Here is a 115,343-nt window from a genome sequence, read left to right as displayed (position 1 = left end):
TCGCGACGTAGACCCTGAGTCGACGGCAGTTCTGCTGTACACGAGTGGCACGACGTCGGCACCGAAGGCAGCGGTACTTCGTAACCGTCACCTCGCCTCGTACATTCTGGGCACGGTGGAGTTCGCATCGGCCGGACCCGACCAGGCGAACCTGGTCAGCGTCCCTCCTTATCACATCGCTGCAGTGGCGAATCTGCTGTCCAATGTGTACGCAGGGCGTCGCCTCGTCTACCTGGATCGATTCGACCCGGAGGCGTGGTTGGACATGGCCGATGCGGAGGGCGTCACTCACGCCATGCTCGTGCCCACCATGCTGTCGCGAATCTGCGACTACCTCGTCGAATACGATCAGAAGGCCCCGCCCGTCGTGTCGATGTCGTACGGGGGCGCGCGGATGCCGGTAAGTGTCCTCGAACAAGCGCTGGAAGCCTTCCCGAACACGGGCTTCGTCAACGCCTACGGACTGACCGAAACTGCGTCGACCATTGCGTTGCTCGGACCCGACGATCACCGGGCCGCGTTCGCAACCGACGATCCCGCTGTGCGGGCTCGCCTGGGCTCCGTCGGTCGTCCAGTACCGGGAGTGACCATCTGCGTGTTCGACGAGAACGACGTCGAATGTGCGCCGTACGTACGTGGGGAGCTGCGCGTGCGTGGCCCGCAGGTGTCGGGTGAATACCGGGGCAAAGGCAGTTTGCTGTCCTCGGACGGGTGGTTTCACACTCGCGACCTGGCGTACTTGGACGACGCGGGATACGTATTCGTCGAAGGACGAATGGACGACACCATCATCAGAGGCGGCGAGAACCTTGCACCTGCCGAGATCGAAGAGGTCATCGTCGCGAACCCCTCCGTAATGGATGCGGGTGTAGTCGGCGTCGAGGACGCGGAGTGGGGTCAACGCATCGTCGCCCATGTGGTGACGTATCCGGGAATGTCGCTGACGGAAAACGAGGTCAAAGACTGGGTTCGGGCACGGTTGCGATCGTCGAAGACTCCGGATGGAGTGGTGTTTCGAGACGAACTGCCGCGAACCGACACCGGAAAACTCATGCGTCGCCTGATGTGAGACTCGACCAGTCCCAAGGAGCAACAATGTCATCGGCAACTCGCCCACTTCCCGCTGTCACGCCCGAAACAGAATTCTTCTGGCGTTCGGGAGAGGACGGTCGACTTCGGCTGCAGGACTGCCGGTCCTGTTCGTCTTTGATCCATCCACCGAAGCCGATGTGTCCGTATTGCCGCAGTCGGGACCTGGGGGTACGGGTGTTGTCGGGTCGCGGGACTCTGTTCGGATTCACCGAGAATCACAGGTTCGCGCTTCCTGGGCTCACACCCCCGTATGTCGTCGGTGAGGTAGCTGTCGAGGAGGACCCCCGCGTACGTCTGACGACGTCGGTGGTCGAAAGCAAGGCTGCTGAACTCGTCCTCGGCATGCAGATGGAAGTCCGGTTCGAGCACCACGAGGATGTCTGGCTCCCTCTGTTCACGCCCGCCGCGGTGCAGCCCGAACCGAGTCCGTTGCCGGCCGACGAGATCGACCCGGCGGACTATCCCAAGTTGGTTCGACCGATGGTGTCGACGAAAAAGTTCGAGGACGCCGTCGCCATCAGCGGAATCGGTGCCTCCACCATGGGTCGTCGATTGATGGTCGATCCGTTGAGTCTGACAATCGAAGCGTGCGAACGTGCGGTTGCCGATGCCGGCCTGACCCTGGACGACATCGACGGCTTGTCCACGTATCCAGGTGGATCGGCTGACAGCGGCCACAGTGAAGGGGGTGTGACTGCACTGGAATCGGTTTTGCGAATACGCCCCACGTGGCACAACGGGGCGGGTGAGACTCCGGGACCGGGTGGGTCCGTGATTGCGGCAATGCTCGCCGTGGCGTCGGGCTTGGCTCGACACGTTCTGTGCTTCAGAACCGTATGGCAGTCGAGTCACGACGCGTTGATGCGCGAAGGCGGGATTGCGCGTTCTGGAAGCGGTCGCGCAAGTGGTTCCATGCTGTGGACGATGCCGTTCGGCGGCGTGTCAGCTGCCCATACCTTGGCGCAGACCGCTCAGCGACATTTTCACGAGTACGGTACGACCCGCGAAACACTGGGTTGGATCGCGCTGAATCAGCGCGCGAATGCCGCCCTCAACCCCACCGCCATCTACCGTGATCCGCTGACGATGGACGACTATCTGAACGCGCGCACCATCACCACACCGTTTGGTCTGAACGATTGCGATGTACCGTGCGATGCATCCGTTGCCGTCGTGGTTTCGGCCGTCGACGTAGCTCGCGACCTGGCGAAACCTCCCGTGTTGTTCGAAGCCGTCGGAACGCAGATAATCGAACGCCTCGAATGGGATCAGAGCACCTCCACCCACGAGCCCCAGGTTTTCGGTCCCTCGGCACACCTGTGGTCACGTACCGATTTGCGGCCCAGCGACGTGGACGTGGCCGAGCTGTACGACGGATTCACCTTCAACTGCGTCTCATGGATCGAAGCACTCGGTTTTTGCGGCATCGGCGAAGCCAAGGACTTCTTGGACGGCGGACACAACATCGCACGAGACGGGTTGCTGCCGTTGAACACCAACGGCGGCCAACTGTCACACGGTCGTACCCATGGAATGGGTCTGCTCTACGAGGCCGTCTCACAATTGCGGGGCGAGGCGGGGGAGCGGCAGGTGTCCGGTGCGCACGTCGCGGTCGTGAGCAGCGGGGGCTTGACCCCAAGCAGCGCAATGCTTCTCAGGTCATCTCCATGAGTACGGCGACACCTCCCGACGCATTCGTCGAGGAAGCGCCCGCGCAGTTGGTCTCGGAGTGGGACGCTGATCTCCGGGGAGGTAATCCGCTCGACTTTCCCGGGTACGAGGCCGAGCGAGCCGGCTCCTCCGGTGAAGCGGTTCGTACCGGCGCGGGCTTCGTCGGCGGAACGGCGTGCGCGATCATCGAGAGCGACTTCACCGTCTTCGGCGGCAGCATGGGGATGGTCGTCGGCGAACGGGTGGCCCGAGCCTTCAGGCGTGCCGCGGCGGAGCGTCTGCCGGTGGTGGCGTCCGTGCGGACGGGCGGAGCCCGGATGCAGGAGGGCATGCTGTCGTTGATCCAGATGCCCCGAGTCGTCGCTGCCATCGAGGAGCATGCCGCGTGCGGTCGGATTTCCCTGGGTTATCTCCGATCACCGACCACCGGTGGAGTCTTTGCCTCCTGGGTGTCGCTGCTCGATCTCCGGGTGGCCGAAAGTGATGCTGTCGTCGGCTTCGCGGGGCCTCGTGTCGTTGCGGAGATGACAGGATCGTGGCCGCCGGCGACCTCCCATACATCTGAATCTGCCTGTGCAGCAGGTCTGGTCGACGCTGTAGTCCCGTCCGGTGCAGCGCAGAACTGGGTGGCAGCCGCACTCGGTGGGGCACAGATGCCTCTGGAACTACCCCTCGGTCGCCCACCACTGGGGAATTACGTCCACGCCGTCGGCCGACCGGATACGCCCTCGATGGCTGATATACGAGCCAAAGCTCGCCCTTCGGGCCTCGAGTGGGCGGCCATGTTGTGCGAGAGCTGGACCGAGATCAAGGGCTCGGACCCGTCGATGCGGGCCGGGCTTGCAACGGTCGGTGGCGTTCGCTGTGTGGTCGTCGCAATGGACCGGCATGCGCACGGCGACGGCTGCGCGCGCCAGACGCCGGCGGGGTTCGCGCTTGCTCAACGCGCGATCGATCTTGCCTCGCGGCTTCAATTGCCGGTTCTGACCCTGGTGGACACCCCGGGTGCCGAACCGTCGGAAGAATCGGAAGCGGGAGGAATAGCGCGAGAGATCGCCAGGACTCTGCGCTCTCTGAACAGGTTGTCGACGGCGAGCGTGTCCGTGTGCGTCGGAGAGGGTGGCAGCGGTGGCGCGATCGCACTGGCCCACACGGATACGTTTCTGATGCTCGAACATTCTGTGTTCTCCGTGATCGGACCCGAGGCGGCCGCCGTCATCCTCTGGCGCGACCGCGCACGCGCTCTCGAAGCGACTCGCGCTCTACGGATCGACGCGCACTCGCTTCTCGAGCTGGGGGTATGCGACGGCGTGCTGCCGTCGGTCTCCGTCGGCGTCGCCAGAAAGGCCGTCGCTGCGGCACTGACCGAGTCGGTTCCGGCAAACCGGCATCGACGAGTCGACGCCGCCACGGCCAAATGGCTCGAGGGGTAGTCGTGCCTTGCTGCCGTTAAACCAGGCCTGAGAACTGTTCAGTCACCGGAACCGTGGTTCAATTGACGCATAGGGGTGCGTACGGGGCGAACGAGATGTTTACGCGCCGCACGAGAGGGAAGGAAGACGCATGGCTAGAAACGTGGTGACCGGACCCGCGCCGAAGACGAACACGGCGTCTGCAAAGGTCGGGGTCTCGAAGAAGACTGCGGGGTCGAAACGGACCGCGGGGGCGAAGAATCCTACGGGTTCGACCAGAGCCGCAGGCTCGACGAAGTCCGCGGCCTCCGCGAACGGCGACGCCTCGACTCCCACGAAGCAGAGTCCGCGCGAGGCCCGGCGTCAACAGCGCATCGAGCTTTCTCGTGAGCAGATTCTGGATACCGCGGAGGAACTGTTCGCAGAACGCGGATATCACGAGACGGGTCTCAAGGACGTAGCAGCGAAGTGCGAATTCTCGGTGGGATCCATCTATACGTTCTTCGACAGCAAAGACGTTCTGTACGAGCAGGTTCTGATGCGGAGATGCATCGACACGGAGACGTTGCACCGGATGCTGCCGGATACGATGCCTGCCGACGAACGACTCGTCGAGCTGGCCAGAACTTGGATCCAGCATGCGGTCGAGTACCCCGCCTGGGGCGCGCTCACTGCTGAAATCACGCGCCTCTCCCGTTCTCCGGGCGCGGTGTTCCCCGAGGCCTGGTACCACCAGACGCAAGAGCGGCAACGCTTCCTGGTCGATCTGATCAAGAAGGGGCAGACCGACGGCATCCTGCGCCATGGTTCTCCCACCAGTCTCGCGCGACTGTTTCATGCGGTAGTGACGTCGTTCATCGTGGTATCGACCATGGTGAGAATGAATGGCACCGGTGAACCCGACGACGCAGAAGAATTTCTCGGATTCGTGCAGGACACCTTCTCCACCCGTCCTACGACGAATCCGTTCCACGAAGATTTGGACGACTGAGTTTTTGCCCTGAACAGTCGAGCCCGTCCTGCAGTTGCTCGAATGCAGGACGGGCTCACTCGTTGTACTCAGTCTGCGAAGGTGTCGCCCTCGATGCGCTTGGTGGTCCACCGGAACGGCACGCCGTGGGTCGTCTCCGGGTCGCTCAGAATCGTATCGTCGTTGCGCGACGAGGTCTCGATGCCCTTCGTCGCCAGGTACGCCTCGGCCTTGTCCAGATCCGCGACGCGGAAGCTGGCCGCATGATGCATTTCGCCGTTCTTGCTCATGTCACGACCGGCGATGGAATCCGAGTCGGTGGGCAAGGACAGCTGCACGACTGCTTCTCCGACGCGAACGTAGACGTCTTCGGTTCCGGTCAGCGTCGACGACGACCTCTCGAGCACCGTCCCACCGAGAACATTGGCGAAGATGCGGGTCGCGCGATCGAGGTCCTTGGTGATGACGGTGGTGGATGCAAGCCCATGCAGCCCGAGCGGGTGATTGTCGACCCACCACAGCGGGTCGTAGTCGGGCTGCAATCGTGGATCCTTGTTTCGTAGTTCCCGGGGCGGATCGATCTCGAGTTGGGTGATCGTGTCCTTGGGGTGAGTCATCAGCGTCGCGTTGGCTGCGGGTGGCTCGTCGGTGGACGAGCCGGCCGTCCCCAGCACACGAATGTTGTTGTCCACCAGGTTTCGCCAGATCGGGCCGTTGTCCTCGCAGTACCAAGCGATGGAGTGCCAGTGATTGCCGAACTTGTTGTAGAACCGCCCGAGCGGGTACTTCTCCCACCCGTCCTCTCTGAAGGCGGGGGCTAGCGGTTCGATCACCACGTCCGCAAGCGCAATCAGCGACGCATCCCGCTTCTCCCAGTCGAGGTAATGATGATCCAGCCAACCGCGTCGCACGGCGAACACGTCGTCGTACCAGGCTTCCAGTGAAGGCAGGTCTCCGGTCATGTGGATCAGGTGAAAGATCTTTCCCAGCGTCACGATGACGCTCCCTTCGTTCGAGAACTAGCGAGACAGAGACACTGTCGCCGTTCCAGGAGTGAGTTTGGTTCCGTCCGCGTCTTCGATCCAGATGTCGAGGTCGACGCTCTGTCCCGTGTCGCTGTCACGCACGGCGGTCACGACACCGCGGGCAACGAGGTGCATTCCCTTGAGGTTGGGGCGCCGAAATTGGCACTGCAGCTTTTCTATTCGGCCGCGGTCGTCGATCCAGTCGTCGAGCAGGCAGTGCATGTACGACCACAGCAAGTTGCCCATACCGAATGCAGAGTCGAATCCCGCCGCGCGGCCCGCTTCGTCGTCCATGTGGATATCGACGAATTCGTAGTTCACGGCCGCGAAGCGGTTCCAGTTCCCGAATCCGGTGGTTCGTTCGAAGGGCGGCAGTTCGTATCCGACGCTGACGGGTGAAGTTGAAGTCATGGTTGCCTCGTGGCTCAGTATCGGATGATGGTCATCTTGGTGCGGCGAACTTCGTCGCCGTCCTGGTTGGTCCAGATGGTTTCCGTCGTCGTGAAGAGCATGAGGCCGAGCTTGCCTTCGCGTTCGGTCAAAGCGGAGATATTCGACGACGAGTGGACGACGTCTCCTGCGCGGATCGGGACGCCGTACTCGACTTCGATGCCACCGTTGACCTGTCGCGTCAGTCCGGCGCCCTCGACGCCGAGCTTCTTGAAGTTCTTGTCCGGGTCGTAGATGCCCGGTTGTGGGTCGGGACCTGCGGTTGTCATCCACGCGAACGGGTTGAAATCCGGCGGCGCTGTGAGGGTGTGTCCATCGGACGTGTCCCAATAACGCGCCGGAGGCGGCTCGGGGTAATGCACCGCCATGGCCCATCGCCTGATGTCGGACTCGGCCACCGGAAAGCTCGTCGACGACGCGAATTCGGTCCCGATCACCGACCGCATCGCCTCGGTGATATGTCCTGTTGCCACTGTTCTCCTCGGTTTGATGTTCGGCTCGCTCTCTTACGCAGCTCTGTGCGGGCATGCGAGTCTCGGATCAGTCTTATCACAGAAAACCGCCCGCACTCAGGAAAGTGAACGTAAGTTCATTATATGACGCGTGTAGCGGCAAGCGGTTCGACCGAAATCAACACAACCGATGGAGAATCTCTTGAGCAGTTCCACAACACCCACGTCCATCGACGCACCTGGGGTGGGCGATTCGGGCTCGCCACGGGTCGGGTTCATCGGGCTGGGTAGCCAAGGCGGCCCCATGGCCGCGCGAATCGCGGAATCACCGTACGCACTTACATTGTGGGCGCGTCGCGCCGAGAGCATGCAGGCGTATGTCGGCACGTCGGTGCACATTGCCGACACCCCGGCTGATCTCGGACGCTCGAGCGATCTCGTGTGCGTATGCGTCGTCGACGACGCCGGTGTCCAGGCAGTCGTGCTCGGTGACGACGGTGTGCTGGCGGGGATGGCGCCTGGGGGAGCGATCGCGATACACAGCACCGTGCGTCCCGAAACGTGCACCCGAATCGCTGACGCAGCGAGCAAGGTCGGTGTGGACGTGATCGACGCCCCGGTCAGCGGCGGGGTCGGCCGCAGCAGACGGTTCACTATTGGTGATGGTCGGCGGCGACGACAAGACAGTGGAGCGATTTCGGCCGGTCTTTGCGACCTTCGCTGATCCTGTGGTGCATCTGGGTCCGCTGGGCGCCGGTCAGGTGGCAAAGCTGTTGAACAACACGATGTTCACGGCCAATCTGGCCACCGCGGCCGGCTTGCTCGATGTCGGGAGTGCGCTCGGCGTCGACCCGGCGCAACTGAGTCAAGTGCTGGCGCGCGGTAGCGGTGCCAGCTTTGCGATGCATGTACTCGGCTACAAAGGCGGCGACCTGGAACAGATGTCGAATACTGCTGGACCCCTGCTGCACAAGGACGTCACGATCCTTGCCGAGGTGCTCGGGGAGCACCCTGCTTCGCGTGGCCCCGTCTGGGACGCCGCGGATGCAGCACTGCATGTACTGCGGCATCCGCGCGGCACGATGTGAGAAGTCTGTGAACTTATGTTCAATTTTTTGATTTTCTTGTGCACTGGATTGAAAAGCTCTAGCCTTTGGTGACGCACATCTCAGTTCGATGAGTGTGCGACCCAAGCTACGAGGAGTCGAAATGCCAGCGAGGCCAATGAGCGGTGTACGAGTCGTGGAGGTCGCTCAGTTCACGTATGTCCCGGTGTCCGGAGCGGTCCTTGCAGACTGGGGCGCCGACGTGATCAAGGTCGAGCACGCTGTCAGCGGCGACGCTCAGCGCGGCTTGCGTAATCTCGGCGGCTCCGAATCCATGGGTGGATTTGCACCGCTGATGGAGCATCCCAACCGCAGCAAGCGTGGCATTGGCCTCTCGCTCGAAAAGCCGGAAGCGTTGGACGTGCTGTACGACATCGTCCGCAACAGCGACGTTTTCGTCACGAACTTCCTGCCGGACGCGCGTACCCGACTCAAGATCGACGTCGAACACATCCGCGCGATCAACCCGAACATAATCTACGTTCGCGGAAGCGCGCTCGGGGTGCGAGGACCCGAAGCGGGCAAGGGTGGGTACGACTCGCCGTCGTTCTGGTGCCGTGGCGGCAGTGCCTTCGGTGCCACACCGCCGAGCATGAATGCCGCCTTGAATCAGCCGGGTCCGGCATGGGGCGACACGATCGGCGGGATGAACATCGCAGGCGGAATCGCCGCCGCACTGTTCGCGCGGGAGAAGACGGGCGAGCCGTCGATCGTGGATGTGTCTCTGCTTGCCAGCGGTGCCTGGGCCAACGCGCTGGCCGTCGATGTCGCACTCAACGGTGGTCCGATCATGGGCGGCACAGAACCGAGGACCGCTTCCCCGGGGAACCCGCTGACCGGCATGTACGCCACCGCAGACGGCCGCTTCATCAATCTGTGCATGTTGCAACCCGGTCGCTACTGGGCCGACTTCTGCGATCACATCGACCGGCGAGACCTCGTCAAGGACCCCCAGTACGCGACCGCCGAGCAGTTGATGCGCAACTGGGAACCGGCTGCGCAGATCATCGCAGACGCGCTCGGTCGCGAGACCCTCGCTTTTTGGATCGAGAAGTTCGAGACTCTCGAAGGCCAATGGGGCGCGGTTCAGAACGCCTTGGAGGTCGGCAACGACGTACAACTCCGCGCCAACGGGTACATCGCAACCGTTGTCGACAACGACGGGGTCGAGCGTGAATTACTGACCTCCCCAGTACAATTCGACGAGACACCCGCCGCTCCCGGACGCGCGCCGCAATTCGCCGAACACACCGACGAAATCTTGAAGGAGATCGGTGCAGACGAGGGACGAATCATCGACCTCAAAATTGCCGGCGCTGTCACCTAGTTCGTCGAACGGGAGCGAAAGATGATCATCGGTTTCGTCGGAGCGGGACGCATGGGCGCGCCCATGGTCGCGCGCCTGACCAGCAGTGGACAGACAGTGAGAGTGCTCGCTCGCTCCGACGAAGCGGCTGGCGCTGCTCCAGTTGGGGCAGAGTCGGTCCGGACACTGCCCGAGACGGCCGCGGGAGCGGATGCGGTCGTCGTTTGTGTGCACACCGACGAGCAGGTTCTGCAGGTTTGTCTCGAGGATGGCCTGCTGGACGCCATGGGCAGTGGGTCGGTACTGATCGTGCACACAACCGGTAGTCCGTACACAGTGCGTGACATCGAGGCCGCCGCCGCTTGGCGAGGAGTCGCAGTGGTCGATGCGCCGGTGAGTGGCGGTCCACACGACATTGCACGCGGCGAGATCACCACTTTCGTCGGCGGCAGCGACGATGCGGTCGTCAAGGCGCGTAGCGTCCTCACGCACTATTCCAACCCGGTTCTGGCTGTGGGGGCCCTCGGCAGCGGCCAGCTCACCAAGCTGGTGAACAACGCAGTCTTCGCCTCGAACGTTGCAATCCTCGGTGCCGCTGGTCGAATCGGTAGACAGCTCGGCCTACACGAACCGACTCTGGTGCAGTGTCTGCAACGTGGCAGTGCCCGCAGTGCGGCGCTGGACGGCGTTGCTCGGGCGGGATCGGCTGCGGCGTTCGCGCACTCCGTCGGAGAGTTTCTCGGAAAGGACATCGCCGTGGTCCGAGAGGTCGCGGCCGATCTGGAAATAGATCTCGGAGTACTGGATTCGATACTGGAGGAGGATGCGCCGGCGCGGTGACGTGCACTCGTTTCGATTCGACCAGAACTTTCGACCACATCGACATCAGGGAAGTGCAATGACGAATCCAGAACATCTGATGCTCATCGACGGGGTATTGACGGCTGCATCCGACGGCGGGGTGTTCGACAACATCAACCCCGCCGACGAATCGGTCATCGGTACCGCCCCGGATGCCACGGCCAGCGACGTCGAGCGCGCAATTCTTGCCGCTCGCCGCGCTTTCGACAGCACCACATGGTCCACCGACCACGAATTCCGACGGCAGTGTTTGATCCAGCTGCAAGCAGGTTTACAGAAGAACGTCGACATCCTGCGGCCGATGATCGTCGCCGAGGCCGGCGCACCGTTGTCGAGCACGTATCGAGTACAGCTCGACGGTTGCATCGAGTTCATCAGTCATTACATCGACTTGCTCGAGACGTACGAGTTCGAGCGTCCGCTGCCGGACAAGGTAGGCGAGGCCCTACCGACCACCCGATTCGTTCGCCGTGAGGCAGCGGGCGTCGTTGCCGCGATCACGCCGTGGAATGTGCCGCTCTATCTCAATATCTGCAAAACAGCGGCTGCTCTGGCAGCCGGTTGCACCGTGGTGCTCAAGCCGGCGCCCGAGACTCCTTACAGCGCCTTGATTCTCGGTGAGATTGCTTCCGCGCACACCGATATTCCGGCCGGTGTCTTCAATGTCGTCACACCCAGTCAGAGCGAAGTTGCAGCGCTGCTGACCACGCATCCTGCCGTGGACGCTGTGACTTTCACCGGTTCGACGGTCACAGGTCGCCGCGTGATGGCCTCGGCCGCGGATACGCTCAAGCGAGTCACGCTCGAACTGGGTGGTAAGTCGCCCGCAATACTTCTCGACGACGCAGACTTCCAGACAGTCATCCCGCAGTTGGCCGGCGGTGTGTGCTTCCATGCAGGGCAGGGTTGCACTTCGCTGACTCGGATGTTGGTGCCGCGTTCACGGTTCGACGAGGCCGTTGCAATTTCCAAGGCAGTCATGGAGCGCGTGCCGTGGGGCGATCCCAACGATCCGAAGAACATCATGGGCCCGGTGGCCAACAAGCGGCAGTACGAGTCGGTGTTGCGGTACTACGAGATCGCTCGAGAGTCCGGCAAGGTTGTGTTCGGCGGTAACAAGTCGGATCGATTCGACAAGGGCTACTGGGTGGAACCGACGCTGGTAGCGGGTATCGACGAAGACTCCCCCGTAGCTCAGGAGGAGGTCTTCGGTCCACTTCTGACCATCCTTGCCTACGAGGACGAGGACGATGCAGTCCGAATTGCGGACAACACCATCTACGGTTTGTCCGCTGGTGTGTTCAGCGCAGACCTCGATCGTGCTCTCGCCGTGTCGAATCGTCTTCGCAGCGGCACCGTCGCTGTGAACGGTGCTCAATGGTTCGACTCGAACTCGCCGTTCGGCGGATACAAGCAGAGCGGAATCGGACGTGAATGGGGCACCGAGGGCCTCGAAGATTTCCTCGAACTCAAAACAATCGCTTACCCGAAGCGTGCAGAATCGGACCGACCGAAAGTAGGGAACTGAAATGGGAAGAGTCGCTGGCAAAGTCGCCTTCGTCACCGGTGCAGCGAGGGGTCAAGGGCGTAGTCACGCATTGCGGTTGGCGGAAGAAGGCGCCGACATCATTGCCGTAGATCTGTGCCGCGACATCGAGAGCAACTCGTACCCGCTCGCGCGGCCGGAGGATCTCGACGAGACAGTACGTTTGATCGAGAAGCTCGATCGCCGAGTGGTGTCCGTGCAGGCGGATGTACGTGAGAAGCGGCAGCTGCACGACGCCGTCGAGGCAGGTGTGTCCGAGCTCGGTGGACTCGACATCGTCGTCGCTCAGGCCGGTATCGCACCGATGAAGGCCGAGGACAAACTTCAGGCCTGGATAGACGTCATCGACATCAACCTCATCGGCGTGCTCAATGCGGTGCACGTTTCGCTGCCGCATCTCAAAGACGGCGCATCGATCATCGCTACCGGGTCTGCGGCGGCGTTCATGCCCAACGACGTTGTGGCACAGCCAGGCAAAGACCCAGGAGGGTCCGGATACATCGTCGCCAAGAACGGCCTGTCTGCCTACATGCACGAACTGGCGCGGGCATTGTCGCCGCGATCGATCCGTGCCAACGTGGTTCATCCCACGAACTGCAATACCGGTATGCTCCAGAGCCCCGCCATGTACAAGTCGTTCCGTCCTGATCTGGAGAACCCCACCGCGGAAGATGCGGTGCTGGCATTCCCGGCGCAGCAGGCGATGCCCGTGCCCTGGGTCGACCCGATCGACATCAGCCACGCCGTTCTCTACCTGGCGTCCGACGAATCGCGGTACGTGACCGGTATGCAGTTGCGAGTCGACGCGGGTTCGTACCTCAAGTCGCACTCTTTCCATCACTGAAACAAGAGCCGGCGCCGAAACAGGAGGAGTCAGAGATGAAGGTACGTGTAGAGCCTGAATTGTGTCAGGGGCACACCATATGTTCGATGGTCGCACCGGACGTGTTCACGCTCGACGACGAAGACGGTCATGCTTCGGCGATCGACGGTGAAGTGCCGGCGTCGCAGGAGTCGAAGGTCGAGGAAGCAATTCGATCTTGCCCGGAGCGAGCGATCGTTCTTCAGTAGTCGCCAGTTCACCAGTTGTCGACGCGGGTTGTTGTCGGGCGGATCGCCCGACAACAACCCCGCGCACACCACGATCGCGAACCCGTTCGCCAGCGGAGAGACACATGACAATAGAGCACACCGAACCCCAGAACACCGCCCACAAGGAATGCCCGATCCAGTTCGATCGGCATGCACCCGAGTACCGGGAAAACTTCGAAACCATCACCGACGAGTTGCACGAGAAGTGCCCGATCGCGTTCGCGGAAAACTACGGCGGGCACTGGGTTGCCAGCGACATGCCCGAATTGTTCGACATCGCCCGCCGTTCGGATGTGCTGTCCAACGAGAACGACTACGAGGGCACCAAACGTGGGTACAAGGGGATCAGCATTCCGCACCGGGAGGGTATGAAGTCGCGGGGCGGCTTCTTGGAGATGGACCCACCGGAGCAGACCGACTACCGCAAAGCTCTCAATCCGTACCTTTCACCCGCTGCGATCGCACGTTGGCTTCCGATCATCGACGAGGTGACTCGCGCGTGCATCGACGACTGCATCGAATCCGGGTCGATCGACTTCATCGACGATCTGGCCAACATCGTGCCCGCTGTCGCGACAATGGGACTCCTCGGGCTCCCGCTGTCCGAATGGGTAGTTCACTGCGAGCCGGTTCACGCCTCCGTCTACACCCCGCCGACATCGCCGGAGATCGCCGACGTCATCAAAAACCTCATGATCTCGCAGGCTCGCATCGCCGAGGGCATCAACGAAATTCGTGAGAGTCCGAGACCTGGACTCATCAACGCACTGTTGACGGCCGATATCAACGGTGCCCGGGCGTCTTTCGACGACGTGCGCATGACCGTGAGCCTATTGATCGGCGGCGGATTCGATACCACTACCGCGCTCACATCACATGCACTGGAATGGCTGTCGGAGAATCCGTCCGAGCGAACCCGTCTGTCCGAAAACCTCGACACCATGCTGGATTCCGCAACGGAAGAGTTCCTCCGTTACTACACGCCTGCGACCGGGGATGGACGAACCATCAGCCAGGACGTGGAGATCGCGGGTGCCTCGTTCAAAGAGGGCGATCGACTGTGGTTGTCCTGGGCGATGGCGAACAGGAACGCAGAGATCTTTCCGAACCCACACGAGATCGATCTCGAACGAAGCGGCAACCGACACGCGAGTTTCGGGCTGGGGATCCATCGGTGCATCGGGTCGAACGTCGCTCGAAACCTGTTCAAGCGCATGTTGACCCAAGTGCTCGAGCGTATGCCCGATTACACCTGCGACCCCGAAGGCACCGTCCACTACAAGACCGTCGGCGTCATCAACGGAATGCAGCATTTGCCGGCGACGTTCACTCCGGGAACCCGACGTGGACCTGGTCTCGAAGAAACCATCGCCACATTGCAGGCCACAATCGACAAGGAACGGCTTGCAGAGCCCGTGACCAAGAGCAAGGCGCGCTGAACCAGCGCAGTACGTACCGCACAGCACTGCGTGCGAGACACGAGTAGAGAGTACGAAGAATGATGAGCGCAGTGTCCAACCACACGATGACCGAGGTCGACCGAGACCTGATGATCGACTTCGCCCGAAGATGGCTTCACTACGGTGGCGGGTCTGCGAGCGACATCTTTGTTCAGTTCGGTGTTTCGGACACGATATTCTTCGAGCGTTTGGCAGACGTGGTCGAGCACACCGACCGACTCTCGGAACCGGCGCGCAGGGAGCTCATCGCTCTCTGTGCGCGGCGACTCGATCGCAAGAAGGCATCTACCGGTCGCGCAAAGTCGAGGCGTCGGAAACTGCGACAGTAAAGCTCCGAAACGCCCCCGTGTGGTCTGTCCGATGTGCCCGACGACGAACTGAGTTTCGATGACTTACGTAATACTTCAACCGTGCTGCAACGATGCGTCCTGCGTCGCAGTGTGCCCGGTGAACTGTATCCACCCGACCCCCGACGAACCCGAGTTCATGCGCGCGGAGATGCTGCACATCGATCCGGCGACATGCATCGACTGTGGGGCTTGCGTCGACGAATGCCCGGTCGACGCAATAGTTCCCGAAGACGAACTCGACGACGACGATTCTCGCTACCTCGCGCTCAACGCCGGATACTTCGATGTGCATCCTGTCGACGACATGCCGATGGTCCAGAACAAGTCGTGGAGAAAGGGCAAGTTCTCGGACCTGACTGTCGCAGTGGTCGGTTCTGGACCTGCAGCGTTCTACTCGGCTTTGGACCTGCATGCCGCCGGTGCAGCTCGGATCGCGATGTTCGACAAGCTACTTACCCCATATGGTCTCGCCAGATTCGGCGTCGCACCGGATCATCAATCGACGAAAGCTGTCACGGGTCTGTTCAGATCCCTTGGGATGAAGAAGAATTTCACGCTGCACCTCGGGGTCACGATCGGGGAACACGTGACGCATGCCGAGCTCCTCCAACATCACGACGCAGTCATCTACGCGGTAGGCGCCTCGTCCGACAGACGACTCGGAGTCGATGGCGAGGATCTGCCGGGTAGCCATGCTGCGACAGAGTTCGTAGCCTGGTACAACGGGCACCCCGACTACGCGAACGCCCAATTCGATCTATCCGGTGAACGCGCGGTGGTCGTCGGCAACGGAAATGTCGCTCTCGACGTGGCGCGAATCCTGTTGAGTGACCCTGAGAAACTTGCAAAGACGGATATCGCCGACCACGCGTTGGAAGCACTGCGACGGAGTTCGATCCGGGAGGTTGTGGTCGTAGGTCGTCGCGGTGCAGCTCAGGCGGCGTACACCAATCCTGAGATGTTGTCACTGTTGGACGTACCCGATTTGGACGTCTTCGTCGAGGAGAGCGAGGTAGCACCGGACGGGGTGACCACTGCGATGCTCGAGGCGGAAGACACCGAATCCGCTGTTCGTACCAAGGTCGCACTTGCGCGGGAAGTCGCGGAACGCGCTCCCTCCGGAGCCTCGAAGCGACTGGTTCTGAGGTATTTGTTGTCTCCGAAAGCGATCCGAGGTGACGGTCGGGTGGAGTCGGTCGAGTTCGTCCGCAATCGGCTGCAGTTCGATACCGACCGACGAATAGTAGCGATTCCTACCGAGGAAACGGTTGCGCTGGACGCCGGTCTCGTGCTCCGCTCGGTGGGATACAAAGGCCGCCCGGTCCGTGATCTTCCGTTCGACGAAGGCCGAGGAGTGATTCCGAATGTCGACGGCAGGGTGATCGACCCGGACACCGGTGAACCGATTGCAGGTGTATATGTCACCGGCTGGATCAAGCGAGGGCCCTCCGGGGTCATCGGTACGAACAAGAAGTGCGCGGTCGACACCGTCGACGCTCTGCTGCAGGACCATCTCGAAGGAATTCTCACTCCCGCCGGCCTTCCTGCCGAGTCCTTGATTTCGATCATCGAGGATCGGGCGCCTGACGCCCTGGACTACGAGGGGTGGTCGCGCATCGACAAGGCCGAGCGGTCGGCAGGCAAAGAACGATCGCGTCCACGGGTCAAGTTCGTCGACGTCGAGTCGATGCTGGCCGTTGCTCGACGATCCTGAACGAATACTCATACCGAAATAGCAAGAGAGAGTTGGTCACACATGGGTCGGTTGGAGAACAAAGTCGCTTACATCACGGGCGTCGCACGTGGTCAAGGTCGCGCGCACGCGGTGCGTATGGCCCGCGAAGGCGCAGACATTGTCGGGATCGATATCGCCGGGGACATGCCCGGCGTACCTTACGATTCGGCAACCACGGACGATTTGGCCGAGACGAAGGCTCTTGTCGAGGCGGAAGGGCGCACAGCCCATCTACGTCAGGGTGACGTTCGAGACCTGGATGGTTTGAAGGCGCTGGCAGCACAGGCCGTCGATCAATTCGGCGGCCTGGACATCGTGGTCGCGAACGCAGGCATCTGCATCCCGGCGACCTGGGACGAGTCCACACCGAAGATGTTCCAGGACACCATGGACATCAACGTCACCGGTGTGTGGAACACCGTCATGGCAACTGCACCGCATCTCGTCAGTCGAGGAGGCGGTTCGATCGTCCTCATCAGTTCTTCGGCAGGCAAGAAGATGCAGCCGTTCATGGTGCATTACACCGCGAGCAAGCACGCCGTCACGGGAATGACGCGTGCGTTCGCAGCAGAGCTCGGTAAGCACAGCATTCGCGTCAACAGTGTCCACCCGGGCGCAGTCATGTCACCCATGGGATCGGGTTCCATGCGAGAACGTATCGCCCAGACCGCCGAGTCGTATCCGCGTCTGGCGCCGATGAACTCGTCGATGCTGCAGCAGTGGGCCGCAGAGTGCGACGAAATTGCCAACGTCGTGGCATTCCTGGCCTCCGACGAGTCGAAGTTCATGACTGCCGAACACGTCACCATCGACGGAGGAGCTCAGTACTTCTAGTCGGTATTTCTAGTCAGTATCTCTAGTCGATGTCGTCCACGAGCCCCCACTGCAATGCAGTGGGGGCGTCGACGCGTGCGCCGGAGATCACGAGATAGGCGGTACGCCACCGGCCGATTCGACGGGTGACGCTCACGGTTCCGCCGGCCCCTGGAATCAGACCGAGGTCGAGTTCGGGTAGCCCGAACATGCTCTCCCGGTCGGCGACGACGAAAGGGCAGAACGCTGCCATCTCGAGGCCGCTTCCGAGTACAGCACCGTGAACCTGCGCAGTAAGACCCCGACCGAGACGACTGGCGAGTGCCGCGAGAGATGCTGCCGGACTGTACGCGAGGCGGGACAAGTGTGACGACACGGGATCGGCGGAGAGTCCGAATTCGCGGAGATCACCGCCGCTGCAGAACGAAGGGCCGTTTCCACCGAGGCACACCCGTTCGATCGACGTATCTGCAACAGCAACTGCGAGGCCCTCCAGTAGGCCCGCACGGAGCAGATCACTGAATGCGTTGTGGCGTTCGGGGCTGTCGAACGTGATCGACAGGCTGCTGCCGGCGCGGCCGAGGACAACTCCTCGTTCTGCTGTGTGTTTGCGCCGAGCGCCCTGGCGTCCGAGCCACTGAGCGAATTCAGGGCCCGCTTGCAACATCGAATACGCCAGCGACTCGGACACGAGTCCGGATCGGACGTCGAGATGGGCACTGTACGAACGCAGTACGTCCTGGAGTACTCGAGTTGTCAGGGGTCGTGCGGAAACCCGCTTCGTACACAACTTCGATGCGGAAGCCACCGACGGCACATGGACGAACCTCGGATCGTCGGTGAGCTGCTCGGTGAGTGTGAACAACGATTCGTCGGCCCACCGGTCGGCTGCTTCTGTTTCGGCTGTGCCTGATGCACTTACACCTATGGTCGGACCGGGCCGACGGTCGGAACCGGGGGCGGCGAGATCCTCGCGATCGAGATGTACGAGAGCCGGTGGCGGATACGTCATGGTTCCCTACCTCAGGACGGAATTTACTCGCTCGTTCGTATGTATTCTGCATGCGACCGGTGACACCCGAGTAGAACAAAACCCCAGCGTGACTGCTGTCCGCTGGGGTCCTGTCGGCAGTTGTCAGGCGTTGCCTGTCACCAGATTCTTCTGTTCGTACAGCTTCGCCCACTCGGCGCGGGGTCTGATCGAAACGTCTACGTCGGTTGCGGTTGCGCGCAGTGCACCAACGGTGGCGTCTTCGCGCTTGGTCTTCGAGAACGGGTCCCAGTCGAAGAAATTGCACGAGTTCTGCCATGTGATCTTGTTGATGTCCGTGTCGTCCGCACCGGCGCCAGAGAGCTCTTTGTACACATTCTCGGCGGCATCGGGGAAGAAGCAATCGGAATGGGGGTAGTCGCACTCCCACGCGATGTTGTCGATGCCGATCTCGTGACGCAGCTTGAGTGCGGTGGGATCGGTGACGTAGCAGGCCAGAGAATGCTCTTTGAATACTTCACTGGGCAGCTTGCCGCCGAAGTCGCGACGCAGCCAGCGCTGGTTCGTGTAGTGACGGTCGCAGCGGTCGAGGTAGAAGGGGATCCAGCCGATGCCGCCCTCGGAGAACGCGAACTTCAAGTTGGGGTACTGGCGCATGGCGGGTCCCCACAGCAGATCCTGTGCGGCGATTGCCGAGATCTGAGTCGCCAGCACGATCAAATTGTCGATGGGAGCATCCTTGGCCATTGAAATGGCCCCGAATCCGGAACCGATGTGCAGACACATGACGACGTTCTCGTCCGACAGGGTCTGAAAAACGGGTCCCCAGTAGTCGATGTCGTGGTAGCTGGGAAGGCCTTCGAGGTGCGGTATTTCGGGCATGGTGACGGCTCTACAGCCCTTTTTGGCAACACGCTTGATCTCCGCGATCATTGCCTCAACGTTCCACGTGGGCATCAGTGCGAGTGGGAGAAAGCGATCGGGGTAAGCGCCGCACCATTCGTCGATGTGCCAGTCGTTGTAGGCCCGCACCATCACCACCGTGACCTCTGCTTGGTGCTGGTTGAGATGACGCGCGGAAAATCCGGTGAATGTGGGGAAACACATCGACCCGATGATCCCGTTGCGGCTCATATCGCGCACACGCTCGTGAATGTCGTAGACGCCCGGGCGCATTTCGGCGAAACGCGCAGGGTCGCGGCCCCATTCTTCCGCCGGCCACGAAACGACGGCGTTAAGGCCACTGACGCCGGTGGGCTTGCCCTGGTAAACCCATTGGTCGACACCCTTGTCGGTGACGATGACCTTGGGTGCCTCGTCGACGTATTTGGCCGGCACGTGGCGTGCGAACATGTCGGGCGGCTCGACGACGTGGTCGTCGATGCTGACGAGAATCATGTCTTCCATCTTCATTGGAACCCCTTGCAGTGGTGTCGCTCACAAACGTTCTATACAAGTAGTACGCTGCGGAGTCATGACCGTCTCTACACATTCGGCCACACCTCATGCGGAATCGGCCAAGTTCAAACCTCTCCGCAAAAGCGCCGTTGTCAGAGCCGGTAGCTACTTGTACGAGGGCGACCGACTGGTGACGGGTTGGCACCGCCACGATGTGCATCAAATCGAATATGCCGTCGGCGGTGTCGTGGATGTGGAAACCGCGGATACCCATTTCTTGTTGCCGCCGCAGCAGGCCGTGTGGATACCAGCGGGACTTCATCACCAGGCCACCATGAACTCCAACGTGCGGTCCATCGCCATCATGTTCGATCCCGAACTGGTGCCGTACAACGGCACTTCTGCTGCAGTGCTCGACGTCTCGCCCTTGATACGCGAGATGATCGTGTACGCGAAACGCTGGCCTATCGACAGGCTGAGAACGGACGATGCTTCCGAACGGTTCTTTCAGACCCTCGGCGATCTCGTACTCGAGGCGGTTCAGTCGGGTGAGCCCCTTTTCACCCTGCCCACGTCGGATCATCCCGTGGTCTCTGCGGCGATGACGTGCACTCGTAACAATTTGCACACCGTCAGCGCCGTCGACGTCAGTCGCGCGGTCGCTGTTTCCGAGCGAACCCTGCGGCGGTTGTTTCTGGAGGAGACGGGTTTCCCGTGGCGCACGTATCTTCTTCACGCGCGCATGCTTCGTGCAATGGCACTTCTTGCCACGCCCGAGCAGTCGGTGCAAGAGACCGCACGTGCCGTGGGTTTTCAGAACGTCAGCTCGTTCGCGCGAGCGTTCGCCGACTTCACCGGCCATTCGCCGTCGGCCTATCGAAAGCGCAGTGCAGCACACAGCTTTTGAGCGCGCGATCGCGCCCTCCATCGTTCCGCGATACAAGCGCCGAATCCCCGTGATTTATCCCTTTCGCAGACTTGTGGGTCTAGAGTCGTGTGAACGCGACCCAAATTTTTGCTCACAGGAGTGTTCATTCATGACGACTGCAGAAGCTACGTTCGACCTCGTGATCGTGGGCAGTGGCGGCGGGGTATGACCGCTGCGCTGGCCGCTGCCGATGCGGGACTACGTCCACTGATCATCGAAAAGCAACAATTCGTCGGCGGTTCCACCGCCATGTCGGGCGGTGTTATCTGGATGCCGAACAACCCGCTGATGCGGGAGCAGAACGTGCCCGACTCCGAGCGTGCCGGAATGGACTACTTCCAAGCGGTTGTGGGTGAACCGGATGACGGTTCCTCGCTGGCGCGAAGGTCGGCGTTTCTGCGTCATGGCTCCGATATGATCGACTTCCTTCGTTCGGAAGGCGTCCAACTCATACGCTGCGAGGGTTATTCGGACTACTACGACAACGTCAAAGGTGGCTCGAGCCGTGGCCGGTCGGTCGAGGCTGCACCGTGGGACGGAAAGCATCTCGGTGAATGGAACGCGCGCATCCACCCGGGAATAGCACGTGCTTTCAGGCTGGCCGTCAAAACCAATGAGATCCGCAAGATTTCGACCTTTCAGCGGTCTGCGACATCTTTCGCCGCCACTGCGCGGGTGTTTCTTCGCACCAAAGTGTCGCGGTTGGCAGGAAAGGACCTCCTGACCAACGGGATGTCGCTGATCGGACAAATGACCAAGGCGGCGCTCGACTCCGGCATTCCGATCTGGACCGAAGTCGGCGTCGAGGAACTGGTCGTCGAGGACGGTGCGGTCGTGGGCGTCGTGGTTTCGCGAGGCGGCAACCGAGAAACGATCCGGGCCCGGCACGGTGTCCTCCTGTCTGCCGGTGGTTTCGAGCGAAATCCCGAGATGCGACGTAAGTACACCGAGCACACTCAGCCCAACGAGGGTCAGTGGACGTCGGCCACCGCGGGCAACACAGGCGAGGTACTGGCCGCCGCGATTGCGCTGGGTGCCAAGACGGATTACATGGACGAGGCTGTGTGGCAGCCCTCCCCGCGCAGGGAGTTCGGCATGTCCGCGCTATCGCAGGCGCGCCAGTGGGCGCACACCATCCTGGTGAACCAGCGTGGGATGCGTTTCTGCAACGAGTCCAATTCGTATGTCGAAGTCGGGCGCGCGATGTACGCGAACGATGCCGCGCCGGCGTGGTTGGTCTTCGACGACCAATACCGTCGAAACGTGGTGTGGAGTTCCGGCTTGCCGGTCATCAAGGAGTGGAGAACAGCGCTGCCGGGCAAGATGCCCGAGAAATGGATCAGTGAGGGGTGGATGAGACGCGCGTCCACGATCGAAGATCTCGCACGGCAAATCGGGCTCGACCCCGAGGCGCTGGCCGAAACGGTTCGCGAATTCAACATGGACGCCGAACGGGGTCGCGATCCGAAGTTCGGTCGCGGTGAATCTCAGTACAACAAGGTGCTGGGAGACCCACGCAACAAACCGAACCCCGCAGTCGGGCCGGTCGCGACGGGACCGTTCTACGCTACCGAAATCTATCCCGGTGATGTCGGTACCGCGGGCGGGGTCGTCACGGACGAATACGCACGGGTCCTCGATCAGGCGAACAATCCAATTCCCGGTTTGTACGCGGCGGGCAATATGACAGCCACAGTCATGGGTCGCAACTATCTCGGTGCAGGCGCGAGTATCGCCAACACCATGGTGTTCGGCTACATTGCAGCCCTTCATGCTGCCGGCAAGTCCGTCGACCCCGCGGCGGCTCATGTCCTCGATGTGGAGCAGACGCTCAGCGAACGGGGCTGACACGCAGTGTTGTCACCGGTCGATCGACCAGAAACTTCAACTACGCCGACTGCAGTGATCAGAGTGCATTTCGATCGAAACGGTGTGATGCCCGATGAGACATACCAGCGTGGATTGGACCGATTGATCGAGCAAGGGTTCGAACTGATCGGGACGCATCGAGGTCGCAACTCGGAGGGCTGCCGCGAGATCGAAGTCATCGCCGAGATAGACAGTCCGAACACCACGCGAGACATCGAGTCGAAATGCTCGGAAGCGTTCGGTGTCGCTGCCGATTTGGGTGTCGTCACCTACATCAGTCGCGGTACCGATACTGACGCGCACAGTGTTCTGACGCGTTTCGGCGTGAACGGCAACGTGCATCGCGAAGTCGACGAACACGACGAAGAGTTGGTCACGGTCACGATCTCCCGGGAGTCCGAACGGCGGGTTCCGGAGAGCAGGCTGCACACCGCGCTCGAAGCTGCCCTCAATTGCGAAGTTCGCATCGTCAGGGTGTAGCCCCCCGGGTTGTACAGCTACTGTGACCTGGGTTACTTTGAGAGCAAAGATTAGGTCTCTTGGCTCCGTGCCGAGATCCGGCTGCCCCGCGCAGCGACTAGAAGAGAGCGAGTTGAAAATCAGCTATGACTACAACTGAGCGGTCGACCGGAACCGATCCCATCGAATCGGCACTGGCAACGGGCCCCAACGGCGACGACGTGAACTCGAAGGTTCCGTTCAACATGAAGGATGGCTTGCACGTCCCCTCCGAGCGCTATTATTCACGCGAATTCTTCGAGCTGGAGAAGAAGAAGCTGTGGCCCCACGTTTGGCAGATGGCTGCGCGCGAGGAAGAGATTCCCAATCCGGGTGACTTCACCGAGTACGAAATCATCGGCCAGTCTCTGCTGATCGTGCGACAGGTGGACGGGTCGGTGAAGGCGCTGCACAACGTGTGCAGGCATCGCGCCACCGAGCTGGGGAGCGGGTGTGGCCGCTTCCCCGGAAACCAGATCGTCTGTCCGTTCCATGGGTGGCGATGGAAGACCGACGGGTCGATAAGCCACATCTTCGGCAGGGAAGGTTTCGCGAAAGAGACCGTGCAGCCCGAGAATCTCGCGCTGCACGAGGCGCGATGCGAATCCTGGGGTGGGCACATCTGGATCAACCTCGACAACGATGCGCCACCACTTCGGGAGGCGCTGTTCCCGGCCGCGGACATTCTGACCCGCAGCGGCGTCGACAACATGCGAGTGAAGTGGTGGAAAGAAGCCGTCATCAACTGCAACTGGAAGCTCGCGCAGGAAGCGTTCTTCGAGGGATGGCACGTCAAGCAAACGCATCCGCAGCTGTATACCTACGTCGACGAGTCGGACAGCGAGATCAACAAGCAGAACGTTGCCTACACGCCGTTCGTCAACGGACACGGACGTTTTCAGAGTGGGGATTCGCGCGAGGGGTACGGCGGAAAGCCGGACTTCTTGAAGGCGGCCAAGCTGAACCAGCAGGGTCAGGACGCCATGACCCTCGAACGCGACATTCATGTGTTCGAGAGCGTTGCGGGCAATATGGACACCAGCGACCCGGCGTACACCGCCAAGGCGATCAACGCACTCTTCGAGTACTGGGAGGGTGCGGGCATCGAAGGGCCGTCCAAGACCCCCGAGGTGATGAAGCTGTGGGGCGGCGACATTCACCTGTTCCCGAACTACCTCATGTTGCCCATGTACGCAAACAGCTTGTGCTACCGGGTGCGGCCCCACAATGACGACCCGGAGTGGTGCCGGTTCGAGGTGTGGTCGCTGACCACGTACCCGAAGTCGGCGGAGCCGACCCGTGCAGTGCTGTCGGGACGGTTCGACAAAGACGACGCAGATCACTGGGGTCTCATTCCACGCCAGGACTTCGCGAATCTCGAACGGATGCAACGGGGAATCAAGAACCAGAGCTTGTCGGAGACGACGCTCGCCGAGCTCTGGGAGGTAACGATCGCGAACATGCACCAGGAACTCGATCGTCGGCTCGCGGCGGACTACTGATCATGTTCACAAGCAACAACGTTCGAGACATCGATGTGAGCGAGGAAGCGGCCTTCGTCCATGCGTTGGCTGCCAAACTGGTGGATATCGACGCCGCCCGAATCCACTCGACCGACGATCTCGTACTGCGCAAAGCGGTGTTCGGGTTGATCGAGATCACCGCGGTGCTCGAGCAGAGAATCGCGGCACTCGAAGGTGACTCCACACGCAAGGGGTGGTCGAGAAAGCTCGACGCAGACAAAGCCTCTGCAACCCCTGATCAGATTCGATTGGGCGAATAGGCCATGCCCCGGTTCACAGTGCGACCCGCCGGGATCGAGTTGGAGGCCTTCGACGGCGAATCCGTTGCAGAAGCTGCGTGGCGTCAAGATTACGTCTGGCCGACGAAGTGTTGGGGGCAGATCGAATGCATGACCTGCTTCACGACGATCGTCGACGGTGAGCTCGACGCGGTACCTGCCGAAGATGCCGAACTGGACGCCATCCGCTCGAGGCTGAGCCCCAAGTACAGCAACGACTCTCGGGTACGTCTCGGTTGTCAACTGAAGTGCCGCGGGTCGGGTCTGGTCGTGGAGAAGCGCGGAGTGCGCCCCATTGAAGCCCAGGACAACAACGCGGTCTCCCCGGACCTCGGAAACACCATTCACACCAACAGCGGCGCGCAGTGAACTTCGTGTCACGCGTGTCGATAACGATGAGGAGCACGATGCCCGATTTGACAGTGAACGGCGGCAAGGTCCGATATGAGCTGATCGGACCGGAGGGCGGAGACACCGTCGTGATCACGCCTGGCGGACGGTTCGGTATGGAGTACCGAGGTGTTCGCCCGTTCGCGGAAGCGTTCGCCGCGGCAGGTAAGCGTGTCCTGATCTGGGATCGCCCGAACACGGGTGCGTCGGACATTCAGCTCTACGGTCGCTCGGAGTCGCACATGCGGGCGGAAACGCTCGCCGGGCTCGTCGAGCAACTGGGGCTCGGTCCGATAGCCGTTCTGGGCGGCTCGGGCGGTGCGCGTGACTCCATCGTGTTCACCATCGAATACCCCCACCTGGTTCGCAGATTGGTCGTGTGGTCGATTGTCGGTGGCGCATTCAGCTCGATCAGTCTGGCCAGTGTGTACGTCCTGGACGAGATACGAACGCTACGTCGGAACGGCATCGACGGAATTCTGGCGCTCAAGGGTCGCGCGGGTAGCTGGTCCGACCTGGTCGACGCCAACCCTGCCAACGAGCAGCGGCTGCGAGATCTGGGCGCCGAGGAATTCGAACGGGTGATGTGGCAATGGTTCGAGGCGTACGTGCCGAAGGCAACCGAGGCAATCCCCGGCGTCGCGGACCACGAGATGCGGCAGATCGACGTCCCGACGTTGATCGTGCGCGGTGGGGAAGGCGACATCGACCACCCCAAGCGAACGTCCATGGAGGTGCATTCCCTGATCCGGTCGTCTCGTTTCGTCGAACCGCCCTGGCCGGAAGATGCATGGGAGCGAGGACAGGCATTGCGCGATGCAGGCAAGGGTGGAATTTTCGACCCGTGGATGGACGGTGTCCCGACTTTTCTCGAATTCATCGATTCGGAAAAGGGAATCTGATCGGTGCCAATCGCGCCTCTCGAGGTGCCCCTGGTGTTAGTATCGGAACAATTATTTGGTCCGCGCTCCCACGGTGCGCGGACAGTTACTACTACGGAGGCCACGTCCCGACATGATCGACGCCAGCGTTCACGTCTTCTTCCCATCGGATGCACATCTGCGCACCGCTCTCGGTGAACCCTGGGCGAGCCGGGGATTCCCCACACCCGACGTGACGTTCACGGCGTCACTGGGCAATCGATACGCCGAGGGCACCCACCCCGAGGACGGCACCCACCCGGGCTCCGATCCTGAACTGGCGGGTCGGCAGTTGTTCGTGAAACAGGCTTTCGACGCGGCGATCCTTCACCCCATGTCGGTAGGAATGTTGCCCGACTGGCATCTCGAGACGGCAATACTGTCTGCCACGAACCGATCGATGGTCGAGAACTGGTTGGAGTCCGGCACGTACAAGGACAAGTTCTACGGCACCATTCGGGTCAATCCGAACGACATCGATTCTGCCGTTGCGGAAATCGAGAAGTGGAAAGATCACCCACAAGTCGTTCAGATCGGGTTGCCGATGCAGACGCAGGCACCGTACGGACGGTCGTACTACAAGCCACTGTGGAAAGCAGCGACCGATGCAGGCCTTCCGATTGCTATCCATTGGGAGATGGGCCAAGGTATCACGCACCCCCCGACGCCGTCGGGGCCGGCCCGTACTTACGCGCAGCTGGTCGGCTTTCAGCCTCTGACCTTCGTGTACCACCTGATGAACATGATCGCCGAAGGCATTTTCGAGGAATTCCCTGATTTACGTATCGTTTTCGCGGACGGCGCAGCAGACATGTTGACCCCGATTATGTGGCGTATGGACACCTTCGGTCGCCCCCACCTCGAACAGACCCCGTGGGCCCCCAAAATGCCCAGTGACTACCTGGCCGAACATGTGTACTTCGTCAACGGACTGCTGGACGGACCGGGGGACGTGGAGTTCGCTTCGGAATGGCTCCGGATGACCGGCAAAGAAGACATGCTGATGTTCGGGTCGAGCTACCCGGATTGGCAGACAGCGTCGGTGGAGTCCCTGCCTTCGGCGTGGACTCCAGCGCAGCGAGACAAGGTGTGCTCGCGCAATGCCGAGAAGCTCTACGGCATCTCGCTGTCGTCACCGGTAATGCAATGACATGCCCGCAAGAGACAGCAGAACGAACCGAGACGAGGCCAGTCCGATGACACGAACACACAGCGAACAAGTATCGACGTCGACACTCGATCCCGTGAGGGTCGTGGATTGCGATACGCATCCGTACCCGCGCAAGGGTGCGCTGCACGAGTTTCTCGACCCCAAGTTCGTCAAGGAACAGCAAGCGCGCGGTGCCGGCGCGAACAACGGAATTTTCTACGATGCGCCTGATTACAATTTCGCGCGCGCCATGCGGGTGGATTCGTTCCCCGGGGACGGCGAATTTGCGTGCACCGATCCGGCGATGGCATTTCGCCAGCTCGTGTTGGACTCGGGGTCCGACATCGTGATTCTCGGACCCACATCGGGAGGTGGCGGAGATACCGAGGAAGAGGTCACCGCGATGGCAGCGGCCACCAATCTGTGGCAGGAAGCATGCTGGCTCGACCGAGAAAACAACTGGCACGGCCGGTTCTACGGATCCATTTGCGCAAACATCGCAGAGCCCGACGTGGCCGCGCGAGAGATCGAGAAGTGGGCCGGCCACGAGCGTTACAAGCAGGTTTTGATTCACGCGGAGCCGAGGCCGTCGTGGGGCCACCCGAAGTACGACCCGGTGTGGGCCGCAGCAACGAAACACGACATTCCCGTCGCTTGCCACCTCGGTCGTGGAAAACACAACCTCCTCCCCATGAGCCCGGTCGGCTTCATGTCCTACAACCACGATTTCATGGTCACCTACTCGATGCTCGCCGCGAACCAGGTCATGAGCCTAATTTTCGACGGCGTCTTCGAACGGTTTCCTGCCCTGAAAATCGTGTTCATCGAACACGCTTCATCGTGGATACTTCCGCTGATGTGGCGCATGGATGCGATTTACGCAGCGCGTGGCGCCGACACTGCGGGGTTGACCAAGAAGCCGTCCGACTACGTCAAAGACAACATCTTCTTCACCACCCAGCCACTGGACTACCCGGAGGACAAGCTCGAGCTGACCAACGCCCTGGAGTGGATGGAGGCGGACAAAATCTTGTTGTTCTCCTCAGACTATCCGCACTGGACGTTCGACGAGCCGCGATGGGTGGCCAAGCATATTCCAGTGCAGATGCGTGACGCGGTGATGTTCCAGAACGGCATCGATCTGTTCGGCCTGCCGAGCGAATTGCCCGCGCTGGCGGGACAGGTAAAGGCTTACTGATGACCGAGAAAGAAAAGCGTCTGGCGCGTGGTCGTGAACACGTGGTTGCCACCACAGACGAAATCCCGCCGGGGGAACACAAGGTGTTCCCTATCGGTCGCTACGGCGTAGGCGTCTACAACGTCAAGGGCACGTTCTACGCAATCGCGAACTACTGCCCTCACGAAGGCGGTCCGTTGTGCTTCGGACGTACCAAAGGCCAGACAGTCAGTGCTCCGGAACGCCCGGGTGGGGCTGCCGAAGTTAGGGACGGCGAATTCATCTATTGCCCATGGCATCAGTGGGGATTCGAGCTTGCCACGGGCACTACGACCGTGAAGCCGGAGTGGAGCATTCGCACATACCCGGTGCGCGTGGACGGTTCGAACGTGATCGTCAGCGCATGATCGACTACCCGAACGCGTCGACCACGACGTACACCACCGAAATGGCAGAAGTTCGATGAGCGTAACGACCGATGCCGGAATGAACTTGCGGACTGCCGCATTCCCGGGAACGACACCGAGGTTGATCACCGGTTCCGGACGAGAAGACTACGACGCGTATGTCGCCGGCGGTGGATACGCACCTATTTCGGACGCCGAGGCATTGCTCACGCTAGTGTCCGATGCAGGCCTGCGAGGGCGAGGTGGGGCAGCGTTTCCCCTGGCGCAGAAGATCCGCACTGTCAAAACAGGTCCTGCTGTGCCCGTTCTTCTCGCCAACGGCGAGGAGGGCGAACCGGCATCGGTGAAGGACCGTTGGCTGATGAGGTACCGCCCTCACCTCGTTCTCGACGGCGTTCGGCTTGCCGCGGCGATGGTCGGTGCCGAGGACGTCTACATTTACGTCTCGGACCGGGCCAGTGCTACGAGCCTGCGCGATGCTCTCGCGCAGCTACCCGAGACGACGGACGTAATCGGCCGTGCGTGCGTCCACGAGGTCGACTCCACGTACGTTGCAGGGGAGGAAACGGCAGCCGTGAGGTCGATCAACGGCGGTCCTGCTCTTCCGCAGGACAAACCACCTCGGCCGTTCCAATCTGGCGTTCACGACCGGCCGACTCTGGTCTCGAATGTCGAAACACTGGCGAACCTGCCCTACGTGCAGCAACATGGAGCCGCGGAGTACCGAACTGTAGGTACTGAAGATTCCGCTGGGACCTTCTTGATGACGCTGACGGGGACCGCGAACAACGGGCTTTACGAGGTGCCGTTCGGTACCACTCTGGCCGAGGTGCTCCGATGGCTGGGCGACGAGACTGCGGTGACCGGCGCTTTGGTCGGCGGCTACTTCGCCGGCGTGCTGTCCGCCCGCGTACTCGACATCCCGCTCGACTATGCCGAGTTGCGCGCTGCTGGAAGTGGATTGGGCTGCGGTGCTATGGCGGTGATCGATTCCGCAGTCTGCCCCGTTGCGGTATCCGCCGACGTGCTGGCCTATTTCGATCGCGAAAATGCCGGACAATGCGGATCGTGCTTCAACGGCACCGCGGCGATGGCTGCCGCGATGGCCGCGCTGTGCGACGGACGCGCGGACGATCGTGACGTGGAGCGCCTGCGCGCGTGGTCTGTGGGACTGCGCGGCCGCGGGGCGTGCGGAACGCTCGACGGGGCGGCGAATGTCGCTGCGGGAGTGCTGCGTGAGTACCCGGAATTGGTCACGGACCATCTGAACGGTCTTTGTGGGGCCTGCGCGCAGGGGAGAACCCCCAACACGCGGCCCTATGCAGCCATCGGCGAGGACAGGAGGTCGTTTGCATGAGGATAAAACTGGACAGAACGATGTGTGATGGATTCGGTACCTGCGCCGTTCACGCACCGAACACCTTCTCCCTCGACGAATGGGGATACCCAAGTCTCGTTGGGGGAGGCGACATTGCGGAAGAGGACCAGAACGGCGTCAAGAGAGCGCTGCTCGACTGCCCCGCGCATGCCATCTTGTCGCTGGACGAGCCCACTCCGATTCCTGCCGGGGGCGAGGCTGGTATTTCTCGGTCTGCGGGGCCGGATTCGCTGTGGGAACACTTACCGGTGCACAACGCTGTCCCGAAGAACGGACCGGTGGGTTGATGGAAATGTCACTGGCGCGTCGAGCCCTCGGGTGGGCGCATCGAGCCAACGAAAGTATGCCTACAGTTTGGAGTTCAGTGAAATGTCGACTTTGACAGAGCAATTGACGAGGGAGCAGCTCGAGCAGCTGTGGAAGTCGATGTGCCTCGCCGAACGCCTCGATACGCGCATCCGCGCCGGCATCCGCCGCGGGGAGTTCGCCACCGTCATCTGGCCCTCGCGCGGGCAAGAAGCGGTGTCCGCCGGAGCTGCGCTCGCCTTGCGCGAGGACGACCGACTCGTCACCACATACCGTGGATTGCACGACCACGTCGCCAAGGGAGTGCCGCTGACCGAGATAATCGGTGAGGTACTCGGGACATCCACCGGCGCTTCCCGAGGCAAGGGTGGGACGATGCATATCGCGGACCCAGCCCACGGAGTGATGATGACCACCGGAATCGTCGGTTCGGGCGTACCCGTCGGAGTGGGACTGGCACTTGCGGCCAAGAAAGACGGGAGCGATCGCGTCACGGTCGTGTCCTTCGGTGACGGGGCAACGAATACCGGCTCGTTCCACGAAGGCGTGAATCTTGCTGCTACCTGGAAGCTGCCAGTGGTATTCCTGTGCCAGAACAACCTCTATGCCGAGATGACGCCGGTGGAAGAGACCATGGCTATCGACCGTGTGGCCGACCGTGCAAAGGGCGTCGGTATGCCCGGGGTAACGGTGGACGGCAACGATCCGGTGGCCACGTACAACGCTGTGAAAGACGCAGTCGAATTGGCACGTGCCGGAGGTGGGCCGACGTTGGTCGAGGCTGTCACCTTCCGCTTCGAGGGCCACTATGCCGGAGATACCGGGCACTACATTCCGGACGAGCAGCTCAAGCGTCAGAAGGCACTCGATCCGATGGAGACTTTCCCGCGGACCCTTCGGGACGCGGGTTTCACGGACGCGGACATCGAGAAGATTCGCGAGGATGCGGGGGCGGAGGTGGAGGCCGCGATCAAGGAGACCGTGAAGGCCGCCCCACCGACCACGGAAGAAATTACCTCGGACGTGTACGCAAATGGACTGGTGGTGTCGCATGAGTAAGACCAGAAAGATTTCGATTCGCGAAGCGATCAACGAGGCCCTGGACGAGTCGCTGCGGACCGACCCCAAGGTGTTTCTCCTCGGCGAGGATCTCGCAGACCCAGCCGCGGGCGTCAACGCCGTCACCAGAGGTTTGGCGACCGCGTACGGCAACGACCGGGTGATGAATACTCCGATCTCCGAGGCTGCCATCATCGGCGCTGCGATCGGTGCCGCCTTCGAGGGATACAAGCCGGTCGCCGAAATCATGATCATGGACTTCATCGGCATCGCGATGGATCAGATCGTCAACCACGCCGCGAAGGCGAGGTACATGTCAGGCGGACGCACCACCTGTCCGATCACGATCCGCACGTCCATTTTCGCCGGAACCGGTTCGGGTGGAACACATTCGCAGTCGCTGGAGGCGTGGTTCATGCACGTCCCCGGAATGAAGGTCGTCTATCCGAGCAATCCGGCGGATGCGAAGGGCCTGTTGCTCTCGGCGATCGAAGACCCCGACCCCGTGCTCTTCATCGAGGCGTCGCGCTTGTACGGAGCCAAGGGTGAGGTACCGGAAGGCGACGGAATTCGCATTCCGCTCGGAAAGGCAGACGTCAAGCGGCAGGGGTCGGACGTCACCATCATCTCGTGGGGGCTGGCCATGATGACGGCGTTGGCTGCGGCCGAGGTTCTGGCGAGCGAGGGCATCGAAGCCGAGGTCCTCGACATGCGTACGTTGCTGCCCTTGGACATGGAGGCTGTCATCGGGTCCGTCAGCCGGACTCGCAGGGCCGTCATCGCGCACAATGCCACCGTCGTTGCAGGTCCGGGGGCCGAGATCGCAGCCCAGATTGCGACCAAACTGTTCGGCGAACTGAACGCACCGGTCCAGCGAGTGGGGGCCAAGTTCACACCGATTCCGTCACGCGCATCCGAAGCAGCGGTGACGCTCAGCGTCGACGACATTGTCAGAGCAGCCAAAGACACGATGGGAAAACAAGATAATGCCTGAACACCAGTCCGTTCTGATCCCCAAGGTGTCCATGGCCACCGAAGAGGTGACTTTCGTCGAGTGGCTCGTCGCCGATGGCGCGAACGTCGCGGAGGGTGACCTCATCTACAGCGTGGCGACGGACAAAGTCGAATCTTCCATCGAGGCGGCTGCATCCGGAGTTCTGCGGCACGGTGAGGCGGAAGAAGACGAACTGTACGCGGTGGGTGCGGAAATCGGCCGCATAGAACCTGCGTGATGTCGTAGATGGCGCGGGGCTCGCGGCGGCAGACGATAGGCTCCCGATGTGGAATCGTCTCGTCAGCATGATTGGGGCGCAAGCGGGATAGTCGCCCTCACCGGCCCACCTGAACGCAACGTAGTCCCGCGCGGCGACGCTGCGTCCTGGGCCGGGCGGGCTGCGTCGGCACTGGGTCACCTGCCGGGTTTCGAACACGGGCTCGACGGTGCTGCGCTGCTGGGCGAACGTGCGGCCTTCACCGGTTGGACCCGCCGCGGTCGGAAGTCGTTGGGCGGGTACGCACGTCTTCTGCCGCACAGGGGAGGATGGGCGGTGGTTTCGTGTCCGCGGCCCGACGACGCGAATCTCCTCGGTGCCTTGATCGGGCGGGCAGTAGGCGAGGATCCGTGGACCGAGGTGGCCGCATGGCTGAGCACTCGGTCGAGTCCGGAGATAGTGGAGCGGATGGACTTGCTCGGGATTGCCGGAGGGTGTGTCGAACCACAGGTCGCCCAGCCGCTTCCGATTCCGACAGATGTGCGGTCGCTCGAGGGGGCGACGGTTGTCGATTTCAGCGCGTTGTGGGCAGGGCCGCTGTGTGCGCAGCTGTTGAATACTGCTGGCGCACACGTGATCAAAGTGGAGACACCGCAACGTCCGGATGGAGCTCGGGGTGGTAATCGCCACTTCTACGATCTGCTGCACGGCGGGCACGAATCGGTGGTTCTCGATCCGAGCTCCACGACCGAGAGGCGCTGGTTACACAGACTCGTGGACTCCGCCGACATCGTCATCGAAGCGTCACGCCCTCGCGCCTTGCAAAGATTCGGCCTCGATGCACAAGCGCATGCGGCGCGCGGATGCACCTGGCTGTCGATCACCGCGTATGGGCGGTCTTCCAATCGGATCGGCTTCGGCGACGACGTTGCGGCCGCATGCGGGCTCGTCGGCGAGGACGTAGACGGAACACCGGTGTTCGCGGGAGACGCGATCGCGGATCCGTTGACCGGTTTGTGGGCAGCGTTGTGCGGCCTCGACTCCGTCAATTCTCGTGGTGGCAGGCTCTGGGACATCTCCATGGCGCACGCCGTCTCGTCCACGCTCGGTGATTCGTCGTGCCATTCGGTACCAGCGCAGTTAGTACCGGCGGCTGCCCCGCGGCACCGAGCGGTGAGTATGTCGGCGTCGGCGAGCGGCGCCGATACGCGCGAGGTCCTTCGACGGATAGGCGTGGAGCCTTGAACAATCTTGTGAATATGTGTTCATTTCGTTGAAAAACGATCCAGTGGGGCGATAGTCTTCGAAGGCGGTCACAAGGATCGCCTTGTTCAACTTCTTGGGAGACTTGTATGTCGCTACCGTTTTTCGAAGACCCCGCGACGACGCGAGACTCGTTGTATATCAACGGCAAATGGCGCCCGACGGCTTCGGGCGAAACAGTGGACGTCACCAATCCTGCGTCTGGCGTCGTTCTCGCATCGGTAGCGGCCGGTCAACCGGAGGACGTGCGTGAGGCCATCGCTGCGGCTGAGGAAGCCTTTCCTCAGTGGTCATCGCGGACCGCATACGAGCGAGCAGAAGTCCTGTACGCGGCGCACCGGTTGATGCTGGAACGCAGCGAAGAGTTGGCCACCCTGATGACGATGGAGCAGGGGAAGCCTCTGAAGGCGTCCCGGAACGAGGTCAAGTACGCAGCCGACTTCGTGATCTGGTTCGCAGAAGAAGCCAAGCGCGTGTACGGGTCGACCATCCCCTCCGCGCGCGCCGATCAGCGTTTCGTGGTGTTGCATCAGGCCGTAGGCGTGGTTGCTGCCATCACGCCGTGGAACTACCCGATATCGATGATCACGCGAAAAGTCGCGCCTGCACTTGCTGCCGGATGCAGCGTCGTTCTCAAACCGGCGAAGCAAACCCCGTTGACGGCGCTCGCCATGTTTCGGATTTTCGAGGAAGCGGGGGTACCTGCTGGTGTCGTCAACCTGGTGACCACCCAGAATCCGCGTTACTTCAGTGACGAGGTGCTGGCGAGCAAGGCTGTTCGGAAGATCACCTTCACGGGTTCGACGGAAGTGGGCAAGCTGCTGGCGAGGGAAGCCGCATCGACTGTCAAACGGGTGTCACTCGAACTGGGCGGCCACGCCCCGTTCATCGTCTTCGCCGATGCCGACCCCGAGCATGCGGCGAAGGGCGCGACGTTGGTCAAGTTCCTCAACACCGGGCAGGCGTGCATCAGTCCGAACCGCATTTTCGTGCATCGCTCGATCGCCGAGAAGTTCCTCGAAACATTGGTCGCACGCACATCCAAGCTCCGCCCCGGCGACGGCCTCGACCCGGCCAGCGGGGTTGGGCCGCTCATCGACGAGCCTTCCATGAGCCGCATGCAAAGTCAGGTCGACGACGCCGTATCGCTGGGTGCCAAGGTGCTTGCCGGTGGTTCGCGGCTGGCCGATGGGCCCTACGCCGAGGGGCACTTCTACGCGCCGACAGTATTGACCGACGTCACTTCGGAAATGCAGATCTACCGCGAAGAGACGTTCGGCCCCATCGCGTCGGTGACGATGTTCGACGACGAGGACGAGGTGATTCGGATGGCAAACGACACCGATTATGGACTGGCCTCGTACATCTACACACGAGATATCTCGCGCGCAATCCGGGTGGCGGAGCAGCTCCGGTTCGGAATGGTCGGTATCAACGACATCAACCCGACCTCCGCCGCGGCACCCTTCGGCGGTGTGAAGGAAAGCGGGCTGGGGCGCGAGGGCTCTGCTGACGGTATCGGTGAGTACCTCGACACCAAACTGATTGGTATCAGCGTGTGATGTGATCGCGCGTCCCCTCTGGATGCGCGGCAGATGCCTCGGCCCCCCGTTAGTGGTTTACCTACCGGGGGGCCGTTTTCATTATCAGCGCGTAGTTTCGAGACTTTTTGCTCGTTCCGCCATTGTGCCGCGAATGGCCGGGTCGGTGCGCTACCGTTTAGCGGACCAGGAATTTGGTTCACTCGCCTGACGCTGGGCGCCAGCCGCCGTCGCTCGTATGGTGCAGCCGACGAATAATGCTGTTGACGTGCGGATTTCGGATGATCACTTTCTCTTTCCGCGGTTGTGCCCGGCATCAATTTGTACTTTAATGACCTGGACCACATTCTTTTGAACGAGTGTTCGGCGACACAGCCCGTCACCGCGCACAACGTCCACACACTCGCCCGCGTATCAGCGTCAGAGCTGTACGTGCAGATCGAGTCCGGGCGCACGACGAAAGTTGCAAAACATGATTTCCGACGTCTCGAAACGCGTGGGTCGAAGTGTCGTGGTGGTCCTGCTGGTCACCATGGCGGTCGTCGCTCTGCTGAGCCTCGCGCCAGGGTCGGTGGCTCAGGTGATCCTGGGTGACAACGCGACTCCCGACGCCATCGCAGCGCTCAATTCGCAACTCGGTTTGGACAACCCGATCTGGGTTCAGTACGGCAATTGGCTCGCAGACGCCGTGCGCGGCGATCTGGGAACCTCTCCGCTCACCAACCAATCGGTGACCGAGGCCATCATCGAGCGGCTGCCGGTGACACTGCAACTGGCTGCCATGGGCCTGACGATCTCGCTGGTGGTAGCGATTTTCCTCGGCGTCGTCTCCGCCTCCATGCCGGGCAGCAAAACCGACCGCGGGATCAACGCGTTGACCTCGGTTTTCCTTTCCGTGCCGGCATTCATCGCAGGCCCCGTGCTGATCTACTTCTTCGCTATTCAGATCAACCTCTTTCCGGTGACCGGTTGGTCTCGTATGGGCGACGGGTTGATGGAGAACCTCCGAAGTGCTCTGTTGCCCGCCATCGCAATCGCTCTGACCGAAATTGCTGCCTTTCACCGGCTTCTCAGAACCGATCTCATGGGCACCCTCCGTGAGGACTACGTTGCGGCGGCACGCGCCAAGGGTATGAGCAGCACCTACGTGATGTTCCGGCATGCACTAAGGCCGTCCACTTTTTCGTTGATCACGGTTGCCGGAATCAACCTCGGCCGCTTGATCGGCGGAACGGTGGTGGTCGAGACGCTGTTCGGATTGCCGGGTCTCGGACAATTGGTGGCCCTGTCGATTACGTCCCGTGACGTGATCATGGTCCAAGGCGTCGTGGTTTTCATTGCGGTGGTTTACGTAGCCATCAACGCCGTTGTCGACACCAGTTACGGAATGATCGACCCGCGGGTCAGAAAGGCGGTCGGCGCATGACCACGTCAACAGTGCCAGAGGAATCCGAATCGGTCGACGGCGTCATAGCAGTCACGCCGATAGCTCCGGTCGTCCCCCCGCCCAAGAAGACACGATCGCTTCTCGTCTATCTGTCGATCGGATGGCTCGTGGTGATCATTGCCGCGGCGCTGTTCGCGAACCTACTACCACTGGCAAACTACGCCATTCCTGTCGGCGTCCCGCGTCTCGGACCGCAGCTCGGCTCACTCGATCTACTTCTCGGTACCGATTCACAAGGACGATCGATGCTGTCCCGCGTCGTGTACGGTGCGCGTGTCTCCCTCGTAGTGGGTACCGTTGCTGCACTTGCAGGTTTCTTCATCGGATCCCTCATCGGAATGGTTGCCGGCTATCTCGGCAAGGCCACCGATTCGGGCATCAGTTTGCTCGCAGACGCGATGCTCGCGTTCCCGCCACTGATTCTGCTCCTGGCATTGTCATCGATCCTGACGCCCAGTATCCGGACAATACTTTTCGGCTTGAGCTTGATCGTCATCCCCTCGTTCATCCGATTGGCCCGTGCCAACACCATCTCGTGGTCGGCACGCGAATTCGTACGTGCCGCACGCAACATGGGAGCCGGGCACGGCCGCATTCTGTTCAAAGAAGTCCTACCGAATGTCGTTGCACCCCTGGCCTCCTATCTACCGATCATCATCGCGGCCATGATTGTTGCCGAGGGATCTCTCAGCTTCTTGGGGATGGGGATCCCACCGCCTCAGCCAAGCTGGGGAGGAATGATCAACGACGGCAAGGACGCAATAGCGCAGTCGCCGCACATGGTGTTCGTGCCCGCCATAACGATCTTTTTCACTGTCTTCGCGCTGAATCAATTCGGTGATTATTTGCGGTCACGGTTCGACAGCAGCATGCGTGACTGACAACGCCGAACAGGTCCACATCGAGGTGGATCACTATGCAGCTCACTACTTATCTCGAGAGGTCGACAGTGTCCCGAAACAATGATCAACGTCAGAACAGACTCACTACAGCGGTTGCTGCTTTGCTGGGCGCATCCGTACTCGTCTTGGCGGGTTGCAGTACGTCGGCGCCGGGAGAGACGGCAGCCGCCACCGGTGCGACAGGGGACCCTGTTGCGGGTGGCGCAGCGCGAGCGATTCAGGCGAGCGAGCCCCGTTCCCTCGACCCCGCAGCCATGACCAACACATGGACGACCCAGGGGTTCCTCGGTAACGCGCTGTACGGAAATCTGCTCATCAACGATGTGGAGACAACCGAGATCGAGGGTCAGATGGCCACGGACTTCTCGACGGACGACGGTGGTGCGACCTTCACGTTGACCCTGCGCCCCGATCTCGTCTTCAGCGACGGGACGCCCCTGGATGCGGAAGCGGTGAAGTTCAACTGGGAGCGTCTTACGAACCCGGCACTCGGATCTTCGTCGATCGTGCAGGCGGGCACCATCGCCGCGATCGACGTAGTCGATCCGGTTACGCTCGAAGCGACACTGGTGGCGCCGAACCCACACTACGGTCAGGCAGTCGTCAATTCCTCGATGAACTGGATCGCGTCGCCTGCGGCTCTTGCCTTGTCGCCGGAGTCGTTCAACGACAAGCCGATCGGAGCCGGGCCCTTCACACTGGTTTCATGGGCTCGCCAAGACGTCATCGAGTTGGTGAAGAACCCCGATTACTGGGACGCGCCGCGGCCGTACCTCGACAGCATCTCGGTACGCACAGCCAATGACACCAATCAGCGCATCAACACGTTGATGTCGGGCGGTGCCGATTTCGTCCTCGAATCGAATTGGGACAGCGTGGCGAAGGCGGAGGCATCCGGTTATCCGACCGACGTCGTTCCCATGGGCGGCGGACAATACATCGCGATGAACACGCGCGTCGCCCCGTTCGACGACATTCGCGCTCGTCAAGCAGTATCGATGGCAATCGACCTCAATTCGATGAACCTGGCGACCTACAACGGGTCAGGTCAAGTTCCAGAAACGCTGTTCCCTGAGGGGTCCCCGTTCCATACCGACACAGCACTGTCCAAGTACGACCCCGAAGCGGCGCAAAAGCTCTTCGACGAACTGGCTGCAGAAGGAAAGCCCGTATCTTTCACCAACTCGTCGTTCTCGACAGTGGAGAACAAGGCGAGTGCGGAGAGCATGCAGACGCAGCTCAGCGCGTACCAGAACGTCGATGCCCAGGTAGACGTCGTCGACTTTCCGACGGGTTTGTCGAAGCTCGCGTCCCGGGATTTTCAAATGATGATCTCGTCCGCGAACATTCAGCATCCCGACTATGCACTGTGGCAGGCATTCCAAACCGACTCCCGAGGCAACGTGACAGGTACGTCCGACCCCGAACTGGACGCAGCCCTGGCCGCAGGGCGGTTCGCGAGCTCGGATGACGAACGCAAGAACGCGTACCAGGTGGTACAGGATCGTATCGTCGAGCTCACCCCGGGAATCTTCTTCACTCGCGCAGCTCCGGCTGTCGTGACGGGCAAGAACGTGGGAGGAATTCACCAGTACGGATCCGGTTCACTTCTGCCGGCCGAATTGTGGATCCAGAACTAGACCCGTCGGCTCCGATGACGAGAGGTAATGCAATGAGCGGAGAACCGCTGCTCCAAGTCCGAGACTTGCGTGCGTACATCGGGACCCCCCGAGGTACGGTCCGCGCGGTGGACGATGTCTCTTTCGATCTGGCAGAAGGTCAAGCGCTGGGGGTGGTGGGCGAGTCCGGTTCCGGCAAATCTGTGATGGCTCGCGCCATCATGGGTCTGATGCCCCCTCGCTCCGGCCGGTCGGGTGAAGTGACATTCCAAGGCCGGGATCTGTTGTCGTTGAGCAAAAAAGAAAAGCTCTCGATCTGGGGAAAGCAAATCTCGATGGTCTTCCAAGACCCGGGACGCTCGCTCAATCCTGTGGTTCGTGTCGAGCGGCAACTCACCGAGGGAATGCGAAAGCATCTCGGTGTGAGTCGGTCGGAGGCACACAGTCGTGCGCTGGGCCTCTTGAAAGAGGTCGGCGTTCCTGACCCCGAACGGAGACTGTCCAACTATCCGCACGAAATGTCCGGCGGGATGCGTCAGCGGGTGATGATCGCGATCGCGCTGGCTTGCGAGCCCGATCTGCTCATCGCGGACGAACCGACAACCGCCCTGGATGTGACGATTCAACGGCAGATCCTCGATCTACTCCGACGAATACAACGAGAACGGGGGACTTCGATGATGTTGATCAGTCACGACCTGGCTGTAGTCGCGGGCCGAACCGACAGGGTGGCCGTGATGTATGCGGGCAGGCTTGCGGAAATCGGCTCCACACGTGAGGTTTTCGACGCTCCCCGGCACCGATACACGCATGCACTGCTGGGTGCAACTCCGACAATCGATCATCCCCGGCATACTCCTTTGCGACTGATCGAGGGTTCGCTACCGAGTCCTGTGGATCCGCCGGTCGGTTGTAGGTTCGGACCGCGGTGCAGTGCCGCGGACGCACACTGCACCGATCCGGGTCCCACCATGACCTCGGTGGGCTTCGACCACAGTGTGTCGTGCCTCCATCCGGTCGACAACGCCGCCCTGGCATCGGTGGGTGGCAAACATGGCCGGTAGCGGAACCGCGCACCTGCGCGGCGACAAAGCGTTGCTCAGCGTCGAAGACCTGGTCGTCGAATACAAAACTGGTCGCGGTGTCGTGCAGGCGGTGTCGAAAATCAGTTTCGACGTGATGCCGGGTGAAACACTCGGGATCGTAGGCGAATCCGGATGCGGCAAGTCGACTACGGGTCGTGCCGTTCTGAGATTGGATCGAGTCACCGGTGGCCGAATTCGGTTCGGAAGGCACTGGATCGAAGACGCGAGCGAGAACAAGATGCGTGCACTGCGTCGCCGAATGCAAATGATCTTCCAGGATCCCGTGGCGTCGCTCAATCCGCGTCGTGCGGTCAAGGACATCGTCGTCGAGGGCCTCTCCGTCGCGGGCGCGTCGGACAAGGAGCGCGCCGAGAAGTCTGCGGCCGTCCTTGAGCAGGTGGGTCTTGCCGGCGACAGGTTCTCACAAATGTTGCCGCGACAATTGTCCGGGGGCCAGGCTCAGCGAGTGGCAATCGGCCGTGCGCTTGCGTTGTCACCGAGTTTGCTGATCTGCGACGAACCGGTGTCCGCGCTGGATGTCTCGGTGCAGGCACAGATTTTGAACCTCATCGAAGAATTGAAGGCCGAGCTGGACCTCACTGTCGTGTTCATCGCGCACGACCTCGGGGTCGTCCGAACAGTCAGTGACAACGTCATGGTCATGTATCTCGGAAAGACCTGCGAATACGGCGATTCGGCTGAGGTATACGACAGACCTGGCCATCCCTACACACGGGCACTGCTCGATTCGGTGCCACTCACTGATCCGGAGAAGGGCTTCGCCGGGCCCGCCCTCGAAGGCGACGTTCCCTCGCCGCTGAATCCACCCACCGGTTGCAGGTTCAGGACGAGGTGCCCGTTGGCGCAAGACCTCTGCGCGGAGGTGGAGCCGCAGATGCGCGAAGTCCGTCCCGGGCAGTTCGTGGCATGTCACTTCCCTCTGACTTTGCAAGACGACACCGGTCCGTCGTTGGAGGAAGCAGTACCCGTCTGAGCCGGGGTGCAATTCAGGCTTCGTATGTGACACTGCCTCCGATCATCGTGAGGGAGACGAGCTCCCGGTCGAGTTGGGCGAGAACGCCGACCGGGGGTTCGGCAAGGATGCAGAGATCTGCTCGCTCGCCCGCCGTGATTCGGCGCGGAACACCCGGTGTCGCCGGCGCGCCCGAGAACAACCGCAGAGCTCGCAGTGCCGATACCGACTCGTCGAGTCCGAGGATGCGGCCCGACGCAGTGGTTCGGTCGCGCGCAGCCCTCATGGTTGCCCACGGGTCGAGTGCCCCGAACGGCGCATCGGTGCTGCCCGCAACGAGAATCGCCGACCTGTCGAACGCGGCCAGCCGCCACAGATGGCGATGCTCGGAACTCGAAAACGTGTCCAAGTAATGGTCGCCGCGCTCGGTGACGAAGTTGGGTTGCGTCACAACGGTGATGTGCAGTTGCGACAGTTCTTTCAGTAGAGCGTCCGGCGTCACGGCCGCGTGCTCGATCCGATCTCCGGCCAGAACACCTGCCGTCTTGAAACCGATTACTGCAGTGACCAATTGCGGGAGCGTCACGCAATGAATTGCGACCGCCTGCCCCTGAGCGTGGACAAAAGATATCCAACCGGTCAGCTCGTCCACATCGAGATGGGTGTCGTCGAGAATACGCTTGACGGGTCCGAATGTGAGAAACCCGTTCGGGCGGCTGTCGTCGGCCGACAATACATGCAGCGTCTGCCGCAACCTTCCGGCGCGAACCTCGGCTTCCAGGTAATCGAGTTGATCGACAGTCATATTCGGCGTTGCGTCGGTGCAACCCGTGACGCCCATCGAGGACAGCCGCGCGCTGACTTCTTCGAGCCCGACGTGAGCGGATGAGCTTGGCTTCAGCATGAGGTGGTCCTGACGGAAGAGCCTGCCGTCCGGGTGGTCGTGGAGTCCCAACGCCGCGAGGCCGACCGAGTTGACGATCCACATCGCACCGCTTCGGTGTTGAATGCGAACAGGAGTGCCGGGTCGAATCAGATCCAGCGCGAAGCGGTCGAGGTCGCCGTCAACGGATTCGTGATAGCCCACTGCGCGAATCCAACCGTCCTGACGGGCGGTCGCCTCACGAAGTACCGTGCGCATCTGTTGCGAGTTCTCCACGGCAGGTGGGCCGAGCGGCAGTGAGTGTAGGAAAGCCGCAATGGATCTCAAATGCAGATGATGATCGTGCAGACCTGGGATCACCGTGCCACCCCTGGCATCGAGAACCGTCTCGCCAGGCGTGGGATGGAGTAACGCATCGGTCTCCACGATGCGTTCGCCGTCGATGCGCACCGACACCGGCTCGTTGGTGATCTTGAACCCGTTGACGATCAGCATGATGTCGCGGCCATGGGTCTGTGTGGGGCAGCGGCTTCGATCATGATGACGGCAACTTTAGCCCAATGCCCCTGCGTAATGGCCTCGCTCAGGCACATCGTCGCACCCCAACCCGATTCGATGTGCTATTCAGTTTTATGAATTAAGATTCGTACAGAATGGTCGGAGCATGTCTGCTGCCGTCGTACAACCATTCGACGGATATCCGGGGCAACTCGGTGCCGCCCGAGGGAAAGCGAGTAGAACGAATGACCATCCAGACAGGGCAACAGCGAGAAGGGTCCACCGATCGCAAGCCCGTGCCCACAGGCCCCGTCGCAGGGACCACGCAGCGAATGCCTCGTATTCGCAGGATCATCGCGCAACGAATGACCGAATCGCTGACGTCGACGGCGCAACTTACGGCGGTACAGGAAGCGGACGTCACCGAACTCGGGCTGCTCCGTGACAGAGTGAAAGTGGCGTTCAGGCAACGGGAAGGCGCGGCCCTCACGTATCTGTCGTTCTTCTGTCGCGCGCTGGTACGTGCTGCACAGGACATACCAGAATTCAATGCGTCCATCGACGGTGACGGCAAGACGGTGACGTACCACGGTGCGGTCCATCTCGGCGTCGCGGTGGACACCCCCGCCGGACTGATGGTTCCTGTGTTGCGCAATGCCGAGGCTCTCAGCCTTGCCGAGATCGCACGAGGGATAGCCGATGTGGCGCTTCGCGTTCGGGCGGGGACTGCTTCGCCCGAAGAACTGAGCGGGAGCACCCTGACCATTTCCAACATCGGTGGGGCCGGATCCCTCAGCGACACGCCGATCATCAACTATCCGGAGGTCGCGATTCTGGGGACGGGGGCGGTGGTGCGTAGGCCGCGAGTATTGGTTCGCGCGGACGGAATCGAAGAGATCGTCGTCAGGTCGGTGTGTGCTCTACCGATCACGTACGATCATCGACTCATCGACGGCGCCGCTGCCGGCCGCTTTCTCACTGCTGTTCGAGGTCACCTGTCGGTAGAGGCGTTCGAAGGCGAGCTTGCCGCATACCTTCACTAACCACGCAGAGCTGTGCGGTGAGCGGCACTTGAATTCAGTGCGAGAACCAAGTCGACGCGCCCACAGGAGACAGTTCCGTGTTCTCTTGCGCTGCAAGCCCCGCGCCGCCCATTCACCCGGCATACTGGCTCGGTGACGTCTTTGTCGGAAGGTACTGCGGGAGCGAAACGAGTCGATGGCGCTCGTCGAACCGAAATTCTCGACGCGGCAGCGCAATTGTTCGCGTCCTCCGGGTACGTCGGTACCTCACTGAAGGACGTCGCCGACCAGTGTGGCATCTTGGCCGGGAGTCTTTACCACCACTTCGAATCGAAAGAGTCGATCGCGGTAGAACTGCTGGAGCGGTACCAGGTCGACATGGACGCTGTCGGCGCCGCCGCGCTCGAGGGCTACTCCACACCGAAGCCCACCGAAGTCTTTCGGCGGGTGTCCGACTTGGGAGCCGCGGTCGCGTCGTGCGCTGTGCGAAACAGGGCAGCGTTGCAGCTCACGCAGTACGAACCACGTCGATCTGCGAGCGAAGCACTCGTGGCGGTAGCACAACGTAGGTCTTCGACGGTGGTAGGTGCGATGCGTGCGTTGCTCGACGATGCACGGGCTTCCGGGTATCTGAAACAGAATGTCGATCCTGCGACGTTGTCCGAACAATTTTCCGACGCGATGTTGCACGTGGGATCGACCATTGTGCACCGAAACGTTGCCCCCGGCACGATCGCCGATGTCACCGCCCGAATACTGCTCGACGGTATAGCGGCGGACCCCCCGAGCGACACGGTCCTGGACCGGTCACCTGCCATGTCGGCTGCGAATCGCTCGCTGGAAACCTGGTCCATGTCGGGAACCGACACAGAGGAGGATCGATTCGCGGTCCTGCAGCAAGTGGCGAGGGTCGAGTTTGCGCGTCGCGGGTACGAGGCGACGACGGTTCGGCACATCGCGGCGTCGGCGAACATGGGAACGGGAACTGTGTACCGGGCTATCGGGAGCAAGTTGGATTTGCTGGACTCCATCATGAACAGCTTTCATGTGCAGCTTTCACGTGCCTACGAGGCCGTACTCGACACCACTTCGACGGCCCTGGAGAAACTCGATGCACTCGCATGGGTGAATCTGAACGCCCTGGAGACATTCGACAAAGAGTTCCACATTCAGCGAGCATGGTTTCGTCTGACACCTCCGGAAACGAGTTCCGTTCTGGGCGCAATCGAGGAACGGGGTCGATTGCTGCACGCTGTTCTGAGTGAGGGGCGAGCCAATGGTGAACTCAGACTCGACGACCTCAAGATTCGTCAGATTACGTCCAGTGTGCGCGACCTGATGTGGATGCCGACACCACTGGTCGAACGCTTGGGAAAGCCTGCGGCCATTGCTCACGCGCGAGCGACGATTCTTCGTGGCGCCGCGGTTCGTCGATATCGGCACCCGTGAATTTTATTCTGCCGGACACACATCTACTGCGAGACAATACCCCGCAGTAAATGTGTGCGGAGAAACCTGTGCTCCTGTTTGACGCTGACGCGTCCCTGATCCGGGAAGTTGATCCACAGGATATTGCGTAGGTAGGGTGCCAGCGTGGCGGGGTCACACGTCGAAGCCAAGGTGCCTTGTGTTATGCCCTGAGTCAAAATTTCGACCAGCCTGGCCATTCTCTTTGCTGACTGCTCTCGGTACCTCAACGCGAACGTGGGCTGACCGTCTTGCGCCAGATACCATCCCAAAGACATCATTTTGGTTTCGTCCGGGAAATGGCGCTTTGCCTGGACGATCACATATGCCAGTGCATCGAGTGTGGCTGCGGCGGAATCGGATTGCGCGTCCAGCACCGCAGTCACGCTCCGGTGCATATGCGTCGCGTAGTTCTCGGCAAGTTCGTCGAAGATCGCTTCCATGGACGACACTCGGCGATAGATGGATCCCATCCGCACGCCGGACGCCTCGACGACGTCGCGAATTGTTGTGGCGTCGTATCCCCTCCGGGCGAATTCGTGTTTCGCACCGTCCAGGATCTGTCGCTTGAGCGCATCGTCGTCGCCCGCCGAATGCCACTCCGAGACGGCACTTTTCGCCGCGCGGATGGGATCGGAGGCGTCGAGCGTCGCGTCGTCGGGACATTCTGGCGCAATGCCGTACAGCAACGTGTCGCAGATGATTCGGGACGACACATCCGGGTCCACCGGACCCGGCAAGCTCGTCGAAGAGGTGGCCGTCAACCGTTGCAACGTGTGGGTGAGGAGGTATGGGTTGACGGGGGAGTGCGGGTATCGGTCGCGTAGATCGTTTGCCGCAGCGCGCCACAGGCGCTGAAGGCCGACCGGCTGAAGCGCGACCGCATCGCGAAAGCGGTCACTGGCCACCGTCGGAGGGTCGAAGGCACGCAGCCTCACCGCAGCCGCATGCTGCAAGCTCAGCTGCACCACACGTCGACACAGCTCGCGGAGTCTTGCCTCGGGAGGCAGCGCGAGATACCCCAAACGCCTCAGATCGATCGAGAGTAGCCGCAGGTCGTCGTTGAGCGAGTCGAGCATTTCGATTGCCACCGCCTCTTTACTGACGAAGTGGTGGTACAAGCTCCCGGGCAAGATGCCCACCGAACTCGCGATATCGTTCATCGTCGTCGATGCGTAGCCCTTCGCCAGGAACAGAGAGCCCGCGGACCGTCGAATCTCGTCGATTCGCCCGCTGGCCGACAGCTCCTGGTCCGACTCGCCCTTCGATGACGTCAACGTCTTCCTCCCCTGCGACCTTGCCTGTACGCGCACCGTACGCGCTGCGATCACATCGTAGGCGTACCGAGGTGGAGTCCATGTGCCAACAGGGTTCGTTCCGATCGTTCAGCCGTGGGCGTGGAGCGGTTGCCCTGCCAGAGCGAGCAACGCTTCGCCGATGGCTTCATTTTGAGTCGGGTGAGCGTGAATCATGTGGGCGATCGAATAGGAAGTCAGGCCCAGGTTCACGATGAGGCCGGCTTCACCGATCTGCTCGCTCATGCGCGAACCGACCATGTGAACCCCGACCACGACTCCGTTCGAATCCTCGATCATCTTCACGATGCCAGCGGTCTGCAAAATTTGGCTCTTGCCGTTGCCTGCAAGGTTGTATTCGTACGTCTTGATGCCCTCGCCGTAGGTGGCGCGGGCCTCGAGTTCACTCAGTCCGACACTGGCGAGCTCCGGCTCGGAATAGGTGACGCGGGGAAGCGCCGAGTCTCGAACGGGAGCCGGCGAAAGTCCCGCAATGTCCTCGGCGACGAAGATGCCGTGAGCAAAACTGCGATGCGCGAGCTGTAGACCACGGACGACGTCTCCGATCGCGTATACATCTTCGACGGATGTCCGAAGCCGCTCGTCCGTGGTGATCCAACCCCCGTCGGTGTCGACGCCCGCTTCTTTCAGCCCGATGCCCTCTGTGCGCGGGCCGCGGCCGACAGCGACGAGAACGTAGTCCGCAACGAGCTGCGTTCGATCGGCGAGCGTGACCGTCACCCCGTCGTCGCTTTGTGCGATGTCGGTGACGGACGCATTCTTTCGGACGTCGATCCTACGTTTCTTGAAGGCACGCTCCAGTTGGCGCGACAGCGACGCGTCCTCGAGTGGGACCAAGTTCGCGAGTGCCTCCACCACGGTCACCTGCACCCCGAGCGACTTCCACGCACTGGCGAACTCGACCCCGATGACGCTGCCGCCGATGATGACCACGGACGCCGGGATCTCGGCCAGGGCGAGGGCGTCCTCGCTGGTGAGTATGCGTCCCCCGCGGTCGACGCCGGGGATCATCCGCGGAGTGGATCCCGTCGCAAGAACGAGATGGCGGCCGGTCAGGTGTTCACCGTCGACTGCCACGGTGTGGGAGTCGACCAGTACGGCCTCGCCCCTGATGTAGGTGATTCCGTCCGACGCATCGACCAAGCCCTGCAGTCCGCGGTGCAGTCGATCCACCACCCCGTTCTTGAAGGTCTGCACGGCCTGAGCGTCGATCTTGTCGAGCGTGCTCATGATGCCTACGGCCGCGCTGTGCGATATCGAATCCGCTACCTCTGCCACATGCAGCAGCGCTTTCGTCGGTATGCAGCCGGCGTGAAGACACGTTCCACCGAGTTTGTCCCGTTCGATCAACGCCACGCTCAGGCCTAGTTGGGCGGATCTGAGAGCCGCTGCGTAACCGCCGCTACCACCGCCCACGACGACGACGTCGTAGGTTGCTGCCGTCATGTTCATATCAATCCTCATCGATTCGGTGTCTCTGACCGTGTGAGCTGAGGTTTAAGCTCCAGCGTCCGACGGGCGCGTGCGGCAAGCCGACATCGCGCAGAGTCAGAAGGCCGGGTGGCGCGTCACAGACCGCTCCGATGGAGCCAACGGCGGGCTGCGCGGTGAGGATTGCGAAGTCGGTCTTGCTCCAGCTTTTCGGGAAGTCCCATTCGACGACAGTTCGCGAACTCGGTTCGCCGTCGACCTCTATGACATACGCACCGTCGGTCATCGTCCAGTCGCAGTCGAGGTCTTCCGACAGACGCCACGTAATGGCTGTTTCGACGAACGCGCGCCCTGCCGCCCGCCCGGTCCAGACAGTGCGGAGTGCGCCGATCGTTCCTGCCTCGATGTGTATCCACCCCAAGTCGACGGACGACCGGCTCGCTGCGTAGTCCGTTCGATAGTCGATGCTGTCCAGTTGTACGTCCAGCGCCGCGGCCACTCGTTGGACAGTGTCCGCAAAGGGCAACATTGCCGCGCGAGTGAACTCGGCCAGCCCCGGGGTATCGAGCGGTCGAGAGAATCCGTGCCCCAGCCAGAAGTCGACATTCGGGTCGGTGCCTACATTGCACGACTCGGAGACCGTGACCTTGTCCACGCGGCGGCACGGGGCCGTCAGACCGACCGCGACAGTGCTTATCCACCCGGGGTTCACGCCAGTGAAGTACAGAGACGAATTCCCTGCCGAGCAGGCGCTCTTCAACGTCGCACGATAGCCGTCGTCCAGTGCCGTGCTGCCGAAGGTGGTCGTGCACACGACGTTCGATCCACTGACCAACAGACGTTCGACGGTCACCGTGTCTGCTTCTCTGGCCGTGAACACAATGCAGTCGGCTTCGAGGGCAAGTAGGTCGTCGACGTCGGAGGTGGCGAGAACGCCGGTCTTCGGCCTCCCACACAAATCCCCTGCGTCAACCCCCTTTTTGTCGGGGGAGTGGGCATAGACGCCGACCAATTCGAGCCCCGCGTCATCGAGTACGGCGCGCAGGGTATGGACACCTACTCGGCCGGTCGACCACTGAATAATTCGCCGTGTAACCAAATGTTTGCTCCTATCCGGTGATTTCGAACATACGGAAAACACGGGTCGGTGTCCAGCCGTTAGCTGTGTTCGGCCATCATGTGGTTTGCAAGCAGGAGAGAGCCACGCATACAATTTCGGATTCGACCTTCCACCGCACGATCAGGTTCCGCGCCGGTCCAATCGGCCACAACCGAAGCGCACTGCGTAGTGGTCGAACTGGGTGCGCAGGCCGGTGCGCCTGGACCGTCAGCGTAGGTCGCGGGCGGCGGCCGGGTCGGATCCGCGGGTGACCAGCTCAGCGGCCAACGCTGCAACGGGGATGTTCTCGTTCTGCGACAGACGCGATATCAGGTCGAACGCTTGGACCGCGTCGATGCCGTAGCGCTCCATGAGCATGCCCTTGGCCTGACCGATGGTGTCTCGGGAGGCCAGGCCGGACTTGAACTGTTCGGTCTTGTTGGCGGCATAGAGTGCCACCGCAGCGTGGATGGCCAGGACGGTGCCGAGTTCTTCGTCCTCGTCGCTGAACGCATTCTCGGTCAGCGCGAACAGGTTCAGTGCGCCGATCGTCTCGTCCTCGGTGTAGAGCCGGAACGACATACTGCTCAGGACACCGGCGTCGACTGCTGCGGGCCCGAACACCGGCCACCGCGGATCCGTTCGAAAGTCGTTGCAGCGAACGAATTCCTCACTGCGGGCGGCATCGACGCAGGGGCCTTCGCCGACACGCTCCTGGATCGAATCCAGTCCCACGCAGCTCACTCGTCGCTGCGTGGGACTGGTACTTCTTGGGCCCTCGGACGATGAGGATGTCGGCGCAGTCGACCGCCGGGATCAGCGAACGGGCACTCTCGGTCACCCCGCGCAGGGTGTCCTCGAGGCTGGTCGGGGTGAAGAACGATCGGGTCGCCTCCGCGATCGCACGGGTGAGGTCACGTCGTGGCGTGGTGTGTTCGTCTCCCATGGCTGCACTGTATCGGTGCCGCGCCCGGGTCGCCGATGACGGCGCTACTCGCCCGATCGGTAGGCACCGCTGCGTTCGGTACCTCGGACCACCATGCCGCCGCCGGGGCGTCGGGTTTCGTCGTCAGAGACCGCGTCGACGAAATTCGTCGAGCAGTCGGCGCCTGGCGTGTTCGAGTACCGCACTCTCCGCCGCTGGCGCGTTCTCGCGGTGTGCCGTGCGCAGTTGTTCCTCGGTGTCGGCGAGCGCGGCGTCCAGTTCGGCAACGCTCAACTCGCGCACGATGCTCTCGGCCATCGCTGATCACCAGTTCGGAATGACGATAGCCAGGAACCCGACCCCCAGGACTATCCCGAGGGTGCCGGCGCCGTAGGCGAGTGCTGCGTCGCCGCGCGGCGCCCGCGGCCCCGACAGCATCGAGCTCCGGTCAGCCCACAGCGCGGCGACGACCGCGAGTATCCCCAGGGTGACCCCGAGACCTGGGGCCCAGAAACTCACGATCGACAGCGCGCCGACCATCAACGCCGATTCGGTGTTCTCGGTCCGGCTGAATGCTCGCCGATTCCACCACCGCCGAGCGCCCGAACCCTCACCGTTCGCACCGCGGTCTTGCTTGTTCGTTGTCATCGTGTTCGTTGTCATCGTGTTGACTCCTCGCCTTTGTCGCATCCTGCGCGATGTGGTGCTCGCGCAGCATCATTGACCGTCTTCGTGGGACGGTGCCTGCCCCGAAAATTCTCGAAAAAACTTGTTCCACCATCTTGGCACTCGCAGTCGTCGAGTGCTAATTTTTGTTTCGCACAGTCAAGAGCAGCCCGTCACAGGGGCGGGCGCATCTGGGAATGACGGAGGTGGTTGCTGTGCTTCGCTTCGATCCGTTCCGTGACCTCGATTCGATTACCTCGGCCATGCTGGGGACCTCGAGCGGTTCCGATCGTGCACCCCGGTTCATGCCGATGGACCTGTACAAACTCGACGATCACTACGTTCTGTCCGCCGATCTTCCCGGTGTCGACCCAGGTTCGGTCGACGTCGATGTCGACCGCGGCACCCTCACGCTCACCGCACACCGCACCGCGCCCGACAGCGATGGGGTGCAGTGGATTTCCTCCGAACGATTCGCCGGGACGTATCGCCGCCAGGTCGCACTCGGCGAGGGTGTCGACACCGAGCGTATCTCCGCGTCCTACGACAACGGTGTCCTGTCGGTGACCATTCCCCTCGCCGAACGCGCCAAGCCGCGCAAGATCGACATCAGCGCAGGCGGCGGTGGTCAACGCTCCATCGAAGCGCATTCGCCCTGACCGTCTAGGTCTCGTTCGTTCCCGGGCAGTCGCCGTTGCGCGCCTGCTCGGGAACGAGAACTCCTCTGGCAGTTGTTGTTCGAGCGTCAAGAGTGATGGGAGGTGATCTTCGATGATCGACGTGATGGAACCGGTGGTGTGGCCCGAGGATCAGGATCGCGAGCAGTGGTGGGCGACGGTCCTGGGGATCGACATCAGTGAAAAGCTCTGTCCCGAAGCGGATGTCGTCGACCAGCAGCGGGCCGTCGAAGTAGACGACGACGGTTATCCGCGGACCCCGCACCCCGCTGCCGCGTGAGCCGCTTCCCGGCAGCGCTGTGGGGTGCTGCCGGGTCAGGTGGGCGGTGGCAGGTGTCGACTCCCTGCCGCCGCCCCACACGCTCACTCGCGGCGGTAGCCGGGTGCGCGTACGGACACGTTCGGCGTAACGCGCTTTCCGGGATTTTCGTCGGCCGTGTGAAGTTGTAGAACGACAGGTGGGGCAGATGACGATGATGATGGAGCAATCAGGGCTACCGACAGCCGATAGCGGCAGCGCATCCGGTGGTCCCGACATGGGCAACGATCGTGCGATGATCGATTACGCGTTGCGGTGGGTCAACCACGGCGGCGGCCCGGACGAAGACATTTACACCCACTTCGACATGACGGCGCGGGAGTTCTACCGCGGCGTCATCGAGATACTCGACCGGGATCCGGGCAGTGCGTTCGGCCGGTTCGGATTGAGCCCGATCATGGTGACCCGCATGAAAGCTGTAGCGCGCCGCCGTATCTGGATGTCGAGCTGACGGTGCCCCTTATCGGGACTTGGCGGTGAGGGCGGACGCAGTCGACAGAGCGGGGGCTGCGCGTGGCTGGCCCCCGTCATCGCCGGTCGTTGTGGGCGATCTGGTTGGTACGGCGCCCACCGAGTCTGCCCACAACCGGTGCTCGGACATTGTCTTCCGGCATGGGTGCGCCGGGTTATTCTCGGATTCAACGATCAGTACATGCCGAGCGGAAGGTAGTCACGCATCGTGGCCAAGAAAGTGTCCGTCGAGTTGGTCGACGATCTCGACGGTTCCGTTATCGACGACGGTACCGGGGAGACCATCGAATTCTCCGTCGCCGGGGTGGACTACGTCATCGACCTGAAGTCGAAGAACGCCGCCGAGTTCCACCGCAAAGTCGGTTACTACATCGACCACGCCGCCCGCACCGGCGGACGCCGGCACCGGCCCAAACCCGCTGGTAGCGCGCCGACACCCGCCCCGAAATCCACGGCTGCGAGCGCGTCCACGCGAGATCCTGCCGACACCCGCGCGATCCGGCAGTGGGCCGCCGACGAGGGCTACGACATCGGCGACCGCGGCCGTATCCCAGCCTCGATCGTCGACGCGTACGACGCTGCGCACTGACCCCTCCGCCTGCGTGTCGACGAGGTCGGCAACTGCAGAGGGCTCTTAACCCTGCAGCTATCGGCCTGCAGAGCTCCGACTGCTTTCCGCTTTCACCGGAGACGAACGCTCACACGCGCCGTCGTTGACGCCGACGCGACAACGGAGCCGTGCTCTGCCAGAGACAGCAACCGTTGCGGCACACCGCGAGTGCGCCCTGTACTCATTGGGTGCGCGCGTCGACCCACCCGTGCGGTCTGCTTCAATACAGTCATGAGCACATCGGGACATCTCACACATGCACAGGTCGGTGTTGGTGACACAGTCCAAGTGCGGCGGGTAGACGGGCACATCGTGGCCGGCACGCTCGTCGAAGACTTCGCCGACTTTCTGCTGACCGCGGAGTCGGCGGGACGCAACTGGGGTACACCGCGCCGCTGGGCGGTCGCCCTCTCCGACGGCACCTTGATGTTCGCCAATGACACCGACATCGTCGGCGCTCGGCGCGAGCGCCGCGAGGCGTGATCGAGCACCGATCACCGCAGCCGACAACGGCAGCTACACCTGCCGTATCGGCGTCATCCACGTCGATGCCGAGGGGTTCTGCTGCGTCGCCGACAGTGTTGCTGCTCGATACCCCCGCTTTGCGAGCGGTTCTCGATGTCCTCGGCGCCGTGTCGATGTTCGCGGTCGTCTCCGCCGCAGCAGGTACCCGAGACGCCGCACTGACCACCGCGGCAACCGCGATACTCGTGCTCACCTCACGAACCCTCCGGCGCCGAAACAGTGTCGCCACGCGACACTCCGAGACGTGAGCACACTCGATACCCCGCGCCCTCAGGCCGGGACACCTCCGCGGGAGGCCCTGATGCACGATGCTGTGATCGAAGCGGCGGCCCTGCTGGTGCTCGGGCGCGGTCTGGGTGCAGTCTCGATCGACGCGGTCCATGCGGTGTCCGGGATCGGCCGGGATCGCCTGCGGCGGAGGTACCGGTCCAGCACCGGGCTGGTGGCCGCGGTGTACATCGACGGGCACCAGCGGGTCAGCGTCCTGTGCACAACTCGCCGCCACCGGCGCATGACCGATGTCGACACTGTGTCGGCGTGCGCGACGGCGTTGCTCCAGCGGGCTGGCGTCGGCCCGGTGGTGCGTGCGCTGCATGCTCTCGAAATGAGCGACGCAGCAGCCGATACCGGTCTGCCGAGTATCGACCGGGTGTTGACCGCCTGGATGACGGACACCCTCACACCTAGTCTGGACTGTTCGGCCGAAGAGCGAGCACGGATCGGTGAGATCGTCTCGGTGGTTGTGGCGGCAGTTGCGGGTGTATGCGCACCCCGAACTGGGAACAGCATGCCCACGAACGCGGCAACCCGGGCACGGTCGCAGGCTCTGGCCGCTTTCCTGTCAGAATTCGACGACATCACCGGTGGGCTGGTCCTAACATCGCGGCGCGGCACGCATGCACCAGGAAGCCGCCGGGATGCACCCACCGAGATTCGAAGAATCTGGTCAATGACGGGTATCTGAACCAGAAAGCGGCGTCGCACGGTTTTTCCTCCGATCTCGGCGCCCGGCCGTGGGGGTCGTATTTGTTATCGACGGTCAGGGACGTGGACGGTCGACCTCCGCCGCTTAAAAACGCTGACGCTGTAGAGAATATTGAGTTTCTGAATGCACTGTGCTCGCAGTGCTGCTTTGCGGGTTCGGCATCCGGACTGGAGGCGTATCTACCGTCCAGTGTCAATTGTTGGGCTGTACTTCTTGACCTAGCTCTGGATCATCAACGGGCTGTTGTTGGGGAGAGCTCCGATATGATCTCGAGCAGCGATCTTGGTATTGCCTGCTATGCAAGACGACAGTGGTATGCCTGAACCGCGCGGTCACGGGTCCGCAGCCGAAATCACCAAGCGTGCTTACTCTTCAATCCTCCTGGTGGCATCACAGTCTCCGCCAGTTCTTGGGCCGGCCGGCGCAAGGCCCGCACATGTTAAACGTTGGTGGGCAATGCAATCGAGCTGGAACGTCCCTTATCTCCAGCTGTAGAGCGACACGGTATGAGTGGCGATTCGTGTGCCGTGCGCACGAACCGCACGGCGGACGAGCTCGGACATCCGGACAGTACTGGGAAGCCGTCCGTCTACTTGGCTGCCAAAGGTGGACTTGGTCATGAAGGCGCACAATTGTTTTTGAGTAAATCCCCAGGGTTCGGGGACCGGATTTGAACCTAAATTTCCGTGTAGAATCCGTGACCGTTTACGAAGGGCAAGCCACACCTGTGTTGAGAGCCACGCGTCAAATTCTCGCAACTGACCAACATCGTTGACCATCGGATGGCGGCCAAGCAGGCCAGCAAGGGATATCTCTGGCGGCAAGGGGCCGCGCATGAGTCGACGGAGTTGCGCTTCGCTGAGGTTCCCGTAGAGATAGCGTCGAAGCTGCCACAGTAATGCAATATAGTCGCGATCTAGACCTCCTCTCAAGCGGAGAATATTTTGAGTCCCCTTGATAGGCTCACGCAACAAATGGTTGTAGATATATTGGTCAATCTTCGTCTGTGCCAAAGAGATTGCACGGCTCGACAACGATATATCTCGCAGTCCGAGTCGATGGCTGAGAAACTCAAGGCTATGCGCATTTGTAAATTCCGCCGCAACGGATTCGGGCGTGGTTAAGAGTTGGACCCCTGGGCTCTTGGCGTGGTTGATAGCGCAGCGAGTCCGATCTGAAAATCGATGCAACTCATCGACCGCACGGCTTAGATTGCTGTAATCGCGACTCCAGACGACGATATCGTCGGCATACCTGGTAAAGGAAACTCCAAGGCGTTCAAATTCTCGATCGAGCGGTGTGGCGGCGATATTTGCCAAAAAAAGACTTATTGTAGTTCCTTGGTGTATGCCGCGGTCGCGATTTCCAGCATGCGTCGGCATCGTTCCTGGGAGTAAAGTCGGATGAGGAGCGGTCATGAAAGCCTTGAGTAGACGTCGCTCGGTTCGTGTCACTGCGAGTTTGAGCGCCGAGATTGTACTCAATACATGATCGTGATCAATTGAGCCGAAGTAGTCTGCAAAGTCGTATTGTGCGACATAGATACGGTGCTCGTTGGACCACTCCGACTGCATGTGAGTGATCGCATCATGAACACCGAGATCTTTGCGGTATGCGTAGGATCGGGCGCTTAATCTTGTGCGGTTCTTGCTCATGAGCGATTTGTACAGTCTCTTCGATACCACCTCGTCCGCGATTGCGAACGCCGTAACCGTTCGGTCCTTTCCGCCAGGCTTAGGAATCTGAAACCCGGCGGGCGGCAGCGGTTCGTATGTGCCCGCTTTGATGGACAAATCAATGGCATGACCGATTGAGGCGGCGCGCGCCCGAACATGGAAGGGCTCGTGGCTGGGGTGATACGCCCAGTACCTGGGCGTACGTACCTCTAACTCGCGTAGGGGGTCGGTGGACCGCCGCTGCCGTCGTTTAGACTCGTCATTGGCTTGTTTAACACGACGTTCGTGCGCGCGGATTCTGTCGGTAGCGGCATCGCGGATTGCCCCAGCCAGCTCGATCATTGGACCCCTTGGTGGTTAGTAAGGCGGGACCGAGCAAACTCACTCGGTCCCGACCCGGCTAGCCCGCCTCGAAATGCTGCTTCCGCGCGTTCGTGTTCGCACACGGAACGCCTTGCAGACCCACTAGGGCTGCGTTGCAGGCGGGTGGCCTAGCCCCTCTTGGGACCCGCACCGAACATACCACTTGCGTTCCCGGCTGCTTGTTTAGGGTGTGAGTGATATTCCCAGAGGAATAAATAACCCTACTGGTACTACTAGGCTTAGGTAGGGTATTGCAGTTATTGCGGAGTCCATCCATATTGATCTTAGACGGACAAATGTGCCAATCTTGTGGTTGTTCGCATGCTTCTCGCTGAATTCATCAGCGTCCGTCGACGAACGCGCAGGCAACGTTTTGCCGCATTGCACATTTTCTTGGTTTAACTTTGCTGTCTTGTTTTCTTTTTTTGGCTTAGGCTTTTGCGGTATAGTGCGAAAGTAGTCGCCCGAAGTGTGGTTCTCGGTTTCATCAAGCACTGATTGATATCGATTCGAAAAATCACGAGACATTGCAACCGTTATGATCGTATCTTTGCGATTGGCGAGTTCCTCAACCTCGATGGAGATCCTTTGAATCTTTCGATAATTGAGAAACATGTCCCGACTGCGTCCAGAATAGTCCATATTCGTGGCCGCCAGTGAAATGACAAGTGAAACGACCGACAGGCATACAAGTAGGGTGCTGCCATTTGGGCCGTACATCAAGGGTTCCGTCAGCATGCCAACTGCAGCAATCGTAGTGGCAGTGGAGAATGCGACAAGGGCCCAGTTCCAGCCACGAGCTCTCCGGCCCAGACGAACGCAAGCTGACTGCCGAGCGAGATAGGTTTTATATGAACGCGTTTCGAGAAGTTTCAATTGCGCCCGGGTGTTTTGGTCGGAGTCTGCCGATCTCTGTTGTGGTCGTCGCGACTTGACAGAGACGGCAGGCACAACGTTTCGGGTCAAGACCACACTCTTTCGTCGACGATGCGAGGGATGAAGGGGAGCGAGGCTTCCGCCCCGAACCAACGAAGTGTATAGGGTGGCCAGCCTGGTTCGATAGTTCGGTGACGGCTCGACTAAGTACTGGCAAACGCATGTCTCGGTGACCTGGGGTCTTTTGTTGCCTGCTGCCGTGGTAGAGCGACGAGGCCTTCTCGCCGCAACGCACTGGGAGTCCCAAGACGGTGCTGAGGTAGCGGCCGAGTCCGCGTTAAGCTCGCGGACTATGGGAAGCGATCCCGGTGTGTCAGAAGATCACAAGCGAAGTGCGGTCCGGGCCATTAACTAATTCGCTCGAGGAGCGCTCGATATAGCCTCCGATGGGTGCCATGTCAGTGACTCGGATCACCGGTTCCCGCCTCCCGATTAGGGAAATTGGGCACTACGTCCCGACACATGCAAGACGCGAATTAGGACAGCGGCGGCAGCCTGTGGTCCGAGAACACACCGTATGGGCGTTGTCATAAGCGGATCAGTCCATGGAGTTCGGACGTGGGTGCAGCTCCGAACATCAGTTCGGGGAGTCAGGTCATCACTTTGAAATCGTCGGTTCGAGTGACCGCATGAATCGCTCTGTATGAGTGTGCCCTCAGGTGGACTCGGGCGGACGCTCAGAGGTCATCTTTCGCTCAACGCTTTGCACCAAAGCCGTGTGCACCCACCCGGACGTTAGTGGCCACTGGAATCCCCGAACCGCCAGGTCAGTGGCATGGTGGTGGACTTCGGTGCATCCACTGAAATTGTGTTCGTTTAGACAGCGGGTCCGGGGTTCGAATCCCTGATGGCGCACAACGAGTGCCCTTGAGCAGCATATTTGCTGGTCAAGGGCACTTTTTGTTGTCCGGGTACGTGTAGACGACCGTAAGCTTCGCGAATATCGACAACTCCCTGACCTGCGGGTTCTCAAGCGCCGGAGGGCGTTTCGGAGACTTGACTCTTAATCGCAAATACGGGGAGTCAGGTTCTGGTTGCCATGCCGCTGACCTGCGAGTTGTGTGCCGGATTCGCATCGCCGGGTAGCTGATGGACGTCGGTGGACGCCTAACTCATCACTTACTCATCTCTTTGAGCGTTGATCCCACCGAACGGTGATGGTTTTGTCGTCACACTTGTTGCAGGACCCCGCAAAGCGGGGTAATGCCGCGAAAATCGAGGACGCGTTCGTAAGGGCGTTGGTCTTAGGAACGGGGCGGTGTCGGTTATCACTGGGTCGTGTTCGTAGTCGCCACCGGAAGGTGTAGAGGTCCTGATTGGTTGATGCAGGGGTCGACGCGAACGTAGTCAGGGTCGGGTTGCCGGGTTGCCGGGTTGCCGGGTCGTCGATAGCGGGTTCGTTAGTTGCATCTTGTGGGGGAAGGGGCCAGCCCATGACCTTCCCCATGGGGTCGGTGTCGCGACGGGCGGTGTACGACGTAGTCGTGCGGCGCAGCGTGCCCCACCGTTTAGACATGAGGGCAACTGTTGGCAAAGCAGACCGTCTGCGATTATTTGCAATATGGACAAGGCCGTTTTGCTTCCGCTTGTCACCGCTGCCGGTGGCGCATTTTTGGGTTGGCTCGCAGCATTCTCGAATGAACGTGTCAAGTGGCAGCGTGAGCGTGCTGCTCGATGGGACGAACGCCGTTTAACTGCATTTGTCGACTACGCGGCTGCGGTGAAGCGCGAAGTCCACCTGTGCATCCGCATGGCGGCAGCGATGCACCTAGGCACCATGGATGAAGCTCCGCTAGAAAACGTCGAAGGCGTTCGCCTTCTCAACGCGACAGAGGAACGGCGCGCCGACGCCTTCGAGGGTCTTCTCCTCCTGGCTGACAAGCAAACGATCGACGCCGCTCGCGCGTGGCACGAGTCGGTTTGGAGGCTTCGAGATACAGTGAATGGAACTAGGACCGTCGATCAAGACACGTTCATGTCTCTGTTTCGTGCAACAGGTGTGGCCCGCGACGATTTCCACCAAGCGGCTAGACAGAGCTTGTCGGTGACGACTGAGTTCGCAAGAAGTCTTGCCTTCCACAGGACCGTCGCGGATTCGACGTAGTTGCAAGAATCCAAGCGCGCAGGCTTTCCCAAGAATTTGCGTTACCGCAAAACTGTTGGTTCTGAACCGTCGTCAGTCTGATTGAGGCTGCATTTTTCTGGTTAGATTGCAGTGGGTCGGCAACAGCGACAAGCTGCGGCTCCGGTTAAACTGCTTGCATAGGTGCAGACGCCGGTAATGTGCGGCTCGGGAATCAGCCCGAGGCGGTGTGCAACGTATTTCTAGTCGTTCTCGCTGCGCCAATCAACTCTTGTTCACCCCGCGAGATGCCCACGCAAACGTTGATAGAGACTGGCCGCCTCGGCCGTGTTCGGTGCCGGCATCCGGTCGCCTGTCTTCTTGTCGGCCACCAGAGGGCGTTCCTGCCGTATGCGGCTTGTTCGTAGATCACAGGTCGTGGATGACCGCTCCCGAATTAGTGGAGCGGCTGTCTAGCTCCCGGTTTCGGTCCGAAATTCTTGGGCAGACAGTGTTGATCCAGTTGGCGTTCGGAGCTTCGCTGCGGCAGCGAGGGCATCGGGTCCGGGTGGTATCGGTTCTTTGCGGCGGTGTGGGCGGCCGGTGTTCGCACCAGCCATCGCTGCTTGTTCGAGGGCGTGGATGTGTCCGTGGTCGCGGACCATCGCTGCGGTACTATCGGCTGCGAGGTGGTGCCGAACGATGCAATTGCAGCGGGCGTCCATGTGGCCGTGTCGTTCTCTGTTCGACGTTCCACGTCGTGAATGGGAATTGGAGACCGTCGACACGTACGAGCTAATCGCTTTGAATCGTGGTGAGGTCGAATGTCCATGGCGGACCGTTTGGACGATGCGCGACCATGTGGGACTTAGATGGACCGGGAGCAGGTCCCCGGTTGTCATTTTACTCATGATTTTGAGGCGCTGATCCCTGACGCTGGGGCCCGCTGATCGGCGGTGGAGTTCGAGTTGCGAGCGGGTCCTGTCGATTCAGAGGTCCGTTTGGGTGACGGCGGAGCCGCCACTACTGGCGGATCTTGGACCAGTATGTTCGGGCGGAGGTATCGCTACACCGAGCTGCGTGTTCACGACTCTGCATCGAGAACGCGGCACCACATAGCTACGACAGCGGCTGAGCGTCAGACAGCGTTGTAATGGTTGGTACGCAGCGCGCCGGGAGCAATTCAGATCGTTGTGATATCTGGGTACTTGGTGTTTCGTCCCGTGATGGCAATATTCGCCGTTAAGTCGGTGGACCACCGTCTGGCGGTGGACTGTCATCCTCTCGGCAGTTGCCGGCCAATCTGGTGCCATTCCGACCGTTTGCCGAGTTTACTCACCGGAGTCCGTGGTCCCAGGGAGCTCGACGCCATTTGGAATCGTCCTCTGTACGCCTGAGCACGAAGTTTCCGAACTGTTCTGCGATCCAATTCTCGGCACCTGCGTCGGCGGGCATCCGTGGGTGGGCTTCGCGCCAGGCAGAGAACTCCTCGCCGTAGGCTGGCCCACTCCCGTGTAAGTCGTAAAATTCAACCACTGCAGCGACGAAATAAACTGCGCTGGAGCGCATTCGAGTGAAACGGTTGCTTCTACGGCATAGCACGCCCATCGCGTGGGCGCTCCATCTCGATCGCATCGGTTGAGTGTTGGACTTGTGGCGCAGTCATCCCGCAGAACGCAGCTGCAGCTCGTGTAAGTAGCCCGCGACGGCATCACGATTTCGAATCAGCACGTCGATGCGTTGGGAAATCTTGTGGACCTCGGCCTTGAGTCCCAGCACCATGTGCGGTGTGACGCCGTCGAATACGATGGGATCACATGGTGATTCCAAGCAAGGTAGAAGGCATCGGATCATCTGTACTGACAGCCCCGCGCCAAGCAATTCCCGGATCTGAAGTACGCGACCAAGCACTATGTCGTCATAGTCGCGGTACCCGTTGGCTTCACGATCGGATCTGATCAATCCCTTGGCCTCGTAATATCGGACCTGCCTGGTCGAGACGTCCGCTTGCGCGGCCAGTTCACCGATTCTCACAGCTCAGCCTTTCGTTTGACCTTGGCATTAGTGACAACGTTTCATCCTGGTAGTACCACGGTCGAAAAGGGCATGCCCAGCATGGCCCTGCGATCCTGGGCCAAGTTATGCGCAGGTTTCGGCGTGCCAACCCGATCGAACGCATACGAAGAGGAGAAATACTATGCGCGCTATCGTTATTCGTGAATATGGAGGCACGGACGTTCTGAAGGTAGAGGACGATGTCGCCTCACCGCAGGTTTCTTCGGGAGAGGTTGAAATTTCGGTCCACGCCGCAGGTCTCAACTTCGCCGACGTGATGGCACGACTCGGTCACTACAAGCGCGGAACTCCGATCCCGTACGTCGGCGGTTTCGAGGTCGCCGGGATCGTAACTTCCGTTGCGCCAGATGTGGCCGGCCTCGCCGTTGGTGACCGTGTGGCTGCCATGACCCGCAGGGGTGGGTTTGCCGAACGTATTGCCGTCGACTCTCGTGACGCTATCAAGCTGCCCGACTCGATGAGCTACGAAGAAGGTGCCACGATCCCGGTGGGAGGAACCACAGCCTGGGCAGCTCTGGTCAGTTACGGCAACGTTCAGCCCGGGGAGCGAGTGCTGATCAAGGCCGCGGCAGGAGGCGTCGGCGTCATGGCGGTTCAGATTGCGAAGCACGCAGGCGCGCAGGTTTGGGGTGCAGCATCGCCTCGAAAGCACGGGATGCTGCGGCAGCTCGGGGTCGATCACATTGTGGACTACACGGCCCAGGGATGGGAGGCAAACCTTCCAAGCTTCGACCTCATTCTCGATGCTATCGGTGGCGACTCGTTCGCCCGCAGTTACCGCATGCTGCGGCCCGGGGGTCGTCTGGTGATGTTCGGGGCGGCATCGGCCTTCGACAAGGGCAAACGTGACGTCGGTGATGCTGAGGTAGCACCGGACTTCCGTGTCATCGAGGGGGTGGACTCGTCGAATCTCATGATCGATTCCAAATCCCTGATCGGCTTCGACCAACGGGTGCTGTGGGACGACCGCGGGACTATTCAACCCTGGCTGGCACCGTTGCGCGTGCTCTTGGATCAAGGAGCGCTTGGCGGAATTGTAAGCGCAGTACTACCTTTCACTGAAGCTGCTCGAGCGCACGACCTTTTGGTTTCACGCGCAACCGCCGGAAAGGTGGTGCTGGTCCCGTAACCGTGCGAGAAACCCGTCTTGCGGAGATATATGGCTTCGCCATTTTTTACCTTGTGGGAACGGCCGCGATTTTCACCGCGGTGCTGTGGGGCGTCTACCGCTTCACACGCTTCGGCATGGCGACACGTGCGGCTGCCGAGAATGAACGTGGGACCGCCCTTCTCGGGTATTGGCTGGCTTTCATCGGGGGCACGAACTGGGCTCTCGGATCGATGCTGGCTCCCTGCGGGATAGCTACCTCGATACCAATCGGCGTCACAGAAGGCCGTGGCAACAAGCGGCTGTCGGAGTTTCCTGGCTCTGTCCGGGGACGCGCTTATTGGTTCATGCTCGACAATGCCTCATCTCGGTGCTGCGGGGTCTATTCCGTGGACTCCGCCCTCAGGACTGGGACCTTCGTTAGGCTCGTTCGGTGACAGACTCAAACTGGGACGGGTATGTCCGTGTACGTGGTGCTACCGAGCACAACCTGGCCGCTGTCGATGTCGACATACCCCGCAATGCCTTCGTCGCGTTCACAGGAGTGTCGGGGTCAGGAAAGTCGTCACTGGCTTTCAGCACCTTGTACGCCGAAGCGCAGCGACGGTACTTCGAATCGGTTGCCCCCTACGCGCGTCGACTGCTTCAGCAAGTTGGCGCACCCCATGTCGCCTCCATCACCGGCCTTCCCCCAGCCGTTGCGCTGCAGCAACGCCGGGGTTCACCCAGTTCACGTTCCAGCGTCGGCACCATCACCACCATGTCCAACCTGCTTCGCATGCTGTACTCCCGGGCCGGTACCTATCCCGACGGTGCGCCGCTGCTGTCGGCGGAAGCGTTTTCACCCAATACCGTCGCCGGGGCCTGCCCTCGGTGCGGAGGGCTGGGCGACTTCCATGATGTGACGACGGAACTGCTCGTCCCCGACCCCTCGCTGAGTATTCGAGAGGGGGCGATCGCGGCGTGGCCGGGTGCCTGGCAGGGCGCAAATCTGCGCAGCATCGTCAGCGGCATGGGTATCGACATCGACGCGCCGTGGCGCACGCTGAAGAAGAAGGACCGAGACTGGCTGCTCTTCACCGAGGAGCACCCCAAGGTGTTCATCAAGCCAGAAGAGGGCCGCGTCGACCACAGTTACGAAGGCAAGTTCTGGAGCGCCCGCAGTCACGTCATGCATGTCCTGTCGGACTCGAACAGCCAGCGGATGCGGGACCGCGCGCTGCAGTTCACCGAGACCGTCCGCTGCCCGATGTGCTCCGGCAGTGGACTGCGCGCCGACGCGCTGGGCGTCACCATCGCCGGTCACTCGATCGCCGAGATCAATGCGCTTTCACTGATCGAACTTGCCGCAGTACTGCGCCCGGTAGCCGAGCAGTCGGGGGAGGCCACGGAGGTAGCAGTACGCATCACCGCCGACCTGCTGGCCAGAATCGACGTGTTGCTCGAGTTGGGCCTTGGGTATTTGGCGCTGGGACGTAGCTCGACGACGCTGTCGCCTGGCGAGACGCAGCGGTTGCGGATCGCCACTCAGCTCCGTTCCGGTCTCTTCGGGGTGGTGTACGTGTTGGACGAACCCTCCGCCGGGCTGCATCCCGCCGATGCCGAGCCACTTCTCGACGTCCTGGACCAGCTGAAGGCGTCGGGAAACTCCTTGTTCGTCGTCGAACACGACATGGATGTGGTCCGCCGCGCCGACTGGGTCGTCGATATCGGACCCGCGGCCGGCGAGGGCGGCGGACGGGTTGTGTACAGCGGCCCCGTCGCCGGCTTGGAAGAGATCGGGGAATCGGTCACCGGCAGGCACCTTTTCGGTCGAGCGGAATCTGTGCAGCGTGAGGCACGCCCAGCCAAGGGCTGGCTGACGCTGACCGGAGTCACCCGGCACAATCTGCGAGAGTTGACGGCGGAGTTCCCACACGCGGTGCTGACGGCAGTGACGGGTGTGTCGGGCTCCGGGAAGTCGACACTCGTCAGCCAGGTCCTGTTCGAAGTGGCGCGTCATCGACTCGAGACCGCGGCAGACGAGGACGATGACGTGCAGATCGAGCTCGACGTGGCCGAGGTTGCCGGGATCGAGATGTTCACCCGCCTGGTCCGCGTAGATCAACGACCCATCGGCCGAACCCCCAGATCGACACTGGCCACCTACGTCGGAATGTTCGACATCGTCCGCAAACTGTTTGCCGCCACCGATGAGGCGAAGGCCCGTGGATGGGCACCCGGACGGTTCTCTTTCAACGTCGCCGACGGGCGATGCCCCACGTGCCAGGGTGACGGTTTCGTCGAGGTGGAGCTGCTGTTCCTTCCCGGCACCTATGGCCCGTGCCCCACCTGTCACGGTGCCCGGTTCACCCCGGAAACTCTCGAAATAACATGGCGCGAGAAGACAATTGCTCAGGTCTTGGGTATGTCGGTGGACGAGGCTGCGATGTTCTTCGCCGATATCGCGGGAGCATCCCGCAGTCTGGAGACCTTGCGCGATATCGGGCTCGGGTACCTTCGGCTCGGTCAACCCGCCACCGAGCTGAGTGGCGGAGAAGCGCAGCGCATCAAGATTGCCACCGAGTTGCAGCGCACTCGCCGCGGCACCGCCCTGTATCTATTGGACGAACCGACGGCAGGGCTGCATCCCTCCGACGTCGCACTGCTCATGCGCCAGCTGCATTTGCTTGTCGATGCGGGCAACACCGTGGTGATGGTGGAACACGACTTGGATGCCATAGCGTCCGCGGACTGGGTCATCGATCTCGGTCCAGGCGGCGGCGACCACGGGGGCACCGTCGTTGCCACCGGGACGCCCGCCGAAGTGGCGGTGTCCCCGGACAGCATCACGGGACCATATCTTGCTCGCCGGCTCCAATCCTGAACTGCCACTGCGTCTCACAATGCATGGTCCGCCGTCGGCGATCGTGTTGAGTACTCCACCCATCGCATGACGACAACGGCGTGCTGTCGGTGCCATCGAGACGGGATGTGGGACTGACCCGGATAGTGCTTTGTACGAGTCGAAGAGGCGGGCTTGTGGCTCGGTCGGTAGAAATCGATTCGGTGTGTGGTTGGATTGTCGGGTGGTTGATGTGAACGGCTCCGACATGCTGGGTGATGTCGACCCGGTCGACGGTGCAGCAGATCCTGTTGATCTATCACTGCCTCCACGATCGCTGATCGTCACCGTGGTCGGTCTGTACGTCCGCGAGTTCGGTGGATGGGTGAGTGTCAGCAGCTTGATTCGTCTCATGGAGCCAGTCGGGGTCGACGCGCCAGCCGTGAGATCCGCGGTGTCGAGACTCAAACGACGCGGAATTCTGGTTGCCGAGAAGCGTGGCACCACAGCGGGATACGCGCTATCGGCGGTAGCTCGCGATATCCTGGCCATCGGTGATCGTCGAATCTTCGCTCGGCCCGCATCGGTCGGCGAAGACTGGACCATGGTGGTCTTCTCGGTACCCGAAAGCGAACGACGCAGCAGGCATGCGTTACGGACTCGGCTGGCGGGACTCGGATTCGGCAACGTCACCTCGGGTGTGTGGATCGCACCGGCCCACCTCGCCGACGACTGCGAGAAGGCGCTGGCCGCGGACGGACTGGACGCCTACGCCGATGTTTTCACCGGTGCGCGCCTGAATTCCGAGGACCTCACGATGCGGGTGTCACAGTGGTGGGACCTGGAGGCGCTCGGTGCCGCCTACGCTCGGTTCGTCGCTCAGTTCGAGGTACTCCGCGAGACGTGGAACGAGGCGACGCCCGCCGAGAACCCAGGGGAAGCGTTCGCCGACTACATCCGCGCACTGACTGCCTGGAGGCGGCTTCCGTACCGCGACCCGGGGCTGCCCGCCCACCTACTTCCTCAACCGTGGCCCGGTGACCGGGCGACTGCACTGTTCGCCGATCTCCGAGAGCTGCTGGAGAAGCCGGCACACGCCTTTGTCGATCGAATCTGACCGGACGTACTACGGACGGATCAGTCGATCCTCGGGAATCACTGCGATAGCAGTGATTTCGATCAGGGCCTCCGCTTGCCACAGGCCGGTGGTACCGATACCGGCCATAGCCGGGTAGACCGGCCCAGCGAGTTCGCGCCACACGCGTCCGATCTCCCGACCGTGCGCCTGGTAATCGGGAATGTCGGTCAGGAAGATCGTGATGTTGGTCAGGTCCTCGGGCTGTCCACCTGCTGCGGCCAGGGTTGTCAGAACATTCGAGAACGACTGGCGGAACTGCTCGACTATTCCGCCGGGGACGATGTTCATGTTCTTGTCGAGGGCCGTCTGTCCGCCCAGGTAAAGCGTGTTGCCCGCCAGCGTGCCGTGTGAAAAACCCTTGGGTGTCGGCAGTTCGGACGGATTGACGGTGTGGTGGGCCATGAGTGGTCCCTTCCCGAGAGTCGTCGAGTGTGCGTATTTGCAACAAGTATTGCGCACTTGCGACGATCGTGCAAAACTCAGCACAAGATTTAGGCGGAAGGACACATCATGAAGCTCGCTACGCTCGAACTCGACAGCGGAGAGACCGTTGCGGCGGCCGCGCACACAGACGGCTGGGTGGCGCTACCTGCGCCCTCGTTGTCGGAACTGCTTCGTACCGGCTGGACCGCACCCAGCTCGGGCGTTGTCGATGGCCCACGGGTGACCGGCGCACTTGTCCTCCCTCTGCCCGCGCCCTCCAAGGTGATCTGCTGCGGATTGAACTACGGCGAGCACATCACCGAGACCGGTCGCGACCTGCCGACCCATCCGACCCTGTTCGCTAAGTTCGCCGACTCTCTCATCGGGCCGACGGACGACGTGGTGATCGCAGACGATGTCAGCGCCGACTGGGAAGCCGAACTGGCAGTGGTCGTGGGCCGGACGCTGACGCGCGCTTCGCGCGACGAAGCAGCCGAGGCGATCCTGGGCTACACCGTCGCGAACGACATATCGATGCGCGATTGGCAGCGCCGCACTCTGCAGTGGTTCCAGGGAAAAGCCTGGGACGCCACGACTCCGGTCGGACCAGTGGTCGTCACGGCAGACGAGATCGACCCGACCGCCGGGCTCACGATCACCTGCCGGGTCAACGGCGTCGACGTCCAGCGAGACAGCACGAGCACATTGGTGTTCGATTCAGCGGAACTTCTTTCGTACATTTCGACTTTCACAACCCTGAGTGCCGGCGATCTCGTGCTCACCGGCACTCCTGGTGGTATCGGCATGGCTCGCGAGCCAGCCTGGTTCCTCGCCGACGGCGATGTTCTCGAAACGGAGATCGAGGCTATCGGCACCCTCGTCAACACAGTCCGGGTCACCGAGCCGGCCTCACGAGCAAGGAGAACAGCATGACCACTCAGTTCGATTCCAACGCCGGATACTCTCTGCAAGGCGACAACTCGATGTACGCGAGCGCAGGTGGGCAGGTCGTTCCTGTCGTGACTCGGGCAGGTGAAGAGGACGGCCGGACCGGCCAGACCGAGGGTGCAGTACGAATCTCGGGCGTCAGTCCGCAGCACACACCGGCGACGAAGATCTGGTACGGCAAGGTGAGCAACGAACCCGGATACCGTTCTCTTGCACACCATCACGGGGAGGCGGAGACGGGCGGTTACGTCCTCTCCGGTCACGCCCGCATCTACTTCGGCGAGAACTACTCGGAGTACATCGACATGGACGAGGGGGACTGGGTGTTCGTGCCGCCGTTCATGCCGCACATCGAATGCAATCTCAGCCGCACCGAGCCGTTGCATTGGCTGACGACTCGCACGCCGGACAACATTGTCGTCAATTTGGCTCCGGTAGAGGATGATTCGCTTCGTGACTGGTCGAACCGACCATGACGCAGTCAGTCGCGACCTCCGCCATGTTCACCCGATGCGTGACGCTGACCGAGGCCGAACCGCGTCGATCCGATGTCGGTTTCACCGCGCGGACCCAGGAGTGCCCATGGCCCAAAGCGTACGGCGGTGACATGGTTGCCCAGGCGGCAGCTGCGGCCATGCGTTCGGTGACCGACGGTAAGTCGATGCACTCGATGCACTCGTATTTCCTGCGACCCGTCGACATCGATGCGGAGGTGCACTACGACGTGGAGGTGATTCGTGATGGTCGCCGATTCGCCACCCGGCAGGTGCGCGCGTATCAGAACGACAAGGTCACCTACATCGCCATGGTGTCCTTTGCAGCCGGTGGCACCGGAGGATCGCTGAGCAGCGCGATACCCACCGATGTCCCTGCGCCAGAATCTCTTCCGACGTCGGCGCAATACCTGGCCGACCATGCCGTCTCGGACGAGAACACGATGACCACGGTCTCGAAGGACTACTGGGCGGCCGGACGTAGCTTCGACATGCGGCACGTGCCGGGTCCGGTCTACCTCGATATCGAGGGCGGGCGAAGCCCCCACCAGGCCATTTGGGTGCGCCCCTTCGACCGGTTACTTCCGGTGGACGGCCTGCCCGATGCGCAGAGGGACCTGGCCGCGCTCGCGTACGTCTGTGACTACACCATCCTCGAGCCGGTACTTCGTGCGCTGGGGCATCCGTGGGCCGAGAAGGGGCTCGTCACCGCCAGTCTCGATCACGCGATGTGGTTTCACCGCACGCCCGAACCGGGGACGATGGACGGGTGGTTGCTCTACGCCCAGGAGGCGGTCGCCGCCGATCGAGGCCGCGGCGTCGGCCTGGGCAGATTCTTCACCCCCGAAGGAATCCACCTGGCCACCGTCGTCCAGGAGGGCATGATCGATGCCGAGACGACAGGAGCCGTGCAATGACCGCGGACACAGCACAAGCCCTCACCCCAAGCGCCCACGTGGACACGTTCGCGCGAGACAACCTCCCGCCCGCCGAATTGTGGCCGGTTCTCGAATTCACGACCCCTGAACTGCAGTATCCGGAGCGGCTCAACGCGGGAGCCGAGCTGATCGAGCGCGCTGTCGAGCGATTCGGCGAGCATCACCATGCTCTTCGCACCCCTGCCGGGATCACCTGGACTCTCGGTGAACTCCGCGACCACACGCACCGGATCGCTCGGGTGCTCACCGAGGACCTCGGACTCGTGCCGGGGAACCGCGTCCTACTGCGTTCGCCCAACACGCCGATAGCAGTAGCTGCGTGGCTCGCGATCATCGAAGCAGGCGGGATAGCCGTCGTGGTGATGAGTGCCCTGCGGTCCCGCGAGCTGGTACCGATCGTGGACAAGACTCGACCCGTCATCGCACTGGTGGACTCTCGCTTTGCGGACGATCTGCACACGGTGCGCGACCAGGGGCATCCCGAACTGGTGGTGGTTCCCTTCGGAGGAGACGCGTCCGACGATCTGATGGTTCGCTCGGCCGACAAGCCGACAGGCTTCGTGGCAGTCGATACAGCCGCCGACGACGTCGCGTTGCTGTGCCCGACATCCGGCAGTACCGGAACCCCGAAGATCACGATGCACTTCCACCGCGACGTACTCTCGATAGACAACACGTTCGGCAAGCACGGTCTCGGCCTGCGGCCCGACGACGTGGTTGCGTGTACGGCGCCGATGGCATTTACCTTCGGTCTGGGCATGTTGGTGGTGTTTCCGTTGCGAGCCGGGGCCTGTGCTCTGCTCACCGATGCTGTGACACCGGTCGAACTCGCCGATGTGGTGCACAGCGAGAGGGTTTCGGTTCTCGCGACTGCCCCCACGGCGTACAAGCAGATGATCAAAGCAGGCAAGATTGCTCAACTGTCCGGCCTGCGGACAGCGGTCAGCGCAGGTGAGCATATTTCGGCCGGGGTGTGGAACCATATTCGGGACGCCGTCGGTCTCGAGATCGTCGACGGAATCGGTGCCACAGAACTGCTCCACATCTTTCTGTCCACCGCTGCAGCGAGCGAGACACGTGAGGGGTCGACAGGTAAGCCGCTTCCCGGCTATCGCGCCGAAATACTCGGTGACGACGGCGAACCGGTGGCAGCGGGCGTGCCCGGTCGACTGGCGGTGATCGGTCCCGTCGGGTGCCGATACCTGGCCGACGATCGTCAGCACGAGCGGGTGGAGAACGGATGGAACGTCACCGGTGACACCTTCTACCGCGACGAGGACGGCTACTTCTTCTACTGTGCTCGAACCGATTCCATGATCGTGTCCTCGGGTTACAACATCGGTGCTCCAGAAGTCGAGGCATGCATCGACATGCATCCGGACGTCGTGGACGCGGCTGTCATTGCCGAGGCAGACGCCGAACGCGGACAGATCGTGAGCGCGTTCGTGGTACTTCGTTCGGGGATTGCTCCCGACACGGCGGCCGTCGAATCCATTCAAAATCACGTCAAAGCGGAACTGGCACCGTACAAGTACCCCAGACGAATTCGCTTCATAGACGCTCTGCCGAGGAATTCGAGCGGCAAACTTCAGCACTTCAAGCTTCGTGAAACGATACAGGAGAGCACATCATGAGGATTGCCATCGTGGGTGGAGGGCCCGGCGGTCTCTACTTCGCCGCCCTCGCGAAACAACTGGATTCCAGTCATCGAATCGACGTCTGGGAACGCAATGCGCCCGACGATACATTCGGTTTCGGTGTCGTGTTCTCGGACGAGACACTCGGCAGTATCGAAGGTGCCGACGCCGTCGTGCACACCGAGATGGAGCGACGATTCGCTCGCTGGACGGACATCGATGTCGAGATCGACGGCCGCTCCTACACAGTAGGTGGGCAGGGATTTGCGGCGATGAGTCGCAAGGAGCTACTGGCCATCCTGCAGCAGCGCGTCGCCGAGTTGGGCATCGAGGTGCAGTACCGGACCGAGGCACCCGACACCGACGTTCTGCGGGCGTCCTACGACTTGGTGATCGCCTGCGACGGTCTGAATTCCGCCGTCCGCACCCGTTATGCGGATGCGTTCCGTCCGACGCTGGATCGTCGCGACAACAAGTACATCTGGTTCGGCACCGACAAGGTGTTCGAGGCGTTTCAATTCCTTGTCAGGCATACCGAATTCGGGACGATGCAGATCCACGGTTACCCGTATTCGGATCAGGGTTCCACCTTCATCGTCGAAATGCACGAGGATGTCTGGCGGCGGGCCGGCCTCGACGCCACCGAGGACCAGCACTTCGCGCCGGGAGTGTCCGATACCTACGCGGTCGATCGGATTCGCGAGATCTTCGCGGACGATCTCGGCGGTTACGAAATTCTCACGAACAACTCGAAGTGGTTGTCGTTCCAGACTGTTCGTAACGAGCGGTGGTTCGACGACAATGTGGTACTGCTGGGCGATGCGGCACACACCGCCCACTTCTCCATCGGATCAGGGACGAAGCTCGCGATGGAGGACGCATTGGCTCTGGCCGCTTGCGTGCATGAACACTCCAACATCTCCGACGCTCTCGCTGCGTACCAGGCCGAACGGAAGCCGGTGGTGGAGAGCACCCAGCGGGCGGCCCAGGCGTCGCTGGAGTGGTTCGAGAACATCGGTCTCTACGCCGATCAGGAAGACACGCAGTTCGTCTTCAATTTGCTGACCCGTTCTCGCAGAATTACATTCGACAATCTCGGTGAGCGTGACGGCGAGTTCGCCGCACTGGTACAGCAGCGGTTCGCCGATGCCGTTGCGGGTGGAAACGCGGTCGAATCAGCACCTGCGATGTTCCAATCGGTGCGCATCGGTGAACTGGACCTGGTCAATCGAATCATGCTCTCGCCGATGGACATGTACTCGGCCGTGGACGGTCTGCCCGGAGAATTCCATCTCGTCCATCTCGGGTCCAAGGCGTTGGGTGGGGCAGGCCTGCTCATGACCGAGATGACGTGCGTGTCGCCGGAAGCCCGGATCACGCTGGGCTGCCCGGGACTGTGGACGGATGAACAGAGCGATGCCTGGGCCCGGGTGACGTCGTTCGTGCACGCCAACAGTGCAGCGAAAATCGGAGTTCAGCTCGGTCATTCGGGTCGTAAGGGGTCGACGAAGCTGATGTGGGACGGAATCGACGAGCCGCTCGATTCGGGCAATTGGGAGCCGATCGGACCATCACCGCTTCCGTACGGCGACGGATGTCACGTTCCGCGCGAGGCAACTCGCACGGACATGGACATCGTGGTGGCCGATTTCGTCGCAGCGGCCGAGCGTGCCGTTGCCGCCGGTTTCGATCTGATCGAAGTCCATGCGGCACACGGGTATCTGCTCTCGTCGTTCCTGTCTCCGGTTGCGAACGTCAGAACGGACTCCTACGGCGGCAGTTTGGAGAATCGCTTGCGATTCCCGCTCGAGGTCTTCGATGCCGTCCGGCGCGCGGTCCCGTCGAGTTTCCCCGTATCCGTGCGTATCTCGGCGACCGACTGGGCTCCGGACGGAAACACCGTGGACGATGCCGTCGAGATCGTTCGGGCATTCGTCGAACACGGTGCAGCCGCCATCGACGTGTCCTCCGGCCAGGTGACCAAGAAAGAGAAGCCGGCGTTCGGACGGTCGTATCAAACTCCGTTCGCCGACCGCATACGTCACGAGGTGGCTGCGGCCGCGGGAGTGGCGGTCATCGCCGTGGGAGCGATTTCGTCGTACGACGATGTCAATTCCATTCTCCTGGCCGGCCGAGCAGACATCTGCGCACTCGGTCGACCGCACCTCTACGACCCACAGTGGACGCTGCATGCTGCTGCGGAGCAAGAGTACCGAGGACCCGGAGCGCAATGGCCTGTGCAGTGGCGCGCGGGTCGGCGACGTCCACCGACCTCTCGTACCGACAAGGTCCCGCCGCGCCTGTCGTTGCTTCGGGACGGTTCCGACAACGCCGCTCATGTGCGCTGGCGCCCGAGAAGTACAGTGCCTGCATGACTTTCTCGTTGTCAGGCCGGGTCGAATGGGTGGACACCGATGCCGCTGGCATCTACCACAACAGCACAGTCATCCGGTTCGTCGAATCCGCCGAGGCCGCACTCGTTCGTGAGTGTGGCCTCGTCGGCTATTTCCCGGTTGCCCCACGAGTGCGGTACGAGGTCGACTTCCACGCACCGCTGCATTTCGGACAAGAGGTCACGACGGACCTCGACATTGCACACCTCGGATCGTCGTCGATGCGATTCGAGTTCTCGATCTGGGGTGAGGCGTTCGAGGGGCGAGACCGGCAACTGGCAGCGAGGGGCGCGTACGTGACCGTACACATCGACCGCACGGCCTCGGGAGCCGTCGCCGCGCCCTGGCCGTCGCAGTGGCTCGAGGTGCTGCACGGTCGGGTGAAGACGGCTACCGAGCCCGGTCAGGACGCGAGAGTCTGAGACGGGCTCAGGCCGAACTCGGCGCGATAGAACTGTGAGAACCGACCGAGGTGGAAGAACCCCCATCTGGTCGCAACTTCGGTGACACTGGCGCCGTCGGGAGCTGCGTCGACCAGGTCGGCGTGCGCACGTGCCAGGCGAACTCGGCGCAGTTCCTCGAGCGGGGTCGTTCCTCGCTCACGTCGAAAGGCGGCTTGAAGTGTCCGCGGACCTACGCCCACCCTCGTAGCCAATTCTGCAACTTTCCAGGGGTATTCCGGTTGTTCGCGGATCAGGTCCAGCGCGCAGCGAACGGTTCGGGACGTCAGTGCGGTCTGCGTCGGCTGAGGTGACTGTGTAGAGGAATTAGGTTGCGCTGCAAGTAGTCCGGTGACGAGTACCTGCTCGAAGTGGCTCGCGGCCAGGGGCGAGGAGAGGATTCCGGTTTCTCGCTCGGCCTCGTCGCAGGCAAGGTGGACGATTCTCATCCAGCTCGACATCGCGGGTGAGTTCATATCCACCAGAGGGTGGAACACGACGGGATCCGACGATGTACCCGGCTCCGATTGCGCGGCCGACTGTACTGCGTCCCTGGGGATGTGCACGAGAAGTTGTTCGCAATCGGCCGACCATTCCATGTCGACGTGCAGGGTCGGTGACGGCAAGGAGGCGAACCGTCGGTCCGATTGCACGACGGTCTCGCCTACCCGAACTCGAGCAGTGCCGTGGAGCGGGATCTGCACGAGGTAGAAGGAGTCGAAGGTCCCGGGGGTGATCCGCACGTCCTGTCCGTAGCGGAGGTAGTTCATGCCGATTCCGCCGACGGAGGCAGCATTGTGCACTACCGACAGTGTGCTGTGGCGAGCTTTCACCGTCAGGCGATGCGGGCAGAACGTCTGGCCGACCGACGAGCGCGCCTCGTCCAGGTCGGCTGTTGCCAGCACCGGGTGACGACGAAGCAAAGCGGGCATGGCGGTCCTCACCTTCCGGGCTGTGTGACCTCCACGATAGTCTCGGAGTGTTGCGAGGATGTATCGATCGTCGAAAATCGACGATATCTCTTACCGCCCAACGCTCGGTGCCCTCGAGTACCTCAGTGACCTTTGAATGCCTCTGCGAGCCACCATGCGCCGCCGTCAGCGGCGATTTTAGCGTCGACCACCATGACCCCATCCGGTGCTGTGGCCCAGCGACGCACCTCGTCCAGATCGGCGAAAGTTCGTACGGTTACGCCGCGTGCACCGAATCCCCGAGCTACAGCGGCGATATCGGTGTCAGGGAAGGTGACCGTCGACAGATCCGTAGGGGCACCGTCATGAGGGAGGTGTTGGAAGTGGTGAACCTCCGCACCGTAGGCCGCATCGTTGTACACCGCTATCAACATCGGACGTCCCAGTCGGACAGCGGTCTCGAGTTCCGATATACCCATCATGAAGCCGCCGTCGCCGGTCCCGATCACGGCGAGACGATCGGGTTGAGCCAACGCTGCTCCGATCCCACTGGACAATCCGAGACCGATCGATTGGAACGCCTGCGTGAAGCAGAACCCCATGTGGTCGGGAACGCGGAGATACGTCGATGGGTACCCCATGAAGTTCCCCGAGTCGATGGCTACTACCCGTTCTGCGGGCAGCATGTCGTCCAAGGCTTTCGTGAACGGGCGCGGGTCGATAGTCTCGGACGTGGATAGGTCCGGTGTATCGGTATCGTTCCACCATCGACGAGCCGCGAGATCGGTCGAGACCTCGGATGTTCGGTAGCCGTTGCGCATCTGAGTGTTTCGAGACAGTTCGGTGAGAACGTCGATCGCGGTGGATGCGCAGTCGCCGTGAATTCCGAGGTCGACGGGGCGATGTGCACCGAGTGCGGAGGCGGTGTCGTCGATCTGGACCACTCGTGCATCCTGCCCGATGAGGGATCCGTGTCGCATCGTCCACATGTTCAGCGCGCATCCCCACCCCACCACGAGGTCTGCGTCGGCGATCAACTGTGCGGTCAGTGGAGTTGAGAACCCGCCGGAAATTCCCAAATCGAATTCTTCGCCCCGAAACAGGCCGTTTGCGACCGCAGAGGTTGCCACGAGCGCTCCGGCATGCTCGGCCAGGGCCGAGATCTCCTGGCCTGCACCGCGGCCGCCACGGCCGGTGACGAACACCGGTCGCGACGCGGCAGCGAGTAGGGCCGCGAACTGCTCGACCGCCGACTGTGCCGGACGTACCGGTTCGGGAGCCGAGGGTCGCGCGACGGTGCCGGCGTATTCCGCTACGGGAGCGGACTGGACGTCGAGCGGGAGGTTGAGCACCACGGTGCGACGGTCGTGCACGGCGGTCTGCCACGCGCGGGTCACGTCGGCGATTGCGGTTGCCGCCGAGTGCACACGCTCGGAGAGAGCTCCGACGCTGCGGGCGAGTGCGTCTTGGTCGATGCGGAAGTTGGACAATCTCGACGATGCCGCGACGTCTGCGGCCAACACGATGACGGGGGTGCGGCTCTTGGCGGCCTCGCCGATGCCGGTCATCGCGTTCGTCAGCCCGCAACCCTGGTGCACGCTGACGATCGCCGGTAGCGCCGCAAGGCGGGCGAATCCGTCGGCCATCGACGCGGCACCTCCTTCGTGGCGCGCTGCCGTGTAGGGGATGCCGCGTGCGATAAGGGCATTGGTGACGTCGAAGTTGCCACTACCGACCACACCGAAGATGTGGCCGACGCCGAGATCGGCCAGCACGTCCGCCACCAGATGTGCAACCGTGCGCGTCATGCTGGAACGAACGCGAGAACACGTGCAGGGGAGCCCGTTCCGCCGACGATGGGGAGTGGGGATACGACCAGTACTGCGCCTGCGGCGGGAAGCTGGTCGAGGTTCTGCAGCTGGGTGACGCCGTACTTGTCCGCACCGAGCAAGTGGTGGTGGACGGGGAACATCGGTTCCATCGCGGCCGCTTGGCCGGCGTCCACACCCACGGTCTCGACGGCAAATCCGGAGATTGTCGACGCGGCTAGCCACTGCGCACCTGCCACCGATACGCCGGGAGTGTGTGGGCCGTCGTCGTCGGCGTTGAGGAATTCCTCTGCGTTCTGGTTGCGAGCACTCCATCCCGTGCGGAACACCAACCAGGCGTTGTCCGGAAGAGGGCCGTTCTTCGCCACGAACTCGTCCAGGTGGGCAGGCTCGAGCAGGAAATCCGGGTCCGACGCGACCTCGGCGGTGAAGTCCAGCACAACGGCGGGACCGACGAGTCGCGACGGGGGAATTGTGTCGACGGTATGGCCGTCCCGGCCGGTTGCCCAGTGAGCGGGCGCATCGACGTGAGTGCCGGTGTGCTCTCCGGTGTGGATGTTGTTCCATCCCCATCCTGGGCCTGCATCGTCGAAGTCACTGACGGGCTCGAGGGACAGTGAGATCGTGTTCGCGAACGGTGCGGGCAGCGCCAGCACCGGTGTCGTGGACGACAGGGGAGCAGTCAGGTCGACGATGCGTATCGCGCCGTTGGCCAGCTCGGTCAACAGGTTGGTGAGTGTCGAGGTTGTCGTTGGAGTAGTCATCGGTCTAGCCTTTCGTCGGTTCTGTCCGTCATTGTTTCAATGTAAATTTCTCGATCGCGCCCCGAATGCGATTCACACCGCGGGTGCGACGAGATGACGCGAGCAGTTGCTGAGCAACGAGGTGGCCCGAACCACCGCCGAGTCCTGGGCCGGGGTGCGTGAAAGCACCGATGTGAAACAGTCCGTCGATGCCGGTGCGGTGGCCCGTGCCGGTACCGGGGCGCCAGAGCAGAGATTGATCGATTTCGGCCGCCCCGCCGTAGGGATCGCCGGCGACGGCGTTGGCGTTCGCTGCCGCCAGTGCGGTCGGCGGGATGGAATACGAGTCCAACACGGTCGCACGTAGGCCAGGTGCGAAGCGCTCGATCGAGTCCAACACGCGATCGACGTACGCTGCCGTCGTGTCGGTACTCCACGTACCGTCCGTCGTAATCGAACCCGCCGCATCGCCTTTCGGCGCGAACGGCAGCTCCTGAAGCTGTACCCATAAAGTGGCCTTGCCCGCCGGCGCGCGGCTGGGATCGAGTACGCACTGCTGACCGACGACGATCGTGGGATCGGCGGGGAGCAGACCTGATTCGGCTTGCGCACAGGCAATTCCGGTGCTGGACGCGCCGCTTCCGATGTGTACCAGCGGCACCTCGTCCAGTCGCGAATCGGACCACCGAACGGGACGGTCCAGTGCGAAATGCAGCTGCATCGCAGCACGACCCGGGCGATGCCGGTCGGCTGCACGCCTGCCCGCAGCAGGAACGACCGCAGGATCGAGCAGGTCGTCGTAGAGCCTGGGCGTTGCTGTCGACGACAGTACGGCCCGTGTCGCGGCCAGCCTCTCGTCGGCCAGATGCACTGCAACAGCGCGACCGGACCGAATCTCGATGTGCGCCGCGGATTCACCGAGAATCACCGTCACCCCACGTTCGCTGAGCAGGCGTGCGAACGCGGTCACGAAATTGTCCGCACCGCCGGTCACCACCGGGAGACCGGCCGCGTGCATGGTGAATGCCATGATCGGCAGCATCAGCCCACCGGTCGCGTGGTCGGGCGACAGACCGGCATGCAGAAGCCACGGAGACCAGAGGTGATCGGCCTCGAAACCACGAAAACGCTCACGGATCAGCGCACGCCCGCTCTGCGCCGAGACGCGCATCATATCGCTGCTGCCGTCCTTGCCGAGGGCACGCATCATCGATGCGCCGAGGCGAGCGAGATCGAACGGTCGTAGTTCCGAGCCCAGGGCACCGAACACATGTGGGGCCCAGGACTCCAGGTCGGCCAGCATCGCTGCGTACGCCACTCGATCGTGCTCGTGCTCGAAGTTTTGGGCGGTTTTCGTCGGATCGCGATGTGCCACTGCAACACCGTGATCGGATACCGTGGCCGTGACAGCTCCGTCGGTGTTGGAGTACGCGAGACCATGACGGTGCAGGTCGTCACCGAGCGTCGCGTACGCGCCGCCGGTGACGAACAGGGGGTGCCAGGAACTGAAGGTGTCGTGTACGAAGCCCGGACGCGTCAACGAGTCCGAGGCGATGAACCCGCCCAATTTCTCGCGCTCGTCGACGAGCGCCACCGACCATCCCGCGTCGGCAAGCTCTGCGGCCGCGACCATTCCGTTGATACCGGCACCGACCACAACGGCGTCGAACATGCGGGAGATCACCCGTGTATCCGCTTCTTCAGTGTCTGCACCATTTCACGGTAGTCGCTCGGGTTCACCGGAAGAAGCCATTGCTTCGCCCTCGTCAGCATCGACACGTTGATTCCGATGTCTGTGAGCGTTTCGTCGATGTTGTGCACCGAGAACGGAATGATGTTGGTGCCGCGTGCGTGATTGCCGTTGGTGCGTTCGCGCATCCATGCCAAGCGTTTCGCAACGGACGCTCGCATGTCGTCATCCGGGGGAAGTGTGTGGTTGCCGCCAAGCAGTGAACCGATCCACAGCGCGGATGTCTCGGCCGACAGCGGCGAGAAGAACGAGGAGTTGTAACCGGCAAAGCTCAGGTCCGACACCCCGACAGGATGGATTTGCTGGTACAGAACGTAGTCACCGTTGTCGTCCGTGAACCGGCTCAGCACATCCGGAGACAGGAACGGGATGTGCTGCTTCCAGCCGGTTGCTGCGAGTACGACATCCGCCCGGATCACTGTGCCGTCCGACAATTCGGCTTGCGGATGTCCGTCCTTTTCGAGCAGTCGCACGATGTTCGTTTCGCGGCGCACAGCGATCGACCCGTCCGCGATCCCCTCGAAGAATCCTTCCGAGACGAGTGAGACCGTCGATCGTGCGATGTCGGCGAACGTACCTTGCGGGATCAGGCCGAGTTTCTTCAGCCCGAGCTGTTTGGTGGTTACGCTTCCCACGCTGGACATCATCGAGTCGGCAATCGTGGAATCTGCTGCATGGAGCAGCTTTTCGACACCTTTGACGGAGTTGTATCGAAACAGTCCTTCGCCGAGTCGAGTCAACATGATGAACTTGTAGTTGACGACGTTGCGAATCTTCCGAGGCAACTTCCACAGCAGCTCGCGTGCGACGACGGTGGTCGAGGCCGCAACTTTCGACACCTCGACGGTGATGTCGCAGGCCGACTTGCCGTATCCGACGATGATCGCGTGCTTGTCGGCCACCTGGTCCAGGCTGTGAAGGTCCCCAGCGGGGAAGATCTGGCCCCCGGCCGCAAGGAAGACGTCTGCACCGTCGAACGCCGGAACGAAGGGCTCGGAGAAGATGCCGCTGGCGAGGATCAGATGATCGACGTGCTCGGTGTTGGTGATCGGCTTGTCTCCGTGCACCGCTGCATCCGTACGTTTCGTGGTGACGTCCCAGCCGCCGGTAGGGGTCGGGGAGGCGTCGATCACCTCGGTGTCGCAGTGCACGCGATCCATGAGATCGAATGCGCGGGCATAGTTTTCGAGGTATGACTGGACCTGTTCGCCGGAGGGCCATTCGGGATAGTGCTTCGGCATCGGCATCTCGGACAACGCGTAGGTGCCCTTGTTGTTCTGCGTCTTCAGTCCCGGGTAACGACGCGTTGCGCTCCACACGCCGCCGACGTCGGGGGCCTTCTCGTATACGACGACGTCGTGCCCCAATTCGCTCAGTACCCGCGCCGAGGACAATCCGGCGAACCCGGCACCGACGATTGCAATGGTCTTGCTGGCATGGATGCTGTGAACACTCATGAGGGATCCTGTTCGGCGAGAAGGGGAATGGCTGGAGTGGCTTGCTCGGGACCCATGGCGGAGTACCCGCCGTCCGCGGCCCAATCGGCTCCGGTGACGACCGAGGCCGCATCGGAGGCGAGGAAGGCGACGACGTTGCCGACTTCGCTGGGGTCACCGACACGTCCGGTGAGGTGGAACGGAGCGGCAACCCGATCGGTCTTGACGCGATCGCCGCCGGACAGGTTGTCCATGATTGCGGACCACGTCCAGCCAGGACTGACCGAGTTCACTCGAATTCCGTCGGGGGCGAGGTCCATGGCCATGGAGCGGGTGAGCTGAGCGATCGCGGCTTTGCCTGCTGGATACACCCAGCGCCCGGTTTGCGCGACCGAGCTGGAGATGGACGTGAAGTTGACGACAGCGGCGTGTCGGCTAGCCTTCAGATGGGGATGAGCGGCCTGTACCAGGGCGACCATGCTCACGACGTTGACGTTGAGAGCCGTGAGCCAATCGGCACGCGTGGTCGCGAACCCGTCGTCGATGTAGACGGCCGCCAGATTGACCACGATGTCGAGGCCGCCATGTTCGGCGACTGTATCGGTGACGAGAGTTGCCAATGCCGTGTCGTCCGTGACGTCGACCCGACGAAAGGTGACAGGAGCTCCCGAACTCGACGCCACTTGTTCGACGCGTCGGCCGTTCTCCTCGTCGATGTCGGCGACGACCACGGACGCGCCGTAATCGGCGAGCACCTGCACCACTCCGCGCCCGAGCAGCGTGGCTCCGCCGGTGACGATGGCTGTGCGTCCTGTCAGGTCTGCGGTTCTCACGTGGCCTCCCTTTCGACAAGAGAGTCACACTTTGCGAACCCTCGGTAGCGAGGGACGCTACGGAGGCCAGGCGCGCCCGAATATCCGAAATACGAGGTGATAGTCCAGATGGCGCAGTCAAAGCTATCGACGCTTTGACACTTCGACCGGTACGTCAGAGAGGTTCGATGTCCGGTTTCGGTCGCGACTGCTGAGAACCGAAAGTTCTATGCGCTGACGGCGATCGCTGCGCAGGCGGCATCGATTCGGGCCAGACAGGTGTCGATGTCCACCGGATCGGCTCCGCTCGTGATGTATGCGCGGCGGAGTGCTGCGAGTTGTCGAAGTAGCGCCGCGCTGACCTCCGGATGAATGGTGGCCGTACCGATACGACGTCCGAGTTCGGCTGTCGCGATCACCGCAAGTGGGTTGGCGAGGGAGTATTGGCGCATCGCGTCGAAGACCTTGTCGATCAGATCGGCCGCTGCCGGTCTGACAACTGTCATTCGGTATCGTCCGTCGGTGTCGAGTCGTCCGAGCTGCGGTGTCGGTCGCTCGCACAGCGGGACCAGGCCGACCGCGAGTTCGGCGAGGGCATTGCGTGCGGTGTAAGGATCGTTGGTGCTCGGTGATAAAGCACGCACCGCCATCTCGGTCAATTGCTGCACCGCGAAATCGATGTCCTGAGTGGGAGTTCGGGTATCGCCGAGCGTGAGCGCCGAGCGGACTGCGTTGACAAGTTCGCTATGAGATTCGTTGTCCGTCGAGCCTGTCGCCCAAGCGACTGGCTCACCTGCGATCAGGTGGTCTCCGGGCCCGACCGCGAGTTCGACGACCCCGTCGGCGGCGCACGCGGCCTTCAGGACGGCGGCCTCGTCCACGGCGACAACGAAGCCGGAGGTTGTCGCTGGTATCGAAACGCCGCCGACCAGATCGACCTTCGGGGTGTTGCTGTCGGGCACCGACAGTGGATACAGCTCGTCCACAACTGCGACCAGTTCGGTGCGGACTCGGGCGGAAAGTGTCGAGACCTGGATCGAATTCGCGATGTGATGGATGAAGTACACGAGCACAGCGACGTCGACGACCGCCAGGAGAACGGCGACGTTGACCGCGATATCGGGTACGAACGACGCGCCGTCGGTCGCTTCCGAGCGAATCGACCTCAGAACCATCAGGGCGTACAGGAACGTCGAACCGAAGATTCCCAGTACGAATTGATTGCCCCGATCGGACATGAAATTGCGAACCAGTCGTGGTCCGTAGGAAGAGCTCGCGGTGGCCAGAACCGAGATGGTGATCGAGAACGAAGTTGCAGCTACCGCCAGCATGGAACCACCGATTGCTCCGAGAATGTCTCGGCTGCCGCTGGCTCCTACCCGGTAGAGCAGTACTCCCCATGCTCCGAAGTCTCGGCCGTCGAGGTATCGGTCGAGGGTGATCAAAGCTTGTGCGGTCGTGATCGCGGCGACCCCGAGAATTGCCGGCAGAAACCAAAACGACTCACGCGCTCGCAGCGCGCGGGACGCGAATGCAGTCACCGCGTACCTTCCGTTCTTCGTTGCCGATTCGTTCACTCGAACCGGTCAGCCCATATCCTCGCATCCGATGATCGGTGGTCCGTCCGTCAACTCCGGGTGAGTCGACGCCGAGTTCGACGGCTCGGCCGTAATCGCCGTCGAACCCGGGGACGATTGGTGCGGCGATTCTTGTGATACCAGTGGAGACCCAGCGTGCGGTTTCGATCGTCACGGTTGATCTCGTCGTCGAACTGTAAGGCGCACTAACCACACTGAAACATGATGCGCAGAATAGGCTTTCGGTGTTGTGGGATGGCGTCATACGTCGGAGAAGCGAATAGTCCTGGAAGACGGTTGCGTCTGGTGAATCGTCGGCGGTCAGCCCCACGCCGGACGTAACGTCCTACTGTGCGCCAGCGAATGTATGTCTATGGGAAGCAAACTTAGTGCAGCAGTACGAGTTAGCGCAGTCATATCCGGTTTGGCCGTCGCGTCGATCGTCAGTTCCGGCGTTGCCTCCGCAGGCCCTCAGGACTGCACCGTCGCGCACGATTCTTTCAGCGCGTCGGTGACCTGCCACGACACCGGCGCTCCGCCCAGAAGGGAGTACTACCTCAGCATCGAGTGCTGGGGTCTTCACGGCATCCCCAATGCCTTCCCGTTCTACGCGGTCGGGCCCTACAGCGCGTCGACGAGCTCGTTCGGACCGACAGGTCAGGCGTCGGGTACATGCAGTTCGGGGTGGGGTGCAATCGTGCCGAATGTCGGCGTGGTCACCGGTGCCCACGTGGAGACCTACGTTCAGTGAGGCTCGATCGCGAGTGAAGCAGCGCGCCGAGCAGCCGCACAAACGTAGAGATGCTCGAATCCCGCGGATCCCCGCGGACTGCGAGGTCGCCACGTTCCGCAGGTGCTCGGCGGCCCGGCGCGAGCTGGATCAGTGTGCGCCGAGTAGTTCGGCGACCTTTGCGTAGAACGCGGCAGGATCACCGGCGAGTGACGCTTTGACCATCGCGGTCCACTCGTCGACGATCACCTCGATCGATCCGGCGGCGAGGCCGTCGAGAGACAACCGGGGGACCTGACGCGGATCGATCTTGGGTCCGTCGTAATCGGCAGCGATGTCCGTATCGGCGGCACCGAGCAGAACGCCTTGCACCACAGTGCCCTGGGCAGCAAGTTCCAGACGAACCCCGTTGGTCATGTTCCATTCGGCAGCTTTCGCGGCTGAGTATGCGGCACTGGTCGGCGTCGAAAACCACGAGAGGGCCGACAGGATGTTCACGATCGCGCCGCCGTCGTGAGCAGCCAAGACGGGCGCGAACTCGCGAATCACGCCGAGCGTCCCCCAGAAATGGGTGTCCATTTCGCGTCTGGCCTCGACCAGATCGCCGGTGACCAGTGGAGCCCCGGTCGCGATACCGGCGTTGTTCACCAGCAGGGTTACGTCCCCCGCGGACGCCGCGGCAGCTTCAATCGAATCGCTGTCGAGCAAGTCGAGCCGCAGAGGGACCACGCGTGCGTCGTCGAAGTCGAGTGTCTCGGTTCGTCGAGCCGTCGCGTACACCTTGCTGACCCCACGTTCGAGCAGCTCGAGGACGAATTGACGACCGATTCCGCGGTTCGCTCCGGTGACGAGGGGGACCTGGGTTGAGATGTCCATGAGACCTTGCTTTCGTTGTCGTTCTCTCATCGTTCGGACCTCATCCGGCCCGTGTCGACAACGGTAAGACTTGACGTTAACGTCAAGGGCAAGTCGAGTGGTCGACGTTACAGGCGAGGAGTCGTGTTGATGCGGATAGGCGAAGTCGCGTACAAGGCGGGAGTCAGCACGAGGGCGCTGCGATACTACGAAGAGCAGGGGCTGCTCGAGTCCGAGCGCACGCCCAGCGGCCAACGTGTCTACGACGCCTCGGCGGTGGAGCGTGTGAAGCTTCTTCAGTTGCTCTTCACGGCCGGTCTGCCGAGTCGAACGATTCTGCAACTGCTGCCGTCCATAGATGCGGGTTACGGGTCACCCGAGGTGTTCGAACTCATGACCACCGAACGGGCTCGCATCACGGCGGCGATCACCGAGATGACCGCCGCACGTGACGCGCTCGACCGAATGATCGACATCGCACACAATCCGACGCCGGAGCATTGCCCTGCACTGCGTGAACCTGCTTGGGCGCCATACGCTTCCAGTCCGTCATCGGTAGCCTGAACTCGTGCGAATGCTTCGTTGAGTCGAACAGATCGATAGCGACGATTAAGAGACGACACCGAGGATGATGTCGTCGGGCAAGAGGGTTCTCCGATGGTTCCGGCTAGGCAATGGGGTCAGAGGTGCCTGGCGATGAGGTCTTTCATGACTTCGTTGGCGCCCGCGTAGATTCGGGAAATTCTGCCGTCGACGAACATTCTCGCGATCGGGTACTCCTCCATGTAGCCGTATCCGCCGTGCAACTGGAGGCATCGGTCGACGATCTCGGTCTGTTGCTCCGAGCACCAAAGTTTGATCATCGCAGCGCCTTTGACGTCGAGTTCGCCGCGCACATGGCGGTCGACGGCGCTGTGGACGAACGCGCGCATCACCTCGACGACGGTGGCGATGGCGGCCAGCTCGAACCGGGTGTTCTGAAGGGAGAACAGCGGTTTGCCGAAAGCCTCCCGCTGTCGTACGTACGCCAGCGTGATCTCGTATGCGGCCTCGGCCACGCCGAGTGCCGCCACTCCGACGATCAGTCGTTCCTGCGGGAGCTGTTGCATCAGTTGCGCAAATCCTCGACCTGGATCGCCCAGCAGATTCTCGGCGGGCACCCGCAATTCGTCGAAGAACAATTCGGTGGTGTCCTGGCCCTTCTGGCCGATCTTCTTCAACTTACGGCCACGTTCGAAGCCTGGGGTATCGTCACCGACCTCGGCGACGAACAACGAGACGCCTGCGCTGCGCAATGCAGGGTCGGTGGTAGCGGCGATGATGATCAGGTCGCAGGTTGCGCCGTTGGAGATGAACGTCTTGGAACCTGAGATGACGTATTCGTCGCCGTCGCGGGTGGCGCGGGTAGTGATCGCCTGTAGGTCCGATCCCGTTCCGGGTTCGGTCATTGCTATTGCGCCGATCCACTCGCCGGCAACCAATTTCGGAAGCCAACGCCTCTTTTGTTCCTCGGTGGCGTAGGAGAGTAGGTAGTGCGGAACGATTCCCGAGTGCACACCGAGTTGCATGGACAGATCTGCCGCGCGGGCTTGTTCGTGAAAGAGGACAGCTTCGTGGGCGAAAGTGGCTCCGCCACCGCCGTACTGTTCGGGTATCGACATACCGAGCAGCCCCAGTTCACCTGCCCGGCGATAGAGTGCGCGATCTGGTTCGCCGGCCGCGGCGAACTCCTCGTAGCGAGGTGCCACTTCGGTCGTGAAAAACGTGCGTGCAAGTGCGGTCAGATCGCGCAGCTCGGTGTCGAGGTCGTCCGTCATCGATTTCGGTCCTTACTGTTCAGGTGCGGTAGAGGGCGTCGATTTGCTGTGCGTACTTCTCGGCGATCGGCACCCGTTTGAGCTTCATCGTCGGGGTGAGCTCATCTCCGCCTGGAAGCCAGAAAGTCGGCAATAGCTCCCAGGTGCGGATGTGTTCGACGCGCGACAACCGTTTGTTGGCGGCAGCGACAGCATCGGTCAGCGCGGACCTGACAGCGGGGTGCGTTGCGAGGGTGCCGGGGGAGGGGTCCGATATGCCGGCCCGTTGGGCGAAGGCTGTTGCGGCATCAGGATCGAGGGTGATCAGAGCAGCGATGTGGGGACGGTTGTTTCCGATCGCGGCCACCGACCCGATCAAGGGACTGGCCGACTTGAGTGCACCTTCGATATTGCTGGGCGACATGTTCTTTCCGCCCGAGTTGATGATGATTTCTTTCTTCCGGTCCACAATCGACAGGTAACCCTGTGCGTCGAGAATTCCGATATCGCCTGTGTGGACCCAACCCTGGTCGTCGAGTGTCTCCGCCGTACGCGTGGGATCGCGGTGATAGCCGCGCATCACGCCCCCTCCGCGTACCAGCACCTCTCCGTCGTCCGCCAGTGCGACTTCGGTACCTGGCAAGGCTTTGCCGACAGTGCCGTACCGGGGAACGGTTGCTGGGTTGACGGTCGTGACCGCGGACGTCTCGGACATCCCCCAGGCCTCCATGACCGGGACCCCCAGTGCCAACATGAATTCAACAGTCCCGATGTCGATCGGAGCGGCACCGGAGACGGCCGAGGCGAGCTTGTCCAGGCCCAGTTCGGCGCGAATCTTCGACAGAACCACGGTGTCGGCGATGGCTGCTGCAGCGGTCGCGAACATGGTGAGGTCATCACCGGCGACCGTGGCGGCGGCCTTTTTCGTACCTGCGGCGAGCGCCCATCGCGCTAGTGCGCCCTTGATTCCGGTGCCACCGGCGATCCTGGTCTCGACGGTTCCTTTGATCTTGTACCAGAGCATGGGAACGGCAACGAAAAAGGTCGGCTGGACCTGTCCGAGCACGTCGATGAGCCTCTTGGGGTTGTCGACGTCGGTGACGGTGATACCGAAGTACATCGGTGCGTACTGTCCGATCCACCGGTTTATGAGGTGAGCGTCAGGCAGGTACGAGATCACTCGGCCACCAGGAAGCCCGTCGACCACATCGGTGATCACTTCGAGCTGGTAGAGCACATTGCCGTGTGTCAGTTCGACCCCTTTTGGGTTGCCCGTGGTGCCGCTGGTGTAGATCAACGTCAGGACGTCGGCGCGGCCTACGGCCTTCCATGCCGCATCGAAGTCGAAATCAGGTGAGCCGCCGGATTCGAGACCGCTGAGGGTGAGTACGTTCTCCGCTTCTGCGTCGATGCACACCAATTGCTTCACGCCGAGACCGAGTGCCGCCTCTCGAACTCGGCCGAGAAACTGGGACTCGGTAATCACCACTGTCGGCTCGGCGTTGGTGAACAAGTATGCGATTTGCGCTGTCGTGCTGGTGTTGTAGACCGAGAATGTCACGGCCCCGAGATGCATGGCGGCAGCGTCGAGGAGATGGAACTCGGGCCGGTTCGTGAGCATCAGCCCGACAGCGTCTCCGGGACCGACACCGGCTGCAGACAAGCCCGCTGCGATAGTGCGAACGCGTGCACCGTATTCGGACCAGGTGAGCTCGACGCTACCGTCAGCGGTACGGAGCGCTATCTCGCCGCCGAGTTCGTCCACTCGCCGTTGGAAATGAGCGCACAAACTCTGTGACATCGCGACCTCCTTGGGTGACGCCGGGCCGGCATCGTCATCGACACGCTCGCCTTGTTGGCGGAGCGTCAATAAAGTATCGCCGAGTTTTTGGCGCTGTGTCAACAGTGCGGGTTTCATCCTTGGTGCGCACGTAGAATGTGGAATCGGTCAGAGCCGGGCATACTTGCTCGCGAGATGAGACTTCTTTCCGTCACCTTCGCGGTCCTTGCTAGCCTCGTTCTGTCCGCCACACCCGCCTCGGCCGCGCCCGCTGGTGCCGACTTCTACGGCACTCCCGTCGTCGACCTCGAGACGTACGCGCCTGGGTCCATTGTCCGCCGAGAACCCGTGCCGCAGCTCGACGTTCTGGGCTCGCGTACCGAGCGGATTCTGTACCGGTCGGCTGATCCCCGTGATCGTGCGGTGGCTGTGTCGGGGCTTCTGATTACCCCGAGCCGCGCATGGGACGGCCCGGGCCCGCGGCCTGTGATCGCCTACGCGCCGGGCAGTTACGGGATAGCCGACCGCTGCTCGGGCTCGTCCGAGCTGGGGCTGACAACGACGATGCCGGCGCTGCTTCCGCTGTTGGCGCAGGGATACCAGGTCGTCACGACGGACTACCAAGGGCTCGGAACCCCCGGCGAGTACGAGTTCCTAGGCCGGGTCGCCGGGGCCCGAGCTGTACTGGACGCCGCGCGAGCGGCTGCACGCGAGACCGACGCGCCCGTGGTGGTGTACGGATACTCGGCGGGCGGCGTCGCGTCGGCCGCCGCCGCCGAGCTCGCCTCCACCTATGCGCCTGACGTGACCGTGATCGGCGCATACGTCGGTGCTGCACCGACCGATCCCGTGCTGCGCGTCGAAGGCCAGGACGGAACCGCGTGGGCAGCGACAATGCTGTACACGATCAACGGCCTTCTCGGCGCGCACCCAGAGCGGGCAGGCGAAATCCGCGATCTCTTCAATCATCGCGGACGTGCGGCCCTCGATGCGGCACTGGACTTCTGCACCACCGATGCGCTCGCATACGGATCACTGCAGTCCACGGAGCTGACCGCGGACGGCTCGTCCCTGGCTGCACTCATGACGGGGCCCGTGCTGGGTCCGCTCACGGCGGCGAACACCATCGGGTTGACCGCGCCCACCCTGCCCGTGATGATCGTGCAGGGCGTCAACGATCGCTCCGTCGGAATCGAGCAGAGCCGCCTCCTGGCGGACCGATGGCGCGCGAGCGGCGCCGCGGATATCACCGTCCGGGAGTTCGACTTCGGAACCGAACTCGTTCCCGCATTCGACCACCCCGCCGCGAACGCCGCTGCTTACCCCGAGGTGATCGGGTGGATCGACCGACTTGTTGCGTCAGACCATGCTCGCCGATGAGGCAGGAACGATCTTGACCGTCAGGTGTTTCATCAGAGGTTGACCGCTCTGTTCGCTGTAGTCGCCGATGGGGCACAAGACGTTCAATTCCGGCATGTAGCCTGCTGCGTTTCCGGCTGGAATGTCGTATGCCACTGCGGTGTAGCCGTACACCGTTCGAGTGCTCCCGTCCTTGGCGTAGCTGGTGATGTCGACGGCCCCGAATTCACGCAGTCCGAGTCGGTCGATGTCTGCGCGGTTCATGAACACCAGGGTGCGCAGATTCTTCACGCCGCGGTAACGGTCGTTGTCGGAGTAGATGGTGGTGTTCCATTGATCGTGCGAGCGCATGGTCCCGAGCATCATGTACCCGGTCGGCGGGAGTACGTCACCGAGGGCCGCCGAGGAGAATTCTGCTCTGCACGAGGGAGTGTCGAAGTTGCGGAGCCTCGCCGCCTGGGCAATGCGGAATCCGTTGCGTTCGCGCACACGAAGGTTGAAGTCGGCAAAGCCAGGAATCACCCGAGCCATGGTGTCTCGGATGCGGTCGTAGTCGTCGACGTAGGCCTGCCAGTCGGTAGTGCTGGCGGGCAGAGTGCCGTGCGCGAGGCCCGCGATGATGGCGGGCTCGGAGAGTACCTGCGGCGACGGGGGTTTGCGTGATCCGCGGGAGAGATGAACGCGGCTCATGGCGTCCTCGACGCTGATGCTTTGTGGGCCACTTCGTTGTTCGTCGCGCTCGGTCCGTCCGATGCACGGAAGAATGAGTGCATTCTTACCGTGCACGAGGTGGCTGCGGTTGAGTTTAGTACTCACCTGGACGGTGAGTTCGCATCGTCGGAGTGCGTCGAAGGTGTACTCCGGGTCGGGTGTTGCCATGGCGAAGTTGCCGCCCATTCCGACGAACACTTTCACGGTGCCCTGGTGCATTGCCTCGATGGTGCCGACGGTGTCGAGGCCGTGGGCGCGGGGCGGCTCGATATCGCAGGCCGCGGCGAGGGCGTCGAGAAACGCAGTGGTCGGCCGATGGTCGATTCCGCATGACCGGTTGCCCTGAACGTTGCTGTGGCCACGAACCGGTGACGGTCCGGTTCCTGGTCGTCCGATATTCGCCTTCAGCAGAAGAACATTGACGATCTCGCGGACGGTGTCGACGGCGTGTTCTTGTTGGGTCAATCCCAGGCACCAGCTGATGATGGTGCGGGACGACTGCCTGTACAGGTCGGCGAAGTGCCGGATGTCGGCTTCGGCGACACCGGACTGATGGACGATGTCCGACCATTTCTCTGCCAGGCACAGCGAGCGGTAGTCCTCGAAACCTTCGGTGAAGCCGGATACGAAGGACATGTCGATCACGGTGGGATCGGTCTCGTACAGTTCGAACAAGGTTTTCGCGACGCCGCGTAGGAGCGCGAGGTCACCGCCGATTCGCGGCTGAATGTCGAGTGTGCCTGTCCGAGTGGGGTGAAAGGTCGCCATTGCCGCGAATTCGTGGGGGACGATCGTTCGCCGCGACGCCGCTTCTTTAAGCGGATTGACGTGGACGATCTGGGCGCCGCGGCGGTAGGCGTCACCGAGCGCGGTGAGCATGCGCGGGGCATTCGAGGCGGCGTTGACGCCCATGACGACGATGAGTTCGGCCGCGTCCCAATCGTCGATGTCGGCTGTGCCCTTGCCGGTTCCGATTGCGGCCTGCAGCGCGCGGCCGCTCGCTTCGTGGCACATGTTGGAGCAGTCGGGGAGGTTGTTGGTGCCGAATTCTCGTGCCCACAGTTGGTAGAGGAATGTCGCTTCGTTACTGAGTCGCCCCGAGGTGTAGAACGAAGCAGCGTTCGGATCGGGCAACGCGCGCAGTGCGTTCCCTACGAGCGCGAATGCGTCCGGCCAAGAGATGGGAACGTACTTGTCCTGTGCGCTGTCGTAGGCCATCGGCTCGGTCAGACGACCCTGCTTCTCGAGTGCGTAGTCGCTCCACCCGGACAGTTCGGTCACGGTGTGGCGCGAAAAGAACTCACGATCGACGCGGTCCTTGGTCATCTCCCAGGTGGTGTGCTTGATTCCGTTCTCACACAGATCCAGATGAAGTCCATTGCGGTCATCGGGCCAAGCACAGCCCGGGCAGTCGAAACCACCGTTCTCGTGGTTCATTTTCAGCATCGCTGTGGTCCCGGCCAGCACTTCGCCGCTGGAGAAGAGGACCTTGCCGACGCTCTTGGCGGCGCCCCAACCGGCGGACGGGTGATGGTCGTCCTTTTGTTTCGGGGTCCCGCCGTGGCCCGGGCCGCACCCTTGCGGTGCCACACCGGGTGCCCCTCTTCCGCGGATTTCGTCGGCTGAGGGAGAAGATTTCGGAACAACCATGTCAGGACTCCTCGGTCTGGTCGATTCGCTGCAGACGGCGTGATTCGACAGTGAGCAACACGAACGCAGCGGCAGCCAAGATGCCGACGAGGCAGGAGAAGACCACCCCCGCGGTGATCAAACCCCACTGGGCTGCCACGGCTCCTGCTCCGATCACCGGTAGCGAAATGGCAACGTACACAACGACGAAGAAAGCAGATGTCACATCGGCTCTGCCGTGCTGCGGCAGCTCACGGGTGATACTTGCCATTCCGTTTCTGAAGATGATCCCTTGGCCGGTACCGCACACGATCGCTGCAAGGATGAGAATCGGTAAGGAACTCGCCAACAAGGACAGGGCGAGTACCGCAACGCCCACAGCAAGTACGACGCATCCAGCGCGTTGCGCCGTGAGGTACTTCTGACCACCCAATGCAATTTGGGCGACTGCGGAGGACGCGAACACCACGAAAACGACGGCGCCGGTCACCGCGTGATTGCCGATGTCGAGAACACCGGATACGAAACCTGGCGAAATTGCGCTGAACAAACCCATGACCGTGAATCCCGCGAACCCGGCAACCGATGCGCGTACGAAGTCGCCGCGGACCGGCGGCGGTACGCTCAACCACTTCAACGACGGGCGGGCGCCGGGGCTGACCGCCACCGTTTCAGGGGCGAATACGACCACCAATCCTGCGCCGAGGAGCAGAACTACATGCACGATGTAGATCAGCTGAAGCGGGTCAGGCAAGTACTGGACCAGGATTCCTGCCAGCAACGGACCTAGTCCCAAACCTCCGATATTGGCAGCGGTGGCAACTGATGGTGCGCGACCCTGCCATTTTGCCGGCGCCAGTTCGATCAGGGTGACCGTCGCGGTTCCCACGAAGATTCCGGCCGAAATTCCGGACAGCACACGGCCGATCAGTAGGGCCGTCAGGGAGTCTGCGAACACGAAGACCACGCCGCTGGCGATTCCGGCGGCAATTCCCGCCAGCAGCAGCGGTCGGCGCCCCAGTGTGTCGGACCACCGGCCGAATGCCAACAGGGCGCCGAGAACGCCAACGGCATACATCGCGAAGATGATGGTCACAACGAAGACCGAGAACGCGAACTTGGCCTCGTACAGAGCGTATTCGGGCGCGGGCATCGTGGTGCCCATCATGACCACGACGAACGTGTACGCGATCCCGACGAACACCAATGCAGGCGACCGAGACTTGGGCGTATCGGGCTGAGGAGGGTGCGCTACCGTGCGAGCCGTGTCGGCCATGAGACCTGTCCTTCCAAACCAGTGGAGAAAACAAGTTTCGCGTGTCGGCGGCACGACTGTCATCGATGCTTCCGGTACTCGACGACTACCGGCTATCCGGTACCGCCCCGCGGGCCACCACGTGGAAAGGGATCGGAGTTCTAGTAGACCCACTGCTCGGACAGGAACTCCTGCGCGAGAGAAAGAACTGCCTCGGCTGCTCTGGACGGTGGGGTACGGGCGCGCCATACGGCCGAGAGGGTCCAGAGCAAATCGGATCCGTCGAGGACGATCGACGACAATCGGAGTTCGGCAGATCGAGTCAGGTCGGGCACGATCGCAGTACCGAGTCCGGCTGCAACGAAATCCGGAATCGTAGTCAGATCTGCGACCTGCACAGCGATGGTGCGAACATGGCCGACTCGTCGAAATTCGTCGTCGATGAGCGTGCGGATCCCGAATCCTCGCGGCATGTCCACGAAGCGATCGGCTGCGATGTCGGCCAGACGAATCGAGGTGCGATCACTCAATGAATGCCCAGGCGGCAGCAACACGCGCAGTGGCAGGGTACGGAGCGGCCGCGACTCGATTCCCGCTGCGTCGGAGGGCCGGACGACGCTGACGAACGCCACGTCCAGAGTCCCGTCTCGCACCTTGTCCAGAAGTCCCGACGATCCGCTCGGCGAAGTCTCGAGGTAGAAATTGACCTTCGGATAGAGATGCGAGAATTCGCGAGCGAGCCCGGGTGTATTCAGCGCGGTCATACCGCTGAGAGTGCCGACTCGTACGGTGCCCCGTAGACCACTGTCGGTGTCGCCGACGATCGACCGGGCTCGATCGAGAATGACGAGCGCCGCCTTCGCTTCGGGCAGAAATGCCCGCCCGGCCTCGGTCAACCGCACCTGCTTGCCCGTTCGGTCGACGAGCTGCGTTTTCAGGTCTTTCTCCAAGGCGCGGACACTCGCCGACACCGTCGACTGAACGACCGAGAGGGTCGCCGCAGCACGGGTGAAGTTCAGCTCTTCGGCCACCTGCACGAAGTATTCGAGTTGTCGCTCGTCCATGGCCTCAACGATCGCATTGTCGAGGCGTTTTCGATAGCGGTGCCCGGTTAGACGAGCGAGGAAGCCTCACCGACATCTCCAACGGTCAGTGCAACCGCCACTTCCATGGCGTGGTCTGGACGAGCCAGATCTTTGCCGGTCAACGTCTGTATTCGTCGAAGTCGTTGGCCGACCGTGTTGGCGTGGACGTGGAGAGCACGCGCAGTATCACCGCTGGCGAGCCCGCTGGCGACGTACGCCCGCAGAGTTTTCATGAGGTCGGTGCCGCGGGCGATGTCGTGGGATCGAACGGGGCCGAGAGTCCGATCGGCGAACGACAATAGTTGCGATGTGTCGTCGAGCTGCAGTAGCAGCCCCACCAAGCCGAGGTCGTCGAGCGACACGGTCGTGTCCCGCTTGCCTGTCAGTGCCAGCATGCCAAGGGCCCCGACTGCGGAGCGATGAGCCCGGGTGTATTCGCCGACCTGTGTGCAGGGTCCAACTGTGACTGCGGTCGCCACGGCATGCGGTGTGTGTGAACCCGTGAGAGACCGAATCCTGTCGGCTGCGCTGTCCCGAGCCGTTCTCGACTGCCCGACATCAGGTATCAACACAACGATGCGGTCGTGGTGAATCGCGGACAGCGGCCTCGGCGTGGCCGTCTCGGCCCACAGGTGAACACGCCGGACCGCCTGCTGCAGGCAGTTGTCGACCTGCCCGGTTTGTACTCCGCTCAGCGCCACAACCACGATGGAATGGCCCAGGGACAGGTCGTGACCGAGGCGTGCGGCGCGCTCCACGACGGTGTCCAAGGCGCCCGGTTCGCCGCCGAGCAGGTCACTCACGAGGTCGCCGTGCAGTCGCCACTGCACTTCGTCTGCCGTGCGACTACGAAGAACCTCCAGCGAGGTGACCAGCGCCGCGTGTTCGACGGCGCGTTCGTCGATCGACGACAGCGCGGAGCTTCCGGGCGCAATCCATATCCGAGCAACCTCCGAACCGGCGAGGAGGACCGGGTGGCAGCGAAATTCGCCGTCGGCGTGCAACTCGGTTCTGTCGTCGGGAAATGCGACGGTTCTGCTCGACTGGCCGAGAACTCCGCTCTGTGTGTCCTCGATCAGGATGGCCCGTGAAATCAAGATCGACAGAGCGGTCGCTATGCCGGCGACCCCTCCACCGCGCAGCGCGATCTCGGTGAGCTTGCGGTGGATGTCCTCCGACTTCTGCAACAGGTCCCGCTGCTGGTGGAGTTCGTTGTTGAGGACCAGCAGCTCGTCCATCCGCCTTGCCTCCTCGGATCGCAGACGCGCGGTGGTCAGAGCGATCGCCGCATGGTCGGCGAGGACCGTCAACAAGGCGATCTCTTGCTCACCGAAGTTGTGCGTCGATCTGCGGTAGCAATTGAGCGTTCCGATGGCGAGATCGGGAGACTGCATCAGCGGAACCGAGATCATCGAGCGGTAGCCCTGCTCCTTGGCGACGCCTCCCCACGGTGCGAACTGCGGCTCTCGTTCGATGTCCGCGATGGCCCTCGGAGATCCGGTGCGAAAGGCCGTGCTCGACGGTGCTTCCATGGTCGTCGGCTGATCGAGGCGTACCGGACGATCAGCATTGACCTGGGCGAGGTAGTCCGCTGAGAGTCCGCTGGATCCCTCGATCGTCAGGGTCCGCCGCTCGGGGTCGGGAATGAGCACTCCGCAGAACTCGTACCCCATCAGCGACGCTGCGGTCAGCGCAATAAGGTCCAGTACCTCGGGCAGCGGCTGTCCTGTGGCCACGGTTTTGGTGATGACTCGGACGCTGTCGAGCCACCGATGCACCTCGGGGAGGACGTGCGTAGTCGGTGTGACCGGCCCAGAGGAGACGTTCGACGTGTTGCGCATCAGCTTGCCTCTTCGGGTATGTAGATGGAAACACATGATTGCTGCTTTTATGTTTGCACACACATGTTCTTTGTGTGACTTGGATCGCAGAATTGAGTCAATCACCGACCGAGCACACGAAACGAGCAACCAATGACAACACACTCGATGTACATCGACGGGAAAGACGTCCAAGCCGACAGCGGTCTGGAACTGACGATCGTCAATCCCGCGACCGGATCACCGATAGCAACCGTGCCCGACGGTGACGCTGTCGACGTCGACCGTGCGGTCAGTGTTGCCCGGGCCGCTTTCGAAGCAGGGCCGTGGCCGCGAATGAGCCGCACCGACCGTGCAAAGGTTCTTCTGCGTGCCGCAGATGCCCTCGAAGCTGCAAGCGACACTCTCTATACACTCGAGACTCAGAACAACGGTCGGCCGATCACCGAGACCCGGGCGCAGTTGTCTCGCGTGCCGGAATGGTTCCGCTACAACGCCGGACTGCTCGCAGCGGGACGCGACGCCGTACTGCCCAGCGACGGCCCGTACCTGACGTACCAGAGGAGATCCCCGCTCGGTGTGTGCGGCATCATCACCCCCTTCAACCACCCCGCCCTCATTCTTGCCAGAAGCCTCTCGGCAGCACTCGCGACCGGAAATACGGTCGTCATCAAGCCATCCGAACTGACGCCGCTGACCACGCTTGCCATTGCACAAATCGTCACCGACGCCGGCATCCCTCACGGTGTGGTCAACGTGGTTACCGGAGGCAGAGCCGCCGGTGTCCGACTGACCGAGCACGAGGACATTGCAAAGATCACCTTGACCGGCGGGACCGAAGCAGGACGCTCCGCCGCCGGAGCAACGGCAGCCCGATTCGCGCGGATCACTGCGGAACTGGGCGGCAAGACCCCCGTCATCGTCTTCGACGATTACGACCCGACTGCGGCTGCCGAAGGGGCCGCTTTCGCAGCCTTCGTCGCCTCCGGCCAATCGTGCGTGGCGGGAGCACGATTCCTGGTCCAGCGGGGTTCGTACGACGACTTCGTCGCCGCGCTTGTCGCGCGGACCGAGTCGATCCGTCTCGGTGACCCGGCCGAGCCGTCTACTCAGATGGGCCCGATGATCAGCGACCGCCAACGACGGAAGGTCCTGGAGTACATCGAGATCGGGCGAGAGGAAGGCGCGCGAGTTGTGGCGGGAGGGGTCATCCCGGAGCTGCCGGAAGAGCTGCGCGACGGCTTCTACGTCCGCCCGACTGTTCTCGCCGACGCCACCAATTCCATGCGAGTAGCGCAAGAGGAGATCTTCGGTCCGGTCGCCGTCGTCGTGCCCTTCGATACCGAGGAAGAAGCCATCGAGATGGCGAACGACAACCGGTTCGGGCTCGGCGCGGGAGTATGGACCCGCGACATCGCGCGGGCACACCGCGTCGCCGACGCCATCGAGTCCGGGATGGTCTGGGTCAACGACCACCACCGCCTCGAACCGTCACTGCCTTGGGGAGGAGTGAAGGAATCCGGCACCGGAAAAGATGCAGGCACAGAATCGTTCGACGACTTCACGTGGATCAAGACCGTCGTGGTGCGCATCGCAGACGACGACGTCGACTGGTACGGATCCGACACCCCTGGCCGCCTCAACTGACACGAGGTCGTCTCGACCCCTTCCACGATTGGACACTTTCATGACATCGAAGACCGAAACGCCGGCCGGACCTGGCTGGCGCCAAGAGATAACCAGAGTGCAATGGTTGGTCCTGTTCGGGACCACCATGGGTTGGGCGCTCGACGGCTTCGCCGGAAGCCTCTACGCACTTGTGCTCGGACCCGCAATGACCGAACTGCTCCCGAACTCGGGCATCGATGTGGATTCCGCGCACATCGGTCTATACGGCGGGATGACAGTGGCACTGTTCCTCGCAGGCTGGGCGACCGGCGGAATCCTGTTCGGAGTTCTCGCCGACTACTTCGGACGAGTTCGGGTTCTCTCGATCGGCATCTTGACCTACGCGTTGTTCACCGCGCTCGCCGCCTTCGCCGACACATGGTGGCAACTCGGCATCCTGCGCTTCATCGCCGGTCTCGGATCCGGCGTCGAAGCACCGGTAGGAGCGGCATTGGTCGCCGAGGTCTGGAAGAACAAGTACCGCGCTCGCGCCTGCGGGGTGATGATGTCGGGCTACGCAGGCGGATTCTTCATCGCGGCACTCGCCTACAGCATGCTCAGCAGCCAAGGTTGGCGGTTCATGCTCGTCCTCGCCGTCGTTCCCGCATTCCTCGTCTGGTTCCTCCGCCGTTACGTCCCGGAACCCGAAGAGATCAAGAATGTCATCTCGACGCGAAAAGCCCGCAAGAGCAGAGGAATTCAACGTCCGGAGGACCAGTTCGTATTGCGTCGATTGCTCGCGCCGCCCAACCTACGCGCGACGCTGATCTGCACCGCACTGGCAACAGGATCTCTACTGGCTTTCTGGAGCGTGTCGACCTGGTACCCGCAGATCATTCGCAACATGTCCTCGGCCGAGTCGTTGTCGACCGACATCGCCAACCACCGTGTAGCGATCTCGTCGATGCTGTTCAACGCCGGCGGCATCCTCGGATACGCAACGTGGGGCTTCCTCGCCGATGCGATCGGCCGCCGCAAGGCATTTCTGGTCAGTTTCGTGGTGTCGGGCCTGAGCATCGCGTACCTTTTCCCGTTCGAACATTCCTACACCACCTATTTGATCGTCATCCCGATCGTCGGATTCGGACTCTTCGGCGCGCTGTCCGGCAACTTCGTCTACGGACCCGAAATGTTCTCACCGAGCATGCGAGCCAGCGGCATCGCACTCGCCAACAGCATCGGCCGATACATCACTGCAGCAGGTCCATTGGTTGCAGGAGTCATCGCTACCTCGTGGTTCGGAGGCAACCTGGGTGTCGCGACCGCAGTCCTCGCCTCCACGGGAATCATCGCCCTCGTCGGGTTGTACTTCGCACCCGAAACCCGTGACGCCGCCCTACCCACCGACCCACACCACCAGCATCACGCCGACTCCACCGCGCCGGCACCCACTACGACAGTGAAAGGAACGCCGGCATGAGCGTCTATAAAGGATCGAGAGCAGTCGTCATCGGAGGATCGATCGGCGGACTCACTGCCGCGTTGCTTCTGAAGGATCTCGGATTCGAGGTCGACGTGTACGAACGCACACCATCGGACCTCGACGGACGCGGTGGCGGAATCGTTCTCCAGCCCGACACTCTGCGCTGGTTCCGTGAGCGCAGTTCGCAGCGGCCCGAAGATGTCAGCACCACCACCGACTGGGTCCAGTACATCGACGACGGCAACCAGGTGCTCGACCGCGACGCCCGCTCGTGGTCACACACTTCCTGGGGTACCTTCTACCGCGCATTGCTTGCCGACTTCGGACGCGAGCACTACCACCTCGGCGAATTCGCTTGCGGGTTCGACCAGGACGAGGACTCCGTAACCCTCCGATTCGTGAGCGGCCGGCGCGAAAAGGCGGATCTCGTCGTGATCGCGGACGGTGTGACCTCGGCGAACCGAGCACGAATCGATCCTGATGTGCAACTGAGCTATTCGGGTTACATCGGGTGGCGCGGCACCGTCGACGAGGCATTGCTGACACCCGAAACTGCTGAGCTGCTGCACAACTCGATCACCTACAACATCGTTCCGCATTCGCAGATCACGATGTATCCGATCCCGAGCGCGCGCGGGACCGCCGTAGGGGACAGGTTGATGAACTACGTCTGGTACCGGAATGTCGCAGAGGGCCCCGATCTCGACGAAATGCTCACCGACAAGCGAGGCTTCCTGGGCAAAGTATCGGTGCATCCGAACCAGGTACAAGATCGCTACATCGACGAAATGCGCGACGCCGCTGCTCGGATGCTCGCTCCTGCCGCAGCCGAAGTTGTCACCTCGACCGAAGCACCGTTCATCCAGGTCGTCTGGGACTCGAGGGCATCGAAGATGGCGAGCGGCCGAGTCGCACTCATCGGTGACGCCGCATGCGGCGCGAGGCCGCACGCCGCGGCAGGAACAGCCAAGGCCGCAGCCGACGCGTGGGCACTGAGCGATGCGTTGACCGCGGCAGCAGGCAACGTCGCCGAAGCACTACAGAAATGGGAACCCGGACAGCTCGAGCTGAGTAGCAACTTGCTCGCTCGAGTCAAGGCAATGGGTGAACGCTCGCAGTTCACCAACACCTGGACCCCAGGGGACAAGGATCTCCGATTTGGCCTGTACGGCCCCGGTCGCTAGAAACCACAGGAAGGGAAATCATCATGACCTCCAACAGCTTTCTCAGTGATCTTCCGTTGGCTGGCACGCTCGTCGGCGAAAATTTCGACGGGTGGAGCGATGAGCTGCGCGCAGAGTTCGACGCCCATGCCTTCGACGGCGAGGTGGGATCGAAGCTGCTCAGCGAGAACGATCGAGTACGTGTATGGGAGATCCGGCTGGCACCGGGCGAGCGGTGGCACGCCCACAGGCACGTGCTCGACTACTTCTGGACCGCCGTGAACGCCGGCACGAGCAGGCAGCACACATTCGACGGAACAACGCGCGACGTCTCCTACTCGGCGGGCGAAACACGCCACTTTCATTTCGCCGCAGGTGAATACCTACTTCACGATATCGAGAACGTCGGCGACGGTGAACTCGTCTTCACCACGGTGGAACATCTCGACTCCGACAACGCGCCGTTGGCGGTGGCGTCGTGAGCGCAGATCTGGTCGATGTCCACGCCCACTGGTTGCCGACCGACCTGTTCGGTCTTCCACCGAATTCACCGTTCGGAGCCATGCACGACCGCGACGGTGAACTGTTCCTCGGCGACGTCCCGCTGTCCATCAGAACCGAATCGATGAGTGACGTCGATGCGATCCTGGCAGACATGGACGCCTTCGGAATTGCTGTGCGGGCGCTGTCCACGCCTCCCTTCGCCTTCGCGGTCGATGCCGACAAACCTGCCGGTGACTACACCGATTCCTACAACGACGCCCTCGCGAAGGTTGTGTCGGACTCGGCCGGGCGCATTGCGGGCCTTGGATCCATTCGGCTTGACGACGCCGACGCCGCCGAGCGCCAGATTCAGGCTTTGGCGGCCCAGAACATTCTCTCGGGCATCGCGATCCCGCCTGTGCTGCGTGGAGCGTCATTCGATTCCGGTGTACTTCGAGAGGTGCTGCGGTCGGCAGCGGCGCACCGGATGGCGGTGCTGGTGCACCCGATGCAGCTTCCGCGGCCGGAGTGGTCGAAGTACTACCTGGCGAACCTCGTCGGAAACCCGGTGGAAACTGCGACGGCCGTGGCGTCGAGCATCCTGGGCGGCGTCATCGAAGAACTGCCGGACTTGCGTCTGTGTTTCGTGCACGGCGGTGGTTGCGCTCCGAGCCTTCTGGGCCGCTGGCAGCACGCCTGGGAGGCCCGGCCCGACGTCCGGGCCGGCAGTAGAGCGAACCCGCGCGAGCTGTTCCGTATCCCGTTTTTCGACACCGTGACGCACGACCAGGTGGCACTGGATCTGCTACGCGCCCATGCCGGCGAAGATCGGATAGTGTGCGGTACCGACTATCCGTTCGACATGGCTGAGTTCGACATCGCCGATTTCGTGGACCACTCCGGTCTCGACCGCGCGACCATCGAGCGCAACGGCCGCAGCTTCCTCGGGGTGCGTGTCACGTCGGCGGCTCTGTCATGAGCGCGCTGTTCGAACCGATCACGCTGCGCGGGTTGACGATCGAGAACCGGGTGTGGATGTCGCCGATGATGCAGTTCGCGGCCGAGCCGTCCGGGCCCGCAACGGGCTCGGCCACGGATTGGCACTTTCAGCACTTCGCGGCACGTGCGATCGGGGGAGTGGGGCTGGCGATGGTCGAGGCAACCTCGGTCACGCCGGATGGCCGGAGCAGCGAGTTCGATCTCGGATTGTGGAACAGTATTCAGGCCCGTTCGCATCGCCGAGTCATCGATTTCCTGCACAGTCAGGGAACGGCGGCAGGCATTCAATTGGTTCATGCAGGCAGAAAGGGCTCGACGGGACGGCCATGGGGTGACGGTTCGCATATCGAACAGCAGTGGGGGACTCTCGCTCCGAGTCCTGTCGCGTTCGGTGAGATGCCGACTCCATCGGAACTGACCACGGAACAGATCGCCGACATGGTGGCGGCGTTCGGTTCCAGCGCCCGCCATGCGCGCGATGCAGGATTCGACGTACTCGAATTGCACGGAGCGCACGGATATCTGATCCACCAGTTCCTGTCCCCGGCCGCCAATCGACGCACGGACCAGTACGGCGGATCGCTGGAGAACAGGATGCGCTTTGCCGTCGACGTCGTCGACGCTGTGCGCGCCGAATGGCCCGACGATCGTCCGCTGTTCTTCCGTGTTTCTGCCACCGACTGGCTCAGCGGAGACACCGACGACCCCCGGCCCGGGTGGACTCTCGAGGACAGTGTTGCGCTCGCCGACACACTGTCGGGCCACGGAGTCGATCTGTTCGACGTGTCCACCGGTGGGATGGTTCCGGATGCCCGCATCCCGGTTGGGCCGGGTTACCAAACTCGTTTCGCCGCAGAGATCAGACGACGTACTGGTCTGCCGACTGCTGCCGTCGGGCTGATCACCGAAACTGACCAGGCGGAGGCGATCGTGGGGTCCGGTGAAGCCGATGCGGTGTTCCTGGCGCGCGAGCTTCTGCGTGACCCCAACTGGGCGCACCGCGCTGCACTGCATCTCGGTGAATCTCTGCGGTATCCACCGAACTACTCCCGCGCCTTCGCACGCAGATCGGTGGTGTCGGGTCGATAGTCCGCAAGACCCGCGTGCGTGCTCGTCGCGGCTGGCGGTAACTCGCAACCCGGGTAGCGGTACCCGGAATTGGCCGCCAGCCGCGACGACATCAGGGGAGTCGGAGGACGAATATCGTCTTCGGGCCACCTACCGGCGTTGTGGAATGAACTTCGACTTGATTGGTTGAATCTACAATGAAGTTGGGCGGTCCAGTCCGACAACGAATCGAGAGGCCGATCATGCACTTGGGCGTAGACAGCTTCGTCTCCTCCGTGACAGACCCGACCGACGAACGCGTCATCGGTCCGGCAGAGAGGATGGGGCACCTGCTGGAGGAGATTTCGCTGGCCGATCAGGTCGGGCTGTACTCGTTCGGCATCGGTGAGCATCACCGCAGCGAGTACTACGACTCGGCACCGTCGATCATTCTTGCCGCCGCGGCCGCACGGACGGAGCGGATTCGACTCGGCAGTGCCGTGAAAGTTCTCAGTGCAGACGATCCGGTGCGGGTGTTTCAGGAGTTCGCCACTCTCGATCTGATTTCCAAGGGGCGAATCGACCTCGTGGTAGGCCGTGGTTCCTTCACCGAGTCGTTCCCGTTGTTCGGCCTCGACCTGCAAGACTACGACTCGCTCTTCATCGAGAAGCTCGATCTCCTGCTGCAGATCCGCGACAACGTCGAGGTCACCTGGTCCGGTAAGCATCGACCTGCGCTCGATCGACAGAGCGTCTACCCACGACCGGTTCAAGATCCCCTGCCGATCTGGGTAGGCGTCGGTGGGTCACCCGAATCCTTCGCTCGCGCAGGCCTGTTGGGGCTACCTTTGATGATCGCGATCATCGGCGGTGAACCTCGTCAGTTCGCTCCGCTGGTCGACCTCTACCGCCGCGCGGGAGCTCAGGCGGGGCATGCGCCGGAGAAGCTGAAGGTTGGACTACACGTGTTCGGTTTCGTCGCCGAGTCGACCCAGGTGGCAGCGGACACCATCTACCCCGGATGGCACGAGATGTTCACCAAGGTCTCTCGTGAGCGCGGATTCGCTCAGCCGACCCGAGCGCAGTTCGATGCAACCTCGGGACCGAACGGGGCCTTCTTCATGGGGGACCCGAAGACCGTGGCCGACAAGATTCTCAGAGTGAGCGAACAGCTGGGCGGTGTAGACAGGTTGTCCCTGCAAATGACGAATCCTCGTCTGGCTCACAACGACCTACTTCGAGGCATCGAGTTGCTCGGCACCGAGGTGGCCCCTCTGATCGACAGAGGCTAGGTCGACGATGTGATCCGGCGAAAGGGGTGGGCCGCTTCGAGTTCGAAGGCCAACTCCAGCAGCGTCGACTCGTGGCCGTGATCGGCGGAGAATTGAACACCGACAGGAAGTCCATCCGCGGTGTGCGAGAGGGGGAGTGAGATTGCGGGGCCCCCGGACGCGTTGTTGAGGGGAGTGAACGCGACATAGGCGAGCAGCCGGGGGAACAGCACATCGAATCCGTTGGCGGGGGACAGATGTCCCAGCCGAGGGGTCGCGTGTGCGAGCACGGGCGAGACCATGACGTCGATATCGGCGAAGGCCTGGTGATACCTGGCCTCGGACTTGCGCAACCGCCGAACCACTTGCGGCGTTCGCCAGAAATTTCGCACGAACATCCGCGAGAGGCCCTGTGTCAACGCGTCCGTCCTACGGGACTCGAACGTCGGGTCCATCACTTTCCTGCCGAACTTCTGAACAGCGAACGCCATCAATCCCCAGTAGTGCTCGAAGTCCTTCTGGAATTCGCGAAGATCCTTCTCGGGCAACGGCAAATCCAGTTCGCTGACATCGTGGCCGAGCTCGCTCAACCTCGCGGACGCATCCGCGACGGCGACCCTGGTGGGCTCGTCCACTTCGATCCCGGGCAATGATTGTGTGATCACCCCGATACGCAATCGTCGGGACGACGGCCCTTCCACCAGCCCGACCGGGCGCAGCTTCGGTGCGGTGCGGTATCGCTCGACCTGTGCGACGAATGCAGCTGTGTCGCGCACCGAGCGGGTGAGGACACCGTTGGACACGATATTCACGGGCATGCCGGAGGCATGGGCGTCGGCAATCTCGCGGCCGCGGGTGAGTTTGAGCCCGACAAGACCGCATGCCGCTGCCGGTATACGAATGGAACCGCCGCCGTCGTTCGCATGGGCGATGGGAACAACCCCAGCTGCCACGAGTGCTGCGGATCCGCCCGATGAGGCGCCGCTGGAGAACTCGGTGTTCCACGGATTGCGGGTCGGCGGCAAAGTCTCGAATTCGGTGCTTGCGTTGAAGCCGAACTCGGGCAATGTCGACTTGCCCAGACTGATCAGACCCGACGAGAGGAGCTGATCGGTGAATCCCGCGTTGCGTGTAGCAGGTCGGGAATCGATGGCGAGTGAACCATGGTTGGTCGGCAGTCCAGCGACGTCGGTGTTGTCCTTGACGAACGTCGGTACACCCGAGAACGGACCTGCGGCAGGGCGTCGGGCACGTTCCAGCGCACGATCGAAATCCGGTGTCTGGACGGCATTGAGATGAACGTTCACCGCGTCGGCGCGTGCAACAGCGGCCTCGACGGCGTCGACCGCGCTGATGTCACCGGACCTGATCGCCTCTGCGACCCCTGTCGCATCGAGTTCGCCCAGCGCATCGCTCGTGAACGCATGAATTCGGTCGGGATCTGACATTGGAACCTCCCCTTTGCCAGGGCATCGTCGGCCTGACCGACCGACTATAAGTCATGCCCCGCGGGTGAGATCCAGCGAAGTCGGTCGACCCTGGCGTGGGGCGGGTTAGCCTCTCCGTGACGTTCCGACATGTGACGCCGGAATCTCCACAGGCAATGGGAGGTACCGCGATGTCCGATTCATCCGTCGAGACAGCGAACGAACTGAAGCGGACATTGGGCGGGTTTCAGGTGTTCGCTATTTCGTTCGCGTTCATCTCGGTCGCAGTCGGTGTGTTTGCGACGTACGGCGAGCTTCTGACCACAGCAGGTCCTGTCGGTATATGGCTCTGGGTGATCGCCGCGGTCGGCCAGACCTTGGTTGCACTCGTGGTGGCGCAATTCGCTGCTCGGATAGCTCTCAGCGGATCGTCCTACCAGTGGGCATCGCGCCTGACCAATCCGAGAATTGGCTGGCTGTTCGGGTGGCTCACGTTCTGGTACTTGGCCATCGCGGTCGTGGCGATGGACAGTGCGTTGTCCAGTCAGGCATTGATGCCGCTGCTGGGGATGGAAGCCGACGAAGACGTCTCCCGCGTCATCACGCTCGCGGTCATGATCGTTCAGGCCGTCTTGGTGATCGCCTCGACCCGATTGCTCGGGATCATCACCTCGGGAGCGGTTGCCGTAGAGCTCGGCATCGTTGTTGTGCTGGTGCTTGCACTGGCAGCGGTCGTCGTGTTCACCGGTACCGGCGAGATAGGCAACCTTTCCTCGCGTGGAGTCGTCTCGGATACGAGCAACTACTACGCGATCGGCGGCGGCCTGATGGCAGGGATGCTGATGGGCTTGACGACGCTCGTCGGGTTCGATTCCGCGGCGAATCTAGCCGAGGAAGCCCGGGATCCGTACCGCAGCGTGCCTCGTGCCATCGTTGCGTCAGTCGTGGCTGCCGGTGTCGCCGGGCTGCTTTTCTTGATCGCGCTCACCGTCGCGATCGAGGATGTCGGAGCCGTCAGCAGCAGCGACTCCCCGGTTGCCTTCATCATCCGAGATCAACTGGGACCGATTCCTGAACGAATTCTACTGTCGGCCATTGTCTTCGCGATCTTCGGTGCGGGCATGGTGGTGATGGCGGCGTGCTCACGGCAGGTCTTTGCCATGGCGAGGGACAGACGGTTCCCTGCGCATGGACTGATGCGAAAAGTCAACTCGCGCACTCGAACCCCAGTTTTCGCCACCGTTCTGATTTTGGTGATCGGTGTGGCTTTGTTGGTCGGTTTGCCGGGAGACGCGCTGTTGCAGCTCATCCTCGGCTCGACGATACTTCCCGCACTCATCTACGCCGGGATCGTCATTCTCTATCTCGTGGTGCGTGCTCGTCTGGACAAGCGAGAGGGTGGGTTCAGTCTCGGCCGGTTCGAGGTTCCGGTCGCTGTTTTCGCGTTGCTGTGGCTGGGCGTTGCGTGCTTCGTCCTGGTCACGCCGGATGACGCCCGCGTTCCCACCGCGATCGTGCTCGGACTGATTGCATCCGGAGGTGTGTATTACGCGAAGATGATGATCTTCGACCGTGAGGTTCTCGACTGATTCCGGCCGTAATAGGAGCGAAATACGACCGACACCGAGCCGTATCTCGTCGCGCTTAATTTGAGGCATGAAAATTTTTCGGCACCCGGCGGTGCAGATCGGTCTCGCCGCCATCGGCGGGATCGCGTTCGGTCTGATTGTCGGTGACTGGGCCGCCAATCTGAAGTTCATCGGAGATCTCTTCATTCGGTTGATTCAGATGTCGATTGTCCCGCTCGTCATGGCCTCGGTCATCGTTGCGACGGGTTCGATGTCCGGGACCGGAACGGGCCGGATCGCATTCCGGACGTTCAAATGGATGATCGGCTTCTCGTTCGTGGCCGCCGTACTGGCCTGGGTTCTCAGCACCATCATCCGGCCCGGTACGGGCATGGTGTTCACTCAGGAGCTGGATCCAAGTCTGGAGGCGTCGGCAGGAGAGGCTCTGGGCTGGCAGGACACGCTGCTCAATTTCGTCTCGACCAACGTATTCAGCGCAATGTCGACGGCAACGATGGTGCCCATCATCATCTTCTCGCTGTTGTTCGGCGTAGCTCTGCGCATCCATGTGAACAAGACCGGTGACACCGGTGTACTCACCCTGTTCGATCAGATTCAACAGATCGTTCTCACGATGATCCGGCTGGTCATGCTCATCGCCCCGATCGGGGTCTTCTGTCTGCTCGCCGCGCTCGCGGGAGATGTCGGGTTCTCTGTCGTGAGCACCGCGCTGAGTTACCTGGGTACAACACTTCTCGGCGTGCTCATTCTGTTCCTACTGTTCGTGGCAGTCGTGACCGTACGTACCCGACTGAATCCGTGGAAGCTGCCGCACAAACTGACCGAGCAGACAGTCGTGGCGGTCACGACTACCAGTTCGGCGGTCACCTTCCCAACCGTGCTGAAGAACACGGTCGAAAAGGTCGGCGTCAGTCAGAAAGTTGCGAATTTCACGTTGTCGATCGGGTTGACGATGGGTTCGTACGGAGCTGTCCTCAACTACATGATCGTGGTGATGTTCCTTGCGCAAGCAGGCAACATCGATCTGAGCTTCGGCCAGATCGCCCTCGGTATGGGGCTGGCGATTCTGCTCAACATGGGCACGATCACGGTGCCGGGAGGGTTTCCGGTCGTCGCAATGTTCTTGGCAACATCACTGGGCCTTCCATTCGAGGCCGTGGGTCTGCTGATTGCCGTCGACTGGTTCGCTGGAATCTTCCGAACTTTCCTCAACGTCAACGGCGACACCTTCGTGGCGATGTTGGTTGCCAACGCCGACGACGAGATCGATCGTGACGTCTACAACGGCGACAAGACGGTGACGGCCGAGGAGATCGACCTCGCCGATTACGAAGGTGCCCTGGCCGGCGCCGATCGAGCCGACTGAGGACGCACCTCGGTCGAGGGGACATACAACTGAAGGCAGGGCTCCGGAGTTACCCGGAGCCCTGCCTGAGAGTAGGTGATGGAAGAAGATCAGTCGTCGCCGCGAGGGGGAGGTTCGACGTCGACGCCACCGGAGGTGTGCTCCGGGCCGGCGTCGGGATGTCCGGCAGGAACTCGACTGCGCGAGCGTGCTGCCTCGCTCTCCGAGGGACCTTCACTGAACTTGCGGCGCCACGCTTCTTCCGGGCGGTACGGTCCCGGCTTCGGCCGAGCCTTGCCTCCCGGCAGAGCGAGACGTGCGATCGTTCGGTGCACCATGCCCCATTGCTGCATCAGCGGGCCGCTGTTGTACGGCAGCTGGTACCGCTCACAGATGTCCTTGATCTTCGGTGCAACCTCGGAGTACCGGGTACTGGGCATGTCCGGGTACAGGTGATGCTCAACCTGGTAGCTGAGGTTGCCACTCATGAGGTGGAACAGTGGGCCGCCGTCGATGTTGGCTGCTCCGACCAGCTGGCGGACATACCACCCGCCGCGCGTCTCGTTCTCCACCTCCTCCTGGCTGAAGGTGTACGCCTGGTCAGGGAAGTGCCCGCAGAAAATGATTCCGTGCGACCACACGTTGCGAATGATGTTGGCCGTGAAGTTGGCGGCGAGAGTCGACAGGAACGTACTTTCGACACCGCTGAAACGGCTGTCCAGGAGCGCCGCGGTGCGCTTGGAGTTTCCGAATCGAGCCGAACGCCTGATCCGGCCCGCAATTCTCGATCTCTTGCTCTCACGCAGTCGACCGCCCGTGCCGAGCTGCGCAAGCGCAAATGCGCCCGCGCTGATGGTCGGCCAGCCGATGTAGTCCTTGACGAACTGCTTGCGAGCTTTGACCGCGATGCCTTTGAGATCTCGAACGAGCTCTTTGGTCGACTTCTCGCCGCGCCTGATCGCCTCGAGGTCCAGATCGTGCAGCGCTACACCCCATTCGAAGAACGCCATGAGGAGCACGTTGTAGAAGGGCTGAGCCAGGTACACCGGATGCCACTTCTGGCGCGGATCGATACGCATGATCTCGTACCCGAGATCTTTGTCCTTGCCCCGAATGTTCGTGTACGTGTGGTGCACGTAGTTGTGCGAGTGCTTCCACGACTGCGCGGTGGATGCGGTGTCCCAATCCCAGACGGACGAGTGGATTTCGGGGTCGTTCATCCAGTCCCACTGGCCGTGCATGACGTTGTGGCCGATCTCCATGTTCTCGAGAATCTTGGCGATTCCGAGGCATGCAGTGCCCGCCAGCCATGCGGGTTTGCTCGTCGAGCCCAGCAGTAGAACGCGGCCGGCGACCAGCAACTGGCGCTGCGCTGCGATCACCGAGGTGATGTACTTACGATCCTTCTCACCGAGGCTCGCGTACACCTCGTCGTGAATCGCGTCGAACTCCTTGGCAAGTTCGGCAATGGTGTCGTCGCTCAGGTGCGCCAACGGATTGACTGGATCTGCTCGTGTTGCGTCGTCGATGGTCATGCAATCCCCTCACTGCGGATGAAGCTTTGGTTCATAGCTCTATCTCGATGTCGCCCTCTGCCGTATTCACGCAGATGCGCACCGCTTGCCCGGTCGGTTCGGAGACGTCTCCGTTTCGAAGGTCTCTCAATCTCCCGGACCTCAACGTGCCTACGCAGGTGTGACAGATACCGATCCGGCACCCAAATGTCAGGTCCAGACCCGCCTGCTCGCCTGCGTCGAGAATGGTGGTGCCCCCGTCGCACTCCACGTCCTTCTCGCTGTTCACGAACTTGACCGTGCCACCTTCTCCAGCCTCAGAGTTCCCGCCGATGACCGGTTGGAAACTTTCGTGGTGGAATCGGTCGAAGTCACCCTGGTCTTTCCAATACGACTTCAGGTCGTCCAGGTGCTCACCAGGGCCCGAACAGAACGCATCCCGTTCACGCCAGTCCGGAACCAACGCGTCCAATTCCGATGCCTTCATCCGGCCTTCGTCGCTGGTGATCCGCACCTCCAGCCGCAGGCCGTCGTGCTTTGCTTCGAGTTCCTCCAGCGTGTCGGCGAACATCAGCTGCTCACGGCGATGCACGGAGTGCACCACCACGATGTCGGACACTTGATCCTGGTGATCGAGACTGCGCAACATACTGATGATCGGAGTGATGCCACTACCTGCGCTGATGAACACCATCTTCGGGGGAATCGGGCTCGGCAGTGTGAACTCGCCCTCGACCTCGCTCAGCCGGACGATGTCGCCAGTCCGGATGGTTCCCACCAGGTACGGAGAGACCGTGCCCTCGGGGACCAGCTTCGGACTTACGCTGACGAGGCCGTCGACCGGGTCTGGGTCCGACGTCAGGGAGTACGCCCGCCAGTGGTAACGCCCGTCGATCAGAACGCCTAAGCGAACGTACTGACCGGGAGTGTGCCCAGCCCACTCGAACCCGGGGCGGATGAAAACCGACACCGCATCCGAGCCCTCGGGCGCGACCCGAACCACCTGACCGCGCAACTCCCGTGTCGTCCACAAAGGGTTGATCATCGACAGGTAATCGTCGGGTCTCAGTGGATTGAACAACATACGAACAGCGCGCAGCGCTGTTCTTCGAATGAATGAAACCTGGGGCTTGGCCCCCCGCTCTGCCACGAGAGAAACGTAACCGGCACGCGGTCGGCTTCGTGTGAAAATCGGCGAAATTGCATCGAATAATTTTGGGATACAAGCAGATTCGGCGAATCGCGTCGCTTACCAAGGCATGAGTATGCGTGAGCGCCCGGCGCCCAGGTTCGAGGTTACCCGTCGGTAGGAACCTCAAACATATACGAGAATCCCCGTCGTCGCAGTGCATGGGCCCCAGTGGCGGTGTTCGCGGCCCTACCGATCGAGCGTCGAGAGCCTGGACGGCAGGATGAGGGTATGAGGGCAGCGATCTACGAGACGTTCGGCGGCACTATCGACATCCGCGAGATAGCCGATCCGCGGTGTCCTCCGCACGGAGTCGTCGTCGACGTGGCCGCGACGGGCCTGTGTCGAAGTGACTGGCATGGTTGGCTCGGACACGACTCCGGCATCCCGCTTCCCAATGTCCCCGGACACGAACTGGCCGGAACGGTGGCCGAAGTCGGTGCTGCCGTACGACATTGGTCCGTCGGTGCCCGCGTTACCGTTCCGTTCGTCAACGCCTGCGGCGTCTGTGCCCCCTGTCTGCGTGGTGATCACCAGGTATGCAACGCTCAGACTCAACCAGGATTCACCCACCACGGGTCGTTCGCAGAACGAGTCGCACTCGACCACGCCGACGTCAACCTGGTGTCGCTTCCTGACGAGATCGACTTCGATACTGCGGCGGGGCTCGGATGCCGCTTTGCCACTGCATATCGAGCTGTGGTGCAGGTAGCCGACGTTCGTGCAGGCGAGGTGGTGGCTGTGCACGGCTGCGGGGGAGTCGGGCTCTCCGTTGTGATGATTGCTGCGTCCCGTGGTGCGCACGTGATCGCTGTCGACCCGGCGTTGTCCAGTCGTGAACTGGCGCGCACGCTCGGCGCCACCGAGGCGTGCATCGACGCCCGCGAAGTGCACGACGTCGACGTATCGTTCGACGCCTTCGGCGCAGCCCCGACGATGCGCGCATCCATTGAATGTCTTCGTCCGCGCGGGCGACACATCCAGGTGGGACTGTTGGGCGAGAACGGGTTGCCCGAGGTAGACATGGCCCGCGTCATTGCGAAGGAGTTGCAAATATCGGGCAGTCACGGAATGTCGGCACTGAGTTATCCGGCGATGCTGGCCGAGATCGGATCCGGAGCACTTCGTCCCCAGCTCTTGGTGCTCGAAACGATCGGCCTCGAGGAGGCGGCGGCACGTCTCATGAGGCTCGGCGAGTCAGGAGCCGGCGCAGGCGGCGTCACTGTCGTGCATCCCTAGGTTCGAACACGATCGGCGCCGTCGCAGTGGCCTGCGACGGCCCCGAAGGGCTCAGCGCCAGCCGAGAGCTGGGGCCACCTCGGTCAGAAGTGACTCCATCACGTGTGCGCAGTACTCGACCCCGAGCTGGTTCGGCACTGTGAGAAGAACAGTGTCCGCTGCAGCGATGGCTTCGTCAGCCGCCAATTCCTCGATGAGGCGGTCAGGTTCCCCGGCGTAGGACTTTCCGAATCGCGCGAGCCCGCCGTCGATGTACCCGACCTGATCCTCGCCACCGGACTGACGGCCGAAGTAGGCGCGGTCGAGGTCGTTCACGATTGGGAAGATGCTCCGGCTGACGGAGACTCGTGGCTCGTGCGCGTGTTGCTCATCGGCCCATGTCTTGCGGAAACGCTCGATCTGCTCGGCCTGCAACTGGTGGAACGGAACGCCCGTGTCCTCGGTCAGCAGCGTCGAACTCATCAGGTTCATTCCCTGCCGCGCCGTCCACTCCGCCGTCTCGCGGTTGCCCGCTCCCCACCAGATCCGCTCCCTCAGCCCCGCGGAATGAGGCTCCAGACGCAGCAACCCCGGTGGATTCGGGAACATCGGTCGAGGATTGGGGGTTGCGAAGCCTTTACCTTCGAGCAGATCGAGGAACGTGCGTGTGTGCTCGCGGGCCATCTCGGCGTGGTCGGATCCGTCCTTGGGGGTGTAGCCGAAGTACTTGTAGCCTTCGATGACTTGTTCGGGCGATCCGCGGCTGATTCCGAGTTGCAGTCTGCCGCCCGAGATGAGGTCGGCAGATCCGGCGTCCTCGGTCATGTAGTACGGGTTCTCGTAGCGCATGTCGATCACGCCGGTCCCGATTTCGATGGAGCTGGTTTTCGCGCCGATGGCGGCCAGCAGTGGAAACGGTGACGATAGCTGATTGGCGAAATGGTGCACGCGGTAGTACGCGCCGTCAGCGCCCAGCTCCTCCGCGGCCACCGCCAGATCGATCGACTGTAGGAGCACATCCGATGCCGACCGCGTCTGCGACTGCGGCGATGGTGTCCAGTGACCGAACGACAGGAACCCAACCTTTTTCATTGTCGCTTCAACAACGCGACGGAGTGCGGTATTCCGCCCGCAAAGTCGATCCGCTCGGATATGGACCGCGCGGATTGTCGACTCGCGGAACAGTCCGGCTTGTCGTGGGTGAGAGACTGTGCCGGTGGACGTGCGAGCAAGGAATAACGTGACGATCGTCGGTACCGAGGATGGACCGACGATCATGCTCGCGCACGGATTCGGTTGCGACCAGAATCTGTGGAGGGCCGTGACTGCACTGCTGACCCCGACGTGCCGAGTCGTGTTGTTCGACCACGTGGGAGCAGGTGCTTCCGACGTGTCGGGCTGGGACGAAGCGGCTTACTCGTCGCTCGAGACGTACGCCGATGATGTCGTCGAGATCGTGCTCGGTCTCGAACTGCAGAACGTCGTCTTCGTCGGACACTCTGTTGCATCGATGATCGGCGTCCTCGCTGCAGTGAGGAGACCCGACCTGTTCGCCGGCCTCGTACTGCTCACGCCGTCACCCCGGTACATCGACGACGGTGACTACCACGGTGGTTTCAGTGCCGCGGACATCGACGAATTACTCGAATCGCTGGACAGCAACTATCTGGGCTGGTCACGCGTGATGGCGCCGAGAATCATGGGAAACCCCGATCGCCCCGAACTGGGCGAGGGGTTGACCGAGAGCTTTTGCCGCACTGATCCGTCCTGTGCACGAGCTTTTGCCCGAGCGACCTTCCTGTCGGACAATCGTTCCGACCTCGCGCATGTTGTCACTCCAACGCTGGTAATCGAGTGCGCTCGCGATTCGCTCGCCCCTCGCGAGGTGGGGCGCTACGTTCATGAACACATCGAGGGCAGCACTATCGTCACGCTCGACGCGACTGGTCACTGCCCTCAGGTGAGTCACCCGGGCATCACTGCTCGTGCCATTCTGTCGTTCGTCGGCGCCTCGTGAACGATCAGGACCCACTCCTCCAGGACACCGCGGAGGACCTCTACGAGTTCGCGCCGTGCGGATATCTCTCGACCTGGCCCGACGGGCGAATAGCGAAGGTCAATGCCACGCTGCTGAAGTGGCTGGAATACGAGCGCCAGGACGTCCTGGGTCGTCGATTCTCGGATCTACTCACCGGCGGCGGAAGAATTCACTACGAAACGCATTTCGCCCCTCTGCTGCTGACCGCCGGCTCCATCGACAGCGCAGCGCTCGATTTCCTCGATGCGCACGGGAACAGACTGCCCGTGTTCATCACCGCCAATACCAGGACCGGTCCGGACGGCGCGCCTGCGTTCATCCGAATCACAGCGCTCGATGCACGTGAACGTCGTTCGTACGAGCGGGAGTTGATCTCCGAACGTCGTCGCGCAGAGCTCGAACGCGAGCGAGTGCAGGTGCTCGCCAGCACCCTGCAGCGATCGTTGTTGCCGCCGTCGTTATCGCCGCCTGCGGGAGTCGATGCCGACGCCTACTATCACTTCGCATCCGCCTTCGACGTCGGAGGGGACTTCTACGACCTGTTTCCGTTGACCGACGATCGGTGGGGATTCTTCCTCGGCGACGTCTGCGGCAAAGGTCCCGAAGCGGCCGTGGTCACGTCCTCCACCAGATACACACTGCGTGCTGCGGCCGTGTACGACAGGGATCCGATCGCGGTGCTCCACAAATTGAATTCGCTTCTGCTGCAGGAGTTCGCCAGCGAGTCCAAGTTCTGCACCGTCCTTTTCGGCGTCATCACACTCGTGGACGGCGGGCTCGACGTCGACATTGCGAGCGGTGGGCATCCGCCGGCCCTGCTGCTCCGAGCCGACGGTACCGCGCAGTACCTCGACACTCGCGGAGGTCAACTCGTCGGAATACTTCCC

Annotated in this window: 103 protein-coding genes and 2 pseudogenes (2 of these 105 only partly in view); 70 read left to right on the top strand and 35 right to left on the bottom strand. The window is 61.9% G+C overall.

Features of this window, described 5'->3' with window-relative positions:
• From D8W71_RS20925 to D8W71_RS20910, 4 genes are all read left to right on the top strand, one after another.
• Positions 1-1,069, top strand: partial view of a class I adenylate-forming enzyme family protein gene (locus D8W71_RS20925; RefSeq protein ID WP_236077535.1) — the 3' portion only. The gene continues 401 nt to the left of window position 1, outside the view; only the last 1,069 of its 1,470 coding nucleotides appear in the window; its start codon lies beyond the left edge, outside the window; it ends in the stop codon at positions 1,067-1,069.
• 26 nt (positions 1,070-1,095) lie between these two features.
• Entirely contained in the window at positions 1,096-2,763 is a 1,668-nt protein-coding gene (locus tag D8W71_RS20920) for a thiolase C-terminal domain-containing protein (RefSeq protein WP_121116213.1), read from the top strand.
• A complete protein-coding gene (locus D8W71_RS20915) occupies positions 2,760-4,196 on the top strand; it encodes a carboxyl transferase domain-containing protein (protein WP_121116211.1) in 1,437 nt (478 codons plus the stop codon). Before D8W71_RS20920 ends, D8W71_RS20915 begins: the two co-directional genes overlap by 4 nt.
• Before the next feature lie 130 nt (positions 4,197-4,326).
• Positions 4,327-5,166: a TetR/AcrR family transcriptional regulator gene (locus tag D8W71_RS20910; RefSeq protein ID WP_121116209.1), complete on the top strand. Its 840-nt coding sequence runs from the start codon at positions 4,327-4,329 to the stop codon at positions 5,164-5,166.
• A 68-nt stretch (positions 5,167-5,234) separates the two neighbouring features.
• Here D8W71_RS20910 and D8W71_RS20905 read toward each other — a convergent pair whose 3' ends face one another.
• From D8W71_RS20905 to D8W71_RS20895, 3 genes are read right to left on the bottom strand one after another with little or no spacing between them, the layout of a single operon-like run.
• Complete coding sequence (locus D8W71_RS20905; RefSeq protein ID WP_121116207.1) at positions 5,235-6,140, bottom strand: VOC family protein; 906 nt, start codon at positions 6,138-6,140, stop codon at positions 5,235-5,237.
• 24 nt (positions 6,141-6,164) lie between these two features.
• On the bottom strand, positions 6,165-6,581 hold the full coding sequence (locus D8W71_RS20900) for a MaoC/PaaZ C-terminal domain-containing protein (RefSeq protein WP_121116205.1): 417 nt from the start codon (positions 6,579-6,581) through the stop codon (positions 6,165-6,167).
• Positions 6,582-6,595: 14 nt separating this feature from the next.
• The gene (locus D8W71_RS20895; protein ID WP_236077534.1) at positions 6,596-7,093 is read right to left on the bottom strand and encodes an FAS1-like dehydratase domain-containing protein; all 498 of its coding nucleotides are present in this window, start codon (positions 7,091-7,093) and stop codon (positions 6,596-6,598) included.
• 283 nt (positions 7,094-7,376) lie between these two features.
• Between D8W71_RS20895 and D8W71_RS20890 the strand changes: the two are divergent.
• The 10 genes and pseudogenes from D8W71_RS20890 (at position 7,377) to D8W71_RS20845 (ending at position 17,362) form a co-directional block, all read left to right on the top strand.
• A pseudogene (locus tag D8W71_RS20890) lies at positions 7,377-8,160 on the top strand (NAD(P)-dependent oxidoreductase).
• Between the two features lie 121 nt (positions 8,161-8,281).
• Positions 8,282-9,505, top strand: a complete 1,224-nt coding sequence (locus D8W71_RS20885; RefSeq protein ID WP_236077533.1) for a CaiB/BaiF CoA transferase family protein — start codon at positions 8,282-8,284, stop codon at positions 9,503-9,505.
• A gap of 21 nt (positions 9,506-9,526) precedes the next feature.
• Positions 9,527-10,324, top strand: coding sequence for an NAD(P)-dependent oxidoreductase (locus D8W71_RS20880; RefSeq protein ID WP_121116201.1), 798 nt, complete (start codon positions 9,527-9,529; stop codon positions 10,322-10,324).
• Positions 10,325-10,382: 58 nt separating this feature from the next.
• Complete coding sequence (locus tag D8W71_RS20875) at positions 10,383-11,873, top strand: aldehyde dehydrogenase family protein (RefSeq protein WP_121119681.1); 1,491 nt, start codon at positions 10,383-10,385, stop codon at positions 11,871-11,873.
• Between the two features lies 1 nt (position 11,874).
• Entirely contained in the window at positions 11,875-12,735 is an 861-nt protein-coding gene (locus tag D8W71_RS20870) for a mycofactocin-coupled SDR family oxidoreductase (protein ID WP_121116199.1), read from the top strand.
• 35 nt (positions 12,736-12,770) lie between these two features.
• Positions 12,771-12,962, top strand: a complete 192-nt coding sequence (locus D8W71_RS20865) for a ferredoxin (RefSeq protein ID WP_121116197.1) — start codon at positions 12,771-12,773, stop codon at positions 12,960-12,962.
• 104 nt (positions 12,963-13,066) lie between these two features.
• Positions 13,067-14,422 (top strand): cytochrome P450, encoded by a 1,356-nt coding sequence (locus tag D8W71_RS20860; RefSeq protein ID WP_121116195.1) that lies wholly within the window; start codon positions 13,067-13,069, stop codon positions 14,420-14,422.
• Between the two features lie 59 nt (positions 14,423-14,481).
• Positions 14,482-14,772: a hypothetical protein gene (locus tag D8W71_RS20855; RefSeq protein WP_121116193.1), complete on the top strand. Its 291-nt coding sequence runs from the start codon at positions 14,482-14,484 to the stop codon at positions 14,770-14,772.
• Between the two features lie 58 nt (positions 14,773-14,830).
• On the top strand, positions 14,831-16,507 hold the full coding sequence (locus D8W71_RS20850) for an FAD-dependent oxidoreductase (RefSeq protein ID WP_121116191.1): 1,677 nt from the start codon (positions 14,831-14,833) through the stop codon (positions 16,505-16,507).
• Positions 16,508-16,549: 42 nt separating this feature from the next.
• Positions 16,550-17,362 carry a mycofactocin-coupled SDR family oxidoreductase gene (locus D8W71_RS20845; RefSeq protein ID WP_121116189.1) on the top strand — a complete coding sequence of 271 codons (813 nt, stop codon included), beginning with the start codon at positions 16,550-16,552 and terminating at the stop codon, positions 17,360-17,362.
• A gap of 22 nt (positions 17,363-17,384) precedes the next feature.
• On the opposite strand, the gene D8W71_RS20840 is transcribed toward D8W71_RS20845, so the two are convergent.
• A complete protein-coding gene (locus D8W71_RS20840) occupies positions 17,385-18,353 on the bottom strand; it encodes an enoyl-CoA hydratase/isomerase family protein (RefSeq protein ID WP_121116187.1) in 969 nt (322 codons plus the stop codon).
• A 123-nt stretch (positions 18,354-18,476) separates the two neighbouring features.
• Positions 18,477-19,745, bottom strand: a complete 1,269-nt coding sequence (locus tag D8W71_RS20835; RefSeq protein WP_121116185.1) for an amidohydrolase family protein — start codon at positions 19,743-19,745, stop codon at positions 18,477-18,479.
• Between the two features lie 61 nt (positions 19,746-19,806).
• On the opposite strand from D8W71_RS20835, the gene D8W71_RS20830 reads away from it, so the two are divergent.
• The 22 genes and pseudogenes from D8W71_RS20830 to D8W71_RS20725 all read left to right on the top strand — a co-directional run bounded on the left by D8W71_RS20830 (position 19,807) and on the right by D8W71_RS20725 (position 41,675).
• A complete protein-coding gene (locus D8W71_RS20830; RefSeq protein WP_121116183.1) occupies positions 19,807-20,637 on the top strand; it encodes an AraC family transcriptional regulator in 831 nt (276 codons plus the stop codon).
• 130 nt (positions 20,638-20,767) lie between these two features.
• Positions 20,768-22,506 (top strand): annotated as a pseudogene (locus tag D8W71_RS20825) (FAD-dependent oxidoreductase).
• A gap of 87 nt (positions 22,507-22,593) precedes the next feature.
• Positions 22,594-23,007 carry a hypothetical protein gene (locus D8W71_RS20820; protein ID WP_153275406.1) on the top strand — a complete coding sequence of 138 codons (414 nt, stop codon included), beginning with the start codon at positions 22,594-22,596 and terminating at the stop codon, positions 23,005-23,007.
• A 125-nt stretch (positions 23,008-23,132) separates the two neighbouring features.
• Complete coding sequence (locus D8W71_RS20815; RefSeq protein ID WP_236077532.1) at positions 23,133-24,527, top strand: aromatic ring-hydroxylating oxygenase subunit alpha; 1,395 nt, start codon at positions 23,133-23,135, stop codon at positions 24,525-24,527.
• Between the two features lie 2 nt (positions 24,528-24,529).
• Positions 24,530-24,808: a hypothetical protein gene (locus tag D8W71_RS20810; protein ID WP_121116179.1), complete on the top strand. Its 279-nt coding sequence runs from the start codon at positions 24,530-24,532 to the stop codon at positions 24,806-24,808.
• A gap of 3 nt (positions 24,809-24,811) precedes the next feature.
• The gene (locus D8W71_RS20805; RefSeq protein WP_121116177.1) at positions 24,812-25,195 is read left to right on the top strand and encodes a 2Fe-2S iron-sulfur cluster-binding protein; all 384 of its coding nucleotides are present in this window, start codon (positions 24,812-24,814) and stop codon (positions 25,193-25,195) included.
• Between the two features lie 38 nt (positions 25,196-25,233).
• Positions 25,234-26,118, top strand: coding sequence for an alpha/beta fold hydrolase (locus tag D8W71_RS20800; RefSeq protein ID WP_121116175.1), 885 nt, complete (start codon positions 25,234-25,236; stop codon positions 26,116-26,118).
• Between the two features lie 112 nt (positions 26,119-26,230).
• The gene (locus D8W71_RS20795; protein WP_121116173.1) at positions 26,231-27,286 is read left to right on the top strand and encodes an amidohydrolase family protein; all 1,056 of its coding nucleotides are present in this window, start codon (positions 26,231-26,233) and stop codon (positions 27,284-27,286) included.
• A 46-nt stretch (positions 27,287-27,332) separates the two neighbouring features.
• Positions 27,333-28,484, top strand: a complete 1,152-nt coding sequence (locus D8W71_RS20790; RefSeq protein WP_121119677.1) for an amidohydrolase family protein — start codon at positions 27,333-27,335, stop codon at positions 28,482-28,484.
• Positions 28,484-28,870, top strand: a complete 387-nt coding sequence (locus tag D8W71_RS20785; RefSeq protein ID WP_121116171.1) for a Rieske (2Fe-2S) protein — start codon at positions 28,484-28,486, stop codon at positions 28,868-28,870. The genes D8W71_RS20790 and D8W71_RS20785 overlap by 1 nt, the downstream gene beginning before the upstream one ends.
• 55 nt (positions 28,871-28,925) lie before the next feature.
• A complete protein-coding gene (locus D8W71_RS20780) occupies positions 28,926-30,227 on the top strand; it encodes an NADH-ubiquinone oxidoreductase-F iron-sulfur binding region domain-containing protein (RefSeq protein ID WP_121116169.1) in 1,302 nt (433 codons plus the stop codon).
• A complete protein-coding gene (locus tag D8W71_RS20775; protein WP_121116167.1) occupies positions 30,224-30,535 on the top strand; it encodes a ferredoxin in 312 nt (103 codons plus the stop codon). The genes D8W71_RS20780 and D8W71_RS20775 overlap by 4 nt, the downstream gene beginning before the upstream one ends.
• An 82-nt stretch (positions 30,536-30,617) precedes the next feature.
• On the top strand, positions 30,618-31,613 hold the full coding sequence (locus tag D8W71_RS20770) for a thiamine pyrophosphate-dependent dehydrogenase E1 component subunit alpha (RefSeq protein ID WP_121116165.1): 996 nt from the start codon (positions 30,618-30,620) through the stop codon (positions 31,611-31,613).
• A complete protein-coding gene (locus D8W71_RS20765; RefSeq protein WP_121116163.1) occupies positions 31,606-32,607 on the top strand; it encodes an alpha-ketoacid dehydrogenase subunit beta in 1,002 nt (333 codons plus the stop codon). The genes D8W71_RS20770 and D8W71_RS20765 overlap by 8 nt, the downstream gene beginning before the upstream one ends.
• Complete coding sequence (locus D8W71_RS20760) at positions 32,600-32,845, top strand: biotin/lipoyl-containing protein (protein ID WP_121116161.1); 246 nt, start codon at positions 32,600-32,602, stop codon at positions 32,843-32,845. Before D8W71_RS20765 ends, D8W71_RS20760 begins: the two co-directional genes overlap by 8 nt.
• Before the next feature lie 48 nt (positions 32,846-32,893).
• Positions 32,894-34,069, top strand: coding sequence for a CoA transferase (locus D8W71_RS20755; protein WP_121116158.1), 1,176 nt, complete (start codon positions 32,894-32,896; stop codon positions 34,067-34,069).
• Between the two features lie 107 nt (positions 34,070-34,176).
• Positions 34,177-35,649 (top strand): NAD-dependent succinate-semialdehyde dehydrogenase, encoded by a 1,473-nt coding sequence (locus D8W71_RS20750; protein ID WP_121116156.1) that lies wholly within the window; start codon positions 34,177-34,179, stop codon positions 35,647-35,649.
• Positions 35,650-36,100: 451 nt separating this feature from the next.
• Complete coding sequence (locus D8W71_RS20745; protein ID WP_121116154.1) at positions 36,101-37,054, top strand: ABC transporter permease; 954 nt, start codon at positions 36,101-36,103, stop codon at positions 37,052-37,054.
• Positions 37,051-37,956 carry an ABC transporter permease gene (locus D8W71_RS20740; RefSeq protein ID WP_121116152.1) on the top strand — a complete coding sequence of 302 codons (906 nt, stop codon included), beginning with the start codon at positions 37,051-37,053 and terminating at the stop codon, positions 37,954-37,956. The genes D8W71_RS20745 and D8W71_RS20740 overlap by 4 nt, the downstream gene beginning before the upstream one ends.
• A 35-nt stretch (positions 37,957-37,991) precedes the next feature.
• Positions 37,992-39,617 (top strand): ABC transporter substrate-binding protein, encoded by a 1,626-nt coding sequence (locus tag D8W71_RS20735; RefSeq protein WP_121116150.1) that lies wholly within the window; start codon positions 37,992-37,994, stop codon positions 39,615-39,617.
• A gap of 32 nt (positions 39,618-39,649) precedes the next feature.
• Positions 39,650-40,660, top strand: a complete 1,011-nt coding sequence (locus D8W71_RS20730) for an ABC transporter ATP-binding protein (RefSeq protein WP_121116148.1) — start codon at positions 39,650-39,652, stop codon at positions 40,658-40,660.
• Positions 40,650-41,675, top strand: a complete 1,026-nt coding sequence (locus tag D8W71_RS20725) for an ABC transporter ATP-binding protein (protein ID WP_121116146.1) — start codon at positions 40,650-40,652, stop codon at positions 41,673-41,675. Before D8W71_RS20730 ends, D8W71_RS20725 begins: the two co-directional genes overlap by 11 nt.
• A gap of 13 nt (positions 41,676-41,688) precedes the next feature.
• Here the strand turns inward: D8W71_RS20725 and D8W71_RS20720 are convergent, their stop codons facing one another.
• Positions 41,689-43,032 (bottom strand): amidohydrolase family protein, encoded by a 1,344-nt coding sequence (locus D8W71_RS20720; protein ID WP_121116144.1) that lies wholly within the window; start codon positions 43,030-43,032, stop codon positions 41,689-41,691.
• Between the two features lie 248 nt (positions 43,033-43,280).
• Here D8W71_RS20720 and D8W71_RS20715 point away from each other — a divergent pair, with 248 nt between their 5' ends.
• A complete protein-coding gene (locus D8W71_RS20715; protein ID WP_201265151.1) occupies positions 43,281-44,078 on the top strand; it encodes a 2-oxo acid dehydrogenase subunit E2 in 798 nt (265 codons plus the stop codon).
• Positions 44,079-44,210: 132 nt separating this feature from the next.
• Entirely contained in the window at positions 44,211-45,506 is a 1,296-nt protein-coding gene (locus D8W71_RS20710) for a TetR/AcrR family transcriptional regulator (protein WP_121116140.1), read from the top strand.
• 23 nt (positions 45,507-45,529) lie between these two features.
• Here the strand turns inward: D8W71_RS20710 and D8W71_RS20705 are convergent, their stop codons facing one another.
• From D8W71_RS20705 to D8W71_RS20685, 7 genes are all read right to left on the bottom strand, one after another.
• A complete protein-coding gene (locus D8W71_RS20705; protein WP_153275405.1) occupies positions 45,530-46,801 on the bottom strand; it encodes a TetR/AcrR family transcriptional regulator in 1,272 nt (423 codons plus the stop codon).
• 108 nt (positions 46,802-46,909) lie between these two features.
• Positions 46,910-48,286 carry a dihydrolipoyl dehydrogenase gene (lpdA, locus tag D8W71_RS20700; RefSeq protein WP_121119675.1) on the bottom strand — a complete coding sequence of 459 codons (1,377 nt, stop codon included), beginning with the start codon at positions 48,284-48,286 and terminating at the stop codon, positions 46,910-46,912.
• A 7-nt stretch (positions 48,287-48,293) separates the two neighbouring features.
• On the bottom strand, positions 48,294-49,370 hold the full coding sequence (locus tag D8W71_RS20695; RefSeq protein WP_161965477.1) for an NAD(P)H-dependent amine dehydrogenase family protein: 1,077 nt from the start codon (positions 49,368-49,370) through the stop codon (positions 48,294-48,296).
• 228 nt (positions 49,371-49,598) lie between these two features.
• Positions 49,599-50,105, bottom strand: coding sequence for a GAF and ANTAR domain-containing protein (locus D8W71_RS20690; RefSeq protein WP_236077531.1), 507 nt, complete (start codon positions 50,103-50,105; stop codon positions 49,599-49,601).
• Positions 50,041-50,316 (bottom strand): hypothetical protein, encoded by a 276-nt coding sequence (locus D8W71_RS28035; RefSeq protein ID WP_236077530.1) that lies wholly within the window; start codon positions 50,314-50,316, stop codon positions 50,041-50,043. The genes D8W71_RS20690 and D8W71_RS28035 overlap by 65 nt, the downstream gene beginning before the upstream one ends.
• 123 nt (positions 50,317-50,439) lie before the next feature.
• Complete coding sequence (locus tag D8W71_RS27400; protein WP_153275404.1) at positions 50,440-50,613, bottom strand: hypothetical protein; 174 nt, start codon at positions 50,611-50,613, stop codon at positions 50,440-50,442.
• Between the two features lie 6 nt (positions 50,614-50,619).
• Positions 50,620-50,958: a hypothetical protein gene (locus D8W71_RS20685; RefSeq protein WP_236077529.1), complete on the bottom strand. Its 339-nt coding sequence runs from the start codon at positions 50,956-50,958 to the stop codon at positions 50,620-50,622.
• A 218-nt stretch (positions 50,959-51,176) separates the two neighbouring features.
• On the opposite strand from D8W71_RS20685, the gene D8W71_RS20680 reads away from it, so the two are divergent.
• The 7 genes from D8W71_RS20680 (at position 51,177) to D8W71_RS20650 (ending at position 54,527) form a co-directional block, all read left to right on the top strand.
• Positions 51,177-51,620 (top strand): Hsp20/alpha crystallin family protein, encoded by a 444-nt coding sequence (locus D8W71_RS20680; protein WP_201265441.1) that lies wholly within the window; start codon positions 51,177-51,179, stop codon positions 51,618-51,620.
• Between the two features lie 112 nt (positions 51,621-51,732).
• On the top strand, positions 51,733-51,918 hold the full coding sequence (locus D8W71_RS20675) for a hypothetical protein (protein ID WP_121116132.1): 186 nt from the start codon (positions 51,733-51,735) through the stop codon (positions 51,916-51,918).
• A 187-nt stretch (positions 51,919-52,105) separates the two neighbouring features.
• Positions 52,106-52,408 (top strand): DUF3263 domain-containing protein, encoded by a 303-nt coding sequence (locus tag D8W71_RS20670; RefSeq protein WP_121116130.1) that lies wholly within the window; start codon positions 52,106-52,108, stop codon positions 52,406-52,408.
• A 228-nt stretch (positions 52,409-52,636) separates the two neighbouring features.
• The gene (locus tag D8W71_RS20665) at positions 52,637-53,017 is read left to right on the top strand and encodes a histone-like nucleoid-structuring protein Lsr2 (protein WP_121116128.1); all 381 of its coding nucleotides are present in this window, start codon (positions 52,637-52,639) and stop codon (positions 53,015-53,017) included.
• A 252-nt stretch (positions 53,018-53,269) separates the two neighbouring features.
• Positions 53,270-53,521: a hypothetical protein gene (locus D8W71_RS20660; protein ID WP_121116126.1), complete on the top strand. Its 252-nt coding sequence runs from the start codon at positions 53,270-53,272 to the stop codon at positions 53,519-53,521.
• The gene (locus D8W71_RS20655; RefSeq protein ID WP_153275403.1) at positions 53,518-53,811 is read left to right on the top strand and encodes a hypothetical protein; all 294 of its coding nucleotides are present in this window, start codon (positions 53,518-53,520) and stop codon (positions 53,809-53,811) included. The genes D8W71_RS20660 and D8W71_RS20655 overlap by 4 nt, the downstream gene beginning before the upstream one ends.
• On the top strand, positions 53,808-54,527 hold the full coding sequence (locus D8W71_RS20650; RefSeq protein WP_121116122.1) for a hypothetical protein: 720 nt from the start codon (positions 53,808-53,810) through the stop codon (positions 54,525-54,527). The genes D8W71_RS20655 and D8W71_RS20650 overlap by 4 nt, the downstream gene beginning before the upstream one ends.
• A 500-nt stretch (positions 54,528-55,027) precedes the next feature.
• Here D8W71_RS20650 and D8W71_RS20645 read toward each other — a convergent pair whose 3' ends face one another.
• Positions 55,028-56,566 (bottom strand): reverse transcriptase domain-containing protein, encoded by a 1,539-nt coding sequence (locus D8W71_RS20645; RefSeq protein WP_121116120.1) that lies wholly within the window; start codon positions 56,564-56,566, stop codon positions 55,028-55,030.
• 204 nt (positions 56,567-56,770) lie between these two features.
• Positions 56,771-57,553 carry an SLATT domain-containing protein gene (locus D8W71_RS20640; protein ID WP_161965476.1) on the bottom strand — a complete coding sequence of 261 codons (783 nt, stop codon included), beginning with the start codon at positions 57,551-57,553 and terminating at the stop codon, positions 56,771-56,773.
• A gap of 1,690 nt (positions 57,554-59,243) precedes the next feature.
• On the opposite strand from D8W71_RS20640, the gene D8W71_RS20635 reads away from it, so the two are divergent.
• Positions 59,244-59,627, top strand: coding sequence for a hypothetical protein (locus D8W71_RS20635; RefSeq protein ID WP_153275402.1), 384 nt, complete (start codon positions 59,244-59,246; stop codon positions 59,625-59,627).
• Positions 59,628-61,247: 1,620 nt separating this feature from the next.
• Here D8W71_RS20635 and D8W71_RS20625 read toward each other — a convergent pair.
• Complete coding sequence (locus D8W71_RS20625) at positions 61,248-61,619, bottom strand: MerR family transcriptional regulator (RefSeq protein ID WP_121116114.1); 372 nt, start codon at positions 61,617-61,619, stop codon at positions 61,248-61,250.
• A 163-nt stretch (positions 61,620-61,782) separates the two neighbouring features.
• Between D8W71_RS20625 and D8W71_RS20620 the strand changes: the two genes are divergently transcribed.
• The 3 genes from D8W71_RS20620 (at position 61,783) to D8W71_RS20605 (ending at position 66,710) form a co-directional block, all read left to right on the top strand.
• Positions 61,783-62,790 carry a zinc-binding dehydrogenase gene (locus D8W71_RS20620; RefSeq protein WP_121116112.1) on the top strand — a complete coding sequence of 336 codons (1,008 nt, stop codon included), beginning with the start codon at positions 61,783-61,785 and terminating at the stop codon, positions 62,788-62,790.
• A gap of 412 nt (positions 62,791-63,202) precedes the next feature.
• Positions 63,203-65,635: an excinuclease ABC subunit UvrA gene (locus D8W71_RS20610; protein ID WP_121116108.1), complete on the top strand. Its 2,433-nt coding sequence runs from the start codon at positions 63,203-63,205 to the stop codon at positions 65,633-65,635.
• Positions 65,636-65,837: 202 nt separating this feature from the next.
• Positions 65,838-66,710, top strand: a complete 873-nt coding sequence (locus D8W71_RS20605) for a PaaX family transcriptional regulator (protein WP_121116106.1) — start codon at positions 65,838-65,840, stop codon at positions 66,708-66,710.
• Between the two features lie 9 nt (positions 66,711-66,719).
• Here the strand turns inward: D8W71_RS20605 and D8W71_RS20600 are convergent, their stop codons facing one another.
• The gene (locus tag D8W71_RS20600) at positions 66,720-67,133 is read right to left on the bottom strand and encodes a RidA family protein (RefSeq protein WP_121116103.1); all 414 of its coding nucleotides are present in this window, start codon (positions 67,131-67,133) and stop codon (positions 66,720-66,722) included.
• Positions 67,134-67,241: 108 nt separating this feature from the next.
• Between D8W71_RS20600 and D8W71_RS20595 the strand changes: the two genes are divergently transcribed.
• Genes D8W71_RS20595 through D8W71_RS20570 form a run of 6 tightly spaced genes read left to right on the top strand, consistent with a single transcriptional unit; the run spans position 67,242 to position 73,986 of the window.
• On the top strand, positions 67,242-68,087 hold the full coding sequence (locus D8W71_RS20595) for a fumarylacetoacetate hydrolase family protein (protein WP_121116101.1): 846 nt from the start codon (positions 67,242-67,244) through the stop codon (positions 68,085-68,087).
• A gap of 50 nt (positions 68,088-68,137) precedes the next feature.
• Entirely contained in the window at positions 68,138-68,578 is a 441-nt protein-coding gene (locus tag D8W71_RS20590) for a cupin domain-containing protein (protein ID WP_201265440.1), read from the top strand.
• Positions 68,575-69,513, top strand: coding sequence for an acyl-CoA thioesterase (locus tag D8W71_RS20585; protein WP_121116097.1), 939 nt, complete (start codon positions 68,575-68,577; stop codon positions 69,511-69,513). The genes D8W71_RS20590 and D8W71_RS20585 overlap by 4 nt, the downstream gene beginning before the upstream one ends.
• Positions 69,510-71,168: an AMP-binding protein gene (locus tag D8W71_RS20580; RefSeq protein ID WP_121116094.1), complete on the top strand. Its 1,659-nt coding sequence runs from the start codon at positions 69,510-69,512 to the stop codon at positions 71,166-71,168. The genes D8W71_RS20585 and D8W71_RS20580 overlap by 4 nt, the downstream gene beginning before the upstream one ends.
• Positions 71,165-73,546 (top strand): bifunctional salicylyl-CoA 5-hydroxylase/oxidoreductase, encoded by a 2,382-nt coding sequence (locus D8W71_RS20575; protein WP_121116092.1) that lies wholly within the window; start codon positions 71,165-71,167, stop codon positions 73,544-73,546. The genes D8W71_RS20580 and D8W71_RS20575 overlap by 4 nt, the downstream gene beginning before the upstream one ends.
• Positions 73,543-73,986 carry an acyl-CoA thioesterase gene (locus D8W71_RS20570; protein WP_121116090.1) on the top strand — a complete coding sequence of 148 codons (444 nt, stop codon included), beginning with the start codon at positions 73,543-73,545 and terminating at the stop codon, positions 73,984-73,986. The genes D8W71_RS20575 and D8W71_RS20570 overlap by 4 nt, the downstream gene beginning before the upstream one ends.
• Here D8W71_RS20570 and D8W71_RS20565 read toward each other — a convergent pair.
• The 7 genes from D8W71_RS20565 to D8W71_RS20535 all read right to left on the bottom strand — a co-directional run bounded on the left by D8W71_RS20565 (position 73,968) and on the right by D8W71_RS20535 (position 83,026).
• Positions 73,968-74,936 (bottom strand): AraC family transcriptional regulator, encoded by a 969-nt coding sequence (locus D8W71_RS20565; protein ID WP_201265150.1) that lies wholly within the window; start codon positions 74,934-74,936, stop codon positions 73,968-73,970. The two genes, D8W71_RS20570 and D8W71_RS20565, sit on opposite strands and share 19 nt — an antisense overlap.
• Before the next feature lie 122 nt (positions 74,937-75,058).
• Complete coding sequence (locus D8W71_RS20560; protein ID WP_121116088.1) at positions 75,059-76,723, bottom strand: thiamine pyrophosphate-binding protein; 1,665 nt, start codon at positions 76,721-76,723, stop codon at positions 75,059-75,061.
• On the bottom strand, positions 76,720-77,508 hold the full coding sequence (locus tag D8W71_RS20555; protein ID WP_121116086.1) for a cyclase family protein: 789 nt from the start codon (positions 77,506-77,508) through the stop codon (positions 76,720-76,722). The genes D8W71_RS20560 and D8W71_RS20555 overlap by 4 nt, the downstream gene beginning before the upstream one ends.
• Positions 77,509-77,536: 28 nt before the next feature.
• A complete protein-coding gene (locus D8W71_RS20550; RefSeq protein WP_121116084.1) occupies positions 77,537-79,171 on the bottom strand; it encodes a phytoene desaturase family protein in 1,635 nt (544 codons plus the stop codon).
• Positions 79,168-80,694, bottom strand: coding sequence for a flavin-containing monooxygenase (locus D8W71_RS20545; protein ID WP_121116082.1), 1,527 nt, complete (start codon positions 80,692-80,694; stop codon positions 79,168-79,170). Before D8W71_RS20545 ends, D8W71_RS20550 begins: the two co-directional genes overlap by 4 nt.
• Positions 80,691-81,506: an SDR family oxidoreductase gene (locus D8W71_RS20540; protein WP_121116080.1), complete on the bottom strand. Its 816-nt coding sequence runs from the start codon at positions 81,504-81,506 to the stop codon at positions 80,691-80,693. Before D8W71_RS20540 ends, D8W71_RS20545 begins: the two co-directional genes overlap by 4 nt.
• Positions 81,507-81,712: 206 nt before the next feature.
• Positions 81,713-83,026, bottom strand: a complete 1,314-nt coding sequence (locus D8W71_RS20535; RefSeq protein WP_236077528.1) for a DUF2254 domain-containing protein — start codon at positions 83,024-83,026, stop codon at positions 81,713-81,715.
• Positions 83,027-83,435: 409 nt separating this feature from the next.
• Here D8W71_RS20535 and D8W71_RS20525 point away from each other — a divergent pair, with 409 nt between their 5' ends.
• On the top strand, positions 83,436-83,813 hold the full coding sequence (locus tag D8W71_RS20525; protein ID WP_236077527.1) for a hypothetical protein: 378 nt from the start codon (positions 83,436-83,438) through the stop codon (positions 83,811-83,813).
• Positions 83,814-83,942: 129 nt separating this feature from the next.
• Here the strand turns inward: D8W71_RS20525 and D8W71_RS20520 are convergent, their stop codons facing one another.
• Positions 83,943-84,668, bottom strand: coding sequence for an SDR family oxidoreductase (locus tag D8W71_RS20520; protein WP_121116076.1), 726 nt, complete (start codon positions 84,666-84,668; stop codon positions 83,943-83,945).
• A gap of 129 nt (positions 84,669-84,797) precedes the next feature.
• On the opposite strand from D8W71_RS20520, the gene D8W71_RS20515 reads away from it, so the two are divergent.
• The gene (locus D8W71_RS20515) at positions 84,798-85,211 is read left to right on the top strand and encodes a MerR family transcriptional regulator (RefSeq protein ID WP_121116074.1); all 414 of its coding nucleotides are present in this window, start codon (positions 84,798-84,800) and stop codon (positions 85,209-85,211) included.
• Positions 85,212-85,327: 116 nt separating this feature from the next.
• On the opposite strand, the gene D8W71_RS20510 is transcribed toward D8W71_RS20515, so the two are convergent.
• Entirely contained in the window at positions 85,328-86,464 is a 1,137-nt protein-coding gene (locus D8W71_RS20510; protein WP_121116072.1) for an acyl-CoA dehydrogenase family protein, read from the bottom strand.
• A 19-nt stretch (positions 86,465-86,483) separates the two neighbouring features.
• Positions 86,484-88,244, bottom strand: coding sequence for an AMP-dependent synthetase/ligase (locus D8W71_RS20505; protein ID WP_121119666.1), 1,761 nt, complete (start codon positions 88,242-88,244; stop codon positions 86,484-86,486).
• A gap of 174 nt (positions 88,245-88,418) precedes the next feature.
• Here D8W71_RS20505 and D8W71_RS20500 point away from each other — a divergent pair, with 174 nt between their 5' ends.
• Positions 88,419-89,603 carry a lipase family protein gene (locus D8W71_RS20500; RefSeq protein ID WP_161965475.1) on the top strand — a complete coding sequence of 395 codons (1,185 nt, stop codon included), beginning with the start codon at positions 88,419-88,421 and terminating at the stop codon, positions 89,601-89,603.
• Here D8W71_RS20500 and D8W71_RS20495 read toward each other — a convergent pair.
• From D8W71_RS20495 to D8W71_RS20480, 4 genes are all read right to left on the bottom strand, one after another.
• Complete coding sequence (locus D8W71_RS20495; RefSeq protein WP_121116068.1) at positions 89,583-91,943, bottom strand: FdhF/YdeP family oxidoreductase; 2,361 nt, start codon at positions 91,941-91,943, stop codon at positions 89,583-89,585. The genes D8W71_RS20500 and D8W71_RS20495 overlap by 21 nt on opposite strands.
• Position 91,944: 1 nt before the next feature.
• A complete protein-coding gene (locus tag D8W71_RS20490) occupies positions 91,945-93,198 on the bottom strand; it encodes an MFS transporter (RefSeq protein WP_121116066.1) in 1,254 nt (417 codons plus the stop codon).
• 140 nt (positions 93,199-93,338) lie between these two features.
• The gene (locus D8W71_RS20485) at positions 93,339-94,241 is read right to left on the bottom strand and encodes a LysR family transcriptional regulator (protein WP_121116064.1); all 903 of its coding nucleotides are present in this window, start codon (positions 94,239-94,241) and stop codon (positions 93,339-93,341) included.
• 47 nt (positions 94,242-94,288) lie between these two features.
• Positions 94,289-96,103, bottom strand: a complete 1,815-nt coding sequence (locus D8W71_RS20480) for a helix-turn-helix domain-containing protein (protein WP_161965474.1) — start codon at positions 96,101-96,103, stop codon at positions 94,289-94,291.
• A 147-nt stretch (positions 96,104-96,250) separates the two neighbouring features.
• Here D8W71_RS20480 and D8W71_RS20475 point away from each other — a divergent pair, with 147 nt between their 5' ends.
• The 7 genes from D8W71_RS20475 to D8W71_RS20445 all read left to right on the top strand — a co-directional run bounded on the left by D8W71_RS20475 (position 96,251) and on the right by D8W71_RS20445 (position 104,157).
• Positions 96,251-97,729, top strand: a complete 1,479-nt coding sequence (locus D8W71_RS20475; protein WP_121116060.1) for an aldehyde dehydrogenase — start codon at positions 96,251-96,253, stop codon at positions 97,727-97,729.
• A 40-nt stretch (positions 97,730-97,769) separates the two neighbouring features.
• Entirely contained in the window at positions 97,770-99,170 is a 1,401-nt protein-coding gene (locus D8W71_RS20470) for an MFS transporter (RefSeq protein ID WP_201265148.1), read from the top strand.
• Positions 99,167-100,357, top strand: a complete 1,191-nt coding sequence (locus D8W71_RS20465; RefSeq protein ID WP_121116058.1) for an FAD binding domain-containing protein — start codon at positions 99,167-99,169, stop codon at positions 100,355-100,357. Before D8W71_RS20470 ends, D8W71_RS20465 begins: the two co-directional genes overlap by 4 nt.
• A 23-nt stretch (positions 100,358-100,380) precedes the next feature.
• Positions 100,381-100,818 (top strand): hypothetical protein, encoded by a 438-nt coding sequence (locus D8W71_RS20460; RefSeq protein ID WP_121116056.1) that lies wholly within the window; start codon positions 100,381-100,383, stop codon positions 100,816-100,818.
• Positions 100,815-101,798 (top strand): amidohydrolase family protein, encoded by a 984-nt coding sequence (locus tag D8W71_RS20455; protein ID WP_121116054.1) that lies wholly within the window; start codon positions 100,815-100,817, stop codon positions 101,796-101,798. Before D8W71_RS20460 ends, D8W71_RS20455 begins: the two co-directional genes overlap by 4 nt.
• Complete coding sequence (locus D8W71_RS20450; protein ID WP_121116052.1) at positions 101,795-102,907, top strand: NADH:flavin oxidoreductase/NADH oxidase; 1,113 nt, start codon at positions 101,795-101,797, stop codon at positions 102,905-102,907. The genes D8W71_RS20455 and D8W71_RS20450 overlap by 4 nt, the downstream gene beginning before the upstream one ends.
• A 221-nt stretch (positions 102,908-103,128) precedes the next feature.
• Complete coding sequence (locus D8W71_RS20445) at positions 103,129-104,157, top strand: LLM class flavin-dependent oxidoreductase (protein WP_121119662.1); 1,029 nt, start codon at positions 103,129-103,131, stop codon at positions 104,155-104,157.
• Here the strand turns inward: D8W71_RS20445 and D8W71_RS20440 are convergent.
• Complete coding sequence (locus tag D8W71_RS20440; RefSeq protein WP_121116050.1) at positions 104,154-105,584, bottom strand: amidase; 1,431 nt, start codon at positions 105,582-105,584, stop codon at positions 104,154-104,156. The two genes, D8W71_RS20445 and D8W71_RS20440, sit on opposite strands and share 4 nt — an antisense overlap.
• 170 nt (positions 105,585-105,754) lie before the next feature.
• Here D8W71_RS20440 and D8W71_RS20435 point away from each other — a divergent pair, with 170 nt between their 5' ends.
• Entirely contained in the window at positions 105,755-107,152 is a 1,398-nt protein-coding gene (locus tag D8W71_RS20435) for an APC family permease (protein ID WP_236077525.1), read from the top strand.
• A gap of 67 nt (positions 107,153-107,219) precedes the next feature.
• The gene (locus tag D8W71_RS20430) at positions 107,220-108,518 is read left to right on the top strand and encodes a dicarboxylate/amino acid:cation symporter (protein WP_121116046.1); all 1,299 of its coding nucleotides are present in this window, start codon (positions 107,220-107,222) and stop codon (positions 108,516-108,518) included.
• An 89-nt stretch (positions 108,519-108,607) separates the two neighbouring features.
• Here D8W71_RS20430 and D8W71_RS20425 read toward each other — a convergent pair whose 3' ends face one another.
• On the bottom strand, positions 108,608-110,032 hold the full coding sequence (locus D8W71_RS20425) for a fatty acid desaturase family protein (RefSeq protein ID WP_121116044.1): 1,425 nt from the start codon (positions 110,030-110,032) through the stop codon (positions 108,608-108,610).
• Positions 110,033-110,063: 31 nt separating this feature from the next.
• A complete protein-coding gene (locus tag D8W71_RS20420; RefSeq protein ID WP_201265147.1) occupies positions 110,064-111,161 on the bottom strand; it encodes a ferredoxin reductase in 1,098 nt (365 codons plus the stop codon).
• A 270-nt stretch (positions 111,162-111,431) separates the two neighbouring features.
• Between D8W71_RS20420 and D8W71_RS20415 the strand changes: the two genes are divergently transcribed.
• Positions 111,432-112,439: an alcohol dehydrogenase catalytic domain-containing protein gene (locus D8W71_RS20415; protein ID WP_121116040.1), complete on the top strand. Its 1,008-nt coding sequence runs from the start codon at positions 111,432-111,434 to the stop codon at positions 112,437-112,439.
• Between the two features lie 51 nt (positions 112,440-112,490).
• Here the strand turns inward: D8W71_RS20415 and D8W71_RS20410 are convergent, their stop codons facing one another.
• Positions 112,491-113,510 (bottom strand): LLM class flavin-dependent oxidoreductase, encoded by a 1,020-nt coding sequence (locus tag D8W71_RS20410; protein WP_121116038.1) that lies wholly within the window; start codon positions 113,508-113,510, stop codon positions 112,491-112,493.
• A 124-nt stretch (positions 113,511-113,634) separates the two neighbouring features.
• Here D8W71_RS20410 and D8W71_RS20405 point away from each other — a divergent pair, with 124 nt between their 5' ends.
• On the top strand, positions 113,635-114,435 hold the full coding sequence (locus D8W71_RS20405) for an alpha/beta fold hydrolase (protein WP_121116036.1): 801 nt from the start codon (positions 113,635-113,637) through the stop codon (positions 114,433-114,435).
• A protein-coding gene (locus D8W71_RS20400) for a PP2C family protein-serine/threonine phosphatase (RefSeq protein ID WP_121116034.1) crosses the window boundary here: on the top strand, positions 114,432-115,343 show its 5' portion. 267 nt of this gene lie beyond the right edge of the window; the window shows 912 of its 1,179 coding nt (coding positions 1-912); the start codon lies at positions 114,432-114,434; its stop codon lies off the right edge, out of view. Before D8W71_RS20405 ends, D8W71_RS20400 begins: the two co-directional genes overlap by 4 nt.

Source organism: Rhodococcus sp. P1Y (assembly GCF_003641205.1).
Taxonomy (GTDB): domain Bacteria; phylum Actinomycetota; class Actinomycetes; order Mycobacteriales; family Mycobacteriaceae; genus Rhodococcoides.
Note: the sequence above shows the minus strand (reverse complement) of the source record. Positions and strands in the feature narration are given on the sequence as shown.

Coding starts and splice junctions, on each gene's coding strand:
- D8W71_RS20920 (WP_121116213.1), top strand. CDS start 1,096: ATGTCATCGGCAACTCGCCCACTTCCCGCTGTCACGCCCGAAACAGAA.
- D8W71_RS20915 (WP_121116211.1), top strand. CDS start 2,760: ATGAGTACGGCGACACCTCCCGACGCATTCGTCGAGGAAGCGCCCGCG.
- D8W71_RS20910 (WP_121116209.1), top strand. CDS start 4,327: ATGGCTAGAAACGTGGTGACCGGACCCGCGCCGAAGACGAACACGGCG.
- D8W71_RS20900 (WP_121116205.1), bottom strand. CDS start 6,581: ATGACTTCAACTTCACCCGTCAGCGTCGGATACGAACTGCCGCCCTTC.
- D8W71_RS20885 (WP_236077533.1), top strand. CDS start 8,282: ATGCCAGCGAGGCCAATGAGCGGTGTACGAGTCGTGGAGGTCGCTCAG.
- D8W71_RS20880 (WP_121116201.1), top strand. CDS start 9,527: ATGATCATCGGTTTCGTCGGAGCGGGACGCATGGGCGCGCCCATGGTC.
- D8W71_RS20875 (WP_121119681.1), top strand. CDS start 10,383: ATGACGAATCCAGAACATCTGATGCTCATCGACGGGGTATTGACGGCT.
- D8W71_RS20870 (WP_121116199.1), top strand. CDS start 11,875: ATGGGAAGAGTCGCTGGCAAAGTCGCCTTCGTCACCGGTGCAGCGAGG.
- D8W71_RS20865 (WP_121116197.1), top strand. CDS start 12,771: ATGAAGGTACGTGTAGAGCCTGAATTGTGTCAGGGGCACACCATATGT.
- D8W71_RS20860 (WP_121116195.1), top strand. CDS start 13,067: ATGACAATAGAGCACACCGAACCCCAGAACACCGCCCACAAGGAATGC.
- D8W71_RS20855 (WP_121116193.1), top strand. CDS start 14,482: ATGATGAGCGCAGTGTCCAACCACACGATGACCGAGGTCGACCGAGAC.
- D8W71_RS20850 (WP_121116191.1), top strand. CDS start 14,831: ATGACTTACGTAATACTTCAACCGTGCTGCAACGATGCGTCCTGCGTC.
- D8W71_RS20845 (WP_121116189.1), top strand. CDS start 16,550: ATGGGTCGGTTGGAGAACAAAGTCGCTTACATCACGGGCGTCGCACGT.
- D8W71_RS20840 (WP_121116187.1), bottom strand. CDS start 18,353: ATGACGTATCCGCCACCGGCTCTCGTACATCTCGATCGCGAGGATCTC.
- D8W71_RS20835 (WP_121116185.1), bottom strand. CDS start 19,745: ATGAAGATGGAAGACATGATTCTCGTCAGCATCGACGACCACGTCGTC.
- D8W71_RS20830 (WP_121116183.1), top strand. CDS start 19,807: ATGACCGTCTCTACACATTCGGCCACACCTCATGCGGAATCGGCCAAG.
- D8W71_RS20820 (WP_153275406.1), top strand. CDS start 22,594: ATGCCCGATGAGACATACCAGCGTGGATTGGACCGATTGATCGAGCAA.
- D8W71_RS20815 (WP_236077532.1), top strand. CDS start 23,133: ATGACTACAACTGAGCGGTCGACCGGAACCGATCCCATCGAATCGGCA.
- D8W71_RS20810 (WP_121116179.1), top strand. CDS start 24,530: ATGTTCACAAGCAACAACGTTCGAGACATCGATGTGAGCGAGGAAGCG.
- D8W71_RS20805 (WP_121116177.1), top strand. CDS start 24,812: ATGCCCCGGTTCACAGTGCGACCCGCCGGGATCGAGTTGGAGGCCTTC.
- D8W71_RS20800 (WP_121116175.1), top strand. CDS start 25,234: ATGCCCGATTTGACAGTGAACGGCGGCAAGGTCCGATATGAGCTGATC.
- D8W71_RS20795 (WP_121116173.1), top strand. CDS start 26,231: ATGATCGACGCCAGCGTTCACGTCTTCTTCCCATCGGATGCACATCTG.
- D8W71_RS20790 (WP_121119677.1), top strand. CDS start 27,333: ATGACACGAACACACAGCGAACAAGTATCGACGTCGACACTCGATCCC.
- D8W71_RS20785 (WP_121116171.1), top strand. CDS start 28,484: ATGACCGAGAAAGAAAAGCGTCTGGCGCGTGGTCGTGAACACGTGGTT.
- D8W71_RS20780 (WP_121116169.1), top strand. CDS start 28,926: ATGAGCGTAACGACCGATGCCGGAATGAACTTGCGGACTGCCGCATTC.
- D8W71_RS20775 (WP_121116167.1), top strand. CDS start 30,224: ATGAGGATAAAACTGGACAGAACGATGTGTGATGGATTCGGTACCTGC.
- D8W71_RS20770 (WP_121116165.1), top strand. CDS start 30,618: ATGTCGACTTTGACAGAGCAATTGACGAGGGAGCAGCTCGAGCAGCTG.
- D8W71_RS20765 (WP_121116163.1), top strand. CDS start 31,606: ATGAGTAAGACCAGAAAGATTTCGATTCGCGAAGCGATCAACGAGGCC.
- D8W71_RS20760 (WP_121116161.1), top strand. CDS start 32,600: ATGCCTGAACACCAGTCCGTTCTGATCCCCAAGGTGTCCATGGCCACC.
- D8W71_RS20750 (WP_121116156.1), top strand. CDS start 34,177: ATGTCGCTACCGTTTTTCGAAGACCCCGCGACGACGCGAGACTCGTTG.
- D8W71_RS20745 (WP_121116154.1), top strand. CDS start 36,101: ATGATTTCCGACGTCTCGAAACGCGTGGGTCGAAGTGTCGTGGTGGTC.
- D8W71_RS20740 (WP_121116152.1), top strand. CDS start 37,051: ATGACCACGTCAACAGTGCCAGAGGAATCCGAATCGGTCGACGGCGTC.
- D8W71_RS20735 (WP_121116150.1), top strand. CDS start 37,992: ATGCAGCTCACTACTTATCTCGAGAGGTCGACAGTGTCCCGAAACAAT.
- D8W71_RS20730 (WP_121116148.1), top strand. CDS start 39,650: ATGAGCGGAGAACCGCTGCTCCAAGTCCGAGACTTGCGTGCGTACATC.
- D8W71_RS20725 (WP_121116146.1), top strand. CDS start 40,650: ATGGCCGGTAGCGGAACCGCGCACCTGCGCGGCGACAAAGCGTTGCTC.
- D8W71_RS20720 (WP_121116144.1), bottom strand. CDS start 43,032: ATGCTGATCGTCAACGGGTTCAAGATCACCAACGAGCCGGTGTCGGTG.
- D8W71_RS20715 (WP_201265151.1), top strand. CDS start 43,281: ATGACCATCCAGACAGGGCAACAGCGAGAAGGGTCCACCGATCGCAAG.
- lpdA (WP_121119675.1), bottom strand. CDS start 48,286: ATGACGGCAGCAACCTACGACGTCGTCGTCGTGGGCGGTGGTAGCGGC.
- D8W71_RS28035 (WP_236077530.1), bottom strand. CDS start 50,316: ATGGGAGACGAACACACCACGCCACGACGTGACCTCACCCGTGCGATC.
- D8W71_RS27400 (WP_153275404.1), bottom strand. CDS start 50,613: ATGGCCGAGAGCATCGTGCGCGAGTTGAGCGTTGCCGAACTGGACGCC.
- D8W71_RS20685 (WP_236077529.1), bottom strand. CDS start 50,958: ATGACAACGAACACGATGACAACGAACAAGCAAGACCGCGGTGCGAAC.
- D8W71_RS20675 (WP_121116132.1), top strand. CDS start 51,733: ATGATCGACGTGATGGAACCGGTGGTGTGGCCCGAGGATCAGGATCGC.
- D8W71_RS20670 (WP_121116130.1), top strand. CDS start 52,106: ATGACGATGATGATGGAGCAATCAGGGCTACCGACAGCCGATAGCGGC.
- D8W71_RS20660 (WP_121116126.1), top strand. CDS start 53,270: ATGAGCACATCGGGACATCTCACACATGCACAGGTCGGTGTTGGTGAC.
- D8W71_RS20645 (WP_121116120.1), bottom strand. CDS start 56,566: ATGATCGAGCTGGCTGGGGCAATCCGCGATGCCGCTACCGACAGAATC.
- D8W71_RS20620 (WP_121116112.1), top strand. CDS start 61,783: ATGCGCGCTATCGTTATTCGTGAATATGGAGGCACGGACGTTCTGAAG.
- D8W71_RS20600 (WP_121116103.1), bottom strand. CDS start 67,133: ATGGCCCACCACACCGTCAATCCGTCCGAACTGCCGACACCCAAGGGT.
- D8W71_RS20595 (WP_121116101.1), top strand. CDS start 67,242: ATGAAGCTCGCTACGCTCGAACTCGACAGCGGAGAGACCGTTGCGGCG.
- D8W71_RS20590 (WP_201265440.1), top strand. CDS start 68,138: ATGTACGCGAGCGCAGGTGGGCAGGTCGTTCCTGTCGTGACTCGGGCA.
- D8W71_RS20585 (WP_121116097.1), top strand. CDS start 68,575: ATGACGCAGTCAGTCGCGACCTCCGCCATGTTCACCCGATGCGTGACG.
- D8W71_RS20580 (WP_121116094.1), top strand. CDS start 69,510: ATGACCGCGGACACAGCACAAGCCCTCACCCCAAGCGCCCACGTGGAC.
- D8W71_RS20575 (WP_121116092.1), top strand. CDS start 71,165: ATGAGGATTGCCATCGTGGGTGGAGGGCCCGGCGGTCTCTACTTCGCC.
- D8W71_RS20570 (WP_121116090.1), top strand. CDS start 73,543: ATGACTTTCTCGTTGTCAGGCCGGGTCGAATGGGTGGACACCGATGCC.
- D8W71_RS20565 (WP_201265150.1), bottom strand. CDS start 74,936: ATGCCCGCTTTGCTTCGTCGTCACCCGGTGCTGGCAACAGCCGACCTG.
- D8W71_RS20560 (WP_121116088.1), bottom strand. CDS start 76,723: ATGACGCGCACGGTTGCACATCTGGTGGCGGACGTGCTGGCCGATCTC.
- D8W71_RS20555 (WP_121116086.1), bottom strand. CDS start 77,508: ATGACTACTCCAACGACAACCTCGACACTCACCAACCTGTTGACCGAG.
- D8W71_RS20545 (WP_121116082.1), bottom strand. CDS start 80,694: ATGAGTGTTCACAGCATCCATGCCAGCAAGACCATTGCAATCGTCGGT.
- D8W71_RS20525 (WP_236077527.1), top strand. CDS start 83,436: ATGGGAAGCAAACTTAGTGCAGCAGTACGAGTTAGCGCAGTCATATCC.
- D8W71_RS20520 (WP_121116076.1), bottom strand. CDS start 84,668: ATGGACATCTCAACCCAGGTCCCCCTCGTCACCGGAGCGAACCGCGGA.
- D8W71_RS20515 (WP_121116074.1), top strand. CDS start 84,798: ATGCGGATAGGCGAAGTCGCGTACAAGGCGGGAGTCAGCACGAGGGCG.
- D8W71_RS20510 (WP_121116072.1), bottom strand. CDS start 86,464: ATGACGGACGACCTCGACACCGAGCTGCGCGATCTGACCGCACTTGCA.
- D8W71_RS20505 (WP_121119666.1), bottom strand. CDS start 88,244: ATGTCACAGAGTTTGTGCGCTCATTTCCAACGGCGAGTGGACGAACTC.
- D8W71_RS20500 (WP_161965475.1), top strand. CDS start 88,419: ATGAGACTTCTTTCCGTCACCTTCGCGGTCCTTGCTAGCCTCGTTCTG.
- D8W71_RS20495 (WP_121116068.1), bottom strand. CDS start 91,943: ATGGTTGTTCCGAAATCTTCTCCCTCAGCCGACGAAATCCGCGGAAGA.
- D8W71_RS20490 (WP_121116066.1), bottom strand. CDS start 93,198: ATGGCCGACACGGCTCGCACGGTAGCGCACCCTCCTCAGCCCGATACG.
- D8W71_RS20485 (WP_121116064.1), bottom strand. CDS start 94,241: ATGGACGAGCGACAACTCGAATACTTCGTGCAGGTGGCCGAAGAGCTG.
- D8W71_RS20480 (WP_161965474.1), bottom strand. CDS start 96,103: ATGCGCAACACGTCGAACGTCTCCTCTGGGCCGGTCACACCGACTACG.
- D8W71_RS20475 (WP_121116060.1), top strand. CDS start 96,251: ATGTACATCGACGGGAAAGACGTCCAAGCCGACAGCGGTCTGGAACTG.
- D8W71_RS20470 (WP_201265148.1), top strand. CDS start 97,770: ATGACATCGAAGACCGAAACGCCGGCCGGACCTGGCTGGCGCCAAGAG.
- D8W71_RS20465 (WP_121116058.1), top strand. CDS start 99,167: ATGAGCGTCTATAAAGGATCGAGAGCAGTCGTCATCGGAGGATCGATC.
- D8W71_RS20460 (WP_121116056.1), top strand. CDS start 100,381: ATGACCTCCAACAGCTTTCTCAGTGATCTTCCGTTGGCTGGCACGCTC.
- D8W71_RS20450 (WP_121116052.1), top strand. CDS start 101,795: ATGAGCGCGCTGTTCGAACCGATCACGCTGCGCGGGTTGACGATCGAG.
- D8W71_RS20445 (WP_121119662.1), top strand. CDS start 103,129: ATGCACTTGGGCGTAGACAGCTTCGTCTCCTCCGTGACAGACCCGACC.
- D8W71_RS20440 (WP_121116050.1), bottom strand. CDS start 105,584: ATGTCAGATCCCGACCGAATTCATGCGTTCACGAGCGATGCGCTGGGC.
- D8W71_RS20435 (WP_236077525.1), top strand. CDS start 105,755: ATGTCCGATTCATCCGTCGAGACAGCGAACGAACTGAAGCGGACATTG.
- D8W71_RS20430 (WP_121116046.1), top strand. CDS start 107,220: ATGAAAATTTTTCGGCACCCGGCGGTGCAGATCGGTCTCGCCGCCATC.
- D8W71_RS20425 (WP_121116044.1), bottom strand. CDS start 110,032: ATGACCATCGACGACGCAACACGAGCAGATCCAGTCAATCCGTTGGCG.
- D8W71_RS20415 (WP_121116040.1), top strand. CDS start 111,432: ATGAGGGCAGCGATCTACGAGACGTTCGGCGGCACTATCGACATCCGC.
- D8W71_RS20410 (WP_121116038.1), bottom strand. CDS start 113,510: ATGAAAAAGGTTGGGTTCCTGTCGTTCGGTCACTGGACACCATCGCCG.